The sequence below is a fragment of the Cohnella sp. genome, assembly GCF_041640265.1.
Taxonomy (GTDB): domain Bacteria; phylum Bacillota; class Bacilli; order Paenibacillales; family Paenibacillaceae; genus Cohnella.
Genome location: NZ_JBEQAP010000001.1, coordinates 230,686 through 346,028, shown reverse-complemented (window position 1 = coordinate 346,028; position 115,343 = coordinate 230,686). Strand labels below are relative to the sequence as shown.

At 47.6% G+C, this 115,343-nt stretch carries 97 protein-coding genes and 1 pseudogene (1 of these 98 running past the window's edge); 76 read left to right on the top strand and 22 right to left on the bottom strand.

All coding sequences use genetic code 11. From position 1 onward, the window contains the following. The first annotated feature begins 398 nt into the window (after positions 1–398). From ACESLK_RS01570 to ACESLK_RS01505, 14 genes are all read left to right on the top strand, one after another. A complete protein-coding gene (locus ACESLK_RS01570; protein WP_372661159.1) occupies positions 399–1,796 on the top strand; it encodes an ABC transporter substrate-binding protein in 1,398 nt (465 codons plus the stop codon). 92 nt (positions 1,797–1,888) lie between these two features. Next, positions 1,889–4,858 carry an extracellular solute-binding protein gene (locus tag ACESLK_RS01565; protein ID WP_372661156.1) on the top strand — a complete coding sequence of 990 codons (2,970 nt, stop codon included), beginning with the start codon at positions 1,889–1,891 and terminating at the stop codon, positions 4,856–4,858. Beyond that, positions 4,845–5,807, top strand: coding sequence for a carbohydrate ABC transporter permease (locus tag ACESLK_RS01560; RefSeq protein WP_372661153.1), 963 nt, complete (start codon positions 4,845–4,847; stop codon positions 5,805–5,807). The genes ACESLK_RS01565 and ACESLK_RS01560 overlap by 14 nt, the downstream gene beginning before the upstream one ends. Positions 5,808–5,811: 4 nt before the next feature. Further along, a complete protein-coding gene (locus ACESLK_RS01555) occupies positions 5,812–6,666 on the top strand; it encodes a carbohydrate ABC transporter permease (protein WP_372661150.1) in 855 nt (284 codons plus the stop codon). Between the two features lie 12 nt (positions 6,667–6,678). Continuing rightward, on the top strand, positions 6,679–8,160 hold the full coding sequence (locus ACESLK_RS01550) for a hypothetical protein (protein ID WP_372661147.1): 1,482 nt from the start codon (positions 6,679–6,681) through the stop codon (positions 8,158–8,160). Next, positions 8,160–8,774, top strand: a complete 615-nt coding sequence (locus ACESLK_RS01545) for a Yip1 family protein (protein WP_372661145.1) — start codon at positions 8,160–8,162, stop codon at positions 8,772–8,774. Before ACESLK_RS01550 ends, ACESLK_RS01545 begins: the two co-directional genes overlap by 1 nt. A gap of 9 nt (positions 8,775–8,783) precedes the next feature. Continuing rightward, positions 8,784–11,129, top strand: a complete 2,346-nt coding sequence (locus tag ACESLK_RS01540; protein WP_372661142.1) for a DUF5696 domain-containing protein — start codon at positions 8,784–8,786, stop codon at positions 11,127–11,129. A gap of 5 nt (positions 11,130–11,134) precedes the next feature. Continuing rightward, positions 11,135–12,010: a carbohydrate ABC transporter permease gene (locus ACESLK_RS01535; RefSeq protein ID WP_372661139.1), complete on the top strand. Its 876-nt coding sequence runs from the start codon at positions 11,135–11,137 to the stop codon at positions 12,008–12,010. 5 nt (positions 12,011–12,015) lie between these two features. After that, the gene (locus ACESLK_RS01530; RefSeq protein WP_372661135.1) at positions 12,016–13,002 is read left to right on the top strand and encodes a carbohydrate ABC transporter permease; all 987 of its coding nucleotides are present in this window, start codon (positions 12,016–12,018) and stop codon (positions 13,000–13,002) included. Between the two features lie 63 nt (positions 13,003–13,065). Beyond that, positions 13,066–13,755, top strand: coding sequence for an ABC transporter ATP-binding protein (locus tag ACESLK_RS01525; RefSeq protein WP_372661392.1), 690 nt, complete (start codon positions 13,066–13,068; stop codon positions 13,753–13,755). After that, a complete protein-coding gene (locus ACESLK_RS01520; protein ID WP_372661132.1) occupies positions 13,745–14,788 on the top strand; it encodes an efflux RND transporter periplasmic adaptor subunit in 1,044 nt (347 codons plus the stop codon). The genes ACESLK_RS01525 and ACESLK_RS01520 overlap by 11 nt, the downstream gene beginning before the upstream one ends. A 48-nt stretch (positions 14,789–14,836) precedes the next feature. Then, positions 14,837–17,707 carry an ABC transporter permease gene (locus ACESLK_RS01515; protein WP_372661129.1) on the top strand — a complete coding sequence of 957 codons (2,871 nt, stop codon included), beginning with the start codon at positions 14,837–14,839 and terminating at the stop codon, positions 17,705–17,707. 4 nt (positions 17,708–17,711) lie between these two features. Further along, positions 17,712–18,590, top strand: a complete 879-nt coding sequence (locus tag ACESLK_RS01510) for an ABC transporter ATP-binding protein (protein WP_372661127.1) — start codon at positions 17,712–17,714, stop codon at positions 18,588–18,590. 110 nt (positions 18,591–18,700) lie between these two features. Then, positions 18,701–20,188, top strand: coding sequence for an alpha-L-arabinofuranosidase C-terminal domain-containing protein (locus tag ACESLK_RS01505; RefSeq protein ID WP_372661124.1), 1,488 nt, complete (start codon positions 18,701–18,703; stop codon positions 20,186–20,188). A 130-nt stretch (positions 20,189–20,318) separates the two neighbouring features. Here the strand turns inward: ACESLK_RS01505 and ACESLK_RS01500 are convergent, their stop codons facing one another. Continuing rightward, positions 20,319–20,753 (bottom strand): CBS domain-containing protein, encoded by a 435-nt coding sequence (locus ACESLK_RS01500; protein WP_372661121.1) that lies wholly within the window; start codon positions 20,751–20,753, stop codon positions 20,319–20,321. A 202-nt stretch (positions 20,754–20,955) separates the two neighbouring features. On the opposite strand from ACESLK_RS01500, the gene ACESLK_RS01495 reads away from it, so the two are divergent. The 9 genes from ACESLK_RS01495 to ACESLK_RS01455 all read left to right on the top strand — a co-directional run bounded on the left by ACESLK_RS01495 (position 20,956) and on the right by ACESLK_RS01455 (position 33,239). Beyond that, a complete protein-coding gene (locus ACESLK_RS01495; protein WP_372661118.1) occupies positions 20,956–21,246 on the top strand; it encodes a pentapeptide repeat-containing protein in 291 nt (96 codons plus the stop codon). A 22-nt stretch (positions 21,247–21,268) separates the two neighbouring features. Beyond that, complete coding sequence (locus ACESLK_RS01490; RefSeq protein WP_372661115.1) at positions 21,269–21,799, top strand: DinB family protein; 531 nt, start codon at positions 21,269–21,271, stop codon at positions 21,797–21,799. A gap of 506 nt (positions 21,800–22,305) precedes the next feature. Continuing rightward, positions 22,306–23,115, top strand: coding sequence for an ABC transporter permease (locus tag ACESLK_RS01485; RefSeq protein WP_372661112.1), 810 nt, complete (start codon positions 22,306–22,308; stop codon positions 23,113–23,115). Next, the gene (locus ACESLK_RS01480; protein WP_372661110.1) at positions 23,109–23,966 is read left to right on the top strand and encodes a carbohydrate ABC transporter permease; all 858 of its coding nucleotides are present in this window, start codon (positions 23,109–23,111) and stop codon (positions 23,964–23,966) included. The genes ACESLK_RS01485 and ACESLK_RS01480 overlap by 7 nt, the downstream gene beginning before the upstream one ends. A 70-nt stretch (positions 23,967–24,036) precedes the next feature. Further along, a complete protein-coding gene (locus ACESLK_RS01475) occupies positions 24,037–25,644 on the top strand; it encodes an extracellular solute-binding protein (RefSeq protein ID WP_372661107.1) in 1,608 nt (535 codons plus the stop codon). 23 nt (positions 25,645–25,667) lie between these two features. After that, positions 25,668–27,992 carry a helix-turn-helix domain-containing protein gene (locus tag ACESLK_RS01470; RefSeq protein ID WP_372661104.1) on the top strand — a complete coding sequence of 775 codons (2,325 nt, stop codon included), beginning with the start codon at positions 25,668–25,670 and terminating at the stop codon, positions 27,990–27,992. A gap of 84 nt (positions 27,993–28,076) precedes the next feature. After that, the gene (locus ACESLK_RS01465; RefSeq protein ID WP_372661101.1) at positions 28,077–28,502 is read left to right on the top strand and encodes a glycoside hydrolase family 88 protein; all 426 of its coding nucleotides are present in this window, start codon (positions 28,077–28,079) and stop codon (positions 28,500–28,502) included. Positions 28,503–28,526: 24 nt separating this feature from the next. Then, on the top strand, positions 28,527–30,218 hold the full coding sequence (locus ACESLK_RS01460; RefSeq protein WP_372661098.1) for a hypothetical protein: 1,692 nt from the start codon (positions 28,527–28,529) through the stop codon (positions 30,216–30,218). A gap of 303 nt (positions 30,219–30,521) precedes the next feature. Continuing rightward, the gene (locus tag ACESLK_RS01455) at positions 30,522–33,239 is read left to right on the top strand and encodes a glycosyl hydrolase family 95 catalytic domain-containing protein (protein WP_372661094.1); all 2,718 of its coding nucleotides are present in this window, start codon (positions 30,522–30,524) and stop codon (positions 33,237–33,239) included. A 293-nt stretch (positions 33,240–33,532) separates the two neighbouring features. Here ACESLK_RS01455 and ACESLK_RS01450 read toward each other — a convergent pair whose 3' ends face one another. After that, on the bottom strand, positions 33,533–35,851 hold the full coding sequence (locus ACESLK_RS01450) for a helix-turn-helix domain-containing protein (RefSeq protein WP_372661091.1): 2,319 nt from the start codon (positions 35,849–35,851) through the stop codon (positions 33,533–33,535). A 280-nt stretch (positions 35,852–36,131) separates the two neighbouring features. Here ACESLK_RS01450 and ACESLK_RS01445 point away from each other — a divergent pair, with 280 nt between their 5' ends. From ACESLK_RS01445 to ACESLK_RS01380, 14 genes are all read left to right on the top strand, one after another. After that, a complete protein-coding gene (locus tag ACESLK_RS01445; RefSeq protein ID WP_372661389.1) occupies positions 36,132–37,772 on the top strand; it encodes an extracellular solute-binding protein in 1,641 nt (546 codons plus the stop codon). Positions 37,773–37,821: 49 nt separating this feature from the next. Further along, positions 37,822–38,787, top strand: a complete 966-nt coding sequence (locus ACESLK_RS01440) for an ABC transporter permease (protein WP_372661088.1) — start codon at positions 37,822–37,824, stop codon at positions 38,785–38,787. A 15-nt stretch (positions 38,788–38,802) separates the two neighbouring features. Next, positions 38,803–39,684, top strand: a complete 882-nt coding sequence (locus tag ACESLK_RS01435) for a carbohydrate ABC transporter permease (protein WP_372661085.1) — start codon at positions 38,803–38,805, stop codon at positions 39,682–39,684. A 53-nt stretch (positions 39,685–39,737) separates the two neighbouring features. Beyond that, positions 39,738–40,877, top strand: a complete 1,140-nt coding sequence (locus ACESLK_RS01430) for a glycoside hydrolase family 88 protein (protein ID WP_372661082.1) — start codon at positions 39,738–39,740, stop codon at positions 40,875–40,877. A gap of 116 nt (positions 40,878–40,993) precedes the next feature. Further along, positions 40,994–45,703, top strand: a complete 4,710-nt coding sequence (locus ACESLK_RS01425; RefSeq protein WP_372661079.1) for an Ig-like domain-containing protein — start codon at positions 40,994–40,996, stop codon at positions 45,701–45,703. 658 nt (positions 45,704–46,361) lie between these two features. Continuing rightward, a complete protein-coding gene (locus tag ACESLK_RS01420) occupies positions 46,362–47,378 on the top strand; it encodes a LacI family DNA-binding transcriptional regulator (protein ID WP_372661077.1) in 1,017 nt (338 codons plus the stop codon). A gap of 147 nt (positions 47,379–47,525) precedes the next feature. Further along, a complete protein-coding gene (locus ACESLK_RS01415) occupies positions 47,526–48,905 on the top strand; it encodes an ABC transporter substrate-binding protein (protein WP_372661073.1) in 1,380 nt (459 codons plus the stop codon). Positions 48,906–48,963: 58 nt separating this feature from the next. Next, entirely contained in the window at positions 48,964–49,839 is an 876-nt protein-coding gene (locus ACESLK_RS01410) for a carbohydrate ABC transporter permease (protein WP_372661070.1), read from the top strand. A gap of 15 nt (positions 49,840–49,854) precedes the next feature. Beyond that, the gene (locus tag ACESLK_RS01405; protein WP_372661067.1) at positions 49,855–50,691 is read left to right on the top strand and encodes a carbohydrate ABC transporter permease; all 837 of its coding nucleotides are present in this window, start codon (positions 49,855–49,857) and stop codon (positions 50,689–50,691) included. A gap of 56 nt (positions 50,692–50,747) precedes the next feature. Next, positions 50,748–52,862 (top strand): amylo-alpha-1,6-glucosidase, encoded by a 2,115-nt coding sequence (locus tag ACESLK_RS01400; RefSeq protein WP_372661064.1) that lies wholly within the window; start codon positions 50,748–50,750, stop codon positions 52,860–52,862. A 334-nt stretch (positions 52,863–53,196) separates the two neighbouring features. Then, positions 53,197–53,973 carry a DUF817 domain-containing protein gene (locus ACESLK_RS01395; protein ID WP_372661061.1) on the top strand — a complete coding sequence of 259 codons (777 nt, stop codon included), beginning with the start codon at positions 53,197–53,199 and terminating at the stop codon, positions 53,971–53,973. An 80-nt stretch (positions 53,974–54,053) separates the two neighbouring features. After that, entirely contained in the window at positions 54,054–54,464 is a 411-nt protein-coding gene (locus ACESLK_RS01390; protein WP_372661058.1) for an Rrf2 family transcriptional regulator, read from the top strand. Positions 54,465–54,559: 95 nt separating this feature from the next. Further along, on the top strand, positions 54,560–55,423 hold the full coding sequence (locus ACESLK_RS01385; RefSeq protein WP_372661055.1) for an SDR family oxidoreductase: 864 nt from the start codon (positions 54,560–54,562) through the stop codon (positions 55,421–55,423). A gap of 206 nt (positions 55,424–55,629) precedes the next feature. Then, entirely contained in the window at positions 55,630–56,496 is an 867-nt protein-coding gene (locus ACESLK_RS01380) for an aldo/keto reductase (protein ID WP_372661053.1), read from the top strand. Positions 56,497–56,568: 72 nt separating this feature from the next. Here the strand turns inward: ACESLK_RS01380 and ACESLK_RS01375 are convergent, their stop codons facing one another. Then, positions 56,569–57,402 carry a helix-turn-helix transcriptional regulator gene (locus ACESLK_RS01375; RefSeq protein ID WP_372661050.1) on the bottom strand — a complete coding sequence of 278 codons (834 nt, stop codon included), beginning with the start codon at positions 57,400–57,402 and terminating at the stop codon, positions 56,569–56,571. 162 nt (positions 57,403–57,564) lie between these two features. Between ACESLK_RS01375 and ACESLK_RS01370 the strand changes: the two genes are divergently transcribed. From ACESLK_RS01370 to ACESLK_RS01330, 9 genes are all read left to right on the top strand, one after another. Further along, the gene (locus ACESLK_RS01370) at positions 57,565–59,643 is read left to right on the top strand and encodes a beta-galactosidase (protein ID WP_372661047.1); all 2,079 of its coding nucleotides are present in this window, start codon (positions 57,565–57,567) and stop codon (positions 59,641–59,643) included. A 574-nt stretch (positions 59,644–60,217) separates the two neighbouring features. Beyond that, complete coding sequence (locus ACESLK_RS01365) at positions 60,218–61,561, top strand: extracellular solute-binding protein (RefSeq protein ID WP_372661044.1); 1,344 nt, start codon at positions 60,218–60,220, stop codon at positions 61,559–61,561. Positions 61,562–61,632: 71 nt separating this feature from the next. After that, positions 61,633–62,529, top strand: a complete 897-nt coding sequence (locus ACESLK_RS01360; protein ID WP_372661041.1) for a carbohydrate ABC transporter permease — start codon at positions 61,633–61,635, stop codon at positions 62,527–62,529. A 6-nt stretch (positions 62,530–62,535) separates the two neighbouring features. Further along, positions 62,536–63,369, top strand: a complete 834-nt coding sequence (locus ACESLK_RS01355; RefSeq protein ID WP_372661038.1) for a carbohydrate ABC transporter permease — start codon at positions 62,536–62,538, stop codon at positions 63,367–63,369. A gap of 86 nt (positions 63,370–63,455) precedes the next feature. Further along, complete coding sequence (locus ACESLK_RS01350; RefSeq protein ID WP_372661035.1) at positions 63,456–65,210, top strand: sensor histidine kinase; 1,755 nt, start codon at positions 63,456–63,458, stop codon at positions 65,208–65,210. Beyond that, positions 65,192–66,793: a response regulator gene (locus ACESLK_RS01345; protein ID WP_372661032.1), complete on the top strand. Its 1,602-nt coding sequence runs from the start codon at positions 65,192–65,194 to the stop codon at positions 66,791–66,793. Before ACESLK_RS01350 ends, ACESLK_RS01345 begins: the two co-directional genes overlap by 19 nt. A 374-nt stretch (positions 66,794–67,167) precedes the next feature. Next, positions 67,168–67,332, top strand: a complete 165-nt coding sequence (locus tag ACESLK_RS01340) for a VOC family protein (RefSeq protein ID WP_372661029.1) — start codon at positions 67,168–67,170, stop codon at positions 67,330–67,332. Positions 67,333–67,472: 140 nt separating this feature from the next. Then, positions 67,473–67,973 carry a VOC family protein gene (locus tag ACESLK_RS01335; RefSeq protein ID WP_372661026.1) on the top strand — a complete coding sequence of 167 codons (501 nt, stop codon included), beginning with the start codon at positions 67,473–67,475 and terminating at the stop codon, positions 67,971–67,973. Positions 67,974–68,628: 655 nt separating this feature from the next. Continuing rightward, positions 68,629–68,931, top strand: a complete 303-nt coding sequence (locus ACESLK_RS01330) for a hypothetical protein (RefSeq protein WP_372661023.1) — start codon at positions 68,629–68,631, stop codon at positions 68,929–68,931. Between the two features lie 141 nt (positions 68,932–69,072). Here ACESLK_RS01330 and ACESLK_RS01325 read toward each other — a convergent pair whose 3' ends face one another. The 5 genes from ACESLK_RS01325 to ACESLK_RS01305 form a co-directional block, all read right to left on the bottom strand. After that, entirely contained in the window at positions 69,073–69,969 is an 897-nt protein-coding gene (locus ACESLK_RS01325) for a carbohydrate ABC transporter permease (protein WP_372661020.1), read from the bottom strand. Between the two features lie 2 nt (positions 69,970–69,971). Continuing rightward, a complete protein-coding gene (locus tag ACESLK_RS01320; protein ID WP_372661017.1) occupies positions 69,972–70,847 on the bottom strand; it encodes a carbohydrate ABC transporter permease in 876 nt (291 codons plus the stop codon). 89 nt (positions 70,848–70,936) lie between these two features. Continuing rightward, positions 70,937–72,271 carry an ABC transporter substrate-binding protein gene (locus ACESLK_RS01315; protein WP_372661014.1) on the bottom strand — a complete coding sequence of 445 codons (1,335 nt, stop codon included), beginning with the start codon at positions 72,269–72,271 and terminating at the stop codon, positions 70,937–70,939. A gap of 158 nt (positions 72,272–72,429) precedes the next feature. Beyond that, a complete protein-coding gene (locus tag ACESLK_RS01310) occupies positions 72,430–74,061 on the bottom strand; it encodes a response regulator transcription factor (RefSeq protein WP_372661011.1) in 1,632 nt (543 codons plus the stop codon). 16 nt (positions 74,062–74,077) lie between these two features. After that, a complete protein-coding gene (locus ACESLK_RS01305; RefSeq protein WP_372661008.1) occupies positions 74,078–75,868 on the bottom strand; it encodes a cache domain-containing sensor histidine kinase in 1,791 nt (596 codons plus the stop codon). A 194-nt stretch (positions 75,869–76,062) separates the two neighbouring features. Here ACESLK_RS01305 and ACESLK_RS01300 point away from each other — a divergent pair, with 194 nt between their 5' ends. Together ACESLK_RS01300 and ACESLK_RS01295 are read left to right on the top strand one after the other, a co-directional pair. Next, positions 76,063–76,548 (top strand): RrF2 family transcriptional regulator, encoded by a 486-nt coding sequence (locus ACESLK_RS01300; protein WP_372661005.1) that lies wholly within the window; start codon positions 76,063–76,065, stop codon positions 76,546–76,548. Positions 76,549–76,601: 53 nt separating this feature from the next. After that, entirely contained in the window at positions 76,602–77,516 is a 915-nt protein-coding gene (locus tag ACESLK_RS01295) for an NAD(P)/FAD-dependent oxidoreductase (RefSeq protein ID WP_372661002.1), read from the top strand. A 12-nt stretch (positions 77,517–77,528) separates the two neighbouring features. Here ACESLK_RS01295 and ACESLK_RS01290 read toward each other — a convergent pair whose 3' ends face one another. Beyond that, positions 77,529–77,732 (bottom strand): hypothetical protein, encoded by a 204-nt coding sequence (locus ACESLK_RS01290; protein WP_372660999.1) that lies wholly within the window; start codon positions 77,730–77,732, stop codon positions 77,529–77,531. Positions 77,733–77,890: 158 nt separating this feature from the next. On the opposite strand from ACESLK_RS01290, the gene ACESLK_RS01285 reads away from it, so the two are divergent. From ACESLK_RS01285 to ACESLK_RS01260, 6 genes are all read left to right on the top strand, one after another. Next, a complete protein-coding gene (locus tag ACESLK_RS01285; RefSeq protein ID WP_372660995.1) occupies positions 77,891–79,366 on the top strand; it encodes a hypothetical protein in 1,476 nt (491 codons plus the stop codon). Positions 79,367–79,383: 17 nt separating this feature from the next. Continuing rightward, the gene (locus tag ACESLK_RS01280) at positions 79,384–79,557 is read left to right on the top strand and encodes a hypothetical protein (RefSeq protein WP_372660992.1); all 174 of its coding nucleotides are present in this window, start codon (positions 79,384–79,386) and stop codon (positions 79,555–79,557) included. A gap of 314 nt (positions 79,558–79,871) precedes the next feature. Beyond that, positions 79,872–80,552 carry a protein kinase family protein gene (locus ACESLK_RS01275; protein ID WP_372660989.1) on the top strand — a complete coding sequence of 227 codons (681 nt, stop codon included), beginning with the start codon at positions 79,872–79,874 and terminating at the stop codon, positions 80,550–80,552. Positions 80,553–80,868: 316 nt separating this feature from the next. Beyond that, positions 80,869–84,549, top strand: a complete 3,681-nt coding sequence (locus tag ACESLK_RS01270) for a glycoside hydrolase (RefSeq protein ID WP_372660986.1) — start codon at positions 80,869–80,871, stop codon at positions 84,547–84,549. 832 nt (positions 84,550–85,381) lie between these two features. Beyond that, a complete protein-coding gene (locus ACESLK_RS01265; protein ID WP_372660983.1) occupies positions 85,382–87,349 on the top strand; it encodes a stalk domain-containing protein in 1,968 nt (655 codons plus the stop codon). 215 nt (positions 87,350–87,564) lie between these two features. Next, positions 87,565–88,398, top strand: coding sequence for a GNAT family N-acetyltransferase (locus ACESLK_RS01260; protein WP_372660980.1), 834 nt, complete (start codon positions 87,565–87,567; stop codon positions 88,396–88,398). Here the strand turns inward: ACESLK_RS01260 and ACESLK_RS01255 are convergent. Next, complete coding sequence (locus ACESLK_RS01255) at positions 88,388–88,864, bottom strand: hypothetical protein (protein ID WP_372660977.1); 477 nt, start codon at positions 88,862–88,864, stop codon at positions 88,388–88,390. The genes ACESLK_RS01260 and ACESLK_RS01255 overlap by 11 nt on opposite strands. Here ACESLK_RS01255 and ACESLK_RS01250 point away from each other — a divergent pair. From ACESLK_RS01250 to ACESLK_RS01210, 9 genes are all read left to right on the top strand, one after another. After that, complete coding sequence (locus tag ACESLK_RS01250; protein ID WP_372660974.1) at positions 88,836–89,219, top strand: hypothetical protein; 384 nt, start codon at positions 88,836–88,838, stop codon at positions 89,217–89,219. The two genes, ACESLK_RS01255 and ACESLK_RS01250, sit on opposite strands and share 29 nt — an antisense overlap. Positions 89,220–89,367: 148 nt before the next feature. After that, positions 89,368–89,799: a GntR family transcriptional regulator gene (locus tag ACESLK_RS01245; RefSeq protein WP_372660971.1), complete on the top strand. Its 432-nt coding sequence runs from the start codon at positions 89,368–89,370 to the stop codon at positions 89,797–89,799. Further along, positions 89,792–90,481 carry an ABC transporter ATP-binding protein gene (locus ACESLK_RS01240; RefSeq protein ID WP_372660969.1) on the top strand — a complete coding sequence of 230 codons (690 nt, stop codon included), beginning with the start codon at positions 89,792–89,794 and terminating at the stop codon, positions 90,479–90,481. Before ACESLK_RS01245 ends, ACESLK_RS01240 begins: the two co-directional genes overlap by 8 nt. Continuing rightward, on the top strand, positions 90,478–91,308 hold the full coding sequence (locus ACESLK_RS01235) for a hypothetical protein (protein ID WP_372660966.1): 831 nt from the start codon (positions 90,478–90,480) through the stop codon (positions 91,306–91,308). The genes ACESLK_RS01240 and ACESLK_RS01235 overlap by 4 nt, the downstream gene beginning before the upstream one ends. A gap of 11 nt (positions 91,309–91,319) precedes the next feature. Next, positions 91,320–92,555 (top strand): hypothetical protein, encoded by a 1,236-nt coding sequence (locus tag ACESLK_RS01230; protein ID WP_372660963.1) that lies wholly within the window; start codon positions 91,320–91,322, stop codon positions 92,553–92,555. Positions 92,556–92,578: 23 nt separating this feature from the next. After that, a complete protein-coding gene (locus ACESLK_RS01225) occupies positions 92,579–92,812 on the top strand; it encodes a hypothetical protein (protein ID WP_372660960.1) in 234 nt (77 codons plus the stop codon). Positions 92,813–92,949: 137 nt separating this feature from the next. Beyond that, positions 92,950–93,231 carry a hypothetical protein gene (locus ACESLK_RS01220; RefSeq protein ID WP_372660957.1) on the top strand — a complete coding sequence of 94 codons (282 nt, stop codon included), beginning with the start codon at positions 92,950–92,952 and terminating at the stop codon, positions 93,229–93,231. Positions 93,232–93,282: 51 nt separating this feature from the next. Then, on the top strand, positions 93,283–93,966 hold the full coding sequence (locus ACESLK_RS01215) for a hypothetical protein (RefSeq protein WP_372660954.1): 684 nt from the start codon (positions 93,283–93,285) through the stop codon (positions 93,964–93,966). Between the two features lie 553 nt (positions 93,967–94,519). Next, complete coding sequence (locus ACESLK_RS01210; RefSeq protein ID WP_372660951.1) at positions 94,520–94,963, top strand: SRPBCC family protein; 444 nt, start codon at positions 94,520–94,522, stop codon at positions 94,961–94,963. Here ACESLK_RS01210 and bioC read toward each other — a convergent pair. The 9 genes from bioC to ACESLK_RS01165 all read right to left on the bottom strand — a co-directional run bounded on the left by bioC (position 94,945) and on the right by ACESLK_RS01165 (position 101,958). Further along, positions 94,945–95,811: a malonyl-ACP O-methyltransferase BioC gene (gene bioC / locus ACESLK_RS01205; protein ID WP_372660948.1), complete on the bottom strand. Its 867-nt coding sequence runs from the start codon at positions 95,809–95,811 to the stop codon at positions 94,945–94,947. The two genes, ACESLK_RS01210 and bioC, sit on opposite strands and share 19 nt — an antisense overlap. Then, positions 95,801–96,532 carry an alpha/beta fold hydrolase gene (locus ACESLK_RS01200; protein ID WP_372660945.1) on the bottom strand — a complete coding sequence of 244 codons (732 nt, stop codon included), beginning with the start codon at positions 96,530–96,532 and terminating at the stop codon, positions 95,801–95,803. The genes bioC and ACESLK_RS01200 overlap by 11 nt, the downstream gene beginning before the upstream one ends. Further along, positions 96,517–97,707 carry an 8-amino-7-oxononanoate synthase gene (gene bioF / locus ACESLK_RS01195; protein ID WP_372660941.1) on the bottom strand — a complete coding sequence of 397 codons (1,191 nt, stop codon included), beginning with the start codon at positions 97,705–97,707 and terminating at the stop codon, positions 96,517–96,519. Before bioF ends, ACESLK_RS01200 begins: the two co-directional genes overlap by 16 nt. A 12-nt stretch (positions 97,708–97,719) precedes the next feature. Beyond that, positions 97,720–98,709 carry a biotin synthase BioB gene (gene bioB / locus ACESLK_RS01190; protein WP_372661386.1) on the bottom strand — a complete coding sequence of 330 codons (990 nt, stop codon included), beginning with the start codon at positions 98,707–98,709 and terminating at the stop codon, positions 97,720–97,722. 4 nt (positions 98,710–98,713) lie between these two features. Continuing rightward, positions 98,714–99,454, bottom strand: a complete 741-nt coding sequence (bioD, locus tag ACESLK_RS01185; protein WP_372660938.1) for a dethiobiotin synthase — start codon at positions 99,452–99,454, stop codon at positions 98,714–98,716. Next, positions 99,451–100,782, bottom strand: a complete 1,332-nt coding sequence (gene bioA / locus ACESLK_RS01180; RefSeq protein WP_372660935.1) for an adenosylmethionine--8-amino-7-oxononanoate transaminase — start codon at positions 100,780–100,782, stop codon at positions 99,451–99,453. Before bioA ends, bioD begins: the two co-directional genes overlap by 4 nt. Before the next feature lie 262 nt (positions 100,783–101,044). Beyond that, the gene (locus tag ACESLK_RS01175) at positions 101,045–101,263 is read right to left on the bottom strand and encodes a hypothetical protein (RefSeq protein WP_372660932.1); all 219 of its coding nucleotides are present in this window, start codon (positions 101,261–101,263) and stop codon (positions 101,045–101,047) included. A gap of 71 nt (positions 101,264–101,334) precedes the next feature. Continuing rightward, entirely contained in the window at positions 101,335–101,457 is a 123-nt protein-coding gene (locus ACESLK_RS01170; RefSeq protein WP_372660929.1) for a DUF5348 domain-containing protein, read from the bottom strand. Between the two features lie 204 nt (positions 101,458–101,661). Continuing rightward, positions 101,662–101,958 (bottom strand): hypothetical protein, encoded by a 297-nt coding sequence (locus tag ACESLK_RS01165; RefSeq protein WP_372660926.1) that lies wholly within the window; start codon positions 101,956–101,958, stop codon positions 101,662–101,664. Between the two features lie 102 nt (positions 101,959–102,060). On the opposite strand from ACESLK_RS01165, the pseudogene ACESLK_RS01160 reads away from it, so the two are divergent. After that, positions 102,061–102,276 (top strand): annotated as a pseudogene (locus tag ACESLK_RS01160) (IS110 family RNA-guided transposase); the annotation flags it as partial. Positions 102,277–102,694: 418 nt separating this feature from the next. Here ACESLK_RS01160 and ACESLK_RS01155 read toward each other — a convergent pair. After that, positions 102,695–102,943 carry a DinB family protein gene (locus ACESLK_RS01155; RefSeq protein WP_372661383.1) on the bottom strand — a complete coding sequence of 83 codons (249 nt, stop codon included), beginning with the start codon at positions 102,941–102,943 and terminating at the stop codon, positions 102,695–102,697. Positions 102,944–103,024: 81 nt separating this feature from the next. Further along, a complete protein-coding gene (locus ACESLK_RS01150; RefSeq protein ID WP_372660923.1) occupies positions 103,025–103,165 on the bottom strand; it encodes a hypothetical protein in 141 nt (46 codons plus the stop codon). An 809-nt stretch (positions 103,166–103,974) separates the two neighbouring features. Between ACESLK_RS01150 and ACESLK_RS01145 the strand changes: the two genes are divergently transcribed. After that, positions 103,975–104,454 carry a hypothetical protein gene (locus ACESLK_RS01145; protein WP_372660920.1) on the top strand — a complete coding sequence of 160 codons (480 nt, stop codon included), beginning with the start codon at positions 103,975–103,977 and terminating at the stop codon, positions 104,452–104,454. A gap of 423 nt (positions 104,455–104,877) precedes the next feature. Continuing rightward, on the top strand, positions 104,878–105,090 hold the full coding sequence (locus tag ACESLK_RS01140) for a hypothetical protein (protein WP_372660917.1): 213 nt from the start codon (positions 104,878–104,880) through the stop codon (positions 105,088–105,090). Here ACESLK_RS01140 and ACESLK_RS01135 read toward each other — a convergent pair. Continuing rightward, the gene (locus ACESLK_RS01135; protein ID WP_372660914.1) at positions 105,064–105,384 is read right to left on the bottom strand and encodes an ArsR/SmtB family transcription factor; all 321 of its coding nucleotides are present in this window, start codon (positions 105,382–105,384) and stop codon (positions 105,064–105,066) included. The two genes, ACESLK_RS01140 and ACESLK_RS01135, sit on opposite strands and share 27 nt — an antisense overlap. Before the next feature lie 388 nt (positions 105,385–105,772). On the opposite strand from ACESLK_RS01135, the gene ACESLK_RS01130 reads away from it, so the two are divergent. The 10 genes from ACESLK_RS01130 to ACESLK_RS01085 all read left to right on the top strand — a co-directional run. Further along, positions 105,773–106,876 carry an amidohydrolase family protein gene (locus ACESLK_RS01130; RefSeq protein ID WP_372660911.1) on the top strand — a complete coding sequence of 368 codons (1,104 nt, stop codon included), beginning with the start codon at positions 105,773–105,775 and terminating at the stop codon, positions 106,874–106,876. Between the two features lie 8 nt (positions 106,877–106,884). Beyond that, entirely contained in the window at positions 106,885–107,238 is a 354-nt protein-coding gene (locus ACESLK_RS01125; RefSeq protein WP_372660908.1) for a Rieske (2Fe-2S) protein, read from the top strand. Between the two features lie 84 nt (positions 107,239–107,322). Then, the gene (locus ACESLK_RS01120; RefSeq protein WP_372660905.1) at positions 107,323–108,072 is read left to right on the top strand and encodes a DeoR/GlpR family DNA-binding transcription regulator; all 750 of its coding nucleotides are present in this window, start codon (positions 107,323–107,325) and stop codon (positions 108,070–108,072) included. A 399-nt stretch (positions 108,073–108,471) separates the two neighbouring features. Then, complete coding sequence (locus ACESLK_RS01115; RefSeq protein WP_372660902.1) at positions 108,472–109,350, top strand: carbohydrate ABC transporter permease; 879 nt, start codon at positions 108,472–108,474, stop codon at positions 109,348–109,350. After that, positions 109,350–110,180 carry a carbohydrate ABC transporter permease gene (locus ACESLK_RS01110; protein WP_372660899.1) on the top strand — a complete coding sequence of 277 codons (831 nt, stop codon included), beginning with the start codon at positions 109,350–109,352 and terminating at the stop codon, positions 110,178–110,180. Before ACESLK_RS01115 ends, ACESLK_RS01110 begins: the two co-directional genes overlap by 1 nt. A gap of 83 nt (positions 110,181–110,263) precedes the next feature. After that, positions 110,264–111,598 carry an ABC transporter substrate-binding protein gene (locus ACESLK_RS01105; RefSeq protein WP_372660896.1) on the top strand — a complete coding sequence of 445 codons (1,335 nt, stop codon included), beginning with the start codon at positions 110,264–110,266 and terminating at the stop codon, positions 111,596–111,598. Between the two features lie 113 nt (positions 111,599–111,711). After that, the gene (locus ACESLK_RS01100; protein WP_372660893.1) at positions 111,712–113,010 is read left to right on the top strand and encodes a Rieske 2Fe-2S domain-containing protein; all 1,299 of its coding nucleotides are present in this window, start codon (positions 111,712–111,714) and stop codon (positions 113,008–113,010) included. A gap of 64 nt (positions 113,011–113,074) precedes the next feature. Further along, entirely contained in the window at positions 113,075–113,965 is an 891-nt protein-coding gene (locus tag ACESLK_RS01095) for a VOC family protein (protein ID WP_372661380.1), read from the top strand. A gap of 54 nt (positions 113,966–114,019) precedes the next feature. Continuing rightward, positions 114,020–114,958, top strand: a complete 939-nt coding sequence (locus ACESLK_RS01090) for an acetamidase/formamidase family protein (protein WP_372660890.1) — start codon at positions 114,020–114,022, stop codon at positions 114,956–114,958. Between the two features lie 11 nt (positions 114,959–114,969). Further along, positions 114,970–115,343 carry the beginning of an FGGY-family carbohydrate kinase gene (locus tag ACESLK_RS01085; RefSeq protein ID WP_372660887.1) on the top strand. The gene runs 1,186 nt beyond the window's last position, so 374 of the gene's 1,560 nt are visible here — the first part of the coding sequence; its start codon is at positions 114,970–114,972; the stop codon falls past the right edge of the window.

The following is a 115,343-nucleotide window of genomic DNA, read 5'->3' as shown; positions in this document are numbered from 1 at the left end:
ATATTGGCTCCTTTTATATTAATTTCGTGTGCGCACACGATGTTGATATGCAATCTGATCTTATAGTCGAAATTCAGACCCATTCCGTGAACGTTTTGGTAATAACGTAACGGTATCGCCGGTCAGGCCTAATCGTTTTTGCGTCGTATCCACAAAACGCGCCGAATCCGGATGATTCGGGGCTTTTGTTCTCACGGATTGGAAGCGCTTCAACTCATCGCCGAGGAGCCTGTCGATATCGTTCTTACCGACATCCGAAACCACTCCTGCTTGTATATGGGTATAAATCTCAGAGTGCGTATTACATAGCTCAAAGTTGAAGGGGGTGGGAAATGAATCTCTCGGCGGGGTGTAATGTTAATAGATTTTAATAAGGAAAAATTACGAGGAGGGTTTATATGAAAAAAACATTTAGCAGTACGATTATGATTATCATGGCTTTTGCTCTGATTCTTTCCGGTTGCGGCGGCGGTGGCGGAGGCAACGTTGCTTCATCGACAGCTGCTCCATCGACAGCGGCATCATCGGAGGCAGCTCCTTCGACGGCAGCAGCTGTACCTGAAGAAGCCCAGCCAATCGAGTTTGCGGCAAGCAATGTTTCCGGGGAAGTTACAATGTGGACGTTCGTAAAAGAATTTAAAGATGTTGCTGATGCTTTTATGAAAGAATACCCGAACATCAAAGTAAAAGTGGTTGACCTAGGCTGGGAAGTGCACGACAAATTGGCAACGACACTGGCAGCCGGCAAAGGCGCTCCAGATCTTGCCGTGGTAGAACAAGGTCAGTTTCCAAGATACGCAACCGGCGGCGTTTTGGAAGATTTGCTGCAGTCGCCTTTCGAAGCAGGACGCTTTAAAGACGACGTATCCGAATACAACTGGAGCCGTTGGATGTCCGTTGACGGCAAAAAACTGTTGGGGATGCCTTGGGATACACAACCGGGAGTATTGTACTACCGTTCCGACATTTATGAGCAGTTGGGATTGCCGAGCGATCCGACAGAGCTTGGAGAATATTTTGAAGATCCCGAGAACGTGTTCACGGCTGTTCAAACGCTGAAGGCTGACGGAAAGTACTTTATGGAGTGGGGGGACGGCCCGGTTCACTGGGGCGGGGACGAGGTCGGCTTTTTCGACACTGAGCTGAACTGGACGCGCAACACCGATCGTCTTGTCGAGCTGCTTGACTTCACCAAACGCGGCGAACAACTCAAGTGGGGCTCTTATGTAGGCGGACTATGGGACGATAAAGGAAAAGCAATGATTAAAAAAGGCGAAATAACCGGTTTGGTGCTTGGTGCTTGGGGTGCATGGTCGATTTCGCAGACTTTCCCGGAACTTAAAGGCAAATGGAGAGCGACCAAATTACCGTTCGGCGTATCCTTTGGTATGGGCGGATCATCTGTAGTAATGCCTACGCAGAGCAAAAACAAAGAAGCAGCATGGGCATTTATGGAATGGTCTATGAGATCGGAAGCAGCTTGGGAAGTTTGGTCCAGAGCTTGGACCCATCCGGGTTGGAAGCATATCCAAAACTTAGAGTCGTATAGCAGCCACACGAACGAATACTTGGGCGGACAAGAAGATTATAAGCTGTACGCAGAGATTGAAGCTAACATTCCGCCTAGAACGTTGAATCCGCTTGACGGCAAAGCTTGGCCGATCTGGCTCGAAGGCGTCAAGAAAGGCATCGAGAAAAATCTGGATTCCAAAGCGATCCTGCAGGAAATTCAAGAAAATATCCAGAACAAGCTGAAGCCTGATATCGATAAAATGAAGGCAGAGATGGGTAAATAAGTAATCCCGTCGTTCAGTTCGCCCCCTTCTTAGGGGGCGAACTGAATTATTGACATCGATAAAGCAGTAATAGGATAGGAGGGGGCGTCCGCGTGGTAAGGTTGCTTCGAAAGTACATGGTTAGCATCATTGTTGTACTTTTATTAACAATAGCGCTTGTTTTGTGGAACAAATCCAGAAGTTTCGATGATACAGTTATGGCTAGTGTTCCTAATTATACGGATATAGACGTAACATCTATTTTGGCAGCTGATGACATTCAAACAAAGCTGGGAATGTCTTTCTACAGCTATTATAAAGTCCATAACGATAAAGGAGCCCAAGATTCCGAGGGCTACAGTCTTTCGATACCTTCGACTGAATATTCTGCGATCAGCAGCAAAGGGACAAGCGTTGAATCCGGAATTGGCGATAGACCAGGCGATGCTCTGGCTTTAATCGATGAGGATAGTTGGGTAGAATACGCAATTGAAGTGCCTCAGGATGCTTATTACCAGCTGGGCATGAGCTATTATGCGATGCCAGGCAAAAGGTCGTCTGTTGTAAGAAGCGTGCAAATTGACGGTGAATATCCATTCTTCCAAGCGAAAAAAATTGAATTCCAACGGATGTGGCGCGAGTCTGGGGAAACTTGGTTCGACAACCAAGGGAACGAATTCAATCCGAAGAGGGAAGAAGTTAAAGGTTGGCAATATAGGGACTTCAGGGATTCAGAAGGCAAGGTAGGGGAGCCGCTCCGGTTTTTCCTGACCGCAGGCAAACATATTATTCGAATCAATGCGATTCGCGAGCCCGCGGCAATCGGCGAGTTAAACGTATTTTCTCCGGTTCAACTGCCGTCTTATGAGGAAGTTCTCAAAGGGTACAAAGAGAAGGGATATAAAGAGGTCGCAAACCAGGTCGTCAAGATTCAGGCGGAAAAATCCATTCTCCGTTCGAGTCCCACCTTGAAGCGAATTGAAGACCGCGAGCCTCTAACCGAGCCTTTCAATAAGAATGCGTCTATTCTTAACATATTTGGCGGAGCCGGCTGGCGAGACGGCGGTCAATGGGCCGAATGGGATTTCGAAGTTCCGGAGAGCGGTCTTTACAATATCGGCATGCGTTTCGGGCAATGGTTTATTAATGGCATTCCTGTACAGCGGACGGTTATGATCGACGGGAAAATTCCGTTTAAGGAAATGAACGAAGTGTTGTATCCGTATAAACCGAACTTCCAGGTTAAAGTGTTGGGCGACGATAAGCCGTTCCTATTTTACTTGGAAAAAGGCAAGCATACGATGCGAATGGAAGTGCAGGTCGGTTCGCTTGGACCGATACTGGAATCCATAGTGAACACGACCCGCATGATTTCGTTCCTTAGCCGGGAAATCATTCATATTACCGGTACGAATCCGGACCCGAACGCCGATTGGAAGCTGGAGAAAAACATTGAGAACCTGGTTCCGAGACTCCACATTATGGCACGGGATTTGGATGGCGCAGTTCATAAGCTGTATGATCTCGGGGTGCCTGAAGGAAGCTCCGAAGTAAGCACGCTGTATGAAGCTCGCGATGAAATTTTAAGTATGGCACAGGATACGACAACGATTCCGGCAAGGCTGAAGGCGCTCACAGATCTTCAATCTTCTCTGGGGACATGGGCCAATGGATTAGTTAAACAAAGTCTGGTGCTCGATTATATACTCGTCCAGTCGTCGGAGAATTCTTGGCCGCCTGCCGAGGCGTCTTGGTATGTGAGGGCAGGAACGAGCCTTTATGATTTAGCGCATTCCTTTACTAAAGATTACGGCGGCGTAGGTAATGTGTATGAAGGTGAAGAGGTGCTGGACGTTTGGGTTGCCCGGGGAAGAGACTGGGTTGATATCATTAAACAAATGATTGATGAAGATTTCACCCCGGAAACAGGCATCAAAGTGAATGTGAACGTTATCCCCGCTCAGCAGATGCAACTGCTTATGCTTGCGAATACCTCAGGTCTTGCTCCCGATGTCGCTCTTGGGGTGGAAGGTGAGGTTCCGATTGATTTTGCGGTGCGTAATGCGCTTGTTAACTTAAATGATTTCCCCGATTACAAGGAAGTTGTGAAACAATTCAGGCCGGGCGCTCTTATTCCGTACAAGTATAACGGCGGCGACTTCGCGATTCCGGAAAATCAGAACTTCTATATGCTTTTCTATCGCAAAGACATTATGGAAGAACTAGGGATCACAGAGGACCAAATTCCGCAGACGTGGCAGGAAGTCATGGATTTGATTCCGCTGCTGCAGCAGAACGGAATGGATTTCTATTATCCGCATGCTCCGAATGCACCGAACTCCGCAATCAACGAATTCGCTCCATTCTTGTTCCAGCACGGCGGGGGATTTTACCGCGAGAACGGCAAGCTTTCCGATATCGATTCGCCTCAAGCGCTGGAAGCGATGAAGATGTGGACGGGTCTGTTTACGAACTACAAAATTCAGAAGCAGGCCGATTTCTACAATCGGTTCCGTACAGGCGAAATGCCAATTGGCGTAGCGGATTATTCCACTTACATCTTGCTGTCTACGGCCGCTCCGGAATTGACCGGGTGGTGGGGGATGCAGCCGATGCCGGGTATCAAACAGCCTGATGGCCAAATCAACCGTTCCACAGGCGGACTTGCCCAGACGGGGATTATTTTTAAGAGCTCGAAGAAGCAAGAGAAGTCATGGGAATTTCTTAAATGGTGGACGGGTGCGGACGCCCAGGAAAGATTCGGCTCTGAGCTAGAGGCGTTGTTAGGCGTAGAAGCGCGCTGGAATACCGCAAACGTTGACGCGCTTAAACGGTTGCCGTGGAATCAATCGGACCTTGACGGCATTATGAAGCAGTGGGAATGGTTTAAAGAGCGCGAAATTGTGCTCGGGGGTTATTATACGACGCGATATATCGCCAATATGTGGAACGAAATCGTGTTGAACGGTAAAATCCCTCGCGAAGCGATCGAAGACGGGGTTAAAGAAATAGACAAAGAGCTGCGCAAAAAACGGGAAGAATTCGGCTTGGATGAGGAGGCGGCGAAAGATGAGCGACCATAACTCTGTTGCTGCTGTGAAGCAGCCGTATTCGGCAGTTTCCTTGGAGCCGGGAAAAATGGCAAGGCTGTGGCGCGAAATAATGCTTAACAGAGTTTCGTACTACTTCCTTGCCCCGTTTCTCATCCTGTTTACGTTTTTTACGATCATTCCGATCCTCACCTCTGTGGCTCTTAGCTTTACGTATTACAACATTTTGGAGAAGCCTAGCTATATCGGGCTGTCGAACTACAAATTGTTGTTTGTCGACGACGATATCTTCCTGAAGGCGATCGGTATTACGCTGAAATTGGCCTTTATTACCGGGCCGCTGGGTTATGTGCTGGCGTTTCTATTAGCATGGCTGATCAGCCAAATTCCGGTTAAATACCGCTTTTTCTATACGCTTTGCTTCTATACGCCTTCGATCACAAGTGCGGTCGCGATGTCGGTCGTATGGTTGTATTTGTTCGCTGGCGATCGTAAAGGACTGTTCAACCATTATTTGCTGAAGCTGGGTATATTGGACGAACCGTACCTGTTTCTGCAAAATGTGAATTCCATCGTGCCGGTCATCATTATCGTATCGCTCTGGATGAGCATGGGGGTCGGATTTCTCGCCTTTTTGGCCGGCTTGCAGAACGTCCCCAAAGATCTTTATGAAGCCGGTTCGATCGACGGGGTCAAGTACCGCTGGCAGCAGCTCATTTATATTACGATCCCTTCCGTAAAACCGCAATTGTTGTTTGGAGCTGTCATGCAGGTCGTCTTTTCGCTGCAGGTGTTTGATGTCAGCGTTCAACTGGTCGGTTTGCCAAGTCCGTTGTACGCCGGCCACACGATTCTTACCCACCTCTTCGATTTCGCGTTTATCCGGTTCGAGATGGGTTATGCTTCAGCGATTGCAGTCGTACTGTTTTGCTTGATGGTCGGATTAAACCGTCTTATTTTCAAATGGCTCGGGAGGGATTAACGGCATGGTTAAAGGCAGCAGATTTGATTGGGGGGGCATAACCCTTTACTCGCTGTTGACAGGGTTCGGATTGCTCATGCTTTCCCCGTTAATTTATATGGCTTCAACCGCACTAAAGCCAATAAGCGAGTTGTTTTTATTCCCGCCCCGCTTTTTTGTGGTTAATCCGACCCTAATCAACTTTCGAGATTTGTTGTTCATTACGGGAACGACTAGCGTGCCGTTTTCCAGGTACATTTTCAACAGTGTAATCGTAACTTTGGGTATTGTGATCTTCGGCGTGTTAGTTTCTGCGATGGCGGCTTATCCTCTCGCGAAGCACAATATGCCGTTTAAGAAGACGATATTCAGCATGGTTGTGACCGCATTGATGTTTTCGCCGATGGTATTGCAAATTCCACAGTATTTGATCATTAGTAAAATCGGATTAATGAACACCTATTTTGCGATGATTCTGCCTTACTTGGCTGCGCCGATCGGCATGTTTCTGATGACGCAGTTTCTCCGGCAAATACCGGATGCTTTACTTGAAGCGGCCCGGATAGACGGGGCATCTGAATGGCGCTTGTTTTATACGATCGTTATTCCGATGTTGAAGCCGGCGATCGCTACTTTTGCTTTGTTCAGCTTCATTCAGGCTTGGAACGATCCTTATCCTGCCATGGTGTACACGACGGACGAGGATATGAAATCGCTGCCGCTTGCGATTCAAACAATCGGCGGCGGCGCAGGAGTTATAGCCCGCGTCGGCACTTTGGCTGCAGCGAGCTTCCTGATGATTATTCCGACCATTCTAGTATTTATCATTACACAGAGAATGGTGCTGCAAACGATGGCCCACTCGGGACTGAAGGAGTAGGGGGGAACCAATATGAGACGTTTGCCTATTAAGTTGTATGCCTCCATCTGTATTTTGGCTATGGTGATGCTCCTTTTACCGGCACGAACTTGGGCTGAAATACCGTATAACGGGTATACATGGAACAATCTCGGCAATGATGTACGATCGATCAACGGGTATGTCTATGTAGATTCGATAGACGGTGTCGATTTGCCGTCCGGTACGTTTAATACGCCCGAAGATCTATTTATCGCATCTGACGATACGCTGTACCTTGTCGATACTGGCAACAACCGCATCCTTCATATGGACAGCAAGACGCATAAGCTGATCGGTATAATCGGCGATGAGGAAGGACCGGGCATGCTGTCGGAGCCGAAAGGCGTATACGTCAAAGAGGACGGCACGGTATACGTCGCGGATACGAAAAGTCAGAGAATCGCTATCTTTAACAAGGACCGGAAGTTTGTTAAGGATTTGAAGGCGCCGACCAGTGCGCTTCTGGGGAAAGATTTTTCCTACTCCCCTTCCAAAGTGGTTTTGGACAAACGGGATTATATGTTTATCGTCAGCGATGGAAACACGCAAGGACTTATACAAATTAACCAAAAGGGCGAGTTCAAAGGTTTTTTCGGAGCGAACCATGTGGGGTTCAGCTGGAAACGATTGTTTGTGAAGCTCGTTGCGACGAAGGAGCAGAAACAGCAGATGTCTGCCCTTAAAGCGCTTGCTTTCTCGAACCTAGACCAAGACCATGACGGGTTTATTTACACCACGACATTAGGGGAACCATTCAACCAGGTCAAACGCTTGTCGCCGGTCGGGGTGAATACGCTGAACAGCGGAAATAAGAAATATGGCGATGTGTTTGACGTTGGTCCCTTTACAACTCCGTCATTCGTCGATGTGTCCGTAAATAGTGACGGGATGATCAGCGCGCTCGACTTGCAGACAAGCAAAGTGTTCCAATACGACAAGCTGGGCAATTTACTGTTTGCATTCGGCGGCATTGGAGATCAGAACGGTTTGTTCGTAACGCCTTCGAGCGTTGATCAGACGTCAGACGGCACGATTTATGTCGTAGACAAAGGGCGTAACCGGATTGACCGATTTCGTACGACCCCATTTGCCGATCTCGTTCATGAAGCGTCTAACTACTATGTAAACGGCCGGTACGAGCAAGCGGAAACGCTGTGGAACAAAATCATCGCGATGAATTCCAACTTCGATATGGCTTATCTTGCAATCGGCAAGGCGCTGTATAAATCGGAACGTTATAAAGAAGCGATGGAGCATTTCAGTGTGGCGCGAAATAGAACCGAGTATTCGAACGCTTTCCGTGAATACCGCAAGCAATATATGAGGGAACACTTCACCGAAATTACGGGCGGAATCATTGGGATCATTCTCGTCTTGCGATTCCTGGTTCCAAGGTGTCTCCGGCAGCTCAAACGATATTTGAGGAACTCGAAAATCGGTAAACGGGCGGTTGTCAAGGAGGAGGAGGCGTAATGAATACGTTACGGATGATGCGGGGGGTTTTATTGCATCCCTTTGATTTCTTTTACGATATTCAAGAATCGGGACGCACGAAGTGGTCCCAAGCGGTTTTGATGATCCTTCTTGTTTTTGTCGCCAAAATGCTCGCCATTCTTATAACGAGCTATTCGTTCCAGACGAGGGAGCCGTATGAGATTTCTTTCGTCTTTGAATTTGTTTGGATCGTCGTGCCTTGGTTAACCTGGTGCGTCTCCAATTGGGGAGTCAGCGCCATTCTTGACGGCGAAGGAAAATTTAAAGAAGTATTCGTCGGCAGCGCTTTCGCGACGGTTCCGTATATCGTGTTCATTGTTCCGATTTCGCTGATTACGAACCTATTGTCATTAAGCGAGAAGTCCATTTACACATCCCTCACGACATTGACGCTTTGTTGGGTAGCATGGCTGTTGATCGTGAAAGTTAAAACTATTAACGATTTTGAATTAGGCAGGCTGTTCTTGATTACATTCATCAGCCTTGTCGGAATGGCGATTATATGGTTTATCGGCCTTCTCCTATTTGGGCTTATTAATCAGTTGATAAATTTTGCTGTTGATCTGATCAAAGAAGTGAAATTCCGCATGTAGGAGGTTAGCATGAAAAAACAACACAAAATCATTTGTATTGTGAGCGTTGTCCTAACGCTGGCGTTAAGTATCGTGTACCCTTATGTCGGCCTTGCGGAAACGACCGATCAGACTGAGAAACAGCAGGATGATCAGACCGCGGATGCGCAAACAACGGAAACTGCAGATGCGCCGGAGGCAACCGAGACGACAGCCGCCAATTCTGCAACGAATACGAATTCGGACGGACAAACGAACAATGCCTTGAGTCCGGTAACGGCGACTAGGAAAGTGGCCGAGAACAGCCTCTTGGCGCTTTATATCGATCCCAAGACCGGCAATATTAGAATTGTAAATAAACAAACGAAAAAAGAATGGCTCGGTTCACCGCAAGTAGACCGTAAAATGCCGCCAAACAACAAACAATTTATCGATTCTCCAGTTCATATTAAATATACCGGCGGCGCGGACGTTACCCAAACGTATCCCTTAAAAAAAGACACCAAGCCGGAAATATCCATCGAAAACATTGAACAAGGCGCCAAGGTTAAATTTAAGCTAGCTGCGCTAAATATGGCGTTTGAGATGAAATACCGTTTGCTTGATGACGGATTGGAAGTAACAATACCGGATGAGTCGATCAAAGAAGCAGGCGCCGTGAAACTGGTCAGCCTTGAAGTGCTGCCGTTCTTTCATGCGGGCAAAGAAACGGATAAAGGAGCGGTGTTCCTTCCGGACGGCTCCGGCGTGCTTATGAATTTCAAGGAAAAACATCCTAAATATTTCAGCGGATATTCCCAATCCGTATACGGACCGGATCATGCCTTTAAAGCCGACGAGTTTTCGGATATTACCCCGATTTGGCGATTGGCGAAACCTCCGAAGGAGCTCGTTGCGCTGCCGGTATTCGGAAGTTATCATATCGATTCGGCATTTCTAGGCATCATTACGAAGGGTGAAGAGGATGCGATCATCAATGGCACCCCGGCCGGCATTCGGAATATTCCGCTGTACCGGACTTCGGCGGAGTTTGTGTATCGCAAACTGGATGTTATTTTTATTGGGAATTCGGGACAAATTCCTTTGTTCCAAGGCAAGAAAACAGAAGGCGACCGGAAAGTCCGTTATGTGCTTCTCGAAGATCAAGAGTCTAATTATGTCGGTATGGCCAAAGCTTACCGCGAATATTTGATCAAGGAAAAAGGAGTCAAGCCGATTGTTCAAGAAATCATGCCGATGAATGTAAATTTGCTCGGAGGCATACTGCGGAAAGAGGTTATCGGCTCCGATTTTATTAAGATGACGACCTTTGAACAGGTACGCTCCATTATCGATGATTTTATCGGGAAGGGTGTCAGCAACCTTGAGCTTACGCTTAACGGCTGGTCCAAAGACGGTTTATACGGCAATCAGCCTGATCATTTCCCTATCGAGAAGAAGCTGGGCGGTTCAAGCGGGTTGAAGAATTTAGCAAGTTATGCGAAAGAAAAAGGGGTTTCCCTTTACTTGCGGACGAATTATGTCAGACCGTTTACATCAAGCGATGGCTTTACTGCCAAGAAAGATGCGATCCGCGGCATTGACCGGGAAGTCATGGAAAGCTACGACACCTTCGTTGCCAGCGGCTATAACAAAAGAAGAGAAAAATTTTATTTCATGAAACCTGAACGCGTATTTAATAAACACATCATGGATGAGCTTAAAGATTATGCTGATCTCGGGATAAGCGGTGTTTCGTTCGATTATATAGGAGAAACCATATACTCCGATATGGATCCGAAATCTCTTGCCGGCCGTAAAGAAACCGCGGCGGTTTGGGAAAATACCCTTAAAGCATATAAAGGAAAACTCGGGGGAACTGCAGTTGATTATGGTTTCGCATATACCTTAGGGAATGTAGAGCGAATCGATAACGCACCGATGGATTCCAGTCATTTTGTTTACACGGATGAAACAGTTCCCTTTTACCAAATCGTGCTCCATGGACTAGTCCCCTATACGGCAAAGCCATCGAACTTGAGGGATGATTCACGCAAGGAGTTCTTGCGAGCCGTGGAATACGGGGCTCTGCCAAGCTACGAATTGACCTATGAGTCGACGGGCAAATTGTTGCGGACGATCGAGGATCGGTTGTTCAGCTCCAGCTACAGCAGTTGGTTGCCCTCCATCGTCGAGGAATACCGTCAATTTAACGATATTTATAAACAAATCGGCAATCAAACCATTGCGAATCATGAACGCATCAGTCAGATGGTGTACCGGACCTCCTATGCGAACGGCACGCAAATTATCGTTAACTACGGCGAAGAAGACGCAACGGTAGACGGCCAAAGGGTCAAAGGTCTCGGTTATGCCGTTTCAGAAGGAGGGAAGTAGAGCTGATGAACCGATTTCGAGTTTCGATGAGAACAAGGCACATCTTCGAGGGATATTCGTTTATTTCGTTTTGGATTGTCGGATTTTTACTGTTCATGGCTATACCGCTTGGAAGATCGTTTTATTACTCGCTTCATCATTTAAAACCTTCAAAAGACGGCTTGGTCGCAACCTTTGTCGGAACGACGCATTACAGGGGAGCATTTACGACGGACGTCACCTTTTTGCCGCTGCTGCAAAAGACGATTACAACTATGCTGACGCAAGTGCCGCTCATTCTTATTTTTGCGATTTTCAGTGCGCAGCTGCTGAACCGCCAATCGTATGGGAGAATTATTTTCCGCGGCATCTTTTTCCTTCCCGTTATTATTGCATCGGGCGCTGTGCTGCGCGAGCTGCTGCAGCAAGGCGCGGCGCAGCTCCCGATCTTCTACCAATATGACTTGTACGCTAAATTGAGGGCGTTCATTCCCGGCGAAATTCTTGAGCCTTTGCTCGAATATGCGGATTCCCTAACGCTTGTCATGTGGGATTCTGGTGTGCAAATTTTGATTTTCCTAGCCGGTCTGCAGACGATCTCTCCGCAGCTTTATGAAGCGGCCAAGTGCGACGGGGCAACCAAATGGGAAAGCTTCTGGAAAATTACGTTTCCTATGATTATGCCGATGATATTCGTCAACACGCTGTTCAGCATCGTCAACTCGTTCACGAAGGTGGACAATGAAGTAATGAATCATCTCTTAAACGTTGTGTTCCGGGCGAACGACTATGGCTACGGATCGGCAATCGGCTGGCTTTACTTCTTCGTTACCTTTATGATACTCGGGTTCGTCTTTCTTATTTTCCGGAAGAGCCTGGCAGCAACGGAAGGGAGGCTTTAATAGGGATGAACACAGCAAGCATACAAACTTTACAGAAGGTCGTAGACAAGGCGAGCGGAAGCCTGAAGTTTACTTATATTAAAAGGAGTAAAAGCGTTGCGGGAAGTATTTTCTTCTACCTGGTTTTGCTCAGTTTATCCTTTGTTTTCCTTTACCCTTTGCTGTATATGGTCTCGGAGTCGCTCATGCAGACGCAGGACGTTTCCGATGCGACCGTTCAATGGATTCCCAAGCATTTCGATTTAACCAACTATAAGCTTGCATTCACAGCGATTAATTATTGGGACGGCTTTTTTAACAGCGTAATGATTTCATTCGGCAGCGCTGTTCTGCAAATATTAAGCTGTTCGGCTATCGGATACGGCTTTGCCAGATACAGGTTTCCCGGTCATTCCTTTTGGCTCGCTCTTGTCGTATTTACGTTTCTCGTTCCACCGCAGACCATTGTCGTACCACTGTACATCTTTTTCAACGATTTGCAGTGGATCAATACGCTCATGCCGTTTGTTTTTCCGGCTGTGTTAGGCCACGGCATGAAAGGGGCTTTGTTCGTATTGATTTTCATCCAGTTTTATCGCAGGCTGCCGGGTGTGCTTGAAGAAGCCGCCAGAATTGACGGGGCAGGTGCGTTTAGAACCTATTGGATCATTATGTTCCCGCTGGCGAAACCGGCTATGCTTGTCGTCTTCTTGTTTTCAGTCGTATGGCATTGGAATGACCTGTTCGAATCGAATACCTATTTAATGGAACCGGAATTTTTCAACCTCGCGCAAAATATGGCCAATTTTAACGGAAGTGCGAACGCGCAAGTGAATCAAATCGCACAGCAAACTGGCGGGGGTTCAGGCGATGCGTTCGGAATGGCTCCAACGATTCTAAACCAGATCATGGCTGCGGTTGTCATTACGATTGGTCCGATTCTGATTTTGTATTTGTTTATCCAACGCCATTTTGTAGAGAGCGTCGAACGGGCGGGTATTGCCGGCGAGTAACGATTTTGCAGGAGGCGGTTTTGTGTGAACTTTCATCATTCAGAAGCGAATCGTACGAACAGGCTGGCCGAAGGCAGCGCTCAGCCCATTCTGAAAACAGTTAACATCAATCGGGTATTCGGACGCGGAAACGCGTCCGTTACTGCTTTGAGAAACATTGATTTGCAGATTCCGAAAGGTGCAATGGTTGCGCTCAAAGGGCGTTCCGGATCTGGCAAAACAACGCTGCTGAACATCTTGGGCGCTCTGGATCAACCGACGGAAGGCAAAGTATGGTTCCAGGGGCAAGACATTACGGAGTGGTCGGAAAAACAACGGAGCGCGTTGCGCCGTTCGCAAATCGGCCTGGTTTTCCAATTGTTCGGTCTCGTTCCGTTGATGTCCGCTTACGAGAACGTGGAGTTCGGCCAGCGGATCGCAGGCGTTCCAGCCAACTTAACTCGGGAGAAAGCGGAAAGAGCGCTAGAATGGGTTGGAATGAAGGCTCGAATGAAGCATCGTCCGGCCGAGCTTTCCGGCGGCGAGCAGCAGCGTGTGGCAATTGCCCGTGCGATCGCGCACGAGCCGGTGCTGCTGTTAGCCGATGAACCGACTGCGGAGCTGGACAGCAAGATGGGAAGGCAGGTCATCAACATATTCCGTCAGCTTACACAGCGACTCGGCATGACGGTTGTGCTGACAACGCATGACCCCGATATTATGGCGCTCGTAGACTATGTACTGGCATTGGAGGATGGACAAATTGTCGATTAAGCAATCTTCAAGACGGAAACAGGCAGCTAAAAGGGCTGCAGCTGCGTTACTTGTTTTATCACTCGTTTCCGGTTGTTCCTTTCTCCCAAACGAGGAGGAGCCGCTTCAGCCCCCCTTGGTCAAACCGGTTCAGGAGAAGTTCGATACGATTGTAGTTGAAAAAGGCACCATTCAGAAGGTATTCACGGGAGTAGGCTCCATCGTATCAAGTAAATCACAACCACTATTTTATAAAGACTCCGGCGGCCGGCTTAAAGCGGTTCATATTAAGCTCGGTCAGCAGGTTAAAAAGGGCGATTTAATCGCTGAGCTGGAAGTCGGCGATTTGAACACGCAAATCCGGCTGCAGAAGCTTAATCTGGAAAGAACTCAAATCGAATATATACGGGCTAAAAATTCAGGAGCTGCTGATCTTGAATTGCGTTTAAGCAGTATTAACCTGGAGAGAGAACGAATCAATCTTGAATCCATACAAGAACGTTACAACAAATCAAGATTGGTCGCCTCCATGGACGGAATTGTCACCTATTTGAGCGAGATTTCGCCTGGTGACGGCATTACCGGCTATCAACCGATCGCCTCTATCGACGACCCGAATTTCATAGAGCTTGTATACGAAGCTACTACGAGCAATGAACTAAGCTCGATTCAAGTTAATATGAAAGCAACCGTTGAGTTCAATGGTGAACAATATCCGGCTAAAATATTGCAAACCCCGTCCAGTGCACCGATTACAGGCAACAAGGAGCTGGAGGAACGGAATTCCAAAAGACTCATTATCGACTTTGATGCCCCCAAAGAGAGCCTCCAAATCGGAGGTCAAGCGAATATTACGATGCCGCTGGAAAAACACGACGACGTTATTGTTATTCCGAGAAGCGGCTTGCGCAGTTATTTGGGACGAGACTATGTTCAAATACTAGACGGCGAACGGCGCAAAGAAGTCGATGTGGAAATCGGCTTAAAGACATCAACCGAGGTCGAAATCCGTAAAGGCGTGGAAGTCGGCCAGCAGGTGATCCTAAAAAATTAGCTTCCAATAAGTGTAATCGCTTTTCCGGAGGAAAAATGAGGTGGAACAATGGCGTTGCTGACAATGATTTTGCGCAAAATGGTCAAAAATTGTTGGCTGCAGCTTAATTTATGGCTCGGGCTAACCGTATGCGTCGCTTTGTTCAGCTCCATGCCGCTCTATTCACATGCCATCTTGCAGCGGACATTACTGAAGGAACTGCAACTGCAGCAGCAAACGACAAATTTGTATACGGGCATGATGCGGATTTCGACGTCGGTATCTACAAAATTGGAAAATAAGAGCACAAAGATAAGCCAGGCCGACCGATATATGAGCGGTATCCCGCAGCGGTTCGGTCTGGATTCACACATTGTATTAGCTGAAAAATATTCAAGGTCATTTAAAGTGTACGCTTCGGATGCGAGTGAACAGGAAAAGAAAAAGATTACTCATGTCAGCATCGGCGCGATTTCTGAACCGAACCAGTACTTTCGCTTGATTGACGGTCGTATGCCAGATCCCAAGCGCAACGACGGAGTGTATGAAGCACTCGTATCCCAGCAATTTATGCTCTCCCTGAAACGAGACCTGGATGTTGAGTTTCTCGGCGAAATAGGCAACAGCGAACAGAAAATTAGAATAGTTCCTGTTGGAATTATCGATTCGAAGCCGGATCCCTATTCCGAGTTCAAATTGGTGCAGAGCGGCAAAATGTTCTATATCGATTATGGACAATTCGGAAGAGATATCATAAACGGCGGAAAAATCGGCGTATCCAATTTGCAGTATCGGTTTGCGCTCGATTACGGCCAGATGAATATTGACCGGATTCCAACGTATATCCGTGAATCCAATCGCGTTGTCAACTATATGAATTCCCTTGGAGTGACCGGGTTCAAATTTAACGCTCTGGAAACTATGGCGACTTATGAGCAAAAGAAAGAACAATTGAATGTCATATTGTGGTCGCTTTATTCACCGGTCATTTTAATGCTGGCGTTCTATTTGTATATGTCGGCCAATTTAATTATTGATAAGCAGAAAATCGAAATATCGGTACTGCGCAGCCGGGGAGCAAGCCGGCTGCAAATTATGGTCGGCTATACAGCGGAAGGTTTGCTGCTCGGACTTACCGCGCTGGCGGCCGGTCCTTTTGTCGGCCTATATTTTACGAAAATATTGGGAGCTTCAAGCGGATTTCTCGAATTCGTCAACCGAGCTTCCCTTCAAGTGGCGCTGAACAGCTCGGCGTACAAAATCGGGGCTATTGCGGTGGCAGGATCGCTGATCCTGATGCTGCTGCCTGCATTTATCGCGACTCGCGTATCCATTGTCAATCATAAGCAGCAAATGGCCCATGGGAATAAATTGTCGTTCTGGCATAAGACGTTTTTGGACATTATTCTCGTTGGAGTTGCGGTTTACATGCTTAACAGCTTCCAAGGACGGATGGGAGATTTGCGGAAGCTTGCGCTTCAGTCGGACTCTCTCCGGACGGACCCGCTGCTGTTTCTAATGCCGGCGCTGTTTGTTCTTGGCGGAGGGCTGCTCGTTCTGCGTATTTATCCTTGGTTTATCCGCCTCATCTATTGGATGGGCCGCCGTTTCTGGCCGCCGGCGCTCTATTCGACTCTCGTGCAAATAAGCCGTTCATCCGGACAATATTTGACGATTATGGTATTCCTCATTATGACGGTGGCGATCGGTTTGTTCAGCGCCAACGCCGCGCGAACCATTAACGGCAATATGGAGGATAAAATCCGTTACGAAACCGGAGCGGATATGGTTCTGGAAATCAACTGGGAAAACGATGCGCCGCCACCAATGATGGGGGCCCCTGCCCAACCAGCGGTGAAAGATTCGGACGATCAATCCCCAGCCGAGTCCAAGAGGGTGCAATATACGGAACCGCCGTTTCTGCCGATGACGAAGCTGAGCGGCGTGGAGTCTGCTGCAAGGGTGTTCGGAACCGACAAAGCATTCATAAACGTGGCGGGCGGTGACAGCGGAACTTCTCTAATAGGCATTGACACGTACGAATTCGGCCAAACCACTTGGATGCGAGGCGGATTGCTGAACCATCCGATAAACGCCTATTTGAATCTGATCGCTTCGGATCATAAAGCGGTATTGATCTCCCGTTCCATCGCCGATCAACTCCATGTTAAGGAAGGCGACCGGATTGGAGTTAAATGGAGTGGACTGGATGAGACCGGTTTTATCGTATATGGGATTATCGATTACTGGCCAGGCTGGAACCCTCTGCCGCAATCCGGCGGTTCCGCCAATTCGGAAGAAGCGAAAGTAGCGCTTCCGAAGCTTGTTGTCGGGCATCTTTCCTATATTCAAAATAATCTGGCGCTGGAGCCATACAAAATATGGTTTAAGCTAAAGGATGGGGCAACGAGCAAGCAGGTTTATGACGAACTGGCGCAGAAGAAAATACAGGTTGTGAGCTTGTCGGATACCAATCAAGAGCTGATTAAATCCCAGAACGATCCGTTCCGGTTGGCGATTAACGGTGTAATGACGTTAGGGTTCGTCATCTCGATGCTTATAAGTTTCTTTGGATATTTGCTGTTCTGGATTCTGACCTTGTCCGGAAGGACGCTGCAATACGGGGTTTTGCGGGCAATAGGCATTTCCTTCAGTCAAATCGTCGGGATGCTGGTCAGCGAACAAATTCTTACATCGGGTGCTGCCATTCTGATCGGCGTCCTCATCGGAAATACGGTCAGCGATCTGTTTGTTCCGCTGTTCGAAATGTCGTTTAATCCGTCGGAACAGGTGCCGCCATTCCAAATTATTCATCAGCTTAGCGATTACTTGCAATTGTACGGCACGGTTGCATTTATGCTTACAATCGGATTGGCCATACTCGGCATACGATTGTCGCGTATCAAAATTCACCAAGCCTTGAAGCTGGGGGAGGAATAATCGGATGATCCTTTGCGAAGGCTTAGTAAAAATTTATAAAACAGCTGATCTGGAAGTTGTTGCACTGCAAGGACTCGACCTGCGCGTGGAAGCCGGTGAGCTGATGGCCATAATCGGTAACAGCGGCAGCGGCAAATCCACACTGCTTAATATGCTCGGAGGTCTCGATAAGCCATCGGCGGGTAAGCTGCATGTCGCGGGAAAAGATTTGCTTAAATTTACGGAACGCGATTTGATTCGTTACAAGCGGGAAAGCGTCGGATTCGTATGGCAGAACAACGCGCGCAACCTGATTCCATATTTAACGGCTCTGGAGAATGTGGAGCTGCCTATCTTGCTCACAGGTAAACAAAAGCGGCTGCGCGCAAGGGAGCTGCTCGAAGCGGTCGGTCTCGGGCACCGGGTGAAAAACAAGCTTAACGAACTGTCGGGAGGCGAACAGCAGCGGGTTGCGATTGCCATTGCGCTTGCCAACGAGCCCAAGCTGCTTCTGGCCGACGAGCCGACAGGGGCTCTGGATTCGAAAATGTCCAACCAAATTCTCGATCTGTTCCGCAGCTTAAACCGCGAGATTGGCGTCACAATCGTTATTGTGACACATGATCCGCTGCTGGCTCTCAAGGTGGATCGCGTTGTGGCGATCCGCGACGGAAAAACTTCCTCGGAAATGATCCGCCGACAATCGTATACCGATGAGCTTAGCGCCATGGAGTTGGAAAGCTCGGAGGCGGATAAACAAAGCCACGACGAATACGTGGTAATTGACAAAGTAGGACGATTGCAAATTCCTTCCGGTTTTTTGGAGGCCGATGAATTCAAATCCCACAACAAAGTCCGCGTAGCGATGGAAGAAGGAAAAATCATTCTTTATCCACCGGGGTAATGCGGGAGGGTGGCATTTGTAGGTATGAGCATGTTTAATGTTCATTAACTGCGCAAAATATTATAACTGTGTACGCACACGTAAATTATCTGATTATGGAGCGTGTAACAATGTCCAAATTGGAAATCAATCCAAGACGAGAGCTTGGCAAAAGAGACAAAAAAATTTTCGGGCATTTTCTGGAGCATTTTCATCGGCAAATTTATGGGGGAATCTTTGATCCGGCATCCGCGTTTTCCGACGGCAGCGGATATCGTCAGGATGTTGTGGAAGCGCTCAGACGAATCGAGGTTCCCATTATTCGCTGGCCCGGCGGATGCTTTGTATCGGCCTACCACTGGAAAGATGCAGTAGGAAAGCAGCGCACTCCTTACTTTGACAAGGCGTGGCGGGTAGAGGAATCGAATCTGTTCGGCACGGACGAATTTATGGAATATTGCCGCTTGGTAGGCGCCGAGCCTTATATTTGCACGAATGCCGGAACTGCTTCGCCGGAAGAAATGAGCGATTGGGTTGAATACTGCAACCTCCCTTCCGAAGGAAAATGGGCGAAGCTCCGTATTGAAAACGGCCATGCCGAGCCCTATAAAGTGAAATATTGGAGCATCGGCAATGAAAATTATGGCGATTGGGAAATGGGAGCCAAGAACGTCAGGGAATGGGGGCGTTTCGTCAAAGAGTCGGCCAAAATGATGAAGCGGGTCGATCCTAACATCGAGCTCCTGGCAGCGAGCATTTCGGACTTGGATTGGAATCTGAATTTGCTGCGGGAAGCGGGGAATTATCTGGATTGGATTTCGATTCACGACTATTGGGATCATCTGGGCCAAGTCAACGATTTATCGAACTATGAAACTTGTATGGCTTATACCATGGAAATTGAGAAGCCAATTCTAAAGACGAAAAATATTCTCGGCTCGCTCGGCTATCTGGGCAGAATTCGTATTGCCTATGACGAATGGAATCTTCGGGGTTGGCATCATCCGCATATTAACTCCGGAACCGAGGATTACTTAACGCCAAGGGATAAGAACGACATCAATTCCAGCTACACCATGGCGGATGCCGTGTTTACAGCCTGTTTCTTAAATCAGTGTCACAAACATAGCGATGTTGTCGGAATGGCGAATTTTGCCCCGACCGTCAATACAAGAGGAGCCATCTTTACGCATCAAGACGGGATCGTCCTGAGATCCAGTTACTTTGTGTTTGAGCTCTATACCCGCCATCTGGGAGATATCGTCGTTGACTCTTGGCTTTCGGAAAATTCGGCTTTCGATGTGGAGATGGCTGGCAAGACAACGAGCGTCCCTCATATAGATGCAGTTGCCACCAAACGGATGGGAAGCAACGATTTGCGAATTGCTCTGGTTAATCGCCATCCGGACCGGACGGAATCCGTCACCCTGCAGCTTGGCAGTGCAATCCAGTATTCGAATGCTGTTCTCCATAGTGTGGTCGGCGAATCGAAAGACGCTTATAACGATATTGGAAAAGAGCAAGTTCGTGTCGTGGAACAGTCTTTGAAGCGGAATACGCAATCCGATCTTACTGTCGAACTTCAGCCTCATTCCGTTAACGTTTTGGTAATCAGGTAACTAAATATGTACTTGAACATAAATCTACGTTTTTATGATCACCGGACATTTCTGTCAAAAAAGCAACTGAGATTATCAGCTGCTTTTTTGAGAGTTTACTATTCTAATTGCCCTATAGTATTGATCATGCTTACCCTTGACTATGTTTGTCCGTAGGCCTAGAAATACCGCTAATCGCTTCGCCGGCTTTCTGCTTCGACGTTTCATTCGCCAAATCGGCCATCGAAACAATGCCAACAATTTGGTCGTTTTCTATGACCGGTAATCGGCGCACTTGTTCTTTTGCCATCAGCTCGGTGACTTGTTGAACGTCGGTATCAGGATTAACGGAAATGATATTATTACTAATAATATCCTCCACTTTCAGGGAAATAGACTTTTTTTCGGCTATCCCGCGGATAACAATATCCCGGTCCGTAACGACGCCAATACATTTATTCTGTTGGTCGACCACCGGTATTAATCCGATATCCTGTTCTTTCATGGCGGTTGCAGCCTCTATTATGTCTTCATTAAGCATGATCGTTATAAGCTCGGTGGACATAATTTCTTTTACTGTTTGCATATGACATCCTCCCTTCTATAAATTCATAAACACAAGATGTTTTTACCCATTCCAGCCCGCTGCTAACCTGAAGGAATTTTTATTTTTTCCAATATTCCCAAAGCGAGTATGTTAAAGAATTTACAATATTTAGAGGGTTTTGGATCATTACGATCGAATAAAATTATGCTTGGTTAAAATATAAATTGAGAGTGAAATGAGTATGTCAGAGTGGAAAGGAACTGTTGATTTGAGAATGACCGATATTTCAGATTCGAAATTTCAACAAGTGGACGCGAAGAGACTCACGTTCAACGAAGTGAATCTAGCAGGAACAAAAATTAACTGTGCTAATCTAGAAGGGTTAACTTTAAATGATGTGAATCTAACAGGCGCAAAAATAACTATCGATTTATCCAATGTGACTATCACTGATTGTAATATAACAGGGTTAATCATAAACGGGATCGCGATTGATGAGTTACTGAGTAAACACAACGTGATTATTAAATAAGAGCGAGGGAGGAAGAGCTGGGATGCTTTACGATTTACAAGGTGAAGCAAATATGTCGCCTATTGTGGGAATATTATATTCTGCTGTGGAAGAGAATAGCCAACGTCTACAATTAATCACGGATGGCATGTCGCAAGAAGAAGTAGATTACAAGGGTCCAAATAACAACTTTAATAGTACCGCTCAGTTAATAAAACATATCATGTATGTTGATCTTAATTGGGTTTATAGAATGAAAGGACAACCACTTCCTCATCCTTTAAAAGAGCAATATGGCCCCATGATAGATGCAAATAATAGGCTTCCGATGGTCAAAGGGAAGTCTTTGAACACACTTATGTCTAAGTATGAAGGTGTAGTAAAAATATTGAAAGATTCATGTACACAATTAAAAGATGCTGATCTAGATAAAGTTGTCACTTTTGGACATGAAAATGAAAAGCAAGCAACCATACGCTGGGGCCTATGGCATATGGCTGACCATAGCCGCTATCATCAGGCTCAAATTAATCAGCTTAGAAAGTGGTATAATGAAAATTCTCTATCAAATTAAAAGGGAGAATGTTCAACGAAACAGAGGAGGATGCCAAATTTCAAGTATGAATAGAAAGGGAAACGGTTCCGTCCGGTACAATACGTCTGGAATATCTGGATAGACTGTGAAAGGACAGCTTTCCGCCGGGCATAAGGTAATCCGGAAAGGATAGAGTATTTGCTTCTCGCTTTGGAATTCGCAACGGGTGTGAAAAGGAAGTTCAACTACTTGACGGTAGGTGACTTCTTTTTCACGCCCGTTTCTCGTTTATTGTCCCGAAAAAGGAAAAAAGGATAGCTTCACAAAAAATGTGGACAACGTTGTACGGATAAGGAGTAGTATAACAAAAAATGAAGATTTGAATGGTTAAAGGACCGTGCTAGTCTGAAAATGCAAACGACAATCAAACACAGAACGGAGCGATGGCATTGCAGTTTGTATGGAAATATACTTCCCGGAACCGTTTTTTGTATATGCTGCTGGTACCGGTGGTTATGTATTTGATTCTTTTTAAATATGCCCCTATGGCGGGTGAAATCCTCGCTTTCAAAAACTATCGTCTGGCTGATGGATTATGGGGAAGCCCATGGGTGGGTTTGGAGCAGTTCGAGAAGTTATTCTCGAGCAGGGACTTTTATATTGTACTGAAAAATACGCTTCTGCTGAATTTGTATACGCTTCTGTTCGCTTTTCCCGCGCCCATTATTTTGGCGTTGATGCTGAATGAGGTACGGTTGGAATGGTATAAGCGGACGTTGCAAAATTTGTTGTACATTCCGCACTTCATCTCTTGGATCGTACTTGGCAGCATCGTTTACGCTTTGTTATCGCCGTCCACAGGTATTCTAAACTACGTGCTGAAAGGCGTTGGACTTGAACCGATTTATTTCATGGCAGACAAGTTCTGGTGGACGGTTTCCTTTATTTTCTCGGGGATTTGGAAAGAAGCTGGATTTGGTACGATATTGTATTTGGCGGCCATGGCATCGATTGATCCCACGCTGTATGAAGCGTCGAAGATGGATGGTGCAGGAAAATTAAGGCAAATTTGGCACATTACGCTCCCGGGTATTCGTAGTACGGTCGCCATTCTACTTATTCTGCAAGTCGGAAAGATGATGGATGTCGGGTTTGAACACGTGTATGCCCTGAGCAACCCCACTGTCTCGAGTGTCGCCGAGGTCATTAGCACGTACGTATATTCACGCGGGATTGTCGATCTGCAATACAGCTATACGACTGCTTTAGGCTTATTCCAGTCGGTTATCGCACTCATTCTTATCGTATCTATTAATCGGATTATTAAAGCGTTAGGAGAACGTGGATTATGGTAAGAACCTCTCAATGGTTGAATTATTTGCTGTTGGCGTTGTGTGCATATATCACCCTGTTCCCTTTCATTAATATATTTGCGGTTTCGTTGAGCAGCACGAGAGCGATCACCGCAGGCGAAGTATTCATGTGGCCGGTAGAATTTAACGTGGACACCTATACGAATTTGCTCCGAGACGGCCAGATGTTGGTAGCTATGAAGAATACGGTCGTCATTACCGTTGTAGGTACTGTGCTCAATATGCTGTTTACCATAATGGCCGCTTATCCGCTGTCCAAATCGAGACTAAAGGGCAGAAACGTTATCCTGATGGCGATCCTGTTCACGATGCTGTTCAGCGGAGGCATCATTCCTAACTTCTTGCTCATCAACAGCTTGGGTTTGGTGAATACCTATTGGTCTTTATGGCTGCCTGCACTTATTAGCGTCTATAACATGTTCGTTATGAAGTCATTCCTTGAAGGGCTGCCTGAGGAACTGGAAGAGTCTGCGTCTATCGACGGCGCCAATGATCTGACGATTTTGTGGAAGGTTATCCTTCCTCTATCCAAGCCTGTGATCGCTGCTCTAACGTTGTTCTACGCAGTCGGCTGGTGGAATTCTTACATGAATGTGCTGATCTATATCCGAAGTACGGATAAGTTGAGTTTGATGGTAAAGCTGTATCAGATGATTGAACTGGTCAGTCCCGAGATGCTGCGGAGCGGAGAAGGCGTGACGCAGACCGTGATTACGCCGGAAGGGATTCGGGCTGCGGCAGTCGTACTGGCAATCGTTCCGATTCTTTGCGTATATCCGTTTCTGCAGAAGCACTTCATTAAAGGCGTGCTCATGGGTTCTGTTAAGGGCTAATCTAGCGATATTAATAGCGAACTCGCGAGCGCTATTTAATATATAATTTAACTACTACGGGAGGTTGCGTATGGAAATCTTTGGCAAATACAAGGGGAAAATGTTGTTCGTCGTAGGTATGATTGTATTACTGCTTACGTCAGCCTGTTCCACCAGGAACAACGAAGGTGCAAATAATCAGGCACAAGAAAGCAATCCACCGGCTTCTACTGCTGCGGATTCTAGTGCGAATGACACTAAGGATCCTTATAACGATCTTCCCAAGACGGTCAGCATCTCCATGTTCGATAGAGGCAAAGTCTCTAGCGATGAGGGAACGTATGAGGAAAACCGTTGGGTAGACTGGATTCGTAAGGAATCGGGCATCGATGTATCGATCATCCCCGTGCCGCGTAGCCAGGCTAAGGATAAGTTGAATGTGCTTATTGCATCCAATCAGGCGCCTGATCTGATCTGGGAGTTCGACCGCAGTTATATCGGGAAGCTGGTTACGCAGGGAGCGCTCCAACCGATCGGTGAGTATATCGAAAAGTATAGTACCTCCTATAAGAAATACCTGGAAGAGAATCCGGAGTTACTCCCGCATATTACGTTCGACGGAAAAATCTATGCTGTTACTACGAAACGCCCGATTACAGCCATTGCTAACCACGGAATGTGGATCAGGCAAGATTGGCTGGATGCGTTGAATCTCAAGGCGCCAACTACTGTTGATGAATTGATTGCCGTGGCGCAGGCCTTTAAGAAACATTATCCTGACAGCACACCTATTGTAGGGGCGAATACCAGCGATATTTATGCCGCACTGCACGGCGCAATCAATTATCAGTGGTATGTGGAAGAGGATAAGCTGAAATACGGAGCAACGCTGGATCGGTTTGCCGATGTCATTGAAATGGAGAAAAAGCTATTTGATCTTAAGCTCGTCGATCTTGAGTACTTCACGGATACGAACTACCAACGAAGCAATCAGCTGTGGACAACGGGCAAGGCTGGTATTATGCTCGGACAATGGCTTACTCCATTAAATAAGGATCTAATTACAAACGTGCCAAGTGCGAATCCCGTACCGCTGGAAGCCGTATCGACCCCTTATGGGAAGTATGGCTTGTATCAAGAAGCATCCCCTTTTATTTATGTCGCTTTTAATAAGAATATGAAAAATCCGAAAGCGGCCGTGGAATATCTGGATTGGATTGTCGATAAGGGATGGTTTACGTTATTAAACGGTGAGGAAGGCGTCCATCACCAGCTTGTGGATGGCGTTGCCAAACGATTGGATATGGATAAGTACAACAAGGAAGCGTCGTATGCCGCTGAGTATGCCGTTCTGCGACAAGAGACGGTTAAGCCGGAGGACTTAATCCTTCAAGCGGCGGATGATGAGCTGTCACAGCGCATTGCCAAGCTTAATTCGGCTGCATTGGAGACCGCTCTCAAGGTTCCTTTCAGGCGCGATATTCCCTATCAACCGAACTTCGACGAGATCAATGAAATTCGCGCGTCGCTTGACAAGTTCATTAAGGAAATCCGAGCTGGAGCGACAACGCAGGGAGAGAAATACAACGGAGAATGGGCGCTTGGAGAGATCCGCAAGGAATGGGAGCGTCTGGGCGGAGCGAAAGCTGAAGAAATCGCCAATCAATGGTACCAGAACAATAAAGCAAGCTTTAAATAAACCTTGAGGAGGAGGATGGGACAGTGAATTGGATTCGGAATAAAAGGCTTGTCAAGGCAGTCGGTATTCTTTCGATCCTTTTGTTGCTGCTTGTCTCGTCCTCCATCTTTTCCATTTATATTTTCTTCAATAAAGAATTGAAGCGGCAGTTGACGGATACGAATATGGAGTTGCTTGGACAATTGGATCAGAAGCTGGAGCTTACGATGAAGAATATGGATAAGCTGGCGATCCAGATGTTAAATAACAGGGATATTACCCGGTTCTACGATTATGAGCTTAACGAGCAGGAAAGCCGAAGCAACTCCTTTCGCATCTCCAATTATTTTGCCGATGTCGTGAGCAGCAATGAATATGTGTTCTCCATCGATTTATATTCCTACAGTAAGCATCAGCTCGTGTCCGGTACGCTCTTGAACGAACAGGAATTCATACAGAGCTACCAATGGGTTAACGATTTCGAGCCATTCGAGGGATATTCGAAGTGGATGTCCACCCGTAGAGTCGTGCTCGATCAATCGAATTATCCGATTTATCGTAATGTGGTTACGTTTGTTAGAACTTATCCTCTTATCTCGGATCCGGACGTGAGGAAAGGCGCAATCGCCGTCAATATTAAGGAAGAATTGCTGTACGACCTCATTCGAAAAACCTCTGATCAAGATGAGGGAGAGACCTTCGTCATCGATGCCAACGGTGTCGTTGTGCTTCATAGAGATAAGAAAATTCTCGGTATTAACATAAGCGAGATGCCGTATATCCAATCTATTCTGAATAAGACTCAATCGAATGGACATATATCCGCTGAAGTGGAACAAACGCCGTCCTCGATCTTTTATGTCAATCAGGATTATACGGGCTGGAAGATCGTACGTTTTATCCCCGAGGTTCAGTTTAATCAGCCTTTATCGGTCGTCAGATATGGATTGCTTCTACTTGCGATTGTGTTGTTCGTGATGTCCATGCTGTTCGTTGCCGTAGTTGGCGGATGGACGTTGAAGCCGGTTAACCGTTTCATCCAGTCGATGACCGGACGGTTAACCGTTCACCCTAAAGGACACCTGATTCAGAAATATTCGGATGAGTTCCAATATTTCGAATCGACCGTGGAGCATATTTTGCAGGATCGGGAACTGCTGTACAAGCAGGTCAACGAGAGCAAGCCCTTAATGAAATGGCAGCTGCTTACGGAGTTGCTGTCCAATCGGGACAAGAAGTGGAGCTCATTGCAGTCTTACATGGATAAAATCGGGATCCGTCTGAAAGACGGCCAGTTCGTGGTGATGTACGTTGAATTTGATAATAAGCACAAAATAGCCACCATGCAGGATATGCATTTATATGCTTACGCCTTATGCAATATCGCGGAAGAGTTAATGAATGCGGAAAGCCTAGGCATTGCAGTGGAAGTCGATAACGGCAAATGTGCCGTCATTATGAGTTTCGGCGACCAGGATTCGGCTGAGTACAACGTGATGCGGGCAGTATCAGTAGCGGACTTAATGCGGAATTTCGTCCGGGAATATTTCAATCAGACGATCACGGTCGGCATTGGAGATTCCGTAAACTCGTTTAACGACATCCATCTTTCCTACAAACAATCGATCGAGGCATTCCGTTACAAGCTGGTTATGGGCGGCAACTCCATTATTACGAATGAAGAGATTACGAGCGACCAATCGCCGCAATTTTACAGATTTTTCGCGATGACGGACGGAATCGTCGTCTCTGTAAAAATGGCTGACAGCGAGAAGCTGCGCTATCAGGTAGGCAAATGGTTCGAATTGTTCGCAGAGCAGAATGTACCTCCGGAGATGATCATGCAGCTGATCGTCCAATGTCTGATGGAGGTGGCTACCGTAGCTGCGGAAATCGGCGTCAACGTGGAAGAAATCCTTCCCGGGCGCGACATGTACGACGTCCTGAATCAGTATGAACAGCTGGATCATCTGCAGCAACATACAGTTAATGTACTAGAGCATTTCATTGAACGGATCAGGGAGAAACGGAACAGCCGGGATAGAAATGAAGTGATCGATAAGGTGCTGTTGTACATTCAACAGCAATACAATCGCAGCGATATGTCCTTAAACTTGTTGGCCAGCGAGTTTCGCCTTAGCGTGTCTTATTTGAGCAAGCTGTTCAAGGAACAGAAGGAATGCAATTTTATCGACTACTTAATGGATTATCGAATGAGCAAAGCGATGGAGATGTTGGTTGGGACGGATGAAATGATTCGCACCATCGCAGAGAAGGTAGGTTATTCGAACGTCAACAGCTTTGTGAGAATTTTCAAGAAAATAAGCGGGTTAACTCCTACGGAATATCGTGAAAAATACAAGGAGTGATCCCATTGGAATTACCGCATTGCTTGCGCCGGAAGCGTCGTATGAGATTTCCGGGGGTTTTCGCAATAACGTCATTTTTCCGTCATGATCGCGGTACCGGAAATTGTCATGGAAATAAGAAAGATTATTGAGATACCGGATGAGCTCAATAAACGCTATTCGAAGCTTGCAATGGGTCTGCCTGACTGTCAAGCAGAAGATGGCTTATGGCACACCGTTCTGGATAGACAGGATTACTACAAGGAAACGTCCGGGAGTGCTGGAATTGCCAGTGGATTTATAAAAGCGGTCAAGTCAAGAATGTTGGATCCCTCATACTTGGCAGTGAGCCGATTGACGCTGGAGAGTGTACTTAAATTAATTACTTCCGAAGGCAAAGTAACTGGCGTATCCGGAGGAACGGCGGTAAAGGCGACCGTGGAAGATTACAATCGTGTTCGCATATGTCCGACACTATATGGCCAAGGGTTAACGGTGCAATTGTTAATAGAGTCGATCTTGACAGAATAACCACTTGGAAGGATGGAAGTCCTCATGCAACAACCAGATCAGAAGCAAATGCTGCTGAATGCTGTGAAATCGAAGGATGCTGATTATAATTCGGAGCTTTGTTTGCTAAGATCGCCTTTCAGCAGCCCTGGTTATCATACAACGATTAAACATGCCGACTTTATCCATGCAACCCGCGAATCCATGAGATACGCGCTTGCATTGTTAGATACGGCATTGGATGAAAACAAGCAAAGAGCATTCGACATTATCGAGAAGATCGTTTCTTTACAGGATACTGACCGAAGCCGCAGCACCTTCGGCATATGGTCATGGTTTTACGAGGAGAGCCTCGACCGGATGTCCCCGCCAGATTGGAATTGGGCCGACTTCATCGGGAAGCAGCTTGTACTCGCATTATCGCGGCATGGAGATCGATTCCCGCAACAACTGCGAGATTCTGTCATCCAATCGATATACAACGCATGCGATGCCATCATCAAACGAGATGTAGGTCCGCACTATACGAATATTGCCATCATGGGCGCTTTTGTCACACTAATCGCCGGAGAACGGTTCGGCCGGAGCGATTATGCCGAATATGGACTAAACCGTTTAGAGAAGCTCCATCGGTTCACGATGGAGCGCGGAGCTTTCCAGGAATATAATAGTCCGCCGTACACTTACATAGCGATTCTGGAATTATCCAAGATACGTAAGGAAACAACGGGAGAGGAATCGAAGAGGCTCAGCGAGGAGCTTCTCAATCTGGCATGGAGCTCGGTTGCCGAGCACTTTCATAGTGCCTCCAAGCAGTGGTCCGGTCCGCATGCCCGCTGTTATCAGACATTGCTCAGTATAGAGAATCAAGCATTTCTTCAATTGGCGACGAACGGGAAACTCATGTTCTTCTCATGGGAAAAGCTTCCTTATGAAGAGGAATGGTATGAAAGCGGGTTTTTCTGTCCCGAGCCGTATGTGGATTCATTCCTCACTTCTGAGGAAAGGGAAATCCGGCAGTTGTATGCGGTGAACTCAACCAATCATACCGAGTCCTGGGCCACGACGTATATGACTGCGCAGTATTCAGTCGGCAGCCATAGCAGGGAGGTGATGTGGAATCAGAAACGTCCGCTATTGGCTTACGTCGATAATGGAGGTCAAGCGACGTATGCGCAATTGCGTTGCCTGCATGACGGTTATGATTATTGCTCGGCCGTGTTCAACGGCAAGCAGGACCGTCAGCATGTTCTGTGCGGCGTCGAGTTTATAACCGATGGTGGTGATACGCATCCGAGCTTGGACAAGACGGGCGGTGTGATCGAAGCTTCGGACCTTCGATTGCGTATGGAGATCGGAGGCTGTCTTGACCGCGTAGTCGGCGATTCTAATGACAGTGACGCAGTAATTTGGATAGGCAAGATCCGTATGCTACTGCAGACATGGTATGCTGCTTTTACTGAAGAAAGCGTTTTTCAAGCACCCCTGAAATGGGAAATTCATGATGACGGTCGGACATTCAATGTAGATCTCATCATTTATTCGGGCGAACGGAGAAGTATCGATTTTCGACTATTGCAAGAAGCAGCCTTCCTGTTCTCATTCGTGATTGACAGTGATGAGACTCCACCCGCACCAATGATCGAACATGACGACAACCGGTTAATCGTGAGAATAGGTGATAAGCATGAAGAGACAGCATTTGTTATGAACAGGAGACCTACGGAAATTAATTAGAAGGGTTCTCGTTAAGGATCGACAACCTATTCTTTGAAAGCGGATACGCTCTTCGCAATATCTTTAATTGGCATAGATGTCGTCATCAATAAATGTGCGGCGGCGTGTAACCTCCGAAGGGTACTCCATGAGTGATTCCCGATCTTATTTCCATTCGTCTATTACACGATAACCTGCGCGATTGCGACATGATTGAAATAATCGTGTCGCGCTGAACGATTCATGAACCTTCTCCCGCCCGATATAATAAGAATCATAAAAAGCGTTTACAAAAGCATTATATTGAGATTAGGAGAGTAATAGATGACTAAAGTGTCGGAAACTGCACGCATGTACGAAAAAGGAAATTACGCCAGCACCTACACAGAGGTTCCAACCTCAAATCCAGGATTGGCGTGGCGGGACGGTATGGTTAGCGGAAACGGCGAAAACGGTTATATCACGTCAGGATCGCCGTATACGGACAGCTTCATTTTCCAATATATGTGGTTCAACTATCCTTCCCAAGATCCAAGAGTGATTCCGGAACAATTAACGGGACAGCTTGCTGATGCTAGATGGAATGTATTTAACCAGAATGATGAATGGAAGATTACAGATGCGGATGGTAAAACAAGGAGAAGGCCCTTTTATTACAGCTACCATCCGGGACACCAGCTCAGACTAAGCATGAATAATAAGGGAAACGTGTCCGGTTATGAAAGATGGACGAATTATGAAACGGCGGAAACCGGTGTGCGATACACCGATGAGTTTGGCGTGTGGATCCGTACCTCATTTACTTCCAGAGAGGACAATGTTTCGATTACGAAGATCGTTCAATCCTCCACCGGTGCAAAGATTAACATGATCATCTCCATTGATGACGTTTCGAGTATGTACAAGGCGCGCAATGGAAATTCCGAGCTTACGGCGCTCCACTATAAAAAGTTGGTGGATCCGAACGCCGAATATATGGCACAGATTGCCCATTACCCATCCTATCCGGGAAGCGAGCTGATCGACGGAGGATACGCAGGCCTGACACAGGTTATTGTCGTTAACGGAACGAAGAAGAGAGTAGATCTTACCGACACGAATGAACCTATGAATGTTGGAACGCAGCAGAATCCTGCGATTCAAGTGATCGGAGCCGAAGTCGTATATATAATAACGCAGTCGAACAGGACTTTTGATATGGGCAAAATCGAAGATTTTGCTGGAATGACGCAATACGCCATAGTGGACAACCTGTTTAAAAACACGAATTCTGTCGCAGAAAAATATAAAGATACCTCCGGTCATTTCGATTATAACGCTGCCCTAGCACCCCATATTAAAAAACATTCAGCTGAATTTAATGCCGTATGTTTTACGCTTCAAGGCGATGAGGATTTCAAGAGCGCAGATAACTTAGCGTTAATCAACGTTCAAAGGGCATCCGAAACAAAAATAAATCATGCTTTTATGGAGCAGGTTTACAATCAAGGGCGGTATGCCCAGATATGTTGCAGCGGTTCAAGCGCGCCGCGCCTGTACGGAATGTGGACTGGAGAGTGGAATCCAGCCTGGCGTGCTATCTACACGCTTGACGCCAATGTGAATTTGCAGGTTTCTCCCATGAATACAGGCCATTTAACGCAAGCGCAGCTGGGGTATATTACATTCTTCTTGAGAAACACGCCCGACTTCGAATACAATGCGCGAATGGCATATGGGATGCATGATGCTTTGCAGATCTCGGTTAACTCAGATGGCGACCGCGGGATGCATATCGAATACGACAACGATTACCCGTTTGAATATTGGAATGCCGGGGCAAGCTGGTGTCTGCTTCCCATCTTCGAGTATTGGCAGTGTTACGGTAACGGGCAGATTCCGATAAACGACAACATGAGGATCCATGAACTGAAACCGCTTCTGAGTGTAAACGACGGGGGGCTGACGGATGAAGAATTTAGAATATTGATCGAGCAGGGACATTTGGATTTGGAAAAGGATATTTTACTTCCGCTGCTTACAAAGCAGGCCAATTTCTGGGAACAGCTATGCACGCCGGAATACTATACGGATATTAATGGAAGCGCGTGCTATGAGAAAGGCAAATCGGCGCTGCATCCGGGTGAAAAATATATGATAATCCCTACTTATTCGCCCGAGAATAACCCTATCGGATACAACAGTACGATTACGGCAAATGCCACTATGGATATTTCAGCGGCGCGGGATGGTCTGCATATGGTTATAGCCATGGAAAAAGCAGTAAAACGCGACGGATATGAGGCTGTAATCGTCAAATGGGGAGATTTGCTAAAGCTGTTGCCAGATTACAAGGTAGACAAGGACGGCGCCTTACGCGAATGGGCGATGAATGAATATACTGAAAATAACAACCACCGCCATTTGAGCCATCTCTACCCGGCATGGCCTGCATATGAAACGCAGAACAATATGGAGCTGGTTAAAGCTGCAAATATCGCGATTGAAAACAGAAATAAGTACAATACAGGGGATGCGACAGCCGGGCACGGCTGGATGCACAAGGCATTAGTTTACGCTAGGTTGAAAAATGGTGAAGGTGTAATTTCTTCTCTTCTACCAATGATGACGGATGCCGGTTATTATACCTCCTTAATGACAGACCATGATACAAACAGAAGAAATGACAGCTATTGCACCGATACATCATTTGGTACTGTGGGGATAGTAAATGAAGCGTTGCTCTTCTCGAATACCGGTGAAATAGAGGTTCTTCCGGCACTGCCCTCAGAATGGAAGTCGGGATCCATCAAAGGACTAATGGCGAGAACCCAGGTGGAGGTTAGAGAGTTATCATGGGACATCTTATCTAAAACTGTAAGTGTTACATTACAATCAGTTGCTGATCATAATCAAATAAAATTAAAAGCGGGCATTCCTTGGGCAAAAGCAACAGTTAACGACCGTGAGGCAGAGGCTCTTGACGATGGATTTGGCAAACATATTCCCTTAACGCTGAGTTCCGGTATGGATGTTACTGTTATATTTAATTTTGTTCGATAGCCGTAATTGATTCGAATCGAGAGGTGAAACTGTAAAGAGTGCAGGTTGTTTCGCCAAAAACTGTTTTTAATGCGTTTGAACTGCAAAAACTACAGGTATTTGGGGTTAGTTTAGTCATTTTAGCCGATTTTGGGCTGATTACCTGTAGGAAATGCAGGTTGATTGGCGAATATCTCATTTTTAGGCAATAATTACTGTAGTAAATACAGGTAACAGGGGCTGTCCCGTCAGGTCTTTTACGACCTTATGGGACAGCCCTATTCGATTCTGCTGAAATGGTCGTAATCCAATCTTCAAGCCTCCAATTGCCTCAATTGATGCGTTGTTTCGCGGTATTTGCCTGGCGTGACCCCTTCCAGCTTTTTGAATACCCGGATAAACCCGATATCGGTCGCGTAGCCCACTTTCTTGGCGATCTGCACAATTGTAAAGTCGGTGTCGCCGAGCAGCCGCTTCGCTTCCCCGATCCGGTTCTCAACGATGTAATCGGTCAGGTTCAAATGGTTGTGCTTTTTGAAATAACCGGATATATACTGCGGCGTCATACCGAAATGGTCGGCAATCATCGTCAGGCTCAGGCTATTGTCGCGGAATCTCTCCTGTATGAAGGCTAAAACCTGATTGTTAAGCCGATCGCCTTGCTGCGATCGCGCTTCCTGCACGCGTCCGCACAAGAATCGGCACAGCTGCTTCAGCTTGGCCTGCATCTCGACCGCCGACGTGCTGTTCAGCAGCTCCTTCGCAGGATCGCCGGAACCCGGGAATTGGCCCGCCGTATCGATCTTCAAGGCGTTCATTACTTTAAGCACGGTGCTCAACAAGTCGAAGAAGAGGCATTTGCCCATCTCCGGCGTAAGGGAGCCGGACTCGATGTTTTGCCAATATATATCGTTCAGCAGCTTCTCCGCCCCCGGATAATCGCCGCTCTTGAGCAAGTTCATCAGCTGGCTCTCGATTTCCAGAGGGTAGTAGTAGAAGTGGCGCTCCATATCTTTGATAGACTCGTAGTCGATGATCTGGCCGATACCGTGCACGATCCGGTAGTCCAAGGCGCTCAGCGCCTCGCTATAGCAGCGCGCCGCTTCTTCCATGCCCGTGCGAACGGAGCTGAACGCGATAGTCACATCCATACGGAACCGCGTATGGGTCATCTCCTTCAACTGCCTGATCAGCTCATTCCTCTCTTGCTTGGAGGCGTCTGAGGCGTCCGGAAGCACCAGCAGCAAGGCCAGTTGGTTCTGCTCCGTCTCGATCACGTACCCCCTCTCTTGCAGCAGCTCCTGGCTCAGGTTGGCCAGTACGAAGCGGACAAGCGCAGACTCCTCCTCGCTGTTCCTCGCAATGAACCGGCTGCAGTCGTCAACCTCGATGAGCGCCACGCAGAGATGGTCCGATTGGAACTTCAGGTCGATGAATCCCAGCGATTGCCCGTCGAAGGAGCCGGAAGGTACTTGCCCTTTCAGCAGCCGGGTCAAATAATGCGCCCTTACGACCGGCACATGGCCGGCCAGCGCATGGCGCAGCTGCTCGCCTTCCGCACGATTTCGTTCGATCGACGATTTGATAAACTCGTATTCGTTCATCGTTTTCGCGGTATGGGGCTGCTGCGGTTCGCCCTTAAGTAAAGACAGCACCATGTCGCGGATAGGGATATAACTGCGGTACGCCATGGCGTAAGCGATTAACGTACCGGCCAGAATCGCGATAATGAGCAGCTTTATGGCCCATCTCTTCATCTCGTTGACCCGGCTTAGCACTTGCTCCTCGGGAGCGAGCGATACGTAGGTCCAGCCGCTGTCGCCGCCGGTGTGGGAAATGAGCATGTTTTCGCCGTTGTAACGGGCGGTCGAATAATAACCGGAGCTATTCTTGTCCTCGAGCGCGGATGGATCCAGCTGCATCCCGTCCTCCGAGATAGACAGGATCGTCTGCCCCGTGCCGTCCATAATGAACATGGAGGCGTTATTGGCCCAGTTGACCTGTTTCAGCAGGTCGAAAATTTGTTGTTCGTTAATTTGCATAACCAGCGTCGCGCGGACGTTGTCCTTCTCGCCAAGAGGGAGGGTAACGGCGGACGTAATCATATACTCGGTAACGGATTCGGTGACGACGGCTGCGGACGGCCAGAATGTTCGGAAGTGGTAGCCTGATAGGACGGAACGGCGAATGTCTTCTTCGGAAGCATTCTGATAAGAGGCAAGCTTTGTCAGGTACATCGTTGTATCCGTTTTCAATTCAGGGGAAAGGATGATGTCTTGGCCCTGGAGATGGATGAAAAAATGGCTGATGAAGCTGCTGCCCAGATGGAAGTTCTTCAAAATTTTCACCGCTTCGTTGAATTCCAGGTATCGATGGCTGTCATTGATATTCCACAGCGCCTGCAGCTTGGGATGCGTGGCGACCTGGATGGAGAGATGGTCAATTTCTTTCAAATGATTCTCCACGACGCCCTTGACCTGCTCAAGCATGGCCATATTGGACCGGTTCGCGTTGTCGACCAGAACGTCCTCCATGTTTTTGTACAGGTAAGCGGAGATGACGACCGGAACGGCCAGGATCAGCAGGTAAGACAGCCATAGTTTAAGAAAGACGTTTTTCCTCCGATGCTGCATGGATAGACATCCCCCTCTTCTCAGTCCGTTCATGGCGGTGGTGCTATAATCGTAGCATAATCGATTAGGCCCCACAATGAATTCCCGCGCAATTGAGGCTTAAGAAGCGGTCGATATGAAGAAGAGATTGGGGATATGAAATTCGGTTTATCCCCTTGCGGAAGAACGGTTAGCCAATCGCGAAAGCTGATTGTAGGCAGGTTTAGGAGGCCGTGCCTATACTTGGTGTGCGGGCAATTGCCGCGGCAAGACATCCAAATTTGGGAGGGTTCGAACGATGATGCGAAAGAGAAAGAATAGGTTTATGAACGCGGTTGCGCTTCTGGCCGTATTCGCTATTCTAATGGCCGGTTGCAGCGGAAACGGCGGCGGCAATGGCAATGAAGGAAACGGTGGCATTGCGGACAAGGGCACCGCCGAGGCAACGGATATGACAACTAAGGAGATCGGGTACCCCGACAGCATTTCGTATTGGGTCAGCTTAAATCCTAACGTATCGGCAACCATGAAGGACTACAGTGAGATCGCGGCTTATAAAGAAGTAGAGAAGCAGACGGGAACCAAAGTCACCTTCCAGCATCCGCCGACCGGCCAAGAGAAGGACCAGTTCAACCTGATGCTGGCGTCCGGCAGCCTTCCGGACGTCATCGAATACCAATGGAACCAAGCGCCCAAAGGGGTGGACAGCCTCATTAAAGAGAAACGGATCATCCGCTTGAACGAATTGATCGAGCAGCACGCGCCTAACTTGACGAAAGTGCTGAATGACAATCCGGATTTCCGCAAAATGGTCACGACCGACGAAGGCAATATTTACGTGATGCCTTTCCTGCTCGGGGATCCGCTGCTGTCCGTGTTCAACGGGCCCGTCCTGCGCGAGGATTGGCTGAAGAAGCTGAACCTCGAGGTTCCGACTACGATCTCGGAGTGGGAGACGGTGCTGACGGCCTTCCGCGACGGCGATCCGAACGGCAACGGGGAGAAGGACGAAATCCCTTACTTTTTCAGTATCGCCGATACCGACTTGAACTCTTTGTTCGTCGGCGCATGGGGCATAACGGCAGACTTCTACCAAGAAGACGGCAAGGTCAAATACGGGCCGATTCAGCCGGAGTATAAGGAATTTTTGACGCTGATGGCTAAGTGGTACAAGGAAGGCTTGATCGACCGCGATTACGCGACGACCGATGGCAAGCTGAAGGACGCCAAGGTGACGGGCAACCAGCTGGGATCGCTGTCCACATATCCGGGCAGCGGCATCGGCCGATACACGGACCTCATGAAAGAATCGAATCCGGCATTCGCGGTTGTTGGAGCTCCTTATCCCGCTCTTGAAGAGGGAGGGCAATCGATCGGCCAATACGCGTTTCCGTTCTCGACCCACGGCGCCGCCATATCGGCCAGCGCCAAAAATCCGGAGCAAATCGTCAAGTGGCTGGATCTCAAATACGGCGAAGAAGGCCATTTGCTGTTCAACTTCGGCATCGAAGGGGAGAGCTATACGCTCGAGAACGGATATCCGAAATATACGGATACGATTCTGAACAATCCTGATCTTCCGGTTACGCAGGCCATGGCGAAATATTTTATCGCGAGCTGGAACGGACCGATGGTTCAGGACAAACGTTATATCGAACAATATTATAAGCTGGACGCTCAGCGCAACGCGCAGGAGAGCTGGTCAGAGGCGGACCATTCCAAGCGGATGCCGCCGGTCACACTGACGTCAGAAGAAAGCTCCAAAGCATCCGCCATCATGAACGACGTAAAAACGTACCGCGACGAAATGATCAACAAATTTATTATGGGCGGCGAAACACTGGAGGGCTTTGATAAATACGTGGAAACGATCAAGCAGATGGGCATCGAAGAAGCGACCTCCGTTCAGCAGTCCGCACTCGACCGCTTTAACAAGCGGTAACATCGGCGACTTGAGACAAGAGGCGCATGAGCGGACAGGAGGATAAGGCATGTCAATGATGCTGGATAAGAAGCGGAGTCTCCCTCAAGCAGGAGTCGACAAGAACGCATTCCGTTACCGCGCGCTGCGCGATTTGGCGATGAACAAGTACGTTTATCTGATGCTGGTGCCCGTTGTGGCCTATTACCTTATTTTCTACTACGTTCCTATATACGGGCTGCAGATCGCCTTCAAGGATTATTCCATGGGGCTGGGGATGTGGGCCAGTGACTGGGTAGGCATACAGCATTTCCAGGATTTCTTCAACAGCTATTACTTCTGGCGGCTGCTTCGCAATACGATGCTGCTAAGCTTCTACGAGCTGCTGTTTGGATTTCCGGCATCCATCATACTCGCCCTGTTGCTTAACGAACTGCGCAGCGCGCTAGTGAAGCGGGCCGTGCAGACGATCACGTATATGCCGCATTTTATATCGATCGTGATCATCTCCGGCATGTTGGTCGATTTTCTGAATCGCGACGGATTGTTCAATCATCTGCTCGTCGGGCTCGGCATCGAGCCGGTCGCGTTCCTGAGCGAGAGCGGATGGTTCCGGACCATCTTCGTATCCTCGAACATCTGGCAGAACGTCGGATGGGGTTCCATCATTTATTTGTCCGCGATGTCGAGCATCGATTCTTCACTGTACGAAGCCGCCAAGATGGACGGGGCGAGCCGCTGGAAGCAAGTGTTCCACATTACGTTGCCGGGCATTATGCCGACCGTCATCATCCTGCTCATCCTGCAGATCGGCAATTTCATGGCGGTAGGCACGGAGAAGATCCTATTGTTATACAACAGCACGACATACGAGACGGCCGACGTCATCGGCACGTTCGTGTACCGCAAGGGGATACTGGAGGCGAACTTCAGCTACAGCGCGGCCGTAGGGCTGTTCAACTCCCTCATTAACTTTACGCTGCTTTTTCTGGCGAATGCGATTAGCCGAAAAACGAGCGACACAAGGCTTTGGTAAGGGAGGCGATAGACCATGTTAATCAAACGCAGCTGGGGCGAGCGGGTATTCGACGGATTTAATCTGCTGTTCATGTTCCTGTTATCGTCCGTCACGCTGTACCCGTTCCTGTTCGTGCTATTCGCCTCCCTTAGCGATCCCGCGTGGATGGTGCAGGTCAGGGGGATGATCTGGTATCCGCAAGGCGCGACATTGAATGCGTATGAGCTGGTGTTCCGCAACCCGTCGATCTTGACGGGATACGGCAATACGGTGCTGTACGTGACGGCCGGCACGGCCTTGAACATTCTGATGACCTCGCTCGGCGCTTACGCGCTGTCGAGAGAGAATGTCATGTGGAAAAATCCGATTATGTTCATCATCGTGTTCACGATGTTCTTCAACGGAGGGCTCATTCCGACTTATCTGCTGGTGGAGAACCTGGGGATGCTGGACAGCCGATGGGCGCTGATCGTTCCGACGGCGATGAGCGCATACAACCTGGTCATTATGCGCACGGCCTTCCAGGCGGTCCCCGTCAGTCTGGAGGAATCCGCCAAGCTGGATGGCGCGAACGACTTCACCGTCCTGTTCCGGATTGTACTGCCGCTGTCCATGCCGGTCGTGGCGGTCATGATCCTGTTCTACGGCGTGTACCACTGGAATTCTTGGTTCAACGCGCTCATCTATATCCGCACCAGGGAGCTGTATCCGCTGCAGCTTATATTGAGAGAAATTCTCATATCGAACAGCACGGATACGATGTTGACAGGTGTCGGGGGCGGCGACAAGATGCCGATCGGGGAAACGGTCAAATACGCCACGATAATCGTAGCGACGGTACCTATCCTGTGCTTGTATCCGTTTCTTCAGAAATATTTTGTGAAAGGCATTATGATCGGCGCGATCAAAGGTTAACGGAAGGGGCGCGGCATGCGCCCCGCCTAATTGACAGAGGAGTGATTAATGGCGTGTGGAAATCGGCGATTGAAGACGCGGTTGCCAAGACGACAGCGAACGGAACGAAACATGGCGCGCGGTTCCCGCATATCCGGGGGAAGACTGAGGGGCATGGCTACGATTGGAGGGACAACACGGATTGGATCGAAGGATTTTATGCCGGTATGATGTGGCTGTCTTATGAATACGGCGGCGACCCTCTTCTTCGGGATATCGCGCTGGAGCAAATGAAAGACTTCCGCAGGCGTCTGGATGAAGACATTGCTCTAGACCATCACGATATCGGCTTTCTCTACAGTCCGTCCGCAATGGCGGCTTGGATTGTTGAAGGCAACGAGGATGCGAAGCGGCTTGCGCTGGACGCGGCGGATAAGCTGCTGCGGCGATGGCGGCCGGAGGGAGGCTACATTCAGGCTTGGGGGAAGCGGGGTGACGAGAAAAACGGCGGCCGCATTATCATCGATTGCCTCATGAATATTCCGCTGCTGTATTGGGCGACGGAACAAACCGGCAATCCGGCATATAGGGAGATTGCGATCCAGCATGCGGACAAAAGCAGGCGTTACCTCGTTCGCGGCGACGATTCTTCGTACCATACGTTTTATTTCAATCCTTCCGATGGGGTGCCGATTGGGGGAGGTACGCATCAAGGCTTCCACGACGGTTCGACCTGGACGAGGGGGCAGGCTTGGGGCATATACGGCTTCGCTTTGTCGTTCCGGTACACGGGCGATTCGCAATACCTGGAGACGTCGAGGCGGCTGGCCCGCTACTTTGCGGAGCGGCTGCCGGAGGATGACGTCGTGTATTGGGACTTCGACGTGCCGATGGATGAAGATACGTACCGGGACTCCTCGGCCTCGGCGATAGCCGCTTGCGGCATGTTGGAGCTTGCGGGGCATCTGCAAGAGGATGATCCCGATCGTACGTATTTCGCGAATGTCGCGGAGCGGACCATGCGTTCCTTGGTGAAGAATTATTCTACGATGGACGATGCGAATGCGGAAGGATTGATTCGGCACGGGTCTTATTACGTCCGGGGAGATTTGGGTCCCGACGATTACATGATTTGGGGCGACTATTATTATCTCGAGGCGCTTATGCGGCTGGAGGAAGGAGTGCCGGGCTACTGGTACGAACGGAACAAATAAGCGGATGATATTCCGCTCGGGCAGAGGACGGAGCGGGATTCCGGCTTGGAAATGAAAGCGCTTAATATTATAAACGGGCTAGTCCTTATTCAATTTCGGAAGGGGAGAAGATTGATATGGAGAGCAGTAGGATGCGGAAAGCGCAAGTGAAATGGAAAGCGGCAGTGTCGGGGATGCTGGCTGTGGTGTTATTGCTGGGAAGCGTGTTTGCGGGAGGACCAATGCTGAAGAGAGCCAGCGCATCGACCGGAGGCGGATTACTAGTGAATGGAGGATATGAAGAGCTGTCCGGCGGCGGATTCCCCCAGAACTGGTCGACCTGGGTATCCAGCGGCACACCGTCCTTCGCCTCGGATGAGGCCGTCTTCGCGGAAGGGAAGCGGTCGCTGCGCATATCCGCGTCCTCGGCAAGCAGGGGGACGGCCTTTCAGGTCGTACTGCTGCAGCCTTCGCAGAAGGGCAAGACGTACCGGCTGCGGCAGTGGATCCGAACAGAGGATGTGACGGGCGCAGGCGCGTTCAGCAGAATTTTCCTCACGAACGAGTCCGGCTCCAGGGCAGGAAATCTCATTGAGCTGAAGAAGCTGACGGGAACGGGCGGTTGGACGTTGACGGAAGGATTCGTATCGGTTCCGAACGACGCGAACATCGCTGGGATTAAGGTGGAGAATTTCTTCGAGACGGGCACCGGGACGGCTTGGTTTGACGGAGCCGAATTGGAGCCGGCGGACGGAACGGCGAACACCGTTGTGAACGGAGGCTTCGAAGTCGGCGGTTCGAGCGGCCTGCCGGCGGGATGGAGTTCATGGGTGCCGATCGGGACGCCTGCGATTGGAGTGGATTCGTCGGTCTATCGATCCGGGGCGGCTTCCTTGAAAGTGGAGTCGCAGACGACGGGAAGAGCGGCGGTCATACAGACGATTCCGCTCTCTCCTTCGCAGCTGGGCAACGCATTCAAGGCAGAGGCATGGGCGAAGACGCTTGATGTGACGGGCAGCGCCTTAGCTAGGCTGCAATACGTCAACAGCTCGGGCGCGAGAGTGGGCGATTTGGTTATGCTGGGGTCGGTTACCGGGACTGAAGAAGACTGGACGAAGCTGGAGAAAATAACGATCGTACCGGCAAATTCCGCCATCGTCGGCGTAAAGCTGGAGCTGTTCTTTGAGCAAGGGACGGGCACGGTTTGGTTCGACGACGTGCGGTTTGCGCCTTGGATTCCGCTCCAGTCGATTGCGTTGGATAAGGACGAGCTTGTTATGGAAGCTGGCGATACGGCTACTTTGGCGGTTTTGGCGACGCCGGCGAATGCGTCGGACGCTTCGGTCGCGTGGTCGAGCAGCCAGCCGGAGGTGGCGACGGTTGCGGCCGGCATCGTGACGGCTCATGCGAACGGTCTTGCCGTCGTTGCCGCGACCAGCGTCGACGGGAACCATAAGGGCGAGGCGATTGTCATCGTCGGCGGCACGGACACGATTATCGCGGAGGATGCTGCGGTCCAAACGGATGAGAATGGTTATATCCAAGGGCAAGCGGATGCAGTATCGACGATGGGATATCCGCTTAGCTACTCGCTGCTCTCGCGGCCGAAGCACGGCCTCGCGGACGTGACGGCGAGCGGGGCATGGTCGTATTATCCCGATGAAGGCTACAGCGGCGAGGATGGTTTCGTCATCGCGATTCAAGATGGAGAGGGAGGATTCGCCATTACACGGATTCATGTGCAAGTAATTGGCGTGAATGCTGCTCCGGAAGCGCAGGAGGGCATTCACCCAACTGATAAAAATAAGACCGTTAACGCTGCGGTGATCGCCTCGGATGCGGATGATGACGCCTTGAGCTATACGCTGGTGGAAGCGCCTTTGCATGGGGAGGCCGCGCTGCAGTCGGACGGGAAGTGGACCTATACGCCGGACTTGGACTACACGGGAGCGGATTCCTTCACGGTAAAGGTCGAGGATGGCAATGGGGGAACTGCGGAGGCGCTGATGCGCGTGTATACGGCGCCGACCTCCGATGAGATTATCGCCTCCTTGAAGGCAGCTCACCCGCATAACGGCCATCCGAGATTGCTGGCGACGGAAGATGATTTCCAGCGGATGATCGGCCTGCTGGACACCGACGAGCGATTCGCGGAATGGGCGGAACGGGCGATCGGGGAAGCGGATCAGCTGCTGACGCAGCCGGTGCGGGATTACAACAAGCCTGACGGGCTTAGGCTCGATTCGTCGTCCTCGGCACGGATCGTATCCCTTGCGTTCGCTTACCGGCTAACGGGGAAAGTCGCTTATGCCGAGCGGGCATGGCTGGAGCTGGAGCATGTGTCGGGAGCGGCTTACCCCGATTGGAGCCCGCAGCATTATTTGGACACGGCGGCGATGACTTACGGCGTGGCGATCGGCTACGATTGGCTCTACGACTATATGACCCAAAGCCAGCGTGATACGGTTCGGCAGGCGATCGTGGACAAAGGACTGACTCCGGCCGTTCCGATGTATCTGGAAAAAACGTATTGGTGGGTCTACAACCGGGACAACTGGAACTTCGTCTGCAACGCCGGCATGGCAATCGGCGCGCTTGCAATTGCCGACGAAGAGGAGGAGCTGTCGGGACTTATTCTGCGGGAAGCGTTCAAGTCCATCCAATACGGCCTGCCGCAATACGCGCCGGACGGCTCCGCCAAGGAAGGGCCGAGCTACTGGGAGTACGGGACGATCTACCTGATCTATTTCCTGGCGGGACTGGATTCTACATTCGGCCATGACTTCGGCTTCTCGGAACGGGAAGGGCTGGCGGAGACGCCGCTGTATCCGCTCCACATCGCGGGTCCGGAAGGCACGTTCAACTACTTCGATAATGCAGAGACGCTTATTCCCGGCAGGGCGCTGCTTTGGTTCGCGAATCATCATAACAAACCTGAATATACGTGGTACCACGAATTTGCGGCTGAACGCAGAATCCAGCCGGGGCTGTACGACGCGCTTTGGTATAGGCCGGAGCTGTATGGCGCGAACCCGCCGCAGGAGCTGGACCGCAAGATGGAGATTCCGCGCGCCGTCACGATGCGGAGCGATTGGGACGATCCGAACGCCTTGTTCGTCGGCTTCAAGGGCGGGATGAACGGCGCTCCGCACGGCGACTTGGATACGGGTTCGTTCATCTTCGACGCGAACGGCGTCAGATGGGCGCTGGATATCGGCAAGGAGGATTACAATCTGCCCGGTTATTGGAACATGGGCGAGACGGGGCAGCGTTGGACCTACTACCGGAAGCGGGCGGAAGGGCATAATACGCTGCAGATCTCGCCATCTACGGGGCCGGATCAGGACGTGGACAGCATCTCGGAGGTTACAGACACGAGCTTTAATGAGACGGGCGGAGCGTTTGCGGTAGCCGACCTGACGCCGGCATATCGAAAGTCCGCGGCTTCGGTGAAGCGGGGCGTCGCGCTGCTGGATGAACGGCGCCAATTCCTCGTGCAGGATGAGATCAAGGCGAAGGTGCCGTCGGAAGTCTACTGGTTCATGCATACGCGCGCGGCAATCGAGATTGCGGCGGACGGCCAAAGCGCGCTGCTGACTCAAGACGGCCGCCAGCTGTGGGTGAATATTGAAGCGCCCGCGAAGGCGAGCTTCACGGTTATGGATGCGGCGCCGCTTCCGTCCTCGCCGAATCCGTCCGGCCAAACGCCTAACCTGGGCGTGAAGAAGCTGGCGATCCATATGAACGACGTGCGAAACGAAACGATCAGCGTCCGGATGGTGCCTTTGATGCCGGGCGAGACGCCGCCTAGCGATACTCGCGAGGTCGTTCCGATTCAGGATTGGACTATCGAGAACGGCGAGCTCGCTTCGCTAAGCGCATTGACCGTAGACGGACAATCTCTGGAGGAGTTTAAGCCGATCCGTTACGTATACGAGGTTGAGCTGGAGAACGGCGAGACGCAGCCTCCCGTTATTGGAGCGGCGGCAGAAGGCTATGACGTTACGGTGCAGCAAGCAAGCGGCGTGCCGGGCGTAGCGAGAATCGAGGTCGTCGATCCGCAAGGCGTTGCGAAGAGGACGGTTTATTACGTGGACTTTAAGCACCGCGTCTCCTACGGCATACCGGATAACCGCCCTGTCTTCGAGTCGGTATCCGTCTCCGCGAGCTCTCACGACGGCAACGTGCCGGAGAATACGTTGGACGGCAACATGGCGAGCCGGTGGTCCGCATCCGGCGAACAATGGATTCAGTATGATCTTGGCGTGGTTCGCGAGGTCGGCGCGATTAGTATCGCTTATTATGTCGGGAATACAAGAACCAGCTTCTTCAAGGTGGAAGTGTCGCAGGACGGCGAAGCTTGGCAACAGGTATTCAGCGGCAAGAGCTCGGGCGAAACGGCAGATCACGAAGTATTCGCCTTCGCTCCTACCGATGGCCGATACGTGCGAATAACCGGTTTCGGCAACAACCAGAATGCGTGGAACAGTATGTCAGAGGTTAAGCTATACGGCAAGGAGACCGTTCCGGTGCTGGCCCAAGCGATCTTGATATGCGACGAATGCGATGGTATCCCGCGCAAGGATTCCGTGCCGCTTCAGGTGAAGCTGCTGCTTGCTGGCGGCAGGGAACTGGATCCTTCCGAAGCGAAGCTTGCCTTCTACAGCACGGATAAGAAAGTGGCCGAGGTGAAGGATGGTTTCATCCATACGCAGAAAACTGGCCAAGCCGAAATTTGGGTGGAAGCGACCTTTCGGGGCGTGCCGGTTGTCTCCGAACGGATTAGCGTAACGGTGGCAAAAAAGAACGGCAACGGCTCGGAAGCGAAAGAAAACGAGGAAGAATGAACGGCATGAAGCATTAATCACAAAATCAATTGAGCAAGTAAAACAACTTGGGTCGTTCCGAATATAATAATTCGGGACGACTACTTTTTTTTCTACGAGGCACAATCAATAAACATAACCTTAATCATTCACTGTTCGTAGACGGGCTATAACGTGCTTTTGATAGGATGCATCGCTTACTTTGCACTCTCATTGCCGCATTTTGCGACAATGGTGGGGCGCTTCTTAGTTTAGGTGCTCTCATTGCTGCATTTTGCGACAATGGTGGGGCGCTTCTTAGTTTAGGTACTCTCATTGCTGCATTTTGCGACAATGGTGGGGCGCTTCTTAGTTTAGGCGATCTCATTGCTGCATTTTGCGACAATGGTGGGGCGCTTCTTAGTTTAAGTGCTCTCATTGCTGCATTTTGCGACAATGGTGGGGCGTTACTTGGTTCAGGCAGCGAATGGAGGTGCTTGGAATACAGTACACTGTCCAGGCATGTAGTATCGAAGTTGCGTCGGCTAACAATAGGGAGTTTTTTGGGGGAGGAGATATATAGATGTTGAAACACTGTGCAATTACAATCGCAGCTCTTTATGAAAGGGGTTGCAAAAACAAAAGGCGGTTGCTATAATGCAAATAAACCAAAACGTTTTGGAGAACGGGAGAAATAAGGATGACTACAATTAAAGATTTAGCTAAAGCGGCCGGAGTATCGATCACGACCGTCTCCCGAGCATTAAACGGCTATTCCGATGTCAGCGAAAAAACGAGAAGCCGCATAAAAAAACTTGCCGATGAAATGTCTTATCGACCGAATGCTCAGGCCCAAAGTCTTGTATTGAAAAAAACAAATACCATAGGCGTCATCATGTCGGATATTAAACGATCGAGCGCCAAAGACGCTTTCGCCTTTGAGGTGCTTTGCGGGATTAACGACCGTGCCAGCGAGTTGAATTACGATATTATTCTATTCAGTACTAACCCCAACAAACAGCTGAAAAAGACGTATTCGGATTTGTGCAGGGAACGAAATGTGGACGGGGCGATTCTACAGGGTCTAAGGATGAACGACCCTTATCTGAAGGAAGTTACTAATCAATCTCATTTTCCTTGTGTGTTAATCGATATACCTGTAGCTGGGGATTGGGTCGGTCACGTTACAACCGATAATGTAAACGGATCCAAAGAAGCGGTTCTTCATCTGATTGAGCTTGGGCACACGCGTATTGCGATGATCAACGGATATGATGAAGCATCCGTCAGCCGCGAAAGATTGTCGGGTTATATGCTTGCTTTGCAGGAGAAGGGAATCTCATACGATCCAGAGCTGGTGTACGATGGACGGTTCTCGGAAGAAGGCGGCATGGAGGCAATGAGTCACATTTTGGATCGGCATCCTGAGGTGACCGCTGTATTCTGTTCAAGCGACTTGATGGCTTTAGGAACCATGAGAACGTTGGAACTCATGGGACGTGCGGTACCCGAGTCGATGTCTATAGTCGGTTATGATGACATATTAATTGCTTCCTATAGCTCGCCCAATCTGACGACAGTTCGTCAGGAGAAATACGAATTAGGCTACCAATCCGCGCAGCTATTGATCGACATGCTGGAAGGGCGGCAGGTGCGGCACAAAGTCGTACTTTCCAACGAGCTTATCATACGGAACAGCACCGCCAAGTTGCTTTGAAAGGGTTTCATCCTGAATTATGAAAAGGCTTATTTTTTTGGGAATTATCCAAAACGTTTTGGATAATTGCTGGTTAACCATGATTTGAAGCATCCCTTTAGGGATCTTTAAATAAATAACTTGAACAAATGAAGGGGAGTCGTTCAAATGAAGAAAGGTTACAAAGCGTCGTTTATCCTTTGCATGGTTTTCATGGTGCTTTTGACAGCATGCGGCGGGAATAGCGGGAATAATGCGAGCGATGCACCTGCATCCAGCCCGGTTAAAGCGAGTGAACAACCACCGAAGGAAGAAACTCCGAAAGAAAAAGTTGTGCTGAACATTCCGCATTATAAAGCAGGACAAAATGTCGGGGGTAAATTCTTCTTGCCGCAGGTAGAGCGCTTTAACAAAAAGTACGAGGGGCAATACGAGATTAAGATCGAAGAGGTTCCGAACGACGCTTATAAAGAAAAAATAAAGCTGTTGTGGCAGCAAAATGAATTACCTGCCTTAATCGAAGGCGGAGACACGCAATTTATCGATCAGCTTATTGAAAAAGATGGAATTTACGATTTGAAGCCGTGGCTGGACTCCAAACCGGATCTGAGCAAGCAACAGATCCAGGATTCCGTCGCCTATAATACGAGAAATGGCAAAGTCTATACGATGCCGTTGTCGGTCATCCGCCCGATCGGTTTGTTCTACAACAAAGAGATGTTTGAAAAGGCGGGTATCACCAAACCGATCGCCCAAATGAACTTTCAAGAATTCGACGTTGCACTCCAGCAACTGAAGGACGCAGGCTTCACTCCGCTTTCGTTGATGACGGGCGAGAATGCCTGGACAACGATGCTGCTGGCTTCTTCATTCATGGCCAATGAACCGGGAGGTTCGGAAGTGCTGAAAAGCACCCGTGCGGACAAAGTGGTCGATTACAATGATCCTTTATGGATCAAAGCATTCGCTCAAACGCAAAAATGGCTTAAGGACTATACGACGAACAACGCAATCGGCGCCGGATATGCCGAAGCGGCCAACAATTTCTTGAACGAAAAAGTCGCGATCATTGCCAACGGTACGTGGATGGTCGGCGATTTCTCGGATGCAACCAAGGCGCCGGAAGGATTCGACAAGAAAGTGGGAGCATCCCTCTATCCAGGCGGCGTGGGAATCGCAACGACTGCTGAATATTCCTGGTGGATCCCGAGTGGGCTGAAGCAAGAAGAAACGGATGCTGCGCTGGCATTCCTGGAATTCATTAATTCGCCTGAAGAGCTGGAAGCCTATATGATCGCTGAAGGCGGTACTGCTCCGAATATCCAAGCGTCCGCTGATTTCGAATCGAAGCTGAATCCTATTCTGGCGGATATGAACCGCTCGGTTACGAACGATCTTAAGCTAATCGCGCAATCGTTCGGCAATGTTTGGCCGGATTTGATCGGCAGTACCGAGTTTGCTCAGCATTTGCCGCTTTTGGTTAAAGGTACTCTTACGCCAGAAAAATTCGCAGAAACCTTGACGCAAAAAGCAAGCAAATTTAAATAATATGCGGAAGAGCCTTCCATCTAAGGTGGGAGGCTCTATTCCCAAGAGGGGTGAGGAAATGAAGGATAGACGGAAAAAGTGGTGGATTGCAGGCTTTCTTGCGCCTACAATTCTCGTTCTCTGCTTTTTTTACATCGTACCCATCATTACCGTTTTTACAACCGGATTTACGGATTGGGATGGGTTCGGATCGCCTTCATTCAACGGACTGGACAATTATATCCACTTAATCACTTACGACAACACTTTTCTAATCTCGATGCGCAATTTGTTCTTATGGTCTCTGATCGCAGCAACGGTGCATGTGGGCTTCGGAACGCTGGTGGCTTTCATTATGTATAAAGGATATTTCGGGTGGCGGTTTGTCCGGGGCGTGTTTATGATTCCGATGATTATATCCGCCGCTGCATGGGCGATGATCTACAAAATTATTTTCAACGACGATATCGGGGTCATCAATAATTTCGTGCGGAGCATCGGATTTTCCGATTTTCATGTGAATTGGTTTTTCGAAACTCCGGCCGCCTTCTTTGCAGTGACGTTTACCTGGTTGTTCTATGCTGTATATGTGACCCTGATCGTATATAACGAATTGATGGCGATACCCAAAGAGGTTCATGAGGCGGCATTGCTGGACGGCGCGGGCGAATGGCAGATCACCAGATATATTAATTTGCCGCTCGTCAAGAACGCCATCGGCACCGGCATCATTTTATCCGTAACCGCCCGAATCGCCGGGTTCGAGGAAGTGGCGCTTACATCAGGCGGAGGTCCGGGAAACGATACGTATAACATTACGCTAATGCTATATGAGGGGCTGGTTAATTACAAATACGGGTACGCAAACTCGGCTGCGACGGTGATGATCGTTCTTGGCGTTATGGTTATGTTCGTGGTAAACCGGGTCTTTAAACTGAATGAAAAGATTTATTGAGGAGGTGTCCGGTTGATGAAAATCCGTTCCCGCGGCTTGGCGGTATATCTCTTTTCTTATGCGGTCATGCTGTTCACGGTTATGGTGTCGCTATTCCCTATTTTATGGGTCGTCGTGTCCTCCTTCAAAACGAACAAGGCAATACTTGGAGATCCATTCGCGCTGCCGACATCGATTAGTTTTAAGGCTTATGTAGACGTTTTTACGCAATACAACTTTTTGATCTACTTCAAAAACTCGATGATCATCGCGACTTCAGCAACGTTAATTGCGGTATTCATTTATGCCCTCGCGGCATATATTTTCGCGAAATTTGATTTCTTTGGAAAGAGCCTTCTGTTTATCCTTGCTACGATAACGTTGCTCGTGCCGGGATACGCTAGAGCCCAACCGATATTTACGATTGTGATGAAGCTGAATTTATATGATACCAAGACTGGGCTAGTGCTTGTGTATGCCTCTTTTGGGATGGCGCTTGCCTTGTTCATTCTGCGGGTTACATTTATGGCGATTTCCAAAGATCTCGACGAAGCGGCGATTATCGATGGCGCTAGCTTTTGGCGCGTCTTCTGGAGCGTGAATCTCCCTCTCGCCAAATCCGGCTTGGCAACCGCGGGGATCCTGATGTTTCTGGCGAACTGGAACGAATATTTCTATGCGCTGGTTTTGACATCCAGTAAGGACAACCGAACGTTGCCGGTCGCCCTTCAGTTTTTCAATGAAGCCTTCTCATACAACTATACCTACATGTTCGCCGCTCTTACAATGATTATCCTACCCGGCATCCTCATTTATTTACTGGTTCAGGAACAGGTTCAACAAAGCGTTGCGTCAAGCGGCGTAAAAGGTTAAGCAAACAATAACTCACGCGACTTACTATAATTATTGAGAGAATATGAGGTAAATGTATGGATTACAGAGTGATCAAGGAAAACGATCTTTTCTTACTAACCGATTATTCCGGAGACATATTCGAAAGCAATCACGGACATGGGCTGTACACTAAGGACACGCGTTTTCTCAGCCGGTTCTCTTTGACAGTAAACGGAGAAAGGCCAAGCATGCTGTCTTCCGAGGCGGATGAAAATTATATCTCGACAATAGTGCTGACTAACGTCGAGACGAAAATTGACGATCAGATTACATTATGGCCGCAATCCATAGAGATCGAGCGGACGCGTTTCATCTATAAAGACATTCTCTATGAGACAGTGAAGGTGACTAACTTTAATCCGCATCGGGAAAGCTTCGACGTGACATTGGTCTTTGACGCCGATTTCCGCGACATGTTTATCGTCCGCGGGTTTCAGAACGGCAATGTCGGGAATAAGAAAGGCGTACTCCAGGAAGCGGCCGGATTTGAAATCGGATATGACGGTGCGGACAGCTTGGAAAGAAAGCTTCTCGTGGAATGGACTGTCGAGCCGTCAAATATTCAAATAACGGACGACGGTGTCGAGGTAACCTATCATCTGAATTTGGATTCAGCCCAGTCGCAATCACTCGATTTCTTTATCGTACCGGTGATCGGCGACCAGAAGCCCGAGCGGTACTCTCGCGACATCGCCATCCACGAGCTTCGCAGCTCCTACGCGGATTGGGAGAATGAATCGACCGCCATGGAAAGCGATTATCCACTGTTCAATCGCCTATTTAACCAAGGCTTGCAAGATATCCGAGTATTGCTAACGGATTTGGGGTTCGGTCGTTTTCCAGTAGCGGGTTTACCATGGTTTGCTGTTCCTTTCGGCAGGGACAGCCTTATCGCAGCAATGCAAATGCTGCCGATTCATCCTGAGATCGCCAAAGGTACCATCCTTACGATGGCCCGTTATCAGGGGGAGAAGGCTGACGGATGGCGCGACGAGCAGCCTGGTAAAATTATGCACGAGCTGCGCAGCGGAGAGCTTGCGAATACGAATCAGATTCCGTTTACGCCTTATTACGGTTCAATTGATTCAACGCCGCTGTTCCTCGTCCTGATCGGGGAATATGTGAAATGGACGAATGATACGGCGCTTCTTGAAGCCATGCTTCCGCATATCCGCCGCGCGTTGGAATGGATCGACAAGTACGGCGTACGCGAAGGCAGCGGGTTTGTATCGTATGTTCGGGAATCTGCCAAAGGCATTTCGAACCAGGGCTGGAAGGATTCCGGAAATTCTATTGTACATCGGAGCGGCGACTATGCGGCGGCACCGATCGCGCTTGTTGAAGTACAAGGATATGTGTATCAAGCGAAAACGACGTTGGCGGAGTTGCTCTGTACTCTGAAGGAAATGTCGGGAGCTATGGATTGGGAGGATTGGTCTCTCCGGCTGAGCTCCGAAGCGGAGAAGCTTCGGGAGAGTTTCGAACAGTTTTTTTGGGTCGAGAGCGACCAATTCTATGCGCTTGCACTTGACGAAGAAGAGAAGCAAGTGGAGACGGTCACTTCCAATGCGGGCCATGTCTTAATGTCGGGCATGCTCATGCCGGAAAGGGCAGCGGCGGTAGCGAGAAAGCTGGTGTCGAAGGAATTGTTCAGCGGTTACGGAATTCGTACGATGGCCGAGGGCGAGAAGGCATACAATCCGATGAGCTACCACAACGGAAGCATCTGGCCGCATGACAACTCATTATGCTTGATAGGGCTCAATGAGCAGGGGTTCCAAGCTGAAGCTCGAATCGTCATGGAAGGTTTGCTCCAAGCGGGTGGACATTTCGAGAACAACCGTTTGCCGGAATTGTATTGCGGTTATTCCTCACAGCGGGGTACTCCGGTACGTTATCCAGTTGCGTGCTCTCCGCAGGCATGGGCGGCGGCGACTCCGCTTGTATTTATACCTGTTATGCTAGGTCTCCGGCTAGATCATGCGAACAGCCGAATTTTTCTCTCGCCCAACCTTCCGGAAGGAATGAATATATTGTCCGTACAGAGAATGAGGCTCGGAGGCAGCCGTTTGGATGTGAACGTGAGTCGTAACGGGGAGGTCTATACGATAGATGTGTGTTCCAATACAACGGGGTGGACGATCGAGTAGTTAATGCTGCACACATCAATGGCTCGTGCTAGCTATCGGTTTCCTTAAACGGAACATATAGTTCTAATAATGAAGGGGCTGTCCCGTAGGTTGTTAAAGACCTGACGGGACAGCCCCTTCTCAATTAACGAGAAGGTTTAACGTGGTGTGAAGCTCACGAACTTTTTCTTGAAGGAAAATAAATAGGATACTAAGAATTTAAAGAATGATTTTTCTAGGCTATGTGGAGTAACATAAATAAGAAATATTAAACGAGAATAATTTCTCTTCGATGACTAGAATTTAAATGGATATATCGTACGATTAAATGGGTTTGGGGAGGAGATAAGCATAATTGAAGCCAATCATTCAACTACTGCATTTTGGCTATCATCAGACGATGAGCTGCATATTTCCTGTAGCGATCTTTGGAACTTTAGCTCTCTCTAACGTAATAGCAGTACCTTTCATTCATCGTTATGATGCCATTTTACTTATACTGCTTGGAGTGCAATACTTCATGTACCGCAGCGGATTAGAGACACGTGATGAAATCAAGGTAATCTGTATATTTCACTTAATTGGATTGTTGCTGGAGTTATATAAGGTATATATGGGATCATGGTCATATCCTGAGCCTGGGTATACGAAATTGCTCGGTGTCCCGCTCTATAGCGGATTTATGTATGCAAGTGTAGCGAGCTTTATGTGTCAGGTGTGGCGGAGACTGCGGATGGACATGACCGGCTGGCCTGGGATTAGGTCTTCGGTGCTGCTAGGAGGAGCAATCTATTTCAACTTTTTCACACATCATTTTATTCCCGATTTTCGTTGGTGGTTGACGGCGCTTGTGTTTATTATCTTCTGGAAAACATGGATCATCTATCGGGTACGGACTATAACTTATCGAATGCCCTTAACTCTCGCTTTTTTTATTGTAGGTTTTTTCATCTGGTTAGCAGAAAATATAGCCACATTTTTTGATGCTTGGAAATACCCTGATCAGCACCAAACCTGGCAACTGGTTAGTTTCAGCAAGATCAGCTCATGGTTCCTTCTGATAATCATTAGCGTCATCATCGTTGCCCAACTTAAATATGTTAAAGCTAGTCGGACAAGAATCGATTCATAATCCTATTAAGATTAATTTAGTCTCGACTATTGACTCACGACGCCGTTGTAACTATAATGAATACAACGGTGGTGATACAATTGAAGCAAATCAGTACGCGCTTTTCCATTGCTGTGCATACCCTTTCCCTAATTGCTTTCAGTCCGAATTGTACCGGGGACTTCATCGCGGGCAGTGTTAATACAAATCCCGTTGTTATCCGGAGAATTATGGGTATGTTGAAGAAGGTGGGGTTAGTGGATGTGCGTCCAGGGGTAGGAGGAGCTTCTTTGCTCAAGGATCCCAGCCAGATTACACTCCTTGATGTTTATCGGGCTGTAAATGCAACAGAGGAGAACCAACTATTTCGCATACACGACCCCAACTTTGCTTGCCCGGTCGGGCGGAATATCGAGCAAGTGCTTCAAGCGGAATTAAAAGACGCTCAATCCGTTTTGGAACAGAGACTGGCACAAACGACGTTAGACCAACTGATCGGAAAGTTCAAATAAATAAAAGCTCTTTCTAGAGCTCTTATTTTATACATTTGTTGTAACAATATTTGTTATAACAAGATATGCTACAACCAAAAATGGAGGAATCGGCAATGAAAATGTTAGTTACTGGGGCAACAGGGAAACTGGGAACGAAAGTGGTAGAGACGCTATTGAAATCTGTACCGGCGAGTCAGTTGGCTGTAAGTGTTCGCAATCCTGAGAAAGCGGAAGGTCTTCGCGCTCTAGGAGTAGACGTCAGGCAAGGAGACTTTGACCTTCCGGAAACCTTGGATGCGGCCTTTGCAGGTATTGACCGGTTATTGATCATTTCCGCGGACGGAGACACTGAAACCAGAATCCGTCAGCATACGAATGCGGTAGAAGCGGCTGCGCGTGCAAAAGTTGGCTTCATCGCCTATACGAGTGTGGCGAATGCAAGTGAAACCAAGCTGTTACTTGCTCCACCGCACCAAGCCGCGGAAAAAGCCATTCTGAAAACCGGTATTCCTTACTCGTTCCTGCGCAATAACTGGTACCTGGAGAACGAGATCTCGAGTATTCAAGGTGTGCTGGCAGGAGCCCCTTGGGTGACGTCTGCGGAATCCGGCAAGGTGGGCTGGGCCCTGCAGCAGGAATATGCGGAAGCGGCTGCAGCCGTTCTGGCAGGGAACGGACATGAGAATACAACCTACGAATTATCCGGCAAACTGCTGACACAGGAAGAACTGGCGTCAGCGCTCGGCACTGTTTTAGGTAAGGAAGTTCCTGTGCACCAGGTGGACGATGCCGCCTATGCAGACATCATGAAAAGTGTGGGTGTACCGGACTTCGTCATTCCGATTATTGTAGGAATCCAGCAAGGCATTAGGGAAGGTACCTTGGAAATCGAGAGCAACGATTTCGAAAAGTTGCTCGGCCGGCCGTTAACGCCAATTAACCAAGCTCTGAGTCAACTTGTAAGCGGGATTTCCTAAACAACGAGTGGAGCTCCATGAGCACCGACCTTTCTGCAAGCAAGAGAGGTCGGGTTTTTACTATAGAAAGCAGGTAAAGGTAATGAGTGACAGATTTTTTCCGATTGCTGTGGAATCACCTCTTGACCTAGAGTGCACTCTAGGGTTTACGATTGGAGTGTGCCTAATTTATAAACAACACGCAAAAAAAATCGGGAGGTAATAGTATGTCTAATCAAAGTGTTTCAGCTGCACCTTCGGGTACCTTTGCCATTGGAGGAGATTTGCCGGTTCATCGCCTAGGTTATGGTGCGATGCAATTAACCGGGCCGAATGTGTGGGGTGACCCACGCGATCCGGATGAAGCCGTAAGAGTTCTCCGTCGCGCTGTGGAGCTTGGTGTGAATTTCATCGACACGGCTGATGCATATGGCCCATTCGTTACCGATCATCTCATCAAAAAGGCTCTTCACCCATATGCCGACGGTGTTATCATAGCCGCGAAAGTAGGCCTTACGCGACCCGGACCTAATGATTGGATTCCGGTTGGCCGTCCTGAGTACTTACGCCAACAGGTTGAACTTAATCTTCGCCACCTCGGACTAGAACGGATTGACTTATTACAATTGCACCGCATCGACCCTAAAGTTCCACTCGCCGAGCAGCTTGGTGCACTGTTGCTTTTACAACAAGAAGGCAAGATCCGGCATATCGGACTAAGTGAAGTAAGCGTGTACGAATTGAAAGCCGCGAGTGAAATCGTAAAAATCGTTTCTGTGCAAAATATGTACAATCGTGCTAAACGCGACGCAGAGCCGGTTCTTGATTACGCCGAAGCAAACAATATTGCATTTATACCTTGGTTCCCGTTGGCAACAGGCGCATTGGCCAAGGAAGGCGGCCCTCTTGATGCGATGTCAAAGCAGCATGGCGCAAAACCGTCCCAACTAGCACTTGCTTGGTTGCTAAAGCGTTCGCCGGTCATGCTGCCTATCCCCGGAACATCGACAGTTGCTCATCTGGATGAGAACATCGGTGCGGCCGGAATTGAGCTTAGCGACAAGGACTTCAAAACGCTGTCTAATGCGGTTTAAGGATAATCTGACGATTCGCCGTAATCGTAGAGCTAGGTTCTTGTCCTATCCTTGAGCTTGATAAGGCAAGTCTTACCCGTACAAATCACGGAATTGCTGGGGCGTTAATCCGGTCATCCGATGAAACAGGCTGATAAAATAGCTGCTTTGGCTAAATCCCGACTCATACGCGATTTGCTTAATGGCGAGCGGAGTAGATACCAGAAAGTTCTTGGCCAGCAAGATGCGGCATTCCGTTAAGTAGTGCGTCGGTGACTTTCCTACAGCATCTCGAAAAATACGGGTAAAATGGTACGGACTATAACCGGCTTTGTCGGCAATTGACGTCAAATTCAAATTCTTTGCACAGTTGGCGCGAATATAGTCGGCGACTTCGAACATCTTCTCGCGGGTACCGCTCCTCGCCAGCCGGCGATGGCGTCCGGCATTATACAAGAGTGCGGCAAGCACCTCGTACAGCGACGCTGATATGGCCGGCTCGTTCGCACTCTCAAATGCCCCGGATAACCGGGTTAACCTCTCCAACGCCTGCTCTACGCGAATGCGCTGCTGCGCAAGCGTAAACAGCCAAACCTCACCCCGACCTTTACCTTCCAACAGCGGCTCGATCCCATTCCATGCAAAATGCACCCAGCGTACATCCCAAGGATCCTCCGGATCTGTCCCATAATCCTGGCTCTCGCCGGGTCCGTACAGAAAACCCGAGCCAGCCGGCAATTCCTGCCGTTCTCCTTCGGCCATCACATATCCTTTGCCCGATACGATGATATGCAGATTGTATTCATTTAACATCCCGGCCGGTCTCCGTTCGCGGTGCTCGGGATCAAGATAATAACGGCCGCATGATTCCGGATAGCAGACATAATGCAAATAGCTGGGCTGCGGTAAATAAATATGTTCCCTCACGATGCCTCACCTCGATTTGAAATTCATTTATCACATTCGCAATATATTGATATCATTCGCAAGATCCCATTATTTACTCTATATCAATTTCAGATAAAATAAAAGAAAGAGAGAAATATATTCGCAATAATTTATCACTGAACCATATCAGGAGGATGCAAAATGGCAAAGTCGTTAAAAGAAGAGGTTGTCCAGCTTGGAGTTTGCTACTATCCAGAGCATTGGAAGGAGACGTTGTGGGAGGATGATTACCGCCGCATGCGGGAGCTCGGCTTCTCCATCATCCGCGTAGCCGAATTCGGTTGGGCGATCATGGAGCCGGAGGAAGGCGTTTTTCGGTTCGATTTGTTCGAAAGGGCGCTTGACTCCGCTCACCGCCATGGTCTCAAAGTCATTCTGGGTACACCTACGGCTACGCCTCCGGCTTGGCTGACACATCGATATCCGGAAGTACTGAACGTCTCTATGGAAGGTATCACTTACCGACACGGCATGAGGCGGCATTACAATTACAACAGCCCCGTCTACAAGCAGCTTTGCGCACGGATCACTAGGAAAATGGCTGAGCATTTCAAGGACCATCCGGCGGTTGTCGGCTGGCAAATCGACAACGAGCTGAACTGCGAGATGCACGTGTTTTATTCAGACGCCGACCACACAGCATTCCGTGAATGGCTGCAGCGCAAATACGGCTCCCTCGACGCTCTCAATCAGGCGTGGGGAACCGTCTTCTGGAGCCAAACTTACACGGCATGGAAGCAGGTGTTTCTTCCGAGGCCGACGCCTTCAAACTCCCCGAATCCGCACCAGGCACTGGACGAGAAGCGGTTCATCTCTCACAGCGCAATCGAATTCGCCCGCATCCAGGCTGATATTCTTCGGGAGGTCGTAGGATCGAAGCACTGGGTTACGACCAACGGAATGTTCGGACATCTCGACAATCACCGGCTCACGGAGGAGCTTCTGGATTTCTACTCTTATGACTCGTATCCGCAGTTCTCATCGATTCATCCGGATGCGGGTCCCGAACCGATGCTGGACCGCATGTCGAGTTTGTATTTGAGCGGGGTACGCTCGATATCTCCGAATTTTTGCATCATGGAGCAGCAATCCGGACCGGGAGGATGGGCCAACCGGTTTGCGATGCCTTCGCCGAAGCCCGGCCAAATGCGGTTATGGACGTATCAATCGATCACCCATGGCGCGGACATGCTGCTTTATTTCCGCTGGCGCACGGCCACAGTCGGCACTGAAATTTATTGGCACGGCATCAACGATTATCATAACCAGCCGAACCGTAGAGTGCTCGAGGCCGCACGCATCGGCCAAGAGCTGCAACGGGTTGGCGGAAGACTGGCGCAAAGCCGATACGAAGCGAGCATCGCCATCGTTGATGATTATGACAACAGATGGGACGGGGAGCTCGATGTCTGGTACGGCCCGCTTGTCGGACGAAGCACGAACGCCTGGTTCAAAACATTGCAGCGGGAACATATTGCCGCTGATACGTTAACTTTAACGGGTCAGACGCCGCTTGACGAGTTGCAGCGTTATCAAGTGCTGGTGTATCCTCATCCGGCCATTATGACGGAGGCCGCAGCAACGTTGCTCCGCTCCTATGTTGAGGCCGGCGGCATCGTATTGTTCGGAGCCCGCACCGGATACAAGAATGAGCATGGGCATTGCCGAATGATGCCGTTGCCGGGCCTCGCCGCTTTCCTGTGCGGAATTACGGTCGAGGATTTCACGATCCTCAATGGGACCGCAGTGGCGCCGGCGCTGCGCTTTGTTGACGAAGAAGGCGGAGATGAAACGTTAGCAGCCGCTGCCCTCACCGCCGATGGCTTTAACGATATTTTGCGGGTCGAGGCGAGCAGCGTGAAGGTGATCGCCGAATATGCTTCCGACTATTACGCCGGGAAGCCTGCCTTGACCGTTAACGAGCTGGGTAAAGGGCGCGTTTACTATTACGGAGCCGCCTACAATGAAGCGGTCGTACGCAAGCTATTGCCAGAGCTTGGTTTGCGGAAGACGGCAGACGACGTCGTTCGCGCACCCGCCGAGGTAGAGCTGGCTGTCCGACGCCATCCGGCTACTGGCGAAGCCTTTATATTCGCGCTCAACTATTCGGGACATGCGGTAACGCTGCAGTTGCAGCGTAAGTCGGTCGATTTATTGAGCGGCAACTCCCTGGAGGGAGACGTGGAGCTGGAGCCGTACGGTGTGCTGGTGCTAAACTGATAAGTGCATAATTAGCTATACATTGATTTTCTCAAGCTCAAAGACCCCGTATAAATGCGGGGTCTTTGAGTTTTATGATAAGTGCGGGGATAATCGTATAGCAAACCGATTAGCGCGTTATTAGGATGATTCTACGAACGAGCTAGAATGATTGTGTCGGTGATTACTCGTACTCTACATAAGAAACAGAGCTTTCGGAAAATGTAATTTACTTAGATGTATATCTGCCACTAATCTTATTGCATTTTTCTGTATTTGGAGATATAGCGGAAAATCTACTTCTAATTCAATGCCAGCAACCTGAATCGGCTTATATAGATCGTAATACAGGTACTTTTGCCGCTAATTGCTCTTTTAACCGTTTTTTGAAGCAATTAGAGGTAGAAATAAAACTAACATCGAAGTAGGGTAGCCCTAAGAAAGGTTTGAAACGGGGATGTGAATTAGCGAATGCATCGCCTTGTTGAAGTAAAAAGATTCTATCTTTTAGTAAAGCGATTACATTTTTCGACAGCTAAGAAAAGCGTATGATTATAAATGTAAGCGGTTAACTAAAGAACAGGGAGGCAAAGAAATGAAGTTGTTCAATAAGGTGGCAAGTTTGAGTTTGGCTGTTGTCCTAACGGCGACGCTTGCCGCATGCGGCAGTACGAAAACCGAAAACCAAAACCCAGCAGTTTCCCAATCGCCAGCGGCTACCCAAAGTCCTGCTGCTGATGAGAAAATCAAGATCACGATGTGGTCGCAGTTTTCCGACCCTAACTCCAAGGACGGAGGATTTATCGGCTTTTACAAAGCGTTGGAAGCGACGAAGGCCAAGTTCCCCAATGTAGAAATCGATCATACGGGTATCGGCGGAGAAGCATATAAAACCAAGGTAAAAACGGCTTCAGCCGCAGATGAATTGCCCGATATTTTCTTTTCCTGGGGAGGAGGGTTTGCTGAGCCATTTGTCGCTGCGAACAGGATTTTGCCATTAGATGATCTTGTGAAAGACGGAACAATCGACAAGCTGGTTCCAGGAACTACGGACAACTTCACCTTTGACAATAAGCTTCACGGTCTTCCTACCAATATCGATACGGCTAACCTTTATATCAACACGGAACTGTTCCAAGCCGCAGGCGCTAAAATTCCTGCCACTTGGGATGACCTAATGGCTGACATTAACATTCTAAAGGACAAGAACATTACGCCTATCGCACTTGGGGGTAAAGACAGGTGGCCGGCTATGTTCTGGAACTCCATATTGGACATCCGGATGGGGGGAACAGCTGCCGTCAATGCTGCCTTAAATAAGACGGGATCTTTCAACATTCCGGAATTCCAGGAAGCCAGCCGCAAATACAAGGAACTGTTTGACTCCGAGGCATTCGGGGATAATCCATTAGGGACTTCCTATGACGAGTCGATCAATATGTTTTTAACCGGCAAAGCCGCCATGTTGTACATGGGAGCTTGGGTGAACGGACAGATCAATGCACCGGACTCTCTGGTTAAAGGTAAGGTCGACGTCGTGAAATTCCCGACGCTTCCAGGAGGGAAAGGCAACGCCGATGAATGGCATGGCGGTTCCGGCGCAACCTTCTTTATTAATGCCAATGTAGAAAATAAGGATCGCGTGTGGGAAGTCTACAAGTATTTTATGGAAACGATGGCCAAAGAAGTATTTATTGCGGGTTCCGGGTCCTCGGCATGGAAAGGCGATCTAGGCGACACCTCCAAGGTTGATCCGTTAGCGATTAAGATTGGCCAACTTTCTGCTAATGCAACCGGCTTCTCTTACTGGTGGGATCAGATGTTGTCCGGTAACGATACGGAGTCTATGTTCGGTTCACTGATAAAGTTTAGTGCAGGAAAAATATCCCCGGAGGAATTTAACCAAGAACTGCAGAGCAAGATTAATCCTGGTAAATAGTAGATAATACGGATACGAACGAACTGGCGCAATGAAAACTTCCGCCAGTTCTATTAGGAGGATAGGGGACCATGCAACAAGTATTTGGCAATAAGAAAGCGATTGTCGTCTTCGTACTGCCTGCACTACTATTGTTCATATTTGTAGGTTTTATTCCGATTATCCAATCCGTTTATTACAGCATGTTGGATTGGGACGGAATCGGCAATGGGAAATTCGTGGGATTTGCGTTGTATAAGGATCTTCTTATTAACGATACTTATGACTTGCAATTTTTTCACTCTGTTTGGAATACGTTTTATTTGGCTATTTTGTCGGTCTGTCTGCAGATCCCCTTCGCATTCATTTTGGCTTTCATTCTTGGCAGGGGAATCAAGGGGGAGAAATTTTATCGGACTTTATTCTTTATCCCCGTCACGATTTCTTCAGCTGTAATCGGACTTATGTTCTTGTCCATTCTAAATCCGAACTACGGACTTTTGAATGCGATCTTGGAGAGCTTGGGACTGGGCGCATGGGAACGTGATTGGCTGACGGACGAAAAAACGGCGTTATCAAGCATTATGCTGCCGGCAGTTTGGCAGTGGGTTGGTTATTACATGCTTCTGATGTATGCAGCTATAAAAGGGATATCAGAGGAGATTTTTGACGCCGTTAAAATAGATGGAGCATCCATTTGGCACACCCTATTTTCTATTGTCATTCCGTTAATAACCCCGATCATTAAGGTTTGTGTCGTTTTTGCCGTAATTGGGTCCCTTAAATTTTTCGACTTGACCTATATTATGACAAACGGGAATTCATTACCGGTAACAGACGTTCCTAGCACTCTCATGTACTCTACCATCTTTAAGAGAAACATGTTTGGATATGGCAGCGTTATGGCTGTCTTTATGGTAGTAGAATGTCTTGTTTTTTATTATGTGCTGCAACGATTGTTCAGGACGCGGGAAGAGGGAGGAAGGTAAGTCATCATGACACATAAATGGAATTGGAAAAGACCCGTCCTCCAGCTGTTTCTAGTCGCCTTTGCGATCATTCAATTTTATCCACTTCTCTGGTTGGTATTGAATTCATTCAAATCAAATATCGAAATAACCGGAAGCAATGTGATGGGACTGCCGGCTAAATGGATGTTTTCAAATTATGAATACGTTTTTACGAGCGGTGCGCTGGGAAGGAACTTCTTGAATAGTTTATTTTATACCGGGATAACGGTAATCGCTTCGGGATTGTTAGCCGCAATGGTATCTTACGCTGTCACCCGGATGAGATGGAAGCTTAGCAAAATCGTACTCGCCTTTTTTATGTCAGGGTTGATGATTCCAGTACATGCAACATTGTTGCCTGTGTTTCTCATTTTAAAGCAAACTCATCTGCTGAATACGCCATGGGCGCTGATTATACCTTATACGGTGACCGCCATTCCGAGCGCCATGTTCATCATGGCAGGATTTTTTTCAAGCCTCCCCCGGGAATTGGAAGAAGCCAGCGTCGTTGACGGTTGTAATATATACCAAGTCTTTTTTAGGATCATGCTGCCCTTAATCAATCCAGCGCTCGTCTCGGTGTCGATCTTTACTTTCCTTGCTGCATGGAACGAATTGATGTTCGCGACTATCTTTATCAACAAATCGAGTTTGATGACGATAACCGTGGCCATCAATTCACTTCGAGGACTGCACATGACCGAGCACGGTCCGATCAATGCCGGCATGGTAATCGCAACGATTCCCACAATTCTCATGTATGTGTTATTAAGCAAGCAGGTGCAAAAGAGTATCGTCGCAGGAGCGATTAAGGGCTAGTACCGCGGTGATCATGCTATAATAAATGGGGAACCTCTGGTATAAGAGCAGGTAGACTTCCAATCGGACAGAAGGTGGTTTCAGCGGTGAAATTCACCAAGATAAGAACACAAATGATGTCCTACTATATTCTACTACTCACGATCTCTTTGCTTATCAGCGGCGTCTTGTATCAAAAGTTCAACCGTAGTCTTGTTGATGATAAGATTGCGGAAGTCTCCGAACAAAGCTTATACGCAATTCAGTCCAATTTGAATTCTCTGTTTGAGAGTATCTCAAAATATTCCCAAAGGGTGATTGCAAGCAGCGATATTCAGGAAATCTTAAAGTCGGACTTATCAAATGATGAATATGTTTATTCGAATAATAGGATTCAAAAAGTATTAAACGAGATTTTCCTTGCAGAGTCGAATGTAGCCTCCGTATATTTGTTCCGCAACGACGATTTATATTATTCCTTGGAACTTCAGCAGCTAGGAATTCATGCTGCAAGTATCAAAACCGCTTCTTGGTATCAAGACGCGGTACAAAAAAATGGCGGTCGGATGTGGAAAATCAATGCAGGCGGAATCCTGAATACCCAGGTGAATGGGGAACAATATCTTACTTTAATTCGTACGGTAAACGATTTGAATACAGCCAAACAAATAGGCGTGGTTATGATTAACGTTCCTATATCAAAAATAAAAAGTCTCAACGAGCATTCCATTGACGGCAAGAAAACGGATCTCATGGTAGATCGGGATGACGACACTCTGTTGATCCCATTCGAAACTCCGGAGCTTCAGCAGTTTGCGGAATCGGTAGAGTTTCAATCTCATACTTCAGGTACCTTCATCAAAACCATAGCCGGAAAAAGATACATTTTCGATAAGATGGAGGCCGGTGGTTGGCGCTATGCAACCGCACTCTCCATGAGCGAATGGACGAATCCCTACAAGGCTTTTAATCGGGTTTTAATCCCAATCGTCGCCTTTAATTTTGTTTTTATATTTATAGGATTCATTTGGATAACCAGGTCCATTATTTACCCCATATTAAGTTTATTAAGATCGATGAAAAAAGCAGAGATAGGCGATTACCAACAAGTCTTATTACAACCAAAATCGAGTGAAATCCGGCAGCTTCAAGATAGATATAACCGAATGATTGCAACAATTGAACAATCGTTGGAGCGTGTGAAAGAGGAGCAAACGCTTCGGCGAAAACTGGAGCTTGATATATTGCATCAGCAAATCAAACCGCATTTTCTGTACAATGCCTTAGAGTCTGCAGGGTACTTGGCTTTGGCAGGCGAAAGGGAAGAAACCTATCGTCTTATTACAGCGTTGGCCCAATATTACCGATTTAGTTTAAGCAAAGGAAATGAAATTATTTCGCTTAAAGAGGAATTTGAAATCGCGAAGAACTATTTGACGATTCAGCATATGAGATACCCTGGCATGTTCAATGTAAATTATGAATTAAATGATGCTTTGGAAACCTATCCTGTTCCCAAGCTGTCCATTCAACCGCTTGTTGAGAATGCCCTTTACCATGGAATCCGGCCTATGGGTCAGCCCGGAACGATTACAATCTCGGCATTCTCTTCAGGTAAATCGGTCATCTTGTCCATTGAGGATGATGGTATAGGCATCTCCGAAGAAAAGCTGGAATTCATGGAAGAGGAGCAGCTCTTTCATAATGCTGCAAGCTTCGGGTTGCGGGGAACGATAACGAGACTTAAGCTTTTTTACGGGGATGGCATGTCCTATTCGATTTGCAGTTCACCAGGAAACGGAACGTTAATCAAAATCGAAATACCCTACATGGAGGATTTTGAGTGGAAAAAGGAAGGATAACAGCAATTGTCGTAGATGATGAAGTCAATACAAGAAAGCTCCTTCAAATTCTCTTGGATTGGAATTCCCTTGGGATTGAATTTATTGGCGAGGCGGCTAACGGGAATGAAGCGCTGGATTTGATAGATGCTTTAAAGCCAAACATAGTCTTTACGGATATTAATATGCCATACATGGACGGGTTGGAATTGGCGAGGCTTGCGAGAGAAAAAGATCCGTTCATTAAGGTTGTGATTATAACCGCCTATCCGGAGTTCGAGTATGCCAAGCAAAGCGTCAGAATCGGTGTCCATGATTTCTTGTTAAAGCCCATTCAACCAGATGTACTCAGAAAATTGGCTTATGCCTTGAAAGAAGCGATTGAGAAGGAGACGGCCCATTGGAACGAGTATCGTAAAATCAAGACAGAGCTGCTGGAAAATACTCTTGAGCTTAAAGAAAAATTTTTATTAGATTTGTTAGTAGGTACCTCTAATCTTGATCAACTGAATCGGAGATTCGAATACTTTTTTGGAGAGCCGTTTCATACGAGCTGTTCCGTTGCAGTGCTGGATGTTCATAACGAACCTAACGGAGAAGAGGAGAAAAATCTAATCCTCAGTATGGGCTGTAAGCGGGTTGTGGAATTCCTTGTACATGAGCGTGAGGGGGTTAATGTGTTTCATGACAATAGCGGACGGGTTGTGATCGTAAGCTGGGGTACAGCGCGTGAATTGGAGTTGATCGGGGAACAGGCCATTCGTGCCACCAAGGATAGAATCGGCTGTCATACGACTGTAGGAGTTGGAAGCGTTTACGACAAGCTCGATCGAGTGAAAGACAGCTACAAAGAGGCACTGGAAGCTCTACGATATGGAAAATTATACGGCGGGAGCCAGGTCATTTCGTTTGGAGAGGACATTCGGCTTGTCGATACTGCCTTGGATTTGAAATTGACCGAGATGGAAGAGATTATTTTTTTCATTAAAACGGGAATAAAGGAACAAGCCGTTCACTCCATCGATAAGCTCTTTCTTTCTTTAGCCTCTACCCGCGGAGCGACGATAGAACAAGCATACTCGCTTGGTGTCCATTTCCTTTCATTGCTTATACTCGCTATGTCGGAATTGGGCTTCTTCCAGCTGCGTACGGACTTGTTAAACGGTGCTCTATATAATCGAATGTTCGGATGCCAAACATTTAGTGAATTAAGACTTCTGTTGTCCGAATTGGCTGAGGAAGCCGCGGATTATATTAAGGGTACTAGAAACAAAAAAACGAGTAGGATCATTGATGAAGTGCTTGCTTATCTTATGCAAGAATTCCGTAACCCCGAAGTTTCGCTCACGTCTGTTTCGCAAAGGTTCCATCTTAATTCGAGCTACTTAAGCAGGATTTTCAAACAGGAAACGGGGCAGGGTTTCACCGATTATTTGCTTAAACTTCGTATTGATGAGGCCGTTACACTTATGAATGAAACGGATTGGAAAGCTTATCAGATTGCGGAGAAGGTAGGAATCAAGGATCCTTATTACTTCAGCCACCGCTTTAAGAAAGTGACGGGGGTCTCCATTCAAGAATACAAGAGAGCTTCACAAAAGTGAGACAGCCTGATTCATCCGGCTGGTTTTTTGCGGAACCTGCACCTTTATCTGTACCAGATAAAGGAGTTATAATCCGAGATGACCCGTTCACATCGCCGGCCGCTGGCTGGAAGTGGTGCAGAATAGCCCGCTCGCCATTCGATAATAGTGGTTATCTCTGTTTTCGGACAATGATATTAGAATTGATGGTGTTTACATCCCAGTTTCCAACAGAAAACAGTCTGAACAGTGGTACATAGAGCACCTTGGGTTAGAGAACGGGGGGGGATTATTTACTTGCGGGTAAGCAAGAAGTTTTCCTGCGTGAACGATTAGACGAGCAAGTTCTAACTTTTCGGACAAACCAATGGCTGGATAGTGGGGAAAGCTATGAAATGCCTGTTGTCTGTTTTCGAACTTCCGATATTGCTGGACTTTATGAGCATGTCCGCTCTAACGGCATACGTGTCGGAGAAATAATTATACATAGCTGGTTCAGAGAATTTGATTTTTATGACCCGGATGGCAACAAGCTAAAAGTTTGGCAGCCGAACGAGTAGCATTTGAATCACATGATCATTAACCTAACGGGCAGTTATGTGAAACATATTCCAACAAAAAGTTGATAAAAAAAGACATAAAGACTCTTGAGAAATTCTGTATAATGTTAATAAGAACTGTGATTGGGGGAGTAATATACTTGGCCGAGAATGCTAGAAAACAAAACGAGCAAAATCAACTCGACTTGAAAGTATCAGAGGGGTATAAACCCCATGTAGTTCCAAATGCATTAAAAGTGATAGATGGTAGTATTAAAACATATAAGGAGGCTTCTGAGATGGTGAAACAGGATATTGGAACACCGATAAAACCGATTGTTCCTGCTGTTTTTGTCTATGTCACTGATGTGAAGAAATCAATCGATTGGTACTGCAAAGTACTCGGTTTACCGATTCCTGATACAGACCGAACCGATATTCATATTTTCGGTTTGGGGGAGAGTCAGTGTTCAAATATATTTTTACGCCGTGTAGATAAAGTAGAACCTACAACCCAACCTCTCTTTAGTTTGGATGCACCGAATATAGAAGAAACATATCAATTCCTACATAAATTAAACATCGTTATTGAGCATAAGGACGATGAGGTTATCTGGTTTAAAGATCCTGATGGGAATGTTTTAATGGCATGCTCAATATGATTAGAACGTATTTGTTCAAGTATTGCGGATGAATATGCCATGTGACACACTTTGTTAACGGAAACGATAGTGCAGGAGCTTGCCTCATGGCAGCTCCTATTTTGTTTATTAAAGTAGACGGGCAGGAATGTTCAATAGGATTGAAGGCAAAGAGGTGGAATATACTTACGTAAGAGGAGGAAGAATTATGTCACTCATAATGAAAATTCAATATTTAATCATCATCTTTATACCTGTCTCGGTTCTATTTTCGATAATAAACTTCAGTGCTTACCTTAAGGGGAGCATGCCAAGTATTTCACAAGCACTTTCCTCAATGTTTTATATTCTCCTCTGGTTTTTATGTACATTTTTTATGAACAATAAGAACATAGGGATCAAAGCTTCCTCTTGGTTTTGGGGTGGAGGAACTTTATTGTTAATCGTAGGTTACTTGGGCAACTTAGGTTTAATAAGCATACCAGCACTCTTCATCTTCGCTGGTCCACTGTACGGGTTAAGATATTTCATCGAAATGCCGTCAGACATCTATTTTGCCCTAATATGTGTAGTTATTTCATATTGCGTTTGCGTAATTGGATGGTTGTTAGGTAAGCTTAAGAGCCGCTGAACTAACGGATAACGATAGCTTAAATGGAAGAAAGGAGAATAGATTGTGGAAAGACAACAAGAACGCGAGTTAATAGACGAATATCACAAGTTGGTAACTGAACAAGCTTTAGAGCCATTGTATCAATCGTTTTTGGAATGGAAACAAGGAACAGTGCCATATTTCGAACTTACTGAACGGATCCACCTATTTCATAAAAAGAATCAGGAGATTTACAAGGAATTTGAATACACTGGTCGCAATGAACTCGTTCTTGTTGCGAAGATGAAATTGGGACGAATAGATGAAAACGATATAGCTGAATATGGATGGCTTTTGGAACGTTGGGGATATGAGGACAAAAAATGAGACTACCGGCGATGCAGCCTCATTGAGCTATTGGCAGATTAGAATACTGGTGAGGGGGCTCACTTTATGTCAGTACCGATAAAAAAGCGACCGAAACCTTCATCTCTTACGAGGATCCGGAATCGATCGCAACAAAACCGATTAACCTTTGACCGCACCTTCCGCAATTCCTGAGAAGATGTATCGCTGGAAGAATAAATAAAGAACAAGCGTAGGGAGCAGCACGATCAGAATTGCCGCAGCTAATTGGTTCCAGTCTGTTGATCGTGAGCCGACAAAGGTCATGAGTGCGGTGGAAAGTGTCTTGAGTTCTGCAGACGGCATGTACAGATAAGGAATATACATGTCGTTCATGATGTCTACAGCTTTGATAATGCCCAGCGTTGCTGATGCAGGCAATAGCAACGGGAAGATGACGGAACGGAAAATGCGGAAATAGCTTGCTCCGTCAATCATCGCGCTCTCATCGAGCTGCTCGGATATTTTGGAAATAAATTGAAGGTAAATGAAGATTTGCAGCAGATCAGTCCCGATGTAAATGAGCAACGGCGCGCCAAGCGAGTCGTAGAAGCCCAGCGACTTGATGATCTGGAAGCGTGACACCTCCGTTGTATAGAAAGGAACGACCATAGCTAACATGAAGAGCGCCATAATACCCTTCTTGAGTCTGAAATCAAACCGGTGTATGACATAAGCAGTCATTGAACCCAGCAGCATATTGAATAGGACGCTTACGACTACAAGAACGGCAGTATTGGAAAAACCTCGAAGCATGTTCCCCGTCTCGAACGCTATCTTCAGATTGACGAAGCTCCAGCTGGAGGGCGGTGTAAGCGGAGATGACGAAGCAAGATCCGCACTCGTCTTAAAGGCGGCGAACACGTTGATCGCAACAGGGAACAGAACAATCAGGCAGATCACAAGCAGCAGCGCATATATGCCGGTCTGTGCCCCGCGGCTAAGCTGTTGGCCGCTGCTTTCGTTCTTAAATTTGTTTCTTGATGCGGATGGGCGGTTTGTAATGGTATTCGTACTCATGACTATTCACCCCGGTTTCGGAACAATAAATTTTGGAGCATGCTGATGACGATGATGATCAGCATAAGCAGCACGGCCAACGCCGAAGCGAGGCCGTAATTGTTAAATTTAAATGCAGTTTCCAATGTGTATACGGTGAAGGTTGAGCTTGCAGTACCCGGTCCGCCCTGTGTCATCAGGAATGGAATATCGAATACCTGCAGCGCTCCGCGAACGTTCAGGAATAGGACAATTTGAATAACCCGTGTAATGCCAGGGACGGTAATATACCAGAACTTCTGTACACTGCTCGCGCCATCAATGGTTGCCGCTTCATATAGATCGTTCGGCACCGATTGCAGTCCAGCCAGAAACAGAATGACATGGAAGCCGCAATAGCGCCATAGCGACACAAGGACCAAGGAATAATTGACGACTTCTGCGTCGCTGAGCCAACGCTGAATAAGGCTTTCCAGACCAAGCCCGTTCAAGAGAGCATTAAGAGGTCCATCTATCGGATTGTAGATATATACAAAAATAAAAGCGACAGCAACTCCATTTAGGATGTAGGGCATAAAGACGATGGAGCGGAAGAAGTTACTTGCGCGTATTTTTGAATTCAGGAATACGGCTATCATAATTTCCAAAGGAACCATAACCAGATGCAGGAAAAAGTATAAGAAGTTGTTGGAGAAAGCCTCCCAAACCTCAGGAGTTTGGAAAGCAAGCTTGTAATTAGAAAGTCCGATATAGTTGAAAGAACGAGCAATCCCGTTCCAATCGGATAGGCTGAACTGGAATAGCTGGATCGTCGGATAAATAAGGAAAAGCATAAGCAAACCTACCGGAAATAGGAGAAAGCTAAAGATAACCAACTGCTTTTGGCGTTTATAGTTCATAACAGAGCCTCCCTGGACCGTGGAACGGTGAAGACGCACAGGCGCCTTCACCGTTATATAGATCCGTAATTCTTATATACAATTGATCGTTATTTCGCTTTAGCCCACTTATCGTTGGTTTCCTTGGCAATGTCGGACAGCTTCTTGCCGGCCATCATTTCCTGACCGAGCTTCTTCCAGTCCAGCTGAATACCATTGGATCTCGAAGTGTAAGCTGCATCACCCGGCAGGTATGTGTGTGCCTCTACCTTATTGTTCGCATAGAAATCGGTCAGGAACGGTACATTGGCCGAGATTCCTTCGAAAGCGGAACCGATTTGGGCTGTGTCGATATAGGTCTGATACACTTCAGGCGAGTAGAACCAAGTCATGAATTCCTTGGCAGCTGCTACATTGGCGGAGCTCTTATTGATGCCGTAGAAGTGGTCGGTGAACGTCATAACCTTGAGTGGTTGACTCTCGTCCTCACGGTATGGCAACGGGAATGCGGCTAGATCGTCCGTATTGCCGACCTTCGATTGATAGGCTGCAAGGTACCAGAGACCGGCTGCGACGATTGCTGCCTTCTTGGATTCGAATAATCCGGTAGCCTGATCCCAACTAACGCCGAGCGGATCCGGCCCCATAACTTCTGCACTGTACAACTGGTCGATTAGGCTAAACGACTTGTAGAACGGCGTGCCTTCAGCGAAAGGAGCGTCTTCCTTGGCAATATCGCTCAAATACGTCTCACTGCCGGAGACAAGCAGCGGCATAAATTCATTAAACGGATAGTTCGGCCAGCCATCCTTGCCGCCCATCGCGTAAGGAATGTACTTACTGTTGTCCTTGATTTTCTTCAGGACGTCGAGGAACTGCGGCCAAGTCGTCGGCACCGTTAGGTTCAGTTCCTTGAAGACACTTGGGTGGTAGTATACGAGCTCCGGGAAGGAAACGGTCGGTACAGCCAGTACTTTGCCGTCAATGGCAAATTTCTTCGCGTACATATTCGTACTAATGAAGGACTGGTCGTCAAGCGGTTCCAGCTCATCCTTGAAGTCGTTCAGGAAGTTCGGCTTCAGCTCGAAAATGTCCGGAAGTGCGTTGGCGCTGTTCCGCACCTTCATCGCTTGCAGATAATCGCCATCATTCTTGAAGGATTCAACTTCAACGGTGACGTTAGGCTTAACGGACGAATATTCCTTAACTTTCTCTGTCAGATAAGTAATGAAGGCGTTGTTTGTATCCCACATAGCAAGCTTTAATGTAATCTTCTTATCCGAATCCGCCGCTGACGGGCTTGCTGAACCCGCACTTGAAGCAACGGGGCTGGATGAAGCGGCATTATTGTTCGTATTGCTGTTGCCTCCGCAGGCCGTAACAGCCAGCATAATGGTAACCAGCATCATTGCGAGCCAGCCTTTTCTCTTTGTAATCGTTCTCATGAAAATAACCCTCCATATGTTAGGAATAGCTTTCATTCATCATTTTAACGATTACGTATCCGCTTACATATTGCTTTTCTTGTTATTTTCTATTCTCTTTTTGAACAAAAATAGGAATAAAAGAATTGTGCGTTACCTGATGGAACGCACAATTCTTATCATCGTAAGCGAATTCGCTCTCTGTATTCTTGTGGGGTTTCTCCAGCAACCTTTCTGAACACTTTGCTGAAGTGGGCCTGATTCGGATAACCGACCCGCTCGGCGATTTCATATAGCTTCATTCCGCTGCCCATCCATTTCTTCGCCATCTCTACCCTGACTTTGGCTACATAATCTACAAAGTTGCAGCCTGATTCCTTGGCGAATTGTTTGCTGAAATAACTCTCACTAACTCCGGCCATCTCGCTAAGGAGCTGCAACGAAAGGGGTTCGCTGAAATTTCTGTCTATATATTTGCAAGCAGCCTCAATCATTCTAGGAACGGCTTCTTCAACTCGCCTCGCCGGATCGACAAGATTAGCGCAATCGTTAACGATCTTATCCATCCAACGAAGCGTGTCCGATAGAGTCTCGCATTCCTCCAATCGCTGGAATGGCTCCATTGCCGACTCTGTCACCTGGGACCAATCGCGATTGTATGCATGCAGCAGCGCTTGCAGCTCCCACAGCAGGGAACGGAATGCACGCCGAACAGACTCTTGAGAGAATAGAACCTCATGCTCCAACAGCTTGCAAATCTCCGTCCAATCCGAGCGCCAGGACAAATTCCCCTTTTCCAGCTTGTAGAGCAAGTTTGTGAACAAACCGGCAGAAGTGTCGGTCCGCGGACTCTTAGATGGCATTGGTAAATTCTCCGGGAAATGAATGCGGCCGAGTCCCGTCGCGTAGCGGAGAGAAGCCAGACGATTGGCTTGCTGATAACGTTCATTCCAGAAATTATGTCCAACGCAGGGTTCCGATACGCCTACGGACACTGATAAATTCATGTAATGCTTCAATTGGCTTGTCAGCCTGTTAAGCAGGTCCGAGGCCTGATGGCGTACGAGTTGAACCCTATCTTCATGAGAGAAGAGCAGCAGAATAGCCCAATCTCCGCTCTGAAGGGGTATCAAATAACATTCTCGATCCTGACTCTCCATCACTTGAAGAATAGAACGCCGGAGGAATCTCTCCCGCTCTTCATCAAGAGTTCTCTCTCCCAGCCCGTAAGATCGGTCGATCTTCAGACAGATAATCAACTGGGTTGATTGTAAGGTCCCGGCCAGCCATTGCGCAACTCGTGGACTCGGCATCTCCACTCCTGACTCAGGGGTAATTGGATTCAACGCTTGCCGGGTAGCAGCTTCCTTGCCTTGAACGTACAGCCTCTCCTCTTCCCTAAGCGAGCGTTCATGTGCTCTGGTCGTTTCTCCAATTGCTTCAATCGCCTTGGAAACGACAGCTGTTACTGCCGCTTCCTCCAGATCGTCCTTGATAATATAGTCTACTGCCCCATGAAGGAAAGCCTCTCGTACATATTCGTAATTGGAATAGGCGCTAAGGACAATGACACGCGGCTTGGACAAATCGTCTGAATGCTTCAACTGCTTTAAGAACTCCAAACCATTCATAATGGGCATTGTCAGATCAATAATGACAATGCCAATACGATTGCTGCGTACGATCTCAAGCGCTTCTCTTCCATTAGCTGCTTCCGCAGCAATTTCGCATCCCAGTTGCCCCCAATCCGTTAACTCCCGCAGAGCAAGACGTACAATGGGTTCATCGTCCACCAGAAGAATGCTTATCATTCCCGGTCCCCGCTTTCTATTCCTCCGGCTTTTCCAGAACCGGCAGTGTCATGATAACTTTTGTTCCTTGATCAGATTCACTCTGAATAATGAGCCCATACTTCTCACCGTAATTGAGCTTGATCCGTTGGATGACATTCCTCATCCCTAATCCGCTGAAGCCTTCCATCACAGCAGATGGATTGTGCAGTTCTGCAAGCTTAGACTGCGCAATTCCGCTTCCATTGTCCTGGATCTCGAAGCGAATCGTTCGTTCATCTTCACGAACGCCGTTAATTGTAATCCGCCCCCGGCCAGCCATACCATGAATGCCGTGGATTACCGCATTTTCGACAATCGGCTGCAGCATAAGCCGGAGCATGTACAGCTGCCTGATGTCCGGATCGATGGCATACTCGAAATCGAATATATCTCCATATCGAATTTTCATAATATGGAAGTAGTGGTCCAGCAGCCCAAGCTCCTCTTCCACCTTCGTATAGCTTCCGCCCCTGTTGAACGCCGAAGAGAGCATTCGGGTCAGCGCCACAGTCATTTGTTCGATATTCCTTGCCTGCGTCATCCGAGCCATCAATTTGATCGTGTTTAGCGTATTGAGTAGGAAGTGAGGATTAATCTGAGACTGAAGCGCATCGATTTCCGCACGGTTGCGCTGCATCTCCTTAAGCTCGCGTTCGTTGACCAATTCGCGGATACGCGTCACCATATCATTAAAGGAAGCCCCAAGAACCTTCATTTCAAGCGGTCCCGCTTCCTCTATTCTCACATCCAGATTGCCGCTTTTCATGCGATTCATTTGCTGAATAAGGGAACCAATCGGCTTCACAATGCTTCGTACCAACACCAAGGAAGCAAGTGAGAATACAGCGATAGCCAATCCAAGTACAATCAAAGTCGTTCGGGCGACCTTATCAATCTGGTTTACAACACGCTCATAGGGAAGAACCTGAATATATTTCCACCCTGAATCGGAGGTAAGAAACACAACAAATGATTTCGTATGGTTGATTTCCGTTACATAATGTCCGTCTGGCTTTAATAGAGCGTTATTCAAATAAGTTTGAAAGACCGCCTCGTCACGAGTCCCTGCTCCGCCGCCGCTAGTCACGACTGCTCCTTGACCGTCCAGCACATAAATCTGTCCGGTATCCTCTTGACGGCTTTCAACTAGCTTCTGTATCGAATTGCCGTTAAGGAACACTTGAATGATATCAACATCCGAGAACGGAGGACCGTAACCCGGCGCTACGGAAGCAGAAAGCTCGTATCCTCCTTGCGGCATAATCTTAAGCATATCCTCAGCACCGAACATGATGACCTTATGGTTTGAGCGTTTGGTACGCTCGTACCAGTCCTCCCCAGCCTGCAGCCGCTCACTGTTCAATATCTGTTTATAATCGTATACTGAGCCGTCATGATAATAAAACTTGACCGATACGAGATCCGGGGTGTAATGAAAAAAACTGGATATCCGTTGATCCAGTTTTTTCCTGTTGATAAACTGAAGACCAATGTCGCTACTGCGATGAAAGCCCGTGGCATCCGTAATAACATCTTCCGAGTTAGAGATGGAAGCAAGCGTATGGACAAAGCGATTTGTCTGCAGGTCTACGGAGTACGACACCTGCTCTAGCGACTGCGTAGTTCGAGAGATGATTTGCTCGAGCAATACGGAGTTGTAGGTACGCATAGAGAAAAACGTGACGAGCAGCAGGGGCAATACAATCATAAGTAAGAGAAGCAGGCTTAATTGGGTGGCGATTTTACTTTGGCGGATCAGACGCATTGTCTTGGAAAAAGCAATCATCAGTTATGTTTCCTCTATTCCTAGCTGAAATCAAGCTCATTCTAACTTGCATTATAACAAAGGCTGCCTTTTGTGTAACTGCTTACATGAATTTAACGACATGCCCGCTGCTTGAATAAAGGAGCCGGATCGTTTATTATGGATATTACAGGTCTACAATGATCAAAAATAGGTGTCGAAGGAAGGTGTTATTCATGCAATTTTCCAAAAGCACGGGTTATGCACTGCACGCATTAATTCACTTAGCTCATAAGGAGCGCGGTCACAACGTAGGAATCAAGGAATTATCTGCGTTGCTCGGAGTTTCGGAAAGCTACTTGTCCAAAATCATGTCCAAGCTGCGTCAGGATGGAATCGTACGCGCTGTGACGGGAGCGAGTGGCGGTTACGAGCTTGCACGATCAGCCGATCAAATTACGTTCCTTGAGGTCATTCACGTTGTCGAAGGCCGACAGAATCTGTACGAATGCTTTAATATGAACACGCAGCGTCATCAGTTATTTTATGAAGCGGGAGCTGCGGAACCTGAAGCTTCTGACCGCTCAGGCAAGGAATGTCTAGTTAAAAAAGTGATGAACGGCGCAGAACAGCAGATGTATCAATACTTACAGCAGCATACAATCCAGGGAGTGTTGGACTCTGCTTCCTTCGAGAGCAACGGTGCAGTAATCAAGAAGTAATGAACTTCTTGCGCTTTAATTATGGATATTGTAGATCCGGGAGGATGGTAATTATGGAACAACTTATCGATGTAGGTATTATCGGCGGCGGACCAGCAGGGTTGAATGCAGCTCTTGTGCTGGGTCGGGCAAGAAAAAGCGTGGCGGTTATAGATGAAGGGCGTCCGCGTAATCGGGTTACACGTGAGACCCACGGTTTTCTTACCAGAGATGGCATTAGTCCGAGCGAATTTCGGCGAATTGCGATGGAGCAGATCAACGCGTATCCCTCCGTCCAATTTGTGGCGGATGCTGCAGTGAAGGTCACGGGAACCGATGGTCATTTTCAAATTACGACCGCACAGGGAACGTCCTATCGGAGCAAAAAGCTGCTCTTTGCAGTAGGAATGAAGGACCTCCCTCTGGATATAAACGGGTTAACGGCGGTGTATGGTAAAAGCGCCTTTGTCTGCCCTTATTGCGATGGCTGGGAATTAAGAGACCAGCCGCTCGTCTTGATTGCCAAGGGAGCGAGTGCGTTGCACATGGCCAAAATGCTGCCCGGATGGACAAACCAATATACAATCTGCACCGATGGACCTGATGAGTGGACTGATGAACAACGCGAGGAACTTAAGCAACATAACGTTCCTGCATTTGACTCGCCGATCCAGCGTATCGAATCTAGCGATGGTATGGTGCAGCGAGTTGTGCTGGAGGACGGCACGATCATTCCATGCACAGGGATTTTCTTTGCACCGAAGCTTGCTGCCGGATCAGACTTGCCGCAAGCATTAGGCTGCCAGATCACGGAAGCAGGAACCGTCATCGTCGATGGCTTTGGTAAAACGAACGTACCGGGTATCTATAGTGCCGGAGATGCAGCAACTGAAATGTATCAGGTGATTACAGCCGCTTCTATGGGAGCATTGGCTGGTGTGGGCATCAATGGCGAGCTGCTTGCAGAGGCTTGGAATAGCCAGAGCTAGCTTGTGCTTTAGTCATTTTTGGATGGAAGTAACTATAAACTCTTTGTGTACTATGCGTTGGGCTGCCAATAAATTCCCCTTAAAATTTTTTGGAAACATAGAAATGATAACGTTTTTTGCTTTTGCTAGATTTCTAGCTTCAACGATTACATGTACTTCATAACGGAAAAAATTTGCACTTGGAAGTGTATCTACACCTAGTTGTTTTCCATCCAATATTCCTGCACTAAAAGCACCGCGTTTTCGCCTGAAATTAGAAGGTTTTTCTTTTTATGCAATGTATACTTATCCCCTCCCTGTGGGGGAGCATGCTTTTCTGAATTATGGTAACCTGTAGGTGAATCTAATTTAGCGCTAAAAACGGAGTTGTTGTGATGGGAACCAAGTTTGCTAATCTTCAAATAAGAAACATCGATCCTGCTGAAATTCAAAGGCTGATGCCAGACTGTATAGTAAGGGAGCTAGCTAAAGGTTGGACTACAGTATTGCATGAACAATTTCAAATTGGACAAATTGAAGGGGAAGCTCGCAAACTTTCTAAACGAATAGATAATGCTGTACTTTCCGTTGGATATTATGACGATGATATTTTAGTATTAAATATATTTCAAAGAGGAAAATCCGTGGCACTTCATGTTTCTAATGATGCGTACGGTTATGATGCCAAGACGGGTAATCCAACAAGCTTTCAACGCTATCTGGAGCTAGATGAGGGGGCTGCAAATATACTAAAAGAAGTCTTCAAATGTGAGAATCTGGAGCAGAAAACTAATCTTCTCGAAAATCTTTTTGGAGTACCTTTATGGATCGGTTATCATGATTTCAGTCAATCAAGCGAAGAAAACCTCGAACGTGAGTTTACCAAATTAATGGTTATGGATTATATCAATGAATCTAAAGCTGCTAGTAAAATTAAAAATAAAACCAATTTACGACTTAGAACTGAATTTGAAGGAATGCCTGAGATCTCTTCATCATTGTATATATTACCTAAGGCTAACGGGAATTTTCTCGTGGATGATCCCAATACTTATGAATTGCAGACCGATGGATCTCTTATTCTCAAAAAAACAGACCTCGATAGAGTAAGTACTTCCGCCTATCCATTGTTACATACGCCAGATGGAGCCACGATTTATTCGAGTTATGGACCTGAAAGTATCATCTTTGAAATCGGAGCAGACGAAGAAAAAAAGTGGGAGTTAAAACTAAAATACTTAAAGGTTCCTCCTGTTCTACATAACAATAAATTTTTTATGCATGCAGAGATTGATGATGAGTCAACTATAATTAAGCTTAACCGTCAAGGGCATATCGAATCTAGCATTAATCTACCTGCGTGGGGAGGTTGTCATTGGAATACTTTCCTCTTTGACAACTTAAATCGGATGTATTATTGCTGCAGCCTAAATGAAGGCGATATTAGAAGTACTAAACTTTTTTGCTTTGATGAAGAGCTTAAACCATTAGCTCAGCTTGATATTGGTGATACAAGCTTTGATTCTGTTATCGACAAACAATCCGGAATGATAACTTTATTTGTTTTCCAGAATGAGATTGTGATGGTCGATTCGAATACAATGCAGGTAAGCAGAAGAAAAAAATGTACGGAATACATAGAATTAATATTGGTTGATAATAAAAACAACGTTTATATCAAAAAGGGAGAAAGCACAATAGAATTGTTGAATACAAATTTAGAAGTTATATCCCGCCATAGATTGAAAGGTCAAATACATAAGAATTTTATTAATTCGGAAGGCAATCCTTGCTTGGTTACTTGGAACGGCAGTAAGTGGAATTCCGGAAAAGAAAAAAGCATGATCAGAGTATTCGAGGTTTATTATTAATATTGAAAATAAAGTAAATGCTAAATTCGAGTGAGTCGACGGAAGGCGGCACGTTCCCGCTGACTATCGCTGGAGAGATGACCGTCAAGGGATTGACGAAGGAGGTTATTTTTACAGGACAAGGTGCATTTGAGCAGGGGGTCTTAAGCTTGAAGCGAGCACGGTCGTTACGTTCGATGATTTCGGTATGACCAACCCGCACACAGTTGTAATGGATACGGAGAACAATCTCACCGTCGAGCTTCGGTTAATATTTGGCAAATAACATTGCTTAATCTTCAAAATCGGTTGCTTCGGCGGCCATTTTTTTATTTACTTCGCTAAATTGTGGAGTATACGTGCAGAAGATAAAATAGGAAGTTAAAATACAAGGAGGATTAACTACAGACATAAGATGGCTAGATGGAAATTAAGAAAGCTAAGGTTGACGATATCTTCATTGATATTTAGTCATATCATTCATTAAGTATGAGTTTTTGTAAAAAACAACAAGGAGAAGATGGTTATGATTTCAGATTGGAAACAAGCTGAGGAAGTATTGAGGGACATTGAGGTCGTAGGTCATGAAAACAATAAGCCTGTTTCCATTATAGGTTTTTCAGAACATTTACGTTGCATCGGCATCGGAACGGATGCCGCGGTCTTTTATTACCCGGACACCCCTAATTACGCATATAAAGTGTATTCCGCTCAGTCATTAGAGAAAAAGGAAGTGGAAGCAAGTATATACGAACGCTTAAAAGGATCGCCGTATTTCCCCCAATGTTATGGAGCCGGACCTAACTATTTGGTTTTAAGTTTTGAACAAGGAGCTACCCTATATGATTGTCTTTTACAAGGTGTTCGGGTTCCAGAGCAAGCGATCCAAGACGTTGAGGACGCCCGCGAATTTGTCCGGAGTCAGGGGCTGAACCCAAGAGATATTCATCTAAAGAATGTGCTTTTGCAAGAGGGAAGAGGAAAAGTTCTTGATGTATCGGAATATAACAAGGAAGGAAACGATAGTCGATGGGAACACTTGGTATGGTCATACAAACATTTTTATCCTCTGATATGCGATGTAAAGGTACCGTTATGGATCTTGGAAACTATAACGAACTGGTATAACCGGATCGATACGGCAAGTTTTGGAATAGAAGACTTCTCTAAACGAGTGAGTCGGCTTTTCTTTGGGGAACGCAAATGAACTAGAACTATTTTTCGGAATATGGCATGTGGGAATTAACCGTTGTGCGGAAGTGCAGATTGACACTGTATAAGCAGCGAAGTAAAATATAGGTAAATGAAAGCCCTTACATGCGAGGTGATATAAACCCTCGCCTCTCTTAAAACCAAATAGAAATCGGTTTCATGTAATGGGTTTCATTAATAGCAAGTGATAAGGGGGGGTGAAGCGGCCAAGAAGCATGAAGATTCATAAGAGTTCGAGTCCGAACGTTAATGAAGCAGTAATAAGCAGAATAACCCGCATGGTGAAAGACTATTCCAAGGAGGTTAGGCGATTGAAACGTACACGTTTAAGGAAACTGACTGCCGCACTTCTCGCCAGTAGTTGTTGTCTAGGACTATTGGGGGGCATAAATGCCGGTACGGCAAAGGCGGAGAATCAGTCTGTCGACGCGTTTATTTCCATTGATGCATCGGTCAAATATCAGAAAATTGACAACTTTGGCGCGTCCGATGCATGGTCGATGGAACAGTTGGGCAAGTATTGGACGGAAGAGAATAAAGCACGGGTTGCGGATCTTCTTTTCTCTCGAGAGAAAGGAATCGGACTATCTGCTTGGCGTTTCAACATCGGGGCGGGCTCAACGGAAACCGACCAAGCAATCATTACCAATCATTGGCGTCGCTCGGAAGCATTCAAATCTTCAGCGGAAGGCGAGTACGATTGGAGTAAGCAGGCAGGACAACAATGGTTTCTGAAAGCCGCCAAGGAGCGGGGCGTCGACACGCTGATCGCGTTTGCGAACAGTCCGCCGGTATGGATGACGAAAAATGGCCACGCTCAGCCGGATTCGTCCGTTGGATCCACCAATTTGAAGGAGGGGTATGAAGACGAATTTGCCGGTTATTTGGTAGATGTACTGGAGCATTTTAAGAAAGAAGGGCTAGAATTTCAATACATCAGCCCGATCAACGAACCGACATGGGATTGGAACAAAGCAGGACAGGAGGGAAATCGTTATAATAACGACGACATAAAACGCGTCATCCTTGAGCTGTACCGGCAGATTCAAGCCAGAGGTCTCTCAGAACAAATTAGCGCTCCCGATGGCGTAGAGATTACGGCGCTGCTCGACGATGAAGTTTATAAGCAGTTCGCGAACAAAGAACGATACACAGGCGGCTCCAATAGTCTGGGAGTTGGAAAATACCGCGAATACATCAAAGACCTGCTGGGCGATCCGGAGCTAAAGGCAGCGGTTGGCAATAAAATTGCTTCCCACTCCTACTGGTCCGATTACAGTAACCCTGGTGACGACCGTCTTGGTGAACTTCGGGATTTACTGTATGCCAACGTCAAGAAATACGATGAAGCGGCCAAATATTGGATGAGTGAGTATTGCATCCTCGGTTCATACGGCCCAGGCCGGGATCTCGGCATCAACCCGGCTCTTCACGTTGCCCGTACGATCCATTTCGACATGACGCGAGCGAACGCGTCGGCTTGGCAGTGGTGGACTGCGGTCTCCAAAGAAGACTATAAGGATGGATTGATTTATACCGATTTCAATAATGCCGGGGACAAGCAGAACATTTTGACGTCAAAAATCTTGTGGGCACTCGGTAACTACAGCAAATTTATCCGTCCCGGCGCGGACCGCATTGCGCTTGCGGGATTGGACGAGCAAGCTCGGAGTGGTCTGCTCGGTTCCGCTTATACACATGGCGGAGAGAAGACGGTAACGAGTGTATTCGTCAACGACAGCCAGGACGACAAACGCATCAAGATTTCTCTAAGCGGACTGGGCAAGAACGACACGGTCTTTGTAATGAAATCTTATGTAACCTCGGCCGACAGGGATCTTACCCGAGCAATGGATGTGGCGGCTATGGCGGACGGAACGTTCGAAACGGTCATTCCCGCGCATTCGGTTGTAACCCTGAACGGGGACATAGTGAAGGCGAGCAAGAAACCTGACGCTCCCATCAATGTCAAGGCGGAGCCAGCCAATAAAGGTCTGAAAGTCATATTCAGTGCCCCGAAAGGCGCTTATGAGTACGAAGTGAGATACGGAGCGCAAAATGACAACCGGGAACAAGTCTTAACGCTGATGTCTGATGACGCGTTCATACTTCAAGGTTTGGACAACGGTAAATCCTACTATGTCACGATTCGCGCCGGAAACAAGCTCGGCTTTGGCCCGCCGTCGAAACGGGTATATGGTACACCAGCCCTCTTGGCTCCGGCCGGGGTCGCGGCAGTGAGTACCGACGGCGGCTTTAAGGCAGTTTACGATATTGAAACAACCGTCCCCGCATATCGTGTTCGTTACGGCAAACAGTCAGGCCATTACGATAATGAGCTGACTAGCGATACGCCGAACGGAACGATCTTAGTCGATGGGCTGGTGAACGGCTCGACCTATTACGGGGTCGTTGAAGCGGTTGACGGTCAGGAGGTTAGTCCTCCGTCGGCAGAATTTCAAGTGAAGCCGGATGTGTCCGCACCCGGCAAGATCATTGCCGTACCGGGTGATCGAAAAGCGCAGCTTGAATTCGCTCCGGTGGAAGGCGTATTGGGCTACTCCATTCAGGTCCTTTCCGGTTCGGATGTTGTTTCTTCCTTCAGCAGCGGCAAAACCGCCATCCCGCTGGGGGATTTAACCAACGGATCGCCGTTTGCCGTTCGTGTTTCCTCGGTCGGCAAGGGTGGTGCAGGTACCGGTTACTCGGAAACGGTCGTGACGCCTAAAGCCGAGGATATCCGCCTGGAAGACGATTTTGAGAGCGGCGATATGACAGGATACCAGCAGGATATTAGTAATTGGCTAATCGAAAACGGCCAGTTGAAGCATACTTCCGGTGGAGATCACCAGGGGGAACTTGGCGTCAATGGCTTACATCTGATCGATGGAACGATAACGGCTGTCGCCAAACATGGGACGCCGGGAGCAGATTGGGGTATCACCTTCCGCGGCAGCAGCTACTCGCAAGGGTACATGTTCGGCTACGAGAACGGAGCGCTGGTTATTCGCAGGGACGGTCAAAATTTAACGGCTTCCATACCGTTTACAGCGGTGCTAGGCGAGCTTTACAAGCTCGAGGTGCGGCTGGACGGAAAACGAATCAGAGCCTATATGGATGGGAATCAGGTGTTTGACATTACGGATACGGTTTACACAAGCGGACGTGCCGGTCTTCACAGCTGGGCTGATGCGGAATTTGCCTATTTGAAGATTACCCGCGACACTGAATCCCTATCGTCTAAGCCGGAAATATATCAAGTGAAGGAAGGCAGCCGGCAGGTGGCGCTGAAGTACAGCGAAGTAGACGGTGCTGATTCGTATGTAATCCGTTATGCGGCTTTAGCGGGAGGAGATTCCGCTTCCGTTGAAATACCCGCCAATCCGGGCTCGACGATTGTTACCGAGCTTGAAAACGGAGTAACCTACTCGTTTACGGTTGTCGCAGTGCGAGACGGTGTGGAAGCGGTGTCGGAGCCGGCAGTGGCAACGCCAATCGGCAATGATAGCCAGGTTCTCTTCTATGTTGATGCCGGTGATGGTACGCCTCTCCAGTTGGAGGATGGCGAGACATTCGGATCTCAACAGACACTGGAAGAGCAGCCGTATGGCGGTGACCCCGTGACAGGAATCAAGTGGGGTTATGAAGCTGACGACGGATCGACCTGGGCCCACACGGGTCCGACCGATGCGTACGAGTCCATTCGCCAATATGATGGAAATGTAAACGGTAAAGGGCTTGCCTACCGGTTTCAGATTCCAAACGGCACTTACAAAGTGACGGTCGGGTTCTTCGATCCGTGGAGTGCGAGCGACCGGACGATGAACCTAACGATCAATGGTGAAACGAAACTGACCGGTTATGTTATCGGCTCGAAACGGGAAGCTCAAACGTTCGACGGCATTGTTGTGACACAAGGTGAACTTATCTTGAAGGTACTTAAGGCAGGCGGATCGAAACCGATGTTAAGCTGGATTAAGGTAGAACAGTAGTATCGACCTTCCCCACCCAGGCATAGGTGACACATCAACACTTGTTATATAATTGAAAAGGAGCCGCCTTGGCGGCTCTGGCAGGAATAGGTCACCCGGGTCTAGGGAGCAGATCTATTCCTTTTTTTAACTACGACGGCATAATCTTCAAACAGTATTTCAAGCACCCTCGTACGAGGTTGAAACTAATAGTCATCTCATCATTGTCGCAAAAAGAGGCTGTCGTCGATTAACAGTTCATAACTTCGGAAATCTGCGGGAGACCACAAAATGAATGCGAAAAATCATACAAAATGAGCAGAACGCATATCGAATTAGTCGATTCTATGCGAAATTTCATACAAAAAACACGATTTGAGCCCGGATTCTATAAATGTATCCGAAAAATCATATACATTCTCTGCATGTATACGTTCACGTTAAAACTGTCCACAATTAATCGACAGCCTCAAAAAGCAACAATGAGAGCACCTAACCAAGAAACGTCCTACCATTGTCGCAAAAAGCGACAATGAGAGCACCTAACCAAGAAACGTCCTACCATTGTCGCAAAAAGCGACAATGAGAGCGCCTCGTAAATGATGTACTCCGTAAAGCACGCTATAACTCACCTTCGAACAGCGAGAATGTTATGTTCGTTGATTGTGCCGTCGTAGTTTTTAAACAGATCGATGTCTCCAGCTGCCATAGTATGAGTGATAAGACCCTAGTCATGAGACTTGGGTCTTATTTATTACATTTTTCGCAACATCTCCAACATTATTACGTCTATGATTATCGTAGTTACATACTAGATTATGGATTTAATAGAGTTATAAGGAGATTTTAAGGAATGGACTCAAAGCAGAAGAAGAACCAATGGTTGAAATGGTTTACGTTCGTCGCATTAATTGTTTCTCTTATCCCGCCTCTCTATCCCCAAGCTGTAGCAGCTGCACCTACTGACGGCAACGTGCTAACACTTACAATGAACAAAGCGCAAGTTACCATGAATGGAAACGTATATAAGACAGCACAACCTGCCTTGATCATCAAAGGCGTAACCTATGCCCCACTTAGCATGTTTACTGCCCGATATGGCTATTCAATCAGTTACAACAAATCTACTAAAGAGGTAACTGCGAATAGACTTGGTCACGAAATCCGTTTCAAAGAAGGTTCAAGTGTCTATACTGGCAACGGCAATAAGTGGGCGGTCTCAGGAAAGCCATACAATTACAAAGGCAGCATAATGATCGCAGTGAGAGATTGGAGCAAGGCAACCGGATCAACACTAACTACCGGTAAAGGGACGCTATCACTTACATGGAGACCCTCACCAACTGCTGATTTTAAAGTAGACCAGCAACAGATTTATGCAGGGGAGACTCAAGTCACGTATACAAGCCTGTCAAAGAATGCAGATGAGATCAAATCGGAAGTATGGACAGGAAATTATTCCATTTTCTCTGAAGGCGGGGCATATACGGTAACACGCAGCGTGCAAGATTCAACAGGAAAATGGAGTGCTCCTTATTCGGTTAGTTTCACCGTGCTAGGTCCGAATCAACCTCCGCAAGCACAGTTTACTACGGATAAAGACATATATAAGATGGGGGAACCCATTATTTATTCTGAGCAATCGACAGACGACGAGAGTGCCATCGTAGCTAAGGATTGGTTCAATAAAAAAGCGGCATTCTTTAGCAGTGGTAATCAGACGATTAATTTGCGCGTTACGGATAAACACGGTATTTCCTCTGAAATCAGTAAGACGATTACAATCACTAAGGAAGTTATGTACATGGAGTCAGATTTCAATCAACTCTTCACTCCGATAGGGGAAAAATATATAATCGATGGCACAAAGGTGCTGCGGATGACTAATATTCCATACACCTACAACGTATCGGATCGTAAGCTCATCGCTTCGGACAGCCCAGAGGATCTTACGGGGCCAGGGATTCTGTACCAGGATTCCATGCTTGGCGACTTCCGTGTCTTCCTATACCATAAGAATCTAAGCACCTTACCTTTGACGATATATATGGCGGCCACGAACGAGAGCCTAACGGATTCGGCTACTATTACCTTAGGGGCCTGGGGTAAAGCAGGACCTGACACCTTTGGTACATTGACAGGTAAGATGGCAGCCATTCGATACCTGGACTCGCAAGATAGCAGGATCACTTCTCAAATCGCACTAGCACCTGGTGAAACGAAATTGATCGTTCCTGAGCTTGGTACGAAGGCGTTGAATTTCGGGCAAATATTATCAGCATATGCAGATCTTAATACTTCATCATCGGTTAAAATTACGTTGTTCGCTGTGATGACGGGTCAAGATCCTTTGATGACAATACCTGCGCTTCCCATTCTGGAGCGTGACGGTAAGCATATTCGCGGTACCTTCCAGGGTGCGGATCGTGAAGTGACTATCTCTCAAACCTTGGGTGGGGAAACACAGCGCATCCAGTTCGGTGACCACAAGAATGATCCAGCGCTGGATGGCATCGATAAACTGAACGGACAGCTTGAGAATAACTGGGGAAATTTTGGTGTTGTATATCACACGGTTGTTCAAGTTAAAGCAAATACGCTAATTGCACTCAATGCACGTGGTGGTATATACTCCGGTGCTTTCAGGGTGAATAAGTTGAATGTACCCGTTACTAATACAAGCATGCTGATGGATAAAAATACCGTATGCCCAGTGTATCGTACAGGCCCAAACGATGAGACTGTCGAAATCTCGTTCCTGACGGCGCTGGGCTCCAATTTACCCATTAATATCTTGTTCATTCCGATGCCTATTTCATGAAGCTGAAGAAGCTATCTGTCATTTGGTGAAGCCTATTATTTTGGCACTCATAGTAGCTTATTTCGCTTCTAGAGCTTGAAAACAGCCCTGCAAAAGCTCAAGGATCATGAACTCCACGCAAAGCTAAACGACGGTCATTTTGAAGCCAATACTTTTTCAATAGACGATATGTGTATCCCGGATCTTGGGGATTCTCAACTGCTAGGAGGACAACGATGTTAACGAAACAGCAATTACAAGATATTGAACAACTGCAAAAAGAGTGCGAAACCTATGATCATTTACAACTAAAACTTAACTGGGAAATGCTGGGGAACCGCGAATCTAATCAGCTAGACTTTCTTCATTATGAAAAAGACGAAATTGTAGCGTTTTTAGGATTATATGCCTTTGGTTCAACAGTCGAAGTATGTGGTATGGTTAAACCGAGTGAGCGACGGAAGGGACATTTCCATCGATTGTTTCAACAAGGAATGGAAACAGTCAAAGAAAACAAATACAAAAAAATTTTATTAAACGCACCTGCGGGATCAGATGCAGCAAAAGCTTTTTTGAATAAATATGGCGCTGATTATGCCTTCTCAGAACATCAAATGGAGTGGCAAGAAAGGTTTCTAGAAGAAGTAGACGGTATTATTCTGCGACAAGCAACAGCAGATGATTATGACATGCGTGTGCGTTTATCTGTTACAGCGTTCGGTTTGGACGATGAAGATGCTAAAGCGATGGAAAGCAAGACCATCGGAGATGTAGACACAAGTATATTAATGATCGAAGTGAACCAAGAAACGGTAGGGAAAATTCGGGTGAGTTTAAGGGCTGGGCAAGCGTGGATTTATGGATTTTCGATTTTACCAGAGCAGCAAGGTAAAGGAATCGGCAGAAAAGTATTGCGTCGAGTCATCAAAGATCAAAGATCAGTTGGTCATTCAGTACATTTAGAAGTCGAAACGAAAAATGACCATGCTTTAGGTTTATATGAATCTGTTGGTTTCAAAGCTGTACATGCACAAGATTACTATACGTATCAACTTAAAGCTATAACGTAACCGTAAATTCTGTTCGGGACTTATTATCCGAATTTTCCTTTATTACTCCATACCCTACAAATGTCGTACCCGCCATAACCAAAATGGGTTCCAACCAATTGGCTTCCGATCCATTTGTAATACGATGAAGTTGAAAAATCCAGTGAAAGACAACAATATCAAAGCTTAAGAATAGCCCTGTGGCAACTGTAAATCCACGAAAAAAGGATTTTGAAAAGAATTGACGAAATATCGCCATCAGAATCATAAGCACACAAACGCCAAAGGAAACTGCTCCAATGCGTTCAGCCTGGGTTTGCAACTTATTAGCCTTACCTTCGTTTTTAAGTGTAAGGGAGTGAAAGGTAATGAAAACATTCTTTATGTGTCTACTTATTTTGCTTTTGGTAACTTCATGCAGTTCGTACTCGGTTAATGAACGACCAGGAGATAGAGGTATGGTTGGGGAAAAACCACCGAATGTCATGATTGAGATTGAGGATCAGAAATACGAAACGATTCTTGGAACATATTGCTGGAGTACAGGATGCGTGGATACGATTGGTCCAGTTGAACTCTTAGAAGGGGAAACGCCAATTTCCGTAAAACCAGGTGTTGTTATAAAGTTCGTTATGGATTATGAACCAAAGCCGAACCAATTTCATGTCACACAAATCAATGAAGACAAACGGACAGAAGTTGAGTTGAAAGGTAATCGCATTAGCGCACCTATACAAAAAGGGATATATTATTATAACTATGGAGTATGGTGGATGGATGAAGAGGTAGAAAACGTATCCCATGGAGATGCCTTCTATAACTTTGTTATAGAAGTAAATTAACAATAATCTAATTTGGAGGCTCTTCGGTATGCCTTCTTATTACGTTTATGCTATATGTTGACAGAGGGGTGTATTAAGGGCATAATACGAATGTGATGTATGAACTACTTAGTACACACACTTACAAATGAAGGAAAGAGGGAGCTGGATGACAAACCATGACAGCTGGAGCCAGGTAACGTTCAACAATCGGGACCCGGTCTACCTGCAGGTGGTCCGGCATTTCAAGGAGCAGATTGCGATCTTTCGTATGGAGGCCGGCCAAGTCATTCCTTCGAGACGAGAACTCGCGTTACTACTCAAAATTAATCCGAACACTGCACAGAAGGCATACAAGGAAATGGAGGAGCAGCAGTTGATTGTGACGGAGGGGAATTCGCCGAGCCGGATAACGACAAAGGCCGAGGTATTGCAAGAGATCCGGTCGGAGCTGCTCGCGGAGGCTGTAGAGGCTTTCGTAGCATCGGTTCGGAGGATCGATGCGCCGGTGGAGGAGCTGCTCGAGCTGGTGAAGAGAAAATACGAGCACGACAGAACGGCTGACAGCGCCGTGCGTGAAGGAGGGGCGGATCATGATTGAGGTCGACGGCATCTATAAGCGATACCGCAGGCGCAACGTGCTGAACGGGGTATCGTTTACCGCCGAGAAAGGGCGGATCACCTGCCTGATTGGTACGAACGGCGTGGGCAAATCGACGGTGCTGAAGGCGATCATGGGACTGACGCCGATTGCGAAGGGAACGATCCGTATTGACGGTCAATCGCTGCACCCCGCTCTGTACGAGAAGGTCGCTTTTGTCCCGGATCACCTGACGATGCCTTCTGGCATGAAGCTGGCCGACACACTGCAATTCATGGCCGATTTCTACCGGAGCTGGAATCCGGGGCGGGCCGATGAGCTGATGAAGTATTTCAGGCTTGACCGGAGTGAACGGGTGGGCAATCTGTCCAAAGGAACAGCCGCCAAGCTCAATCTCGTGCTGGGCCTTGCACAGGATGCCGGTTATGTGCTGATGGACGAGCCGTTCTCGGGCATCGATATGTTCAGCCGGGAGTCGATCACGGAGGTGTTCTCAAGCGAGCTTGTGGAAGATCGCTGCGTCCTGCTCACCACACACGAGGTCAGTGAGATGGAGCACCTGATTGATAAAGCTGTGCTGCTGCACGACGGCGTTGTCAGCCGGGAATTCGATTGCGAGCAGGTACGTTCCGACGAAGGCAAATCGGTCATCGACATCATGAGGGAGGTGTACCAGGCATGAACCATTTTTTCAAGCTGCTTCATATGGAGGTTCGCCGATTCCGGTATATCCTTGCCGGATTGATGGGCGTGACGGCGATCGTCCAACTGTGTGCTCTGTTCTGGACCGTATCCAAAGAGCTGAAGTTGAGGGAAACGTTAATGCTGCGGCCGGAGAAGACCGACTACGTATTTCATGAGCTGACGTTTGCCTGGGCGATGTCGAGCGCGCAGTTCTGGTTTTTAGTCCCGGTCTTTATGAGCATCACAGTGCTGAGTCTGTATATCTTCTTCATCTGGTACCGCGACTGGGTGGGCCGCCATACGTTCGTATACCGGCTGCTTATGCTCCCGACACAAAGGCGGAATATTTACCTTGCTAAGCTTACGGCCATTCTGATATTCATGTTTGTTATGCTTTCGTTTCAACTGCTTCTTCTGATTGTCGAAAATATGGTGTTCAACTGGATCGTTCCATCCGAACAAGGCGGGTCGTCTCATTTTGCGGACGCGGTATCGGCCAATCAGGCACTGGATATGTTGCTGCCGCATCAGTTTGGCCAGTTTGTGTTTAATAACGGGGTAGGCGTACTTGCCGTGTTGGTGCTGTTCACATCAATCCTTCTGGAGCGCAGCTACCGGCGGATCGGCATCCTGTACGGTATTCTGTACGCCGCCGGATGCTTTGCAGCCGTTATTGTTCCTCTGACAACGCTGGGCATCGAAAATCCGGGCGCGTATCTCTATCCCGGTGAAATTATCGCCATTGTACTGGTCATCGCCGCATTGCTGCTGGTCCTTTCGGTGTGGCTGGGACTCCGGCTGCTGGCGCGGAAGATTACGGTATGAGGAGGAGCATCATGAAGCGATACGTATTGACTGTACTTCTACTGCTGTTCGCTGCAGGAGGTGTTGGGGGGTATTATGTATACGCGGCAACAGACCGGTTGCCGGAATACAAGCTTGTGAAGGTAGAAGGCGACAGCCGGATCGGGTTGGAGATCGAGCTATCCGGCTTGTACGGCGGCAGATTTCGCTCTCAATTTCTGACCGTTTCCACCGACGGCAGCCGTTATTACAGCAGACGGCCTTTCTACGAAAATACCGTATTTTCGGCCCGGTCGTGGATGGGCGAAGTGCCGGGTCTCCGGGAGCTGAAACAGAAACACCGCCAATTCATGCGGGGAAAAGGTATTCCGGACGGATTTCTAATTGATGGCGAATGGGCGGTCTATGCAGAAGCGGCATCCGAGACCTCGAACACGTTAAAGATTGAACATCTCCATCTGGCATCGGGAAAAACGGCACGCTTTGTGACCGAACTACCCGTTCAAGAGGGATTGTCACGTATGCATGCGGTGGACGTGCAACGTCAAGGGAATGAACTCCACGTGCTGACGACGTATTACCTTGCTATGGGAGATAAGATGCCGAGCCAAGCCTACTTCGACAATGTGATCGATTTGTCGAGCGGTCGCTTGCTTCGCCAACAGAAGCTCGAGCCTAGTATCGACAGGCCTAAGAATGCGATGGTCGATGCCGTAACGGCCGATGGATTCACGACACCAAGCGGCTACGTAGTTCTAAGGGTGCGTGAAAACATTGCACAGGATGGATTGACCGAGGAGAATTCCATAAGTAACGCGGTGGATTCGGAGAGGCAAACCATCATGAAATCCACGCTCTACGGCTATTCCTACAAAACGGGCCAAATGACAAAGCTCCAGGTGCCGCTCACCGGATTAAACGAGCAGTGGAACGAGAATATCGCAGTAGCGGACAATCGTATTGTTGTGGTCACGAACCATGAGAAGCGCATAATTATTCTCGCGTATGATCTGGTCTCCGGCAAAATCGACAAGGAATTGATCATCGCTGCGGAGGATCTCGGCGTTACCCAGATGGGTATGACTCGGTTCAGGGATGGCAAAATTTATATGGCGGCGCAGCAGAGCTCTCTACCGATTGCCTTAGTGCTCGACTGGGAGAATGGGGCGCTGCTTTATAAAGGAAAGGCTGTATATGCCGGACCCGTGTCCGAAGCGGAAGAGGCGATTAAGCAGTTAACGCTGCTAGATCTGAAATTCCGTGCATGACGGCTGCGAAGGCGACTCCGGCGATGCCGGATGCAAGAATCGAGACGCTGCGGCGGTTGGAGGACTTCTGCTATCAGGTCGCGCATTATATTTTGTGCGACGACGGGCTGGCCGCGGAGGCAGCCAAGCGCGCGCTGCTTGAGGCAGGCCGGACGCCGGCGTTCCTTGCCGGAGCGGCAGAAGCCCAGCGCGAGTTGATGAAACGGTTCGCGGTCAAGCATTCTTTTGCGGTAAAACAAAACGGGCAGACGCGCTGAAGCGTTGCCCTTTTTGTTTCGCTTAATGAGGGAATGCCTTTATATGGGACGCCTCGGCAGTCTGCTTGGCTCGGTAAACAATTACTTTTAAAACGTCCCATTTTGGGTAATTATATACCCAAAGGTGGTGGTTTACTTTGTGGATTATAAAAACAAAACATAAAAGAGATGAAGATGGTGGGACCGTAGCTCTAGAACTGGAAACCGATGATAAGCGTCTTGATGTTAATGTTAGATGGGATGGTTGTACAGAAATTCACGTATATTCACTTACAGAAGAAAATCGTGAGCTAAAAGACACGTTTCATACGTGTGATCTAAAAGGATTTATTGATGAATTACAGACACTTAATAATGTTTGTCAGGATTACTTTGGTGAAGGAAGTTATTGGGAACGAGAAAAAGATGAAGAGGAATAGCCCGCGTGTAGTCTATGATTCTCCATATTTTTAAACCCAAGGGGCATTAGGATGACAAGAAAAACGGTTGTATGGATAAGTGTTGCATTACTTGTAACCATTACTCTTGTTTACCGAGACAAAATTAACGAAGCGAATCATAGGTTTTATGCTTTATTTTCCATATACGAAGCAAAAAATGACTTGGCTTTTTTCAGACTCTTAGAAAGGCCACCATCATTTCTTTCGCTTGCGGAAACCTTGGAGGAACTTAGCGCTGTAAGTGATAAAGAGGATCCTTCGGAAATACAAGCAATCATTGAGAGAGGAAAAGTGCAAGCGAACGCCCAGGATGAACATATTTCACTTCTGATTGAATTTAGCGACAGCTATTCCAGCCATGAGAGAACCGAGGCCTCAAAAAAGTTGTCTAACTACACAAAGCAGCAAGAGCAAGAGGAAATTTACATGATACACAATCGTACTGAGGTAGGAGACGTTATGTATTTCGTAAGTGGCCAGTATTGGAAAGCAAAGCCTAAACTGATTAGCCAAAATACGAAGGATACGCTTGCTTCAATCGCAAAAGAACTGCGTTCCATGGAGAAGACGTTTGCTACATTCGTAGATTACTACGAGCGATATTATGGATGGGACGATATGGAGGCCGCCTATAAAAAACAGTTTTTAAATCAATTAAAGCCACATCTCACGAATTTTGAAACCATTCAAAACGGTCTAGAAAATTACAAATAAAAAAACGAGAATATGGTCGCAAAAAGTAACAACGAGAGCACCTAACCAAGAAAAGTCTCATCATTGTCGCAAAAAGCAACAATGAGAGCGCCTAACCAAGAAACGTCTCATCATTGTCGCAAAAAGTAACAATGAGAGCGCCTAACCAAGAAACGTCTCATCATTGTCGCAAAAAGTAACAATGAGAGCACCTAACCAAGAAACGTCTCATCATTGTCGCAAAATGAGGCTGTCGATTAACAGTTCATAACTTCGGTAATCTGCGGGAGACCACAGAATGTATGCGAAAAATCATACAAAATGAGCAACACACACATCGAATCAGTCGATTATATGCGAAATTTCATACATAAAACACGATTTGAGCCCGGCTTCTATAAATGTATTCGAAAAATCATATACATTCTCTGCATGTGTACGTTCACGTTAAAACTGTCCACAATTAATAGGCAGCCTCAAAATGCAACTATCTGAAGGGATTGAGGATTTGATGACGATACCTATTTCTCTACCAGATATTTCATCAAGGCCATTCTATTTACAAACGGAACGCATGATAGTTTCGTCGCCGGATGTACTTTTTCTAGCGTGGACAAAGCAGTTCGATCGTTGGTTTGCAGAGCCTGGATCAGTGGTCATGAAGGGAGAAGTCAATACGGTCTTCTTCTTTGAGACAATCTACAAATCCGAAACGCAAAGTGAAGCACAGCGTCATCCACATTACGGACGATTTCTTAGGCTTGAGCAGAATCGTCTCGTTGAATTGACGTGGGTTACTGGGGCTGAGGGAACAAAGGGAGCTGAGACTGTTGTCACGGTTGAACTTGAACCTCACGGCAACGGCACATTACTACGTCTTACGCATACAGGGTTTCCAGATCAGGATTCGAGGAATGGACACGAACATGCATGGCATTCGTACTCGAACAGCTCTACAAGCGGATGGTGGCGAATAACTAATAGGCAAAGTTTAGTTGGTCAGATTGCCGATGCCTGAAGAAATAGAATATCGTAAGTCGCAGCGACACCTCCCGAGGTACTGAACTTATTTTCGTACTCTTTATACATGTTGGCGAACAGACGCCGTGATCCAAAGGCGTGCGAAGAGGCAGCTTCGGAAGTACTGGCTCCCAGCGCTTTGACAGATAGAAGAAAATCTCTTGCAGAAGCATACTCTTCCGTTTGAACCAATCGCTCACATTGAATATTTGAGAACCCTGTTTCCTTCAGCAAGCTTTTCCACTGATCTGCAGATTGAAACGATAGTCCGTGCCGCTGCGGCTCGATGCCGCCAGCATGGTAAACGGCATCAAAAGCCGTATGCAGCTCGCGGAATGTATCCGGCCCGAACGTCGCGAATGCTATCAAGCCTCCGGTGCGAAGCAGCCGGTGAAGGTGCTCTAGCGTTTGCTTCGGACGGCTCAACCACTGAAAACAAGCGCTGGAAATAATGAGATCGAATGAGGATGCAGGAGCAAGTGCCGCCCACATTTCGACATCGGCGTGCAAAAAGTGAACATGGGAAGGTTGCCTATTGTTGGAGCTGTAATCGTTTGCAGAACTTAACCTCATACGTTGTTCCGCCGCTAGTATCATTGCGGGTGCAATGTCAAGCGCAGTAATGGACGAGCATGGCCATTGGTTTACCGCAATTTCAGTGAGAGTACCGGTACCGCAACCGATCTCGAGAATATTAAGTCTATTAAACTCACCCTCACACGTCCATTTTTCGAGAGATTTTACAAGCCTATTTGCCATAATCCGCTGTACATGGGCATGAGTATCATAAGAACCTGCTGCGCTCCGGTTAAATTGACGTCCAATAGCAGTTTTTCTATTGATCATTCCACCAACTCCTCAGTGATTCAGCCAAGTGGCTTTCCCTTCCCAGAAACGGAGCATGCCCACTGCTAGGTATTGTTAGTAACTTCGCTCGAGGTAATTGCATGAGTAATTCTTCGGCCGCAGCGTAAGGACAAATCTTATCCTCGGAGCCATGCACAAGAAGAACCGGACACTCGATTTCCGACAATCGGGACAGGCATTCCACACTGCGAAGGACCTCTAGGCCGGCAACTAGCGCAAAGGTTGTCCAATTGCCAAAGAAGGGGAAACTTTCCCTGTGATCCATTCCTGATTTCGTATCCATGAAAAAGGACTGCTGAAATTTGTTTTCTATGGCTTTTCGTTCTTTCCTGATTCCAGTGATCATCTGTCTAACGTATACATCTGCCCAACCGAGATCCGCCTGTTCTTTAGGACGGGTAAATTTTGCTGTTGCTGAGAGCAGTACTAGGCCGTCCGCTAACTCTTGAGCCGCGAGTCTGAGCGCCAACAACCCGCCAAGCGACCAACCTGCTATCAGGAGCGGACCAGAGGTAGAAGACAAGATATTTATTGCCGCTGTTTCTGTCAATTGCAATATTTCCTCTGAAGAACCGGCAGTGCTGTAATCGACGGAAACGTGGTGAAAGTCAGGAAGTAAATCACGAAGCCGATCGAAGATTCTATCCGACATACTCCATCCAGTCAGCCATAAGATCGTACAGCTTAGCTCTGGTCGCATGAATCCAGTACCCCCAGTTGAAGTCCAATGCTGCGAATTCGCGTGACGGCATCTGTCAGTTCCTTGAAGGTATGGGCTGCTGACAGGGAGAAGCGGATTCGCGCCGTACCGTCAGGTACTGTAGGTGGACGAATAGCTGCCGCGGCGATACCTTCCGTTTCTAGAGCATGACTGAATCTTAGGGCCGTATCATTATCACCTGCGATCAAAGGTACAATCGGACAATTTCCTTCACCGACATTAAAGCCCGCCTGGCATAATGAGGAACGAAAAAAAGCGCTTGCCGTCAAAAGCTGTTCACGGCGCCAGTGTTCTGACTGTACCAGGTCCAGCGCCTTTGAAATACCGGCAATAAGAGAAGGCGGCAATGCCGTTGAATACATAAGAGGTCTTGCTTTATTCACCAACCACCTGGTTAGCGTGCTGCTTCCACAAACATAAGCCCCGTAGACGCCAAACGATTTGCTGAAAGTTCCCATATGAATATCCACATCATTCTCTAGCCCGAGCTCAAGGCTCAATCCCTCGCCGCGCAACCCGTAAATTCCTCCGCTGTGTGCCTCATCAACCATCAGCATGGCACCATATTCCTTTTTTAACGCAGCGATTTCAATCAAGTTCGCCTGGTCGCCATCCATGGAGAATACGGCGTCCGTAACGATTAACTTGCGCCGTCTATGACGGTGCTTATTCAATAACGCACGCAAATGTTCCATATCGTTATGACGATACCGGGCATGTTCAGCGCGGCTCATCACAATACCATCGACAATGCTCGCATGGTTGAACTGATCACTGAAAACCACATCGCCCCGGCTCACAAGCGCGCCAATGACACCGGCATTAGCCATATATCCATTTGCAAAAACAAGTGCCGCATCACGGTTCTGCCATTCTGCCAACGCTTGTTCAAGCTGCACATATGACGGCCGGTTGCCGGTCACATGCCGTGAGGCGCCAGCGCCGGCACCTTCGATGAGGAGTGAATTGCGCATCGCTTCAACAATAGCAGGATGTTGGGCGAGTCCCAGATAGTCATTCGAAGACAAGTTGAGCAGCACTCGTTCTCCGCGCACCGTATAACCAGGGCTTTCGGGGACCGAAGCACTAACACGCAAGCGACGTTCCAATGATACGCGATCCAATACTTCAAGTTCTTTTTCCAACCCATTCATGAACAGCCCGCCTTATAACGCGTTTAACTCAATTTCAAAGCCCAAATCTTCAATGATTTGATGATCGGCTGAAACGTCTTGCCCTTCCGTCGTTAAATAGTCGCCTACAAAGAGTGAATTTGCTGCGTACAGAGATAGAGGCTGCAGGGTACGAAGGTTAACCTCTCGCCCGCCGGCCACACGAATTTCTTTAGACGGACAGATGAATCGGAATAAAGCCAATACCTTCAGCGCTTTTATTGCCGAGGTACGGCCTGCATGTTCAAGCGGGGTTCCCGGAATCGCATGGAGGAAATTGATTGGAATGGAGTCCGCATCAAGCTCGCGTAACGCATAAGCCATCTCAACAATTTCCCGATTCGTCTCACCCATTCCGATAATGACACCGGAGCAGGGAGACATGCCGTGTGTCTTTACCTTTTCTACGGTTTCAACACGTTGATTGTAGGTATGGGTCGTGGTGATGGATGGGAAGTTAGCTTTGCTTGTGTTCAAATTATGGTTGTATCGGTGAACGCCTGCTTCTGCAAGACGTTCGGCTTGACCGTCCTTTAGAATTCCAAGGCATGCGCAAATTTTGAGCGGCATCGTTTCACGAATTTCTTTAACCGCGTCCACCACTTGATCTAATTCCTTTTCTGTCGGTCCCTTACCAGCAGCAACAATGCAATAAGTCCCTGCCTGACGAGCCATCGCTTCACGTGCGCCTGCAAGCAGCGTATCTTTGTCAAGCATCGAATATTTATTTACCGGCGCTGCAGATACGATGGATTGAGAACAATAGCCGCAGTCCTCAGGGCAAAGACCGCTTTTGGCGTTGATGATCATGTTCAGCTTCACTTTTTTGCCGTAAAAATGTTTTCTTACCTGAAAAGCAGCTTGCATTAGTAAAAGTATTTGCTCATTATCCGTTTCCAGAACGGCAAGCCCTTCTTCTACCGTTAAACAATTCCCACTCAGTGCTTTTTGGGCAAGCGACTGCCACTGCAAATCGTTTTCCATCGTCTTAATTTCCATCTTCCCCTTTTGGTTGTTTTGAAAATACCTCTCTGACAGGCGTTAATTGAATGGTTCCTCGAACGGTATGTACTAGAGTTTCTTTATTCGCCTCACCATGCAAGCTGGGAAACCGGCCAAGGACTTTCAGGCCGCCGTAACGTTCGATAAGACTTGCATTCGCCGCAATACTCGGATCGTCATGAGATTCTGCAAATTCTCCATCGTTCATAATTACACCTACGATCGGGATTGCACGTTGCCGCAAGAACGATGCTGTTAGAAGTGTGTGATTAATCGTGCCGAGGCCGGATCGGGCTACGATCAGAGCCGGTATGCGAAGTTCCGAGATCAAGTCAATTACGAGGGAATCCTCGGTCAACGGTACAGCTGCGCCACCTGCGCCTTCGATGAGCAGTGCTTCATAACGATTGATTAGCGGTTCACCTGCGGTGAGGATCTCCTTAAGTGTTAGGGTCACGCCAGCATGCTTGGCGGCTAGCATTGGGGTAAGCGGTGCTTCAAATGTAAACGGCGCCACGGCCTCTGGCCGCTCATCAATACCCGTGCTTATAAGCAAACGTTCAGCATCCGTAATTCCATTGCCAATTCGTGCACCGGACTGGACAGGTTTCCAGACACCGGCATTCAGACCTTCGGCACGAAGTGCAGCGGTAAGAGCTGCCGTAACTATTGTCTTCCCCACGCCAGTGTCCGTGCCGGTCACAAACAATCCGTTGACCTTGATCATGTAGTTAATCTACCTTCGGTAACATCAACAATAGATGTTGCCAAAATATCCGTCATGGTATCCAGCTCATCTTCCGTGCTGGCAAGAGGCGGGATAAATACGACAACATTGCCAAGCGGCCTTATAAGCATTCCAAGCTCTCTAGCACGTACAGCCGCGCGAACGCCGATACGATCTGCCCAATCGTAGGGTTCCCGTGACGCTTTATCACGTACGAGTTCGATTCCAATCATCAGGCCCTTTTGCCTGATTTCACCGACATGCGGCCGTTCCTTAAGTGCTGCGAGCTTCTGCTCAACAAATAATGACTTTGCTAGTACTCCTTCTAGCATGTTCCGCTCTTCGAATAACTTTAAGCTGGCCAAAGCGACGGCACAGCCAAGAGGATTACCCGTGAAGGAATGTCCGTGGAAAAATGTTTTCTGCTCTTGGTAATCGGCATAGAATGCTCCGTACACCTCGTCTGTCGCAAGTGTCGCTGCGACGGGCAAGTAGCCTCCAGTCAAACCTTTGCCGACAACCATTAGATCAGGTGAAACGCCTTCCAGATCACAGGCAAACATGGCGCCCGTCCGCCCGAATCCTGTCGCTACCTCGTCAGCGATAAGAAGCACACCATGTTTGCGGCAAAGCGCAGCCATCTCGCGTAAACAGCCTGAAGGCATGACGATTATTCCCCCTGCTCCTTGCACAATCGGCTCCACTATGAGTGCTGCGATCTCATCCCTGCGAGTCTCTAGCAAAATGCGAAGAGCGGTTAATGTAGCTTCCATTGCATCCGCCGCACCGCCCTTATGGCGGTAAGCATAAGGATATGGAATGACATGTGAAGGAAATAACATAGGCTGGAACACGTCATGATACAACGGAATCGCGCCTACGCTAATCGCGCCAATTGTATCCCCATGGTACGCTTGATTCATCGTAATAAATGTCTTTTTACCCTGCAGCCCACGATTATGCCAATATTGAAATGCCATCTTAATCGCGATTTCAACACCGGTTGCTCCTGAATCAGAGTAAAACACCTTGTTTAAGCCTTTCGGTGTTATCTCCACCAGCTTCTCAGCAAGCTCGATGGCAGGAATATTGGCCATTCCGAGCAGTGTAGAGTGGGCGACTCGTCCTAACTGATCCGTGATCGCCTGATTCAGCTCCGGCACGTTGTGTCCGTGTACATTAAGCCAAACAGACGAGAAACCGTCATAATAAGAACGTCCATGGACGTCATACAGCTTAATACCTTCGCCTCGTTCAATAATTAGAGGGTCGGAGCTGTTGTAATCTTTCATTTGAGTAAAAGGATGCCATAGGTATGCCTTATTCATGGCGGCAAGACGTTCAATATGCGTTGACAATAATGATCACCATCCATTGACCTATTAATTGTTAACCAATTTTTATATTCAGGTTGACATTTAACTTTGGTAATTTTAGCAGACAGAAACACCTCTGTAAAGATAATCCGAAGTAGAACGCAGAAAAAGGTAATGAAGGGGGTGACAGTGACAGATAAAAACAAACAACCCTTCTACTTGGAGCATAGAAAGGTTGAACGGTATATTAAAAATATAACGGCGAGCTAAATAATCAGATCATCTTTTTTTGTTGAAGCAAGGCTTTCAACGCTTTGTACTTCTGAACGCCAGTGATACCTAAGAATATTCCCACGATAACAAGAATAATACCAAGAAGCTTGTTGACATAGATGTAGTCAACGATACCGAACACAGTAAGCATCAGCCCGATTACAGATATAGTCAGTGGGTTCGTTTGTTTTTGTTTGGGTGTTTTTTGATCTAACTTCATGGGACACCTCGCGTATCGATTGTAATATCTATTAAAAGTATAACTTAATTGCTCAAGCATGGGTAGATGATTTAGATGGAGGTTAATCGATACCAGATTAATCGGCAAGGGAACCAGGTGGAGCCAATCGCAAGATCAAAGCATTTACCGCAGTGGAGGGAAGACAAGCCGGATCCTTTGTTCACGGTCCACACATCTCGGTCACGTCGTAGTGAATTATCTCCTTCTTAGACATGGGTTTACTCCCGCGTCCGCTGTTCCAGACTTTGGCGAAAACGGTGCGAATCTCCATTCATCAGTAAAATGTATGGGGTTTCTAAGCAGCTCGAGTGCGGTTCCGTAATTAGACCCGGACGGGGATGCTGCGAACGCTCGAGTTTGTTAATTTTGTGGTTTAGCTAAGGTGTACCGTAGCTAATTGTATTCGCATTGCAAGGTCCTTCTATAGCCACAGGAGAACCTTCAGCTGCTCTAGCAAATAACTGATAAACATGGTGGGCATTAGCATTTGTTGTAACTATAGCTTTAAGATGAGTTAGAGCATCTACGTTTGAACCTATGTCATCGGAATTATCTACGGCAGTTGCAAAAATTGAACCATCTTGTACAAGTGTTAATTCTATAGCTTCAGCACCTACAGGTCCTTCCCATCCAACACACGCATTGACTTCAACAAATCGAGTACCTAACGGCACGAAATGTCCCCATTCTAAAAGTAAAACCGGGGTCGAACCAACTTCAATACTAAATGATTCCGTAAAATTCGTTAATATAGCATGTGTATAATTAAGTGAGGTTTGAATAGTTTTATCTTCATGATGACGATGAGTTTAGTAGCGAACAATCCGGAGTTTAAAGCTATGCATGCCTACAATGTACAGGTAAAGAAGATAAAGAAAATGAGATCCATAATGAAACTGTGTGGCAAACTAGCTAGAATTTTAGTTGGAATGGCTCGTAGTGGTGAAGCCTACAACCCTCATAAAACGATGCCCATCAAGCTAGCAGCTTAACCTATATTCACCGTTTAATTGTACGAGTTTTGTCTTATTCGCAGGATTTCAAAGAAAGCACGGAGTACCGGATGTATTCAACCAAGGAGAATGTGTGCAGTATATGGAATAATATGGGGTTTTAATCCCCCCCCCCCCCCCCTGTATTTCCTTACGCCTTCATGTTGCTCAGGTCTATTACGAGGTCTCTCTTTCTATCTTTCTGTGCTACTAGCAAGGGTGAAATCCTGCGAATAAGCGAGCATTCGTAAGAAAACTATATCGTGCCGAGGGAGCTTAATAACCCAACGAAAAGGCAACCGATTAGACCTGGTTGCCTTTCCCCGCTAGCGGGCAGGTTAGTTGGTGGCTACCTTGAATAGCCCTAAATTGTTCTAAGCACTGAGTAAATACTTTATTTACTCTGTAGAGCGACGGATCATGCTTTTCCGTCGAGTCGTGCGTATAGGATGTAGTCCACGGCAGCCGGCTCGAACCCTCTTGCGCGAAGGGCGACATTGATTTGGCCGCGATGGTACTGGCCGTGCAGGGCGACATGTATCAAAATGTCCCGCGCTGAAGTCTCGAACGGTGCCCCGGCCTGACTACGATAAGCGATCGGCTTGTCTAGCCAATCTTCGGGTAGGGAGTCGAGCCAAGTCCGGAAGCCGCTTCCGTTCGCCTCGATCAGCGCGGCGCAGTCGGCCGGATCGGCATTATCTAACCATAGCGCGAGACCCTCACTGCTCTCGCCGCGTAGCCGGGTCAGCTAGATACGCTCCGCTTGGAGCAGGTGCAGGAACAGGTTCGCAGCCTTGCTGGCTTCGTCCGCCGGCGCGGCTCGCAGCGCCTCAAGCAGCAGGCGGTTTGCCCAATCCATGTGTGCGAACAAGTTTCGAATCGTTTGCATAACTTTTCGACCTCCATAGTCCTTTGATCTCTTACCTCTTTCTCTTTGATCGTATCACGCACGGGAGCGATAGCCAACGCCTTTGCGTGCGGAGACTGCGCGCGATTCTGGGTTGCATCCATATGAATACTTTCACATTGCTGAGCAAATTAAGGAAATCCAAGAAGGAACAATGGAAATCGTGCAAGGAAACTGCGATTTCTATTCTATTGAAGAAAGAAAACCATACTCAGATGATGTTATATATCACAAGTTCAGATGTACTTCATGTAACAGAAAGTTTGAGTTAACTGTTGAGACTTATCATGGTTCAGGTGGAGCAAGGGATGTAGAGAATATGTGATTACATAGTCGATTTACTTCAAAGGAAGTAACAAATATAAAGATACTGTGTAATTTTAACAGTTGCAGTAAAGCAACATTTAATATTTCGTTGCGTTTAATGGTTAAATCGGTTTTCGGGGGTGTAGAAGAATGGCAAAGGGATTAATATTATTCACTGGTTTATATTTTCTTCTTTTCTTACTACCTGACAAGCTTATTTTACAGATGTCTTATTTCCTTGGAATTAAATCACACCATTTAGAACACAAAATAAGTGTACTTATTATGTTGAGCTTTTTTACTTGGCTCCTTTACACCACAATTCGAATTGTTCTTCTATCATTTAGAAAAAAGAACCCTTTATAAGATTGCGGGACAAGAGAGTTGTATAGCCACACCACGAGGCTACCGCAAATTTAGACCTTGAACACCTCACATCAAACGAAAATTCTGACGGAAATGATGTTTTGGAGATGAAAATTTAAATGATAAACAAGTTCCTAATGGGATTTTTAACCATGCTGACTGTATGTCTTCTATTGTCGGCTTGTGATTCCAATGAGAAATCAATCGAGAAAGCAAAAAAGAAGATATCAATTGAAGAAGCAAATAAGCTAATTTTAGAAACTCAAGATTTTTCTCAATCGAGTAATATGGAAAATGGTGTGATTGAAATTACCCCCTCTGAAATTTGGGATAAAACAAAGATTCAGCTTTTTAAGGATTCAAGCTCGGAAACATACATCGTAACAAATCAAAAAGCTGTTCATATAGGTGAGGCATTTGGCGGTTTTGGTGTAACAAGTGCTTTGCCTTACGATGTCAATAAGGATGGAACTTTGGATTTAGTTTATGCAGGCATGAATGAAAGTTTATACCCCACAGAAAAGGATATGAATTTAGAAAAGGTTGGAACTTTGGTTTGGAAGAATAACGAATTATACAATAAACTATTACAAAATTGAATTTTCGTAAAAAGCAAAAGCTCCACTGTTGGTTTCAATTCAAAAGAAGAAGTAATCAATATCGAAGCCAAACTGACCGATGAGCACAATTGCTGATCTGAAACATAGGTTTGCTGCTGATATATTGAATACCACGAATGAAAAACCTCATATTAGCTGCCATTCAGCTAAACGGATACAATAACTCAGCGATGGATCTCCATAGCTTTTTTTGGTTGTGAACTGCACACTCAACAAACAGGCTAATTCGTTTTAAATGAGGTGTACTATACAGCAACCTTTTTAAAGGTGTGTTTTTCTCGGGAAAAGATGTTAGGTAGGAGGTGCAATACTACGAGGCTGACGTCAGTAGCCTAGCTAAGCTATTGGACAGTATAGTGGCGGAACGGCTAGACCATAATTCGAAGAAAGGGGGCTGAAGAAATGAGTAAACATGACAACCTGTTCCAAGATCTAAAACAGATAAGGGATACCTGGGCAAGTGTGGACTACCTCGGTCCGAGTGCTGTTATTCCTGAATGGTCAGAGCTAAAGGGTGAATACGAAACATTACGAAATATTCTCAAGAGCGAAAATGAAATAGAAGCCTTTAAGAAAGTCATGAAAGTTTTATTCATGCTTAAAATCCTCCTCTAATGCTTGCTTTAGTGTGTTTAATGCCTCAATCCGGTGACGCTCAAACTTGCCGATCCAGCGTTCATAAATTTCTCCGATAGGTACCGGATTAAGATAATGCAGCTTTTCACGGCCTTGCCAAACGACAGTAACAAGATTTGCCTCCTCCAGCAGCAGAAGGTGCTTCGTAACAGCTTGACGAGTCATAGTCATTTGTTTACAAAGTTCTCCTAAGGATTGCCCGTTATTGACGAACAAGAGGTCGAGTAACTCTCGGCGAGTTCCATCGGCAAGCGCTTTAAATAGTTTATCCATGCCTCTATTATATGCAACCTTTTGATTGCATGTCAAATTATTTTTGATAAAAACTTCCATATGCGTGCTTGGTCAGGGCGTGCAACTCTGTTCTGTGGTTAAACGTCTATGCAAAAGCACCGGTATTCTAACAGTTTTTCTGCAGCGATGTTAATATATCTCACATTTGCGGTCTTAAATGTGTTTTGATTGAAATCCGTAGTAATTATAAAAAATAGCATGAAAATGTTAACTTAAACGAAAAGATACCTGTATTTTTGATTTTTTATGATTGATATGTGATGGAAATTGACAACTTTTGATTGAAACGCTATAGTGGATTTAAGGATTAAGAGAAATATCGATTGTTTTAATCTTACATAATATAACATGAAGAGGAGGAGCCTCAATGACCACTGTGCCCACTGAGAGGTTAGCGGAACAGAACAACACTAAGCAAACGCCGTTCCCTATTATTGATACAGATGTACACGAGCGTCTTGTGTCCGTAGAGGAATTGCTTCCTTACATGAAGGAGCCCTTCCTCGGTTACATGAAGCACTGGACCGGATGGGGAGAGTTGAAGTACACGCATCCGATCGGAGGCTCCAGACTGGATTCGCTGCTGCCTAGCGGCAATGTACCGGGTTCGGATTACAGGGTACTGAAAGAACAGTTGCTGGACCAGTACGACATCAGCTATGCCATTCTGACTGGACTGTTCTATCCCGCTACAATGGAAGCGCAATTCGAACTGGCCGGCGCCCTTGCATCCGCGTATAACGAATGGGTAGTAAAGAATTGGCTTGACAAGGATGATCGGTTTCTTGGATCCATTCATGTTGCACCCCAAATTCCTGAGCTGGCAGTACGGGAGATTGAAAAGTGGGGTGACCATCCAAAGATGGTTCAGGTGCTGCTTCCGATCGGCAATGTTGCGCTTGGGGATCCTTATTATCATTCAATATACGAAGCTGCCCAGCGGAAAAATCTCGTTATCGGCATGCATCAGGGCAACTCAGTTACGACGGGTTTCGGGCAGCCTCGTTATTACATCGAGTGGCATACGATTCTGTCGCAGGCGTTCATGGGCACTGCCGTCAATCTCATTCTGAATGGAGTGTTCGATAAGTATCCGGGAACTCGCGTCGCGATGATTGAGGGGGGCTTCTCTTGGGTGCCTTCGCTCATGTGGCGGATGGATCACAATTACAAATCGCTGCGAGTAGAGGTACCCTGGGTTAAACGGCTTCCGAGCGAGTATATTAAAGAACATTTCCGGTTTTCTACACAACCGATTGAGGATCCCAATCCGCAGTTCATGCTGCGCATGGTCGAGATGATGGAGAGCGATGAATTGCTTATGTTTGCTACAGACTACCCGCACTGGGATTTCGATTCGCCATTACGAAGTCTGCCGACAACCTTCTCGGGCGAACTTAAACGCAAAATATTTTACGACAACGCCAAAAATTTCTACAAATTGCCTGATGTTCCGAAAGCTGCGAGGTGAACGATTTGATGAAACAAGTGGTATGCAGTTCGGATGATCTTGTTCCCGGACAGAAACGAGCTGTGCAGATCGGGTTGCGCTCCGTTGTATTGGTCCGGATGAACAGTGGAGAGTATTGCGCGCTTCTGAATGTCTGTCCGCATCAAGGGGCAAGGCTGTCGGATGGTGAGTTGACAGGAACGACTCTGCCTGCCGATGTAGGTGAATACGTGTTCGGGAGGGAAAACGAGGTGCTGCGCTGTCCATGGCACCGTTGGGAATTCGACGTCACGAGCGGCAATGCCTTGTTTAACGATCGTCGTGCTTGCGTCAAGCGGTACGAGGTGACGGTAGAAGAGGGGAACGTTGTCATTCATTATTAACTAATAGGGAGTCCCATTCGGGAATAGCGCTTATAAGGAAAATTGTGATATATTTAGATCAAAAATTGGGAAGAGGACGTGGATATGTCGATTAATAGGGAAAAAGAAATCTTACAGCATTTGAGTAAGAAATCACCCTTGTCAGTCGAAGAGCTTGTTGACCTTGTGCAGGTTTCGGAGGCGACAATCCGAAGGGATTTAGTGGGCTTGGAAACTCAAGGACTGATTCTGAGACAGCGTGGAGGAGCATCGCTTCCGGGTCTCGGAGTGGAGCCCATGTTTAATCAAAGGTTGAGTCAGAATGTGGACTTGAAGCAAAGGATTGTCCAATACGCAGCAGAGCAAATTTCAGAGGGCGAAGTGATCGCTCTGGATGTTGGCACGACCAATGCTGCGTTGGCTAAGGAACTGCTGAAGAAGAAGGGGTTAACTATATTTACACATTCCCTTCAGATTGCCTCTATCCTTTCGAGAAGCCAGCACAATATCTATGTGGTTGGAGGCGGTTTCCGAAAGCTGGAGATGTCCATGGTCGGTTCTATTGCGATTAATACGATTATGCAATTCAATTTTGACCGATTTTATATGGGTTTGGCGGGTTTTTGCAAAATTCAGGGACCTACCGATTTCGCCTTGGAAGAGGTTGAAATCAAAAGAACATTTATCAATCGTTCAAAGCATGTCGTCGCGCTGGCGGACAGTTCGAAATACGGCGTAACATCCCTTGTCAAAGTTTGCGATTATGGGGATATCGATGAATTAGTGACGAATGACATCCCTGGTCTTTCTATTGCGGAAGAGATGGAGTTTCATGGGAAGCTGACGTTGGTATAGGCGAGAAAGAAACAAACGGCCTTCATGTTTGCAATTTGCAGACATGAAGGCCGTTTGTGTTTGTTTATTTGAAGAAAGGTGCAGATAACGAATGACTATTGCGGCATCAAGTCTCTTCTTACATGTTTAATGTCATATACATGTCACATGTAAAGTTTGATCCTAATCAAGATCAACAAAAATAAGAATAAAATTACTTTTCCTAAATTTAAGATGATAAATTTAGGTGATTATGATTATAAAGTGATTGAATATGATCTTTTAATGATTGTTATTGACTGAATCTATTTGAAGCCTTATAATCAAACTATCATATGTAATTAAATATAACACTGAAATGTTATGAATTATGACTCAAATCAAGGGTGGTATTTACCCATGTGCCAGGAGATGGATACGATGAGAAAGAAAACATTTGAAGCCATTCGTCAGACCGTTTTTATGGGTCCAGCCGTCCTTATTTACGCGATCGTCATTATGGCGCCGTTTCTGCTGGGTTTGTACTATTCGATGACGGATTGGAACGGCGTCTCAGAGGTTTACTCTTGGGTTGGTTTGGGCAATTACAAAGAAATCATTCTCCAGGATTCGGATTTTCTGGCCTCGTTCTGGTTTACGATCCGGATTTCAGTGGTAATCACAGTGCTGATGAATCTGGTTGGATTCGGATTGGCTCTCCTTCTGATGCAAAAGCTTCGCTTCCGCAACGTCTGGAGAACCGTGTTTTTCATCCCGAATGTGCTGGGCGGTCTCGTTCTCGGCTTCCTATGGCAGTTTATTTTTACAAAAGGGTTCGAAGCCATCGGAAATGCGACGAATCTGCCTTTGTTCCAAATCGCCTGGCTCGGCGCGGAGACGACGGCGTTCTGGGCGATTGTGATCGTAAGCGTCTGGCATGGACTCGGTTACGTGTTGGTCATTTTCATTGCCGGACTGTCGAACGTTCCGCAAGAGTTACGGGAGGCGGCGCAGGTGGATGGGGCGAACGGATGGGTTATGCTGATCCGAATTACCCTGCCTCTAATCATGGCCTCGATTACCGTCTGCTTGTTCTGGACGATTAACTCCACCTTCAAAATCTTTGATCTGAACTACTCGCTGACGAACGGCGGTCCGTTCAAGACGACCGATTCCGCTGCCATGAATATTTATCAGGAAGCGTTCAGTAACAACAATTTCGGGATGGGCTCCGCCAAAGCGATTATTTTCTTCGCTGCTGTCGTTATCATCACGTCGATTCAAGTCTATCTGACTAAACGAAAGGAGATAGAGGCCTGATGGGACAACATGCGCGCAAACGCCTGATATGGATGGAATGGCTGCTGCTTGCGGCAGCGCTCGTCTTCCTCTATCCGTTCTACCTAGTGCTGGTAAACTCATTCAAGACGATGTCCGATCTGCTTTCGCACATGTCGTCACTACCGATGGATATCGTCTGGGAGAATTATTCGAAGGCTTGGTCGATTCTGAATTTCCCGCGCGTGTTCATGAATTCATTGATCATTAATGTGTTCAGCATTGTGGGCGTCACGTTGTTGTCTGCAATGGCGGCGTATCAGATTGTGCGGCGCAAGAATAAGTTCAACATAGTTATGTTCGGGCTGTTCGTGGCCTCAATGGTCATCCCGTTCCACGCCATCATGATACCTTTGGTCCAGGTCGTTCGTTATATGGGACTCGTGGATAAGCTGTTTGGCGTCGTCTTTGCTTACTGGGGATTGAGTCTCTCATTTGCGATATTTCTATTCCATGGTTTTGTGAAGTCGTTGCCCGTCGAGATCGAGGAAGCGGCTTTAATCGACGGAAGCACGGTGTACGGTCTGTTCTTCCGAATCGTCATCCCGCTGCTGAAGCCGATAACGATGACGGTCATATTGCTGAATTCGCTGTGGTTCTGGAACGATTTTCTGCTCCCGATGCTGTTGATTCAAAGCCCCGATTTACGCACGATTCAGATCGCGATCAACTCCCTGTTTGGTCAATACATGAAGAAGTGGGACTGGGCGCTTCCTGCCATTGTAATGGCGATGTTGCCGGCGATCGCATTCTTTCTTCTGCTGCAGCGGCAAATTATCGAAGGCATTACGAGCGGTGGAGTCAAGGGATAAACGGCGTACGCGTAACCTAGCCATCCCGCTCTTTACATATCGAACGATAAATAGACATGGCCAATGAATTGGAGGAGACTAGAATGGTAAAACGAAAGGTTGCTCTAAAATGGCTTGCAGGGGTATTGGCGGTTATATTGGTGCTCGCCGGTTGTTCCAAAGGAAATAATTCCGCTGGCAGCAGTCCAGCTAGCAGCAGTCCAACTAGCAGCAGTTCCTCAATCGAATCGTCCGCCGCTCCAAGCGAGAAGAAAGTAACATTAAATATGTTTGTAAATCGAGTGGAAAGCGTTGAAGCATTCCAGAAGCTTAAAGAAATCTATGAAGCCAAATATCCGAATGTCACCTTGCAAGTTGAAACGCAGACAGGAGGCGAATTCGGAACGGCGCTTAAGGCGAAATTCTCTGCGGGGGCAGGTCCGGATATCTTTACGAATGCAGGCTTTAGTGATTTGGACGTCTGGTCCGAAAAGCTGGAGGATCTATCGTCCGAGACTTGGCAATCTGACGTTCTGGAACACTCGCTGGACGGCATCACGAAGGACGGTAAAGTGTATGGCTTCCCGCTGTCTCTTGAAGGCTATGGATTTATGTACAATAAAGATCTCTTTGCTAAGGCGGGAATTACCGTAATTCCCACTACGTTTACAGAACTTAAGAACGCAGTCGAGAAATTGAAGGCCGCTGGAATTGCACCGTTTATTCCTACCTTCGGCACATGGTATGTACCGGGCGTGTTTGAAGCCAATATCCCGGTTGCACAGCAGCCGGATCCGGACAAATTTCTTGCGGATCTGAAGGCTGGCACAACTAAAGTAACGGATAACCAACTATTTAAGGATTGGTTGAATTTGTTCGAATTAGAATTTAACAACGGCAACGCAAATCCGCTGTCGATCGACTATTCAACCATGGTCATCGACTTCGCGAACGGCAAGGGTGCGATGACGTTAGGTTGCTCCTGCTCTCAGTCGCTGCTTGACGAAGCCAATCCCAATATCAATGTTGGCATAATGCCGATGCCGATCAACGATGATGCGGCATTGAATGATAAGATTTTCGCCCAAGTATCCTCCTATCTGGTTGTGAATAAGGATTCGGAAGTGAAGGAAGAAGCCAAGCAATTCATCCAATGGCTGGTGTCCACGGATGAAGGCAAACAGTGGTACGTCAAAGATTTCAGATATATCCCGGTAGTGAAAGGCGTTGAAGCGGATGCGGAGAGCCTGGGTTTACTCGGCATGGGCATCAAGGAATATCTAGATCAAGGCAAGGCTCTTGGTTATCAGTACAATAAATTTCCAGATGGCTTGTCTAAGGAATGGGGCTCTATTCTGCAGAAATTTGTTGCAGGCAAGATCAACAAGGATGAAACGTTGGTTGAATTCCAAAAAGCATGGGACAAGTTAAATAAATAAGGGTCATCGTTTGAAGGGCGGATGGATTCCGGCGATGGCAGGGATCCATCTGATGTATCGATATGTTGATCGAAAAACGGGATCAAGGCACAAACGCAAAGGAGGAAATAGTTATGCTGTCACCTAAAGACAATGAACTGATTACTAGGGTTGGTGAAGGAACGCCCCTGGGAAATTTGTTTCGCAGATACTGGCTGCCCGCATTTCTGTCCGAAGAGCTAGAGCCTGGAGGAGCGCCGCTTCCGGTTAAACTGCTTGGGGAGCGTCTCGTGGCCTACCGCAATAAGGAAGGCAAGATCGGTTTGCTGGGCGAGTTTTGTCCGCATCGCGGCACTTCCTTGACGCTTGGGCGCAACGATGACTGCGGATTGACATGTATCTATCACGGCTGGGCTTTCGGTACGGACGGAGCTTGTACAAACATGCCCTCAGAGCCGGATTACAGCCGCTACAAGGAGAATATCAAAAACAAAAGCTATCCGGTGCATGAGGCAGCTGGCATCGCTTGGACTTATATGGGTTCTCAGGAATTGCAGCCAGAGTTACCCAATTACATTTGGATGTCGTTGCCAGATTCGCATCGTATGGTTGCGAAGGTGTATCAGGAGTGCAATTATATGCAAATTTGGGAGAACGAAATCGATTATATGCATGCCGCATTCGCCCATCTTGCCTTGAAGGAACAGGATATGAAGGAGGGGGCGCTAAGCACGGAGCTTGGTATTAATCCCTCTCACCCTCTCGTTACTTCCCGAAACCCGCTACTGAGCGTGCAGCCAACTACGTACGGCTTCCGCAACATGTTTATAGGACAGGCGGATACCTCGGAGAATGCCGACCAATTCATTCTCGACGCTCCAATCCTGATGCCGTCCTTTGCTTACACGCCTCGGGTTCCGGCTGAGGATCATTTGTTCCACGCTTATGTGCCGATAGACGATACGACAACTTGGTCGTACGATGTGCACTTTACGCTTGAGCATCCGCTCAATCACGAAACCCAGAAAAATCGTCGCGGGTTGTGGGTGGATGAGAATTACAAGAAAATTTTCAACCGTGACAATAACTATAAGCAGGATCGTACGTTGATGACTGGTGACAATTTCTCCGGCATTATGGGGATCAGCAATCAGGATCATGCAGTAACGGAAAGCATGGGCCCGATTGTGGATCGCTCGAAGGAGAACCTTGGAACGAGCGACGTTGGCGTGATCGCGCTGCGGCGGATGGTGCTGCAATCGATCAAGCAAATCGAGAGAGGCGAGCTTCCGCTAGGTTTGGATCCAAACGTGCCGACGGAAAAGATCTACAGCGAAGGTGTTATCGCTCCGAAGGGCATTCCGTGGCAGGAAGCATGTCCTCTGAATCCCGTCTTCTCGCCAATCAAGTCCGATAGCCATGTGAAGAACTAAAGATGGATGGGAGAGAATTTCTCATGATCTGCTTAAATGCAAAGGTGGTGCAGTTGTCTTGAATGTGCAGACGATTGAGTTCAAGCCGCTTCCTTCAGCTGCGCATGCCGGTACGGAGATGGGGGCCGTCCATCTGAAGGTGAGCAATCTAGAGCGTTCGGTACAGTATTACACCGAAGTCATCGGTTTGTCCGTATTGAATGGCTACGGTGGTTTAGTGCGGATGACGGCGGACGGTGCGTATCCGCTTGTCGTTCTGGAGCAAATACCAGATGCGGTCATTCTGCAACCAGGGCGGAACAGCGGTTTGTATCATTTCGCTCTGCTCGTTCCAAGCCGACGAGATTTAGGAAATGTATTGAAGCATCTGGTTGAATCGAAAATTCCGATCGGCTCGGCCGATCATGATGTGAGCGAGGCGCTGTACCTGTCAGATCCCGATGGAATCGGCATAGAGATTTATTGGGACCGCGACAGGTCTGAATGGAAGGTGATGAACAATGGCGAGGTTTACATGTCTTCTGACCTGCTGAACGGTGTCGACCTGATGCGGGAAGCGAATGACGGGGAATGGAAAGGCTTGCCGGTTGGCACACGGGTCGGGCATGTCCATCTTCACGTAGGCAATCTGCCGCTAGCCAAAGCCTTCTATTGCGGATTGCTCGGATTTAAAGCGATGCTGCACTACGGTCCATCCGCCTTGTTCACCGGCGCCGGCGGCTATCATCATCATATCGGCCTTAATGTCTGGGCGGGGGCAGGTGCGCCGGCAACGCCGGATAATGCGACCGGCTTGGCGTATTTCACTATCGTCAATCCGGACCCCTGGCATATCGAACTGATTTTGCAGGAGCTCCAACATCGCGGAATCGAAGTGGAAACCCGCGGGGATGCCTGGTATTTCCAGGATCCTTTCGGAATCGGTATCCGATTAACCCCCTGCGGTATCCTTTGAGCGTGCATTCAAATTACAAACGAATCGGAATAGAAACTGTAAGAGGTGAATTCTATGGCTGAGCTTCATCTGTTAAATCCGTCTCCTGAAACGGTCGTTTGGGGTTATATCGGCGGCGCTCAGCGGCATGTCCTGGAAATAAACGCGGGGGATTCCGTACTGCTGCGTTCCGTCTCCGGTACTCCGAGAGATCCCGTGCCTGCTGAATGGATTCCCGATTCCTTGCGCGAAATTCACAAGAAGGTTACGGATCATGGACCCGGCGTACATATTCTTACCGGTCCGATCGCGGTAAGGGGAGCGGCTGTCGGAGATACTCTCGCTGTCGAGATAGAGCAAATACGCGTGGATTCCGCTTATGGATTTAACTACATGGGACCGATGTCGGGTATATTCTACAACGAGATGGAGGAAGCCGAAACCGCGATTATTACTTTTGACGATGACCGTAGAGTTGGCAGACTTGGCCGGGCCACTATTCCTTTGAGACCATTTTTCGGCATAATGGGTGTCAATCCGCCGGAGGATTGGGGACGAATTACCAGCGTCACTCCGGGCAGATACGGTGGGAATATGGACAACAAGCAGCTGACCGAAGGTACGACGCTTTATTTGCCGGTATTGCGCGATGGTGGTCTCTTCTATGCGGGGGACGGGCACGGCGCCCAAGGGGATGGGGAGATTGACGTTACTGCAATCGAGACCTCCCTGGAAGGAAGGTTCCGGTTGGATGTCATGAAGGGAACCGGGCAGCGCTGGCCATACGCCCGCCGAGGAACGATGCTGATCAGCATGGGCTTTGACGATGATTTCGCATGCGCTCTCCAAGGCAGCGCGAATCAGATGATCGGACTGCTTGAGGATCAGTTTGGCCTGAGCCGCAGAGAGGCGTACCGGCTGTGCAGCATTTGTGCCGATTTTCACATCACCCAGGCGGTTAACGGCATTAAAGGCGTTCATGGGATGCTCGATACGTCAATCCTTATAGAGTAAAGGTCATACGAATGGAAGAGGTGAAGCAAGTGTCCACCTACTTATTGGGAATTGATATAGGCACTACTGCGGTCAAGGCTATTCTATTATCGGAGAATCGCATCGTCTACCAAACCAGCGTTGGGCAGAAGCTTCTGTCTCCTCAGCACGGCTGGGCCGAGGAAGATGCGGGCGAGTGGTGGAACAATACGATCAGAGCGGTCGGCGATGTGCTTGCCGCCGTACCCGATGCGAGGAATGGAATTAGGGCAATTGGGGTCAGCGGCATGGTGCCGGCCATCGTTCTTCTGGACGACCGAGGAGAGCCATTGCGCAACAGTATTCAACAGAATGATGCAAGGGCCACCGAAGAAATCGAACGCTTGAAGGCGGAGCTTAATCAAGA

Bases quoted from the DNA above. Each gene is read 5' to 3' on its own strand.
- ACESLK_RS01570 (WP_372661159.1), top strand. From the start codon at position 399: ATGAAAAAAACATTTAGCAGTACGATTATGATTATCATGGCTTTTGCT.
- ACESLK_RS01560 (WP_372661153.1), top strand. From the start codon at position 4,845: ATGAGCGACCATAACTCTGTTGCTGCTGTGAAGCAGCCGTATTCGGCA.
- ACESLK_RS01555 (WP_372661150.1), top strand. From the start codon at position 5,812: ATGGTTAAAGGCAGCAGATTTGATTGGGGGGGCATAACCCTTTACTCG.
- ACESLK_RS01550 (WP_372661147.1), top strand. From the start codon at position 6,679: ATGAGACGTTTGCCTATTAAGTTGTATGCCTCCATCTGTATTTTGGCT.
- ACESLK_RS01545 (WP_372661145.1), top strand. From the start codon at position 8,160: ATGAATACGTTACGGATGATGCGGGGGGTTTTATTGCATCCCTTTGAT.
- ACESLK_RS01540 (WP_372661142.1), top strand. From the start codon at position 8,784: ATGAAAAAACAACACAAAATCATTTGTATTGTGAGCGTTGTCCTAACG.
- ACESLK_RS01535 (WP_372661139.1), top strand. From the start codon at position 11,135: ATGAACCGATTTCGAGTTTCGATGAGAACAAGGCACATCTTCGAGGGA.
- ACESLK_RS01530 (WP_372661135.1), top strand. From the start codon at position 12,016: ATGAACACAGCAAGCATACAAACTTTACAGAAGGTCGTAGACAAGGCG.
- ACESLK_RS01515 (WP_372661129.1), top strand. From the start codon at position 14,837: ATGGCGTTGCTGACAATGATTTTGCGCAAAATGGTCAAAAATTGTTGG.
- ACESLK_RS01510 (WP_372661127.1), top strand. From the start codon at position 17,712: ATGATCCTTTGCGAAGGCTTAGTAAAAATTTATAAAACAGCTGATCTG.
- ACESLK_RS01505 (WP_372661124.1), top strand. From the start codon at position 18,701: ATGTCCAAATTGGAAATCAATCCAAGACGAGAGCTTGGCAAAAGAGAC.
- ACESLK_RS01500 (WP_372661121.1), bottom strand. From the start codon at position 20,753: ATGCAAACAGTAAAAGAAATTATGTCCACCGAGCTTATAACGATCATG.
- ACESLK_RS01495 (WP_372661118.1), top strand. From the start codon at position 20,956: ATGTCAGAGTGGAAAGGAACTGTTGATTTGAGAATGACCGATATTTCA.
- ACESLK_RS01490 (WP_372661115.1), top strand. From the start codon at position 21,269: ATGCTTTACGATTTACAAGGTGAAGCAAATATGTCGCCTATTGTGGGA.
- ACESLK_RS01485 (WP_372661112.1), top strand. From the start codon at position 22,306: ATGGCGGGTGAAATCCTCGCTTTCAAAAACTATCGTCTGGCTGATGGA.
- ACESLK_RS01480 (WP_372661110.1), top strand. From the start codon at position 23,109: ATGGTAAGAACCTCTCAATGGTTGAATTATTTGCTGTTGGCGTTGTGT.
- ACESLK_RS01475 (WP_372661107.1), top strand. From the start codon at position 24,037: ATGGAAATCTTTGGCAAATACAAGGGGAAAATGTTGTTCGTCGTAGGT.
- ACESLK_RS01465 (WP_372661101.1), top strand. From the start codon at position 28,077: ATGATCGCGGTACCGGAAATTGTCATGGAAATAAGAAAGATTATTGAG.
- ACESLK_RS01460 (WP_372661098.1), top strand. From the start codon at position 28,527: ATGCAACAACCAGATCAGAAGCAAATGCTGCTGAATGCTGTGAAATCG.
- ACESLK_RS01455 (WP_372661094.1), top strand. From the start codon at position 30,522: ATGACTAAAGTGTCGGAAACTGCACGCATGTACGAAAAAGGAAATTAC.
- ACESLK_RS01450 (WP_372661091.1), bottom strand. From the start codon at position 35,851: ATGCAGCATCGGAGGAAAAACGTCTTTCTTAAACTATGGCTGTCTTAC.
- ACESLK_RS01445 (WP_372661389.1), top strand. From the start codon at position 36,132: ATGCGAAAGAGAAAGAATAGGTTTATGAACGCGGTTGCGCTTCTGGCC.
- ACESLK_RS01440 (WP_372661088.1), top strand. From the start codon at position 37,822: ATGTCAATGATGCTGGATAAGAAGCGGAGTCTCCCTCAAGCAGGAGTC.
- ACESLK_RS01435 (WP_372661085.1), top strand. From the start codon at position 38,803: ATGTTAATCAAACGCAGCTGGGGCGAGCGGGTATTCGACGGATTTAAT.
- ACESLK_RS01425 (WP_372661079.1), top strand. From the start codon at position 40,994: ATGGAGAGCAGTAGGATGCGGAAAGCGCAAGTGAAATGGAAAGCGGCA.
- ACESLK_RS01420 (WP_372661077.1), top strand. From the start codon at position 46,362: ATGACTACAATTAAAGATTTAGCTAAAGCGGCCGGAGTATCGATCACG.
- ACESLK_RS01415 (WP_372661073.1), top strand. From the start codon at position 47,526: ATGAAGAAAGGTTACAAAGCGTCGTTTATCCTTTGCATGGTTTTCATG.
- ACESLK_RS01410 (WP_372661070.1), top strand. From the start codon at position 48,964: ATGAAGGATAGACGGAAAAAGTGGTGGATTGCAGGCTTTCTTGCGCCT.
- ACESLK_RS01405 (WP_372661067.1), top strand. From the start codon at position 49,855: ATGAAAATCCGTTCCCGCGGCTTGGCGGTATATCTCTTTTCTTATGCG.
- ACESLK_RS01400 (WP_372661064.1), top strand. From the start codon at position 50,748: ATGGATTACAGAGTGATCAAGGAAAACGATCTTTTCTTACTAACCGAT.
- ACESLK_RS01385 (WP_372661055.1), top strand. From the start codon at position 54,560: ATGAAAATGTTAGTTACTGGGGCAACAGGGAAACTGGGAACGAAAGTG.
- ACESLK_RS01380 (WP_372661053.1), top strand. From the start codon at position 55,630: ATGTCTAATCAAAGTGTTTCAGCTGCACCTTCGGGTACCTTTGCCATT.
- ACESLK_RS01370 (WP_372661047.1), top strand. From the start codon at position 57,565: ATGGCAAAGTCGTTAAAAGAAGAGGTTGTCCAGCTTGGAGTTTGCTAC.
- ACESLK_RS01365 (WP_372661044.1), top strand. From the start codon at position 60,218: ATGAAGTTGTTCAATAAGGTGGCAAGTTTGAGTTTGGCTGTTGTCCTA.
- ACESLK_RS01360 (WP_372661041.1), top strand. From the start codon at position 61,633: ATGCAACAAGTATTTGGCAATAAGAAAGCGATTGTCGTCTTCGTACTG.
- ACESLK_RS01355 (WP_372661038.1), top strand. From the start codon at position 62,536: ATGACACATAAATGGAATTGGAAAAGACCCGTCCTCCAGCTGTTTCTA.
- ACESLK_RS01340 (WP_372661029.1), top strand. From the start codon at position 67,168: ATGCCTGTTGTCTGTTTTCGAACTTCCGATATTGCTGGACTTTATGAG.
- ACESLK_RS01325 (WP_372661020.1), bottom strand. From the start codon at position 69,969: ATGAGTACGAATACCATTACAAACCGCCCATCCGCATCAAGAAACAAA.
- ACESLK_RS01320 (WP_372661017.1), bottom strand. From the start codon at position 70,847: ATGAACTATAAACGCCAAAAGCAGTTGGTTATCTTTAGCTTTCTCCTA.
- ACESLK_RS01315 (WP_372661014.1), bottom strand. From the start codon at position 72,271: ATGAGAACGATTACAAAGAGAAAAGGCTGGCTCGCAATGATGCTGGTT.
- ACESLK_RS01310 (WP_372661011.1), bottom strand. From the start codon at position 74,061: ATGATAAGCATTCTTCTGGTGGACGATGAACCCATTGTACGTCTTGCT.
- ACESLK_RS01305 (WP_372661008.1), bottom strand. From the start codon at position 75,868: ATGATTGCTTTTTCCAAGACAATGCGTCTGATCCGCCAAAGTAAAATC.
- ACESLK_RS01300 (WP_372661005.1), top strand. From the start codon at position 76,063: ATGCAATTTTCCAAAAGCACGGGTTATGCACTGCACGCATTAATTCAC.
- ACESLK_RS01295 (WP_372661002.1), top strand. From the start codon at position 76,602: ATGGAACAACTTATCGATGTAGGTATTATCGGCGGCGGACCAGCAGGG.
- ACESLK_RS01285 (WP_372660995.1), top strand. From the start codon at position 77,891: ATGGGAACCAAGTTTGCTAATCTTCAAATAAGAAACATCGATCCTGCT.
- ACESLK_RS01280 (WP_372660992.1), top strand. From the start codon at position 79,384: ATGCTAAATTCGAGTGAGTCGACGGAAGGCGGCACGTTCCCGCTGACT.
- ACESLK_RS01275 (WP_372660989.1), top strand. From the start codon at position 79,872: ATGATTTCAGATTGGAAACAAGCTGAGGAAGTATTGAGGGACATTGAG.
- ACESLK_RS01265 (WP_372660983.1), top strand. From the start codon at position 85,382: ATGGACTCAAAGCAGAAGAAGAACCAATGGTTGAAATGGTTTACGTTC.
- ACESLK_RS01260 (WP_372660980.1), top strand. From the start codon at position 87,565: ATGTTAACGAAACAGCAATTACAAGATATTGAACAACTGCAAAAAGAG.
- ACESLK_RS01250 (WP_372660974.1), top strand. From the start codon at position 88,836: ATGGTTGGGGAAAAACCACCGAATGTCATGATTGAGATTGAGGATCAG.
- ACESLK_RS01255 (WP_372660977.1), bottom strand. From the start codon at position 88,864: ATGACATTCGGTGGTTTTTCCCCAACCATACCTCTATCTCCTGGTCGT.
- ACESLK_RS01245 (WP_372660971.1), top strand. From the start codon at position 89,368: ATGACAAACCATGACAGCTGGAGCCAGGTAACGTTCAACAATCGGGAC.
- ACESLK_RS01240 (WP_372660969.1), top strand. From the start codon at position 89,792: ATGATTGAGGTCGACGGCATCTATAAGCGATACCGCAGGCGCAACGTG.
- ACESLK_RS01235 (WP_372660966.1), top strand. From the start codon at position 90,478: ATGAACCATTTTTTCAAGCTGCTTCATATGGAGGTTCGCCGATTCCGG.
- ACESLK_RS01230 (WP_372660963.1), top strand. From the start codon at position 91,320: ATGAAGCGATACGTATTGACTGTACTTCTACTGCTGTTCGCTGCAGGA.
- ACESLK_RS01225 (WP_372660960.1), top strand. From the start codon at position 92,579: ATGCCGGATGCAAGAATCGAGACGCTGCGGCGGTTGGAGGACTTCTGC.
- ACESLK_RS01215 (WP_372660954.1), top strand. From the start codon at position 93,283: ATGACAAGAAAAACGGTTGTATGGATAAGTGTTGCATTACTTGTAACC.
- ACESLK_RS01210 (WP_372660951.1), top strand. From the start codon at position 94,520: ATGATAGTTTCGTCGCCGGATGTACTTTTTCTAGCGTGGACAAAGCAG.
- bioC (WP_372660948.1), bottom strand. From the start codon at position 95,811: ATGATCAATAGAAAAACTGCTATTGGACGTCAATTTAACCGGAGCGCA.
- ACESLK_RS01200 (WP_372660945.1), bottom strand. From the start codon at position 96,532: ATGCGACCAGAGCTAAGCTGTACGATCTTATGGCTGACTGGATGGAGT.
- bioF (WP_372660941.1), bottom strand. From the start codon at position 97,707: ATGAATGGGTTGGAAAAAGAACTTGAAGTATTGGATCGCGTATCATTG.
- bioB (WP_372661386.1), bottom strand. From the start codon at position 98,709: ATGGAAAACGATTTGCAGTGGCAGTCGCTTGCCCAAAAAGCACTGAGT.
- bioD (WP_372660938.1), bottom strand. From the start codon at position 99,454: ATGATCAAGGTCAACGGATTGTTTGTGACCGGCACGGACACTGGCGTG.
- bioA (WP_372660935.1), bottom strand. From the start codon at position 100,782: ATGAATAAGGCATACCTATGGCATCCTTTTACTCAAATGAAAGATTAC.
- ACESLK_RS01175 (WP_372660932.1), bottom strand. From the start codon at position 101,263: ATGAAGTTAGATCAAAAAACACCCAAACAAAAACAAACGAACCCACTG.
- ACESLK_RS01150 (WP_372660923.1), bottom strand. From the start codon at position 103,165: ATGCAAACGATTCGAAACTTGTTCGCACACATGGATTGGGCAAACCGC.
- ACESLK_RS01145 (WP_372660920.1), top strand. From the start codon at position 103,975: ATGATAAACAAGTTCCTAATGGGATTTTTAACCATGCTGACTGTATGT.
- ACESLK_RS01140 (WP_372660917.1), top strand. From the start codon at position 104,878: ATGAGTAAACATGACAACCTGTTCCAAGATCTAAAACAGATAAGGGAT.
- ACESLK_RS01135 (WP_372660914.1), bottom strand. From the start codon at position 105,384: ATGGATAAACTATTTAAAGCGCTTGCCGATGGAACTCGCCGAGAGTTA.
- ACESLK_RS01130 (WP_372660911.1), top strand. From the start codon at position 105,773: ATGACCACTGTGCCCACTGAGAGGTTAGCGGAACAGAACAACACTAAG.
- ACESLK_RS01125 (WP_372660908.1), top strand. From the start codon at position 106,885: ATGAAACAAGTGGTATGCAGTTCGGATGATCTTGTTCCCGGACAGAAA.
- ACESLK_RS01120 (WP_372660905.1), top strand. From the start codon at position 107,323: ATGTCGATTAATAGGGAAAAAGAAATCTTACAGCATTTGAGTAAGAAA.
- ACESLK_RS01115 (WP_372660902.1), top strand. From the start codon at position 108,472: ATGAGAAAGAAAACATTTGAAGCCATTCGTCAGACCGTTTTTATGGGT.
- ACESLK_RS01110 (WP_372660899.1), top strand. From the start codon at position 109,350: ATGGGACAACATGCGCGCAAACGCCTGATATGGATGGAATGGCTGCTG.
- ACESLK_RS01105 (WP_372660896.1), top strand. From the start codon at position 110,264: ATGGTAAAACGAAAGGTTGCTCTAAAATGGCTTGCAGGGGTATTGGCG.
- ACESLK_RS01100 (WP_372660893.1), top strand. From the start codon at position 111,712: ATGCTGTCACCTAAAGACAATGAACTGATTACTAGGGTTGGTGAAGGA.
- ACESLK_RS01090 (WP_372660890.1), top strand. From the start codon at position 114,020: ATGGCTGAGCTTCATCTGTTAAATCCGTCTCCTGAAACGGTCGTTTGG.